Genomic DNA, 115343 nt, shown 5'->3' on the forward strand with positions numbered 1-115343 from the left:
ATTTGAAAAACACGCTTTATCATTTCGCCAAAGAGATGTTTGGCAAAGAAACGAAAGTACGATTCAGGCCTTCTTATTTCCCATTCACTGAACCTAGTGCAGAGATAGACATCACCTGTCTTATCTGTGGAGGCAAAGGCTGTAATGTCTGCAAAGGCAGCGGCTGGGTAGAGATCGGAGGATCCGGAATGGTAGATCCTAATGTCTTGGAGAACTGTGGGATTGATTCTAAGAAATATACCGGTTTTGCCTTCGGTATGGGCATAGAGCGAATAGCCATGCTGAAATATCAAATCAAAGATCTTCGATTATTTACCGAAAATGATGTGCGATTCCTGAGGCAATTCAGGACGGTTTTATAAAAGCTAAGGCGTTGAGAGATCAGCGCCTTTTTTCTTAATCGTAGAGACCACAGAGCTTTCCGAAGAAGGCGCATATGGAGCTTTAGGTTAAGCAGGAAAATTGCTTTTCGTAAAGCTAGCAGAAGAAACTAAATTTTCGACAAAAAAACAGGTCCAAACCTACCGACCTGAACCTGTTTTTCCTCTGTGCCTTCTCTGCGCTACCGATGGCTATCGGGACTCAGCATGCCCTGCGGTTAAAAAATTACACCGCTTTAGCTGTTTCCATTTTATAGATAATATCCTCGTAGTCGAGTTTATTCCAGTTTTCTGTAATCAGCGGATCGGCCATGACTTTATCCATTATTGCTTTCTGCAGCTTTCCTTGGGCATAAGCCTCAGAATATCGCATATCTGTGAAAGTCACCATAGAATACAACGGAACCCAATCATTTGGATACAATTCATACAGTTTAGCCTCGATTTTTTTCCGAAGGATAAATTTTGGATCGGCAACAGAATCACTCATTTCTTCGAAATTCTCCATCGCCAATTGGCAGATAGCATCTGTATCTACTTTACGCTTTTTCTGGAATTTCTCAAAAACCAAATCCCAGGAATTTGTCCCGAACTTATCGATCAAACCATTCAAAATGGAGCAATCCTCGAAGCCACAATTCATGCCTTGACCATAGAAAGGAACCATCGCATGACTTGCATCTCCCATCAGCAAACTTGTGCCCTGAACCCATGGGAAACATTCCACATTAATCAACGCCGAAGTAGGGTTAGCAAAAAACTCCGTCATTAAGTTTGGCATCAACTGATATGCATCATCAAAGTAATTTGAGAACAAGATCTCCAGATCATGCTCGTCATTGATTTTGTCAAAACATACTTTGGTACCACTATGTGGTAAAAACAAAGTACAAGTAAACGTCTTATCAGGATTTGGAAGGGCAATTAGCATAAACTTGCCTCTTGGCCAAATATGCAAGGCATTTGGATCCATGGCGAATTCACCATCAGCAGTAGCCGGAATAGTTAATTCCTTGTATTCGTGCGTGATGTATTCCTGCTTGTAGTTGAAGCGGATTTGCTTTTGCATCGCTAATCTAAGCGATGAGTATGCGCCATCAGATCCAAATAAGACTGGAGCTTTAATCTTATCTTCTCCTGATGGTGTTTGGAATGTAATTTCTTGTGAATTGAAATTTACTTCGAGACATTTGTGCTCGAAGTGATAATTGGCACCAAGTTTTTCACCTTCTTCTACCAAGAGCTGGTTGAATTTTCCTCTAGAAAGCGAATATATTGCTTGGTTTTCTTTACCGTAGGAAATAAACCTAGTTACTCCATGTTCATCATGAACCTTGCGACCATACATAGGTATAGCCAAAGGCATCACTTTATCTTTCAATCCAACTTCCTCTAATGCCTTCCAACCGCGGTGACTAAGCGCCATATTGATGGATCTTTTGCCTTCCTCGAAGGTTGATTTACGTTTGTCAGGCCTCTTGTCGTAGACATCCACTTCTAAGCCTTGACGCTTCAGATATATCGCCATAAGGGATCCGATTAATCCGGCTCCTAATACGGTAACTTGGTTCTTTTCCATTTGGATTGTTTTATCCACGCTTCCTTTAAGCGAATTTCTTCAGAGAATGTTCCAAAATCTGTGCAAATCGGAACACGTCTAGGAAGCTGTTATAGAGCGGTGTAGGTGCCAAGCGGATCACATTTGGATTGCGCCAGTCGCCTACTACTCCGTATTTATACCATTCATCGAATACAGCCTTGCCTCCGCGATGAATGAGCAAAGATAACTGACAGCCTCTTTCCGCAGGATTTTTAGGAGTAATAATTTCCAAAACCCCTGAATTTCCACTGATTTCTTCGATTAAATAGGTTAAATATGCTGTCAGCTGTTCAGATTTTCTTCTCAAGTTTGCAATTCCTGCTTCCTGAAAAATATCCAAGGATGCCTGATGAACTGCCAAACCAATAATATCCGAATTGGAAAGCTGCCATCCGTCTGCTCCATGCATAGGGATAAATCCCTTTTCCATTTTGAAGCGCTGCTCCTGATCATGTCCCCACCAGCCAGCAAAACGATTCATATCTGGGCGCTCAGCAAAACGCTCATGGATAAATACCCCTGAAACGTTTCCTGGGCCTGAATTCATGTATTTATAACTGCACCAAGTAGCGAAATCCACATCCCAATCATGGAGGCTCAGAGGTGCGTTTCCCACTGCGTGAGCCAAGTCAAATCCCGCATAAGCTCCCACTTCATGGGCTGCCGCAGAAATGGCTTTCATGTCAAAAACCTGCCCGGTATAATATTGCAAACCCGACATATTCACCATCGCCAGGGAATCACCCTGATTTCTTATTTCTGCTAAAATATCCTCCGTACGAAGTGTATGCTCACCTTCTCGTGGTTTGAGCTCTACAATCACCTCTTCGGGTAAAAGACCATGAAATTTCACCTGAGTTTCCAGCATGTATTGATCGGAAGGAAAGGCCCCGGCTTCTACGATGATCTTATATCGTTCCTTAGTTGGCTGGTAAAATGAAACCATCAGCAAATGCAGGTTTACTGATAAGTTGTTCATAGCGACTACTTCATGCTCATGAGCTCCAACTATCTCCGCAAGTGCCGGTTTTGATTTTTGCTTAACAAACATCCAGGCATCTTCTCCATGAAAATGCCCATCCACTGCCATTTCAGCCCAGTTTACCAATTCTTTGCCTATGTAATCCTTAGCTGATTTGGGTTGTAAGCCCAGTGAATTTCCGCAGAGATAGATGGCATCTTTTCCATCTACTTTAGGAAAAAGAAACCTGTCCCTAAAATGTGAAAGAGAATCATTCTCATCCATTTCACGAGCAAATTCAGCTGAATATTGGTAATTCATTTTTGTAATATTTGGGTTGTAAACATGTAATAGATACTTGTGAAAATAGCAGGTAGTAACTTTTCAACTTTGCTACTTTCTAACCTTTCAACTGTAAAACTCTATTTCTCCATTACTGTTCCGCAGTTTTTGCAGGTAGTGTGATCAGGGTTTCCCCAAAACCTCTCTTGGACAGGTGGAAGCTGGGTAACGATGTTAGTTACTTCGAAAAATTCCTCATAGAGCTTTTCCCCGCAGTTTTCACAGTGCCAGATAAAACCATCCACTTCCCCAGCTCTCCTGTAGCGCTCAATCACCAAACCAATTGTATTTGCCGGACGACGGGGAGAGTGAGGTACTTTTGAAGGAAGTAGGAATATTTCACCTTCACGGATATGAATGTCCTTTGGCTTGCCGTCCTCGATTACTTTAAGGACAATATCGCCTTCAATCTGATAGAAGAATTCTTCCCCCTCGTTCGAATGATAGTCCTTTCGGGAATTTGGACCACCTACGACCATGACGATGAAGTCATCATTGCCTTTGTAAACTTGCTGATTTCCAATAGGGGGCTTGAGTAGATGTCTATTTTCATCTATCCATTTTTTGAAGTTGAAAGGTTGAGCTAAGGCCATATTGCTTATTTTTCAGGTGAGATTAAAAATCTATTTGATGATTACTATCATAGTAATGCACCCTAAAAGTATTAAAAAACATACGTTTTTTTGGCTTACTTTGCCTTAACCCCCAAAAATGATGAGCCTCCCCATAATCGATACACATTGTGATTTGCTGTCCTATCTGGCAAAAATTCCTAGTGCAAATCCTTACGAAAAAGGCGAAATCGCATGCGCTATTCCTTGGCTTCAAGAAGGAAATGTACGGATGCAGATTTTAGCCATCTACACAGACGTGAGGCCAGAAAGCATGAATTTGGCCAAGCGCCAAGCTCTGATTTTCTCTGAATTGTTGGAGAAGTATGACAGTGATTTAACATTTGCAGACGCAGGTTTTCTTCAAAACTGGGACAAGCAAAACTGTGTTGGGATAAAAGCTTCAGTCGAAAATGCGGCAGGGTTCGGTGATGAAGATGCGAGTTGGGAGGAAATCTACGGTCAGTTTGATTTTATTCTGGAACAGGTGAAATCTCTTGCCTACATCAGCTTGACACATCATACAGAAAATCGCTTTGGAGGCGGAAATTACACTGAAGGAATAGGGCTGAAGGATGACGGGAAAAAGCTGTTGGATTACATGGCGGGCAAAAGCATTCCAATTGATCTTTCACATACCTCGGATTTGCTTGCGGAGGGTATTTTGAACCATATCGATACTAATCAACTGGGTATTCCAGTAATTGCCAGTCACTCAAACTTCCGGGAAATCTGGAATCATCCAAGGAATCTTACCGATGAATTTGCAAAGGAAATCATTCATCGAGGAGGCATTATTGGAGTGAATTTCCTTCGAGCTTTTCTCGATCCAGAAGTGCCGGAGCGCCTATTTGACCATCTTTTCCATGGCTTCCAAATTGGGGGCGAAAAAGCCATCTGCTTTGGAGCAGATTATTTTTATACCATTGATTTTGGAGATCCATCACGTATTCCTTTCTATTTTCCTCTTGTGGAGAATGCTGGAAAATATCCTTCACTTCTCAAAAGTCTGGAAGATAAGTTGAGCCCGGAAGACTTGGAAGGCTTGGCCTATAGAAATGCGCTAGAATTCTATAGAAAAATGCAGTTATAATGTCCTCACATCATTTCGTCAAAGATAAACAGGAGCCAGCCGTGCTAATTCTGGAAGTGGATCAGGTTCGATTTGATCAAGTTTCCCCGTTGTTGGAATGGGTGCCGACGGTGCTTGTAAGCGAAAAGGCCCTAGATCAAGTACGGAGTTGGGGAATCAAAATAGATGTGATTTTAGCTTCAGAAGCATTCCAGAGAGAATATCAGCACTTGCTGGAAGAGCAATACCCTGTGAAATTTATCAAGACCTTGGATGAAGCCTACTTGCAAACGGGACTTGATTATTTGCTTTCCACAGAGCATAAAGCCGTTCATTTGGTGGGAATCTCTCATCTAAAAGCACTTGACTTACAAGACCAACTAGAGCAGATCAATCTGACAATTCTTGATGGAGATTGGAAATATTATCCTGTGAAATCGGGAGAATTCAAAAAATGGTTTGCGGAAAGCAGTATCCATATTCATGGCAAAGAAGGTATGCCCGTGCAGATTCAAAATGAAAACGGTGAATTGATCTTGCCCATCACCTATGCAACAATGATGGAAATTCCAGAGGGAATTACCACGATTAAAGCGCCGGGGATTTTTTGGGTCGGGGAGCAGGTTTATTCATGAACTTATGAAAAACTAAAGTTCCAATTACATAACAAAGTACATCCAGTGGATCCGAAGTGTAAGTAGATGATTTCAAGGGAAGCAGAACTTCAAACACAAGAGAGAAATACACTAAACCTACGATCACCTGCTTGGTGTCGAAGGTGAGTTCTCCCTGCTTCGGGTGCCACCACCTCATCAATTGCAAGCAAATCCCAAAAACTACGGGCATTGCCATTAAATCATCGCCATATGAATGGTAAAAAGGCACATAGATTCCAAGCGATTTTTCAAGGTATTGATTTGTCCAAAAAGCTAAGGAGGTGAATATGAAAATTGGATTTTTGAATATAATGCTCATCCAGGTAAGGCGGCTATTAGCCACATGATGAAAGTCATGATAGCCATGAATACGGTATAAAATAGGTTGCCTGATTTCTTAAAGAATTTTTTAATTTCTGAATCCTCTGGATTGATGTAAAACATCCAATCTTTTTCTTGTCGATCTTTTTCCTCTATGAATTTTGCCTTGCGCTCTAGTTCGATCGGAGATAGTAACTCTCCACAATGTTCACAGCGATCCTCGTAGTTGTTTGTCCAAGTTGACCATTCTCCACAATGGGGGCATTTCTTTTGGCTCATATTTCTACTAAAGTATTTGATACTCAAATTTAACGTCTTCCAAATGCCATTCTTTCTTTCCCATTCAAATCCCTCAAAACCTTTACCTCAGTGTACCCCAACTCATTCATCAATTCTGCGACTTGAATTCCGTACTTTTCATTGATTTCAAAATACAGTTTTCCTCCTGATTTTAGAAGGTGTTTTCCTTTTTTCGCGATGGTTCTGTAAAAAATCAGTGGATCTTCATTACTCACAAACAGAGCCAATCCAGGCTCAAAATCCAGCACATTGCGATGCATATCAGTTTTCTCCCGCTCAGGAATGTAGGGTGGATTGCTTACCAAAATATCCAGATCCGATACGTCTGGGGTTTGTTTTAGAATATCGCAGGTGGAGAAAGCCACTTTTGCTCCCAAAGCTTCAGCATTTTGAATAGCAATTTTCAATGCTTCTTCAGAAATATCCAATGCGTAAACTTCTGGATTATTCATCTCAAGCGCCAATGAAATAGGGATGCACCCCGTTCCCGTCCCTATGTCCAAAATTCTTAACCCAGCTTTCGGATTCTCTTTGATGATCAGATGCACTAGTTCCTCGGTTTCATTTCTTGGGATCAAAGTAGCTGCTGAGACAAAAAAATCTCTTCCGTAAAAGGGTCCTTTTCCCATTATATATTGAATAGGCTTGCCAGTCTTCAATCGCTCGAAATCACCAAAAAGCTGTTGTGGAAATGAAGAATCATCGGCCTCATCCAAAATCTGCGTTCTTCTCCATCCCAGATGATGCTCCAACAGCCAGCTCACCAATGATTCGGCCTCCTGCTTTTCATAGATAGAAAGTTCGGAAGCCCACGAGGAAATAAGCGCTTGAAAGGTGGACATGGATCTAGGGGGATTAGAAAATTAAAAGGCAAAGGTATCAAAACCATGAATCTATTTTAGAAGCTAAGATCAGCTGACTTTAATGCCCTTCTCAGCTAGTTTAAAAAATCTCATTCTGACAGACTCAGAAAGAAAAACTACCTTTGTGCAGAATTTATTTCTTATGAAGTTACACAACAATACCATCCGCGGAGTTCATACCGCACTTGCAGCCATTTTTGAAGAAGGTCAGTACGCTGATAAAGTAATAGAGCGCACGTTAAAGTCAAACCCAAAATGGGGTGCACGTGATCGATCTTTTATCGCAGAGACTACTTATGAGATGGTTCGTTGGTGGCGTCTTATAAACTATTTGAGCCCAAGCAAGGAGCCGTATGATCTTTTTGCGACATATTGGCTGATGCAGGGACATAGTCTTCCGCCTTGGGAAGAGTTCTCAAAAATCAATCCTGACAAGATTCAAGAAAAATACGAGAAACTGGATGATCCCGCTAAGTTGGAATCAGTTCCTGATTGGCTTTTTGAGCTAGGAAAAAAGGAATTGGGAGATAAATGGGAAGCAGAAATCCACAGTTTAAATCAGGAAGCTCAAGTGGTGTTACGTGTCAATACGTTGAAAATCACTCGTGAGCAGCTCAAAAACAGACTGGCCGAGGACAATATCCATACACATATCATCAAAGGTTATCCAGATGCGTTGATCTTGGATGAGCGTACCAATGTATTCCGTAACCCAGCTTTCAAAGAAGGAATGTTTGAAGTGCAGGATGCCTCTTCGCAACTGGTGGCTCAAGCATTAGCAGTTGAGCCAGGAATGCGAGTGATTGATGCCTGTGCTGGTGCAGGAGGAAAATCCCTTCATATCGCAGCTTTGATGCAGAATAAAGGAAAAGTTCTGTCTATGGACGTGGAGGAATGGAAACTACAGCAAACCAAGTTAAGAGCTCGTCGTGATGGTGTTGCGATTATCGAGCGAAAAGTGATTGAAGGCTCAAAAACGATCAAACGAATGAAAGAAACGGCTGATAGATTACTATTGGACGTTCCTTGTTCTGGACTTGGTGTACTTCGTAGAAATCCAGATACCAAATGGAAACTCAGCGAAGAGTCTATAGAGAAAGTACGTCAAACACAACAGGAAATCCTCCAAAGTTATCCATCCATGGTCAAGCCAGGAGGACAAATGGTCTATGCTACTTGCAGTATTTTGCCATCAGAAAACCAGGATCAAATCGCAAAATTTCTTGAAAGCGAAGCTGGCAAAGACTTTACATTGATCGAGGATCAGAAAGTGCTTGCTCAGGAAAGTGGCTTTGATGGATTCTACATCGCAAGACTACAGAAGAAGTAAGTTTTCGGACTACTTCACAGTCGCGTTAATGAATCTAAATACACACAAAATTCAGTTTCACACTATTAGTATTCTGCCCTCATATTTGGTTTAATCCAGAAATAGGAAGGTATTCCAAATTTATTTTGGAGGTGATTAGTTTGGCATTGAATTTTGTGTGTAACTTTGACGGGCAAATAGGGTTACCTCATACCAATATTTGCCATGAATACAAATTCAGATAAGTTCCTTTACGAAGCACTCACCTACGACGACGTGCTTTTAGTCCCAGGTTATTCAGAAGTCCTTCCACGCGACACGAATACCTCTACCCAACTCACCAAGAAAATCAGGTTAAACATTCCTTTGGTTTCCGCTGCTATGGACACGGTTACCGAAGCCGAATTGGCTATTGCCATAGCCCTTGAAGGTGGTCTAGGATTCGTTCACAAGAACATGACTATCGAGCAACAGGCTGCACAAGTGCGCAAAGTAAAGCGTTCTCAGGCAGGTATGATCCTTGATCCTATCACGCTTCATATCAGCGCCAAAGTGAAGGATGCCGAGTCTATCATGCGTGAATTCAGTATCGGTGGTATTCCAGTTGTTGATGAAAATAAAGTTTTAAAAGGAATCATCACCAACCGTGACCTTCGATTCATCAAAGATCAGGAGCGTCCTATTCGGGAGATCATGACGGTTGATAATTTGATCACTGCTAAGTCAGGCGTATCGCTAGAGCAGGCAGAAGAGATACTTCAGGAATATAAAATCGAGAAACTTCCAATAGTAGATGATGAAAACAAGCTAACAGGCTTGATTACATACAAGGATATTCTGAAAAGAAAAGACAAGCCAAATGCGTGTAAAGATGAGTTTGGAAGACTTCGTGTAGGAGCGGCAGTAGGTGTGACTGCGGATATTGTAGAGAGAGTTGAGGCATTGAAAAATGCAGGAGTCGACGTAGTTTCAATTGATACTGCTCATGGCCATTCTAAAGGAGTAATTGAAACTTGTAGAAAAATTAAAGATGCCTTCCCTGAGTTGGAAGTTATCGTTGGAAATATTGCTACACCTGAAGCGGCAATTGCTCTTGCCGATGCAGGCGCAGATGCTGTTAAAGTTGGCGTAGGTCCAGGGTCTATTTGCACAACTAGAATCATTGCAGGTGTAGGTGTTCCTCAATTATCAGCGGTATTTGAATGTTCCGAGGCTTTGAAAGGCCGTGGAGTTCCTGTCATCGCAGATGGTGGTATTCGGTATTCTGGTGATTTGGTGAAAGCTATCGCCGCAGGTGGAAGTTCGATTATGATTGGCTCTTTGCTAGCAGGAACAGAGGAAGCTCCGGGAGAAATGATCATTTTCCAAGGAAGAAAATTCAAGTCCTACCGAGGAATGGGCTCTTTGGAAGCGATGGAATCTGGTTCTAAAGACCGTTACTTCCAAGATGCTGAGGACAACATCAAAAAATTGGTTCCAGAAGGAATCGTGGGACGTGTTCCTTTCAAAGGGTTAGTTTCTGAAGTTCTTTACCAACTAGTTGGAGGGCTTCAGGCAGGTATGGGTTACTGCGGTACTCAGACTATCGAAGACCTCCAGAAGAACGGTAGGTTTGTGAAAATCACAGCTGCTGGTGTAAAAGAATCGCATCCACACGACGTATCTGTAACTCGAGAAGCTCCTAATTATAGCGTGAAAGGATAAAAAGCTATTTTATATAAAACAAGAAACCGGCAATCGTCGGTTTTTTGTTTTAGAGCGATTCAATTTGTCAATCTTCCAATTTTATAATCTTCTACTCTCAGGAGTTCACCTCAAAACTTACATCCCATTCTTCAACAACTTTTACCACAGTATTGAAATCTGGGTGAAGGGGGTTGATGAGAAGATTATGCTCGCTGGGATAGCTATTAAGAGGAATTCGACAGGATGGGATTTTCAGAACGGGAGAAATCATGCCTTTTGCCCAAGCTGTTCCAAACTCCTGAGTTGATTTTGGATGAGGCCTATTTTTCCAATCAGTAGGCAAAAGACCAGCCTCTAGTTCCGGTATTGGGGTTTGAATTTCAAGGAGGACTAACTTCCATTTACTCTGAGTAACCACGGCCCCTTTAATACTCAAAAGCTCGAGGAAATTAAGTGATGAGATACTGCATCCGTAGATAACAGGTGTACCATATTCATTCCACCTTCCAGCCCCTAGCCCGTATCCTAGTGAGCCTCTACCTCCTATATTTTCGATCAGCCTAAAATACTTCACAACCTATAGCATCGCTCCCCAAGACATCGCCTCCATCGCCTCATCCACGCGACCTATCCCATAAGGATTCTTCATAAGGGTAGCTGGCTTTTGATCGCCTAGGGAAATATTCTCAGTGTGAAGCCATTGGGAAAGCAACTCCTCCGAACCAAAGATCCTGACGCCTTTAGCGATCACTTGATCCATCTCTAGTATACTCTTAGTAAGTATTTTATTGAGTTTTTTGTCCTCTTTGCGCCAGCGTGAAAGCGTACTCGGGTCTACTTCCAGCATATCTGATACATCCTGCTGCGTAAAATCCAAAAAATCAAAAATCTCTCCTGTGTCCTGAAAAGTAACCGCCAAATCATAAACTGCGGCTGGCTCACTCGCCATAGAAATAGCCTCTTGGAAGAAATAATATGAATCATTACCCGTGTGTATGGTCTTAGCTCCCGCTTCACCAAACGATATTTTCCAAGTGTGTGTCATGGCTAATCATTTAACTCACACTAAGTTACTATTTTATATTGCAAATACAATATTCCCATATCGTATTTGCAATATTTTTATTCACTACTCTTTCAGAAGTTTTTTAATCTCATAATCCTGCAAATGGGCATTTAACCATCCCGCTTCAAGGTCAGCACCATATTTCCTATAAAAATTGATGGCAGGCTCATTCCAGTCGAGCACTTGCCACATCATTCCGGTGCAATTTTCTTCCAGCCCTTTCTTCATGATACGATCAAAAAGCAATTTCCCCGCTCCATTTCCCCGCTCCGACTGAGTTACGACCAGATCTTCCAGGTAAATCCTTTTTCCCTTCCAGGTGCTATATCTATAATAGTAAATCGCAAGGCCCACAATTTCTGATGTCTCATTTTTCATGCAAACAAACATCCCGAAAACAGGATTTTCACCAAATCCATCTTTTTCCATCATCGCAAGCGTATTGGTCACCTGCTCAGGGGCTTTCTCATAAAGTGCCAACTCATTTATTAATTCCAATGCACGAGATAAATCCTCGATTTTTCCTTCTCTTAGCGTATACATGTTCAAAGTTTATAAATCCGATTAATTTTGGGAAAGGCTAATTTAATCAAATCCGAGAAACAATGTTTTTAGCAATAGATGCCGGCAATTCAAATGTGGTTTTTGCGCTGTATGATGAAGCGAGTGAAAGTTGGAAAAATCATTTCCGAATCGATACACATTCCTCCAAGTTCGCGGCTCAACTTCATAAGAAAGTGCCCATGTATTTTTTGGAGCATGGAATCAGTCCTTCAGATATAAAGCAAATTGGCTTCAGCTCGGTTGTACCTGAGATCAATGAGCAGATTCTTCATTTCTGCGAAAACTACTTCGGTACTCAGCCTTACCTAATTTCTCCCGCAAGTTTTCAAAAGCTTCCTATAAAAAGCCTTCGGCCAAATGAAATCGGCACCGACTTGATGTGCAATGTGATGGCTGGATATTCGAAGGTTAGAAAAGCCTTAATCATAGTGGATTTTGGTACGGCACTCACGTTTACTGTGGTAAACGCGAAAGGAGAAATAATTGGTGTGAATATCGTCCCAGGACTGAAAACAGCACTAAACTCACTTTTTCAGAACACATCTAAACTCCCAGAAGTTGAATTGAAAATGCCAGCATCGGCACTGGGCCAAAATACCATCCATGCGATTCAGGCGGGGATTTTATATGGATATACAGGCTTGGTGAAGGGAATGCTGGAATCGATAGAAAATGAAACACAACAGAAATTTCAGATTATAGCTACTGGTGGGCTTTCTTCAGTTTTGACTCCGCTGACAGAAGTTTTTGAGGAAATCGATAGAAACTTGACGCTGGAAGGATTGCGATTGATTACTAAAGCCAATTCCTAAAGCACTTCGCTTCGCAAAATCAAATTAGGGTCTGGACAGATCTTCTGATATTTTTCCACTTCTCGCTGAGAGCAAACTCCTGGAAAATCACCCACATTTCCCATCATATCCCACATCAGCTGGAAATGCAAATGTGGAGGCCAATCACCATTTTCTGGAAATGGTCCTACGTGAGCGAGTAATTCACCTGTCTTCATTTCTTGACCTATTTCTATTCCATCGAGATCAGATAGAAAAAGATGCCCATAAAGGGAATAAAGTTTTTTTCCGCTTAAATAATGCTCAAGGATTATTGTAGCTCCATAATTCCCAAATCCAGCATTATCCTGAAAGCTGTGAATCTTACCGTCAAAGGGTGAAAAAACCGGTGCTCCGGCTTCAGTCCAGATATCCACGCCAAGATGAATATTTCTGAAATCAGCTTCTGCTGTCGCAAAAACAGTACTTCTACGGTAAATAGCCCTGTGCTCCAGATATCCACCTACTCCATATTTGCTGCCAGAGTTCTTGATTTGTTGAGATACATATTCGTCAAATGCGGCGGTATTTGACAAGTCTAAACTCTCCAAATCTGGGTTGCTGGGACTAAAGTCCAACTTGACCGTATTTTCCATACTCAATTTTTCGCCCATCACTGGGAAAAAATCAATATCATTCCAATTCATGCGGGAAGATAAAAAATCATCTTTGAGGTAAAGAGATATTTCTCTAATCTCTAAATCACTTTTCTCATATTCTCATTAATTTCAACCTATGCAAACCACTTTTCCTTCACTTTCTGATATTCAAGCTGCGCACGATCGCATACAGCCATTTATTCACAGAACACCCATCTTGAGTTCTTCTGCAATTAATGAAATCGCTGGCTGTGAGATTTTTTTCAAATGTGAAAACTTCCAGAAAGTAGGCGCATTCAAAGCTCGGGGTGCTGCAAATGCAGTAATGAAACTTTCCAAATCTCAGAAAGCAAAGGGCGTAGCTACTCATAGTAGTGGAAATCACGCTGCTGCATTGGCCAGAGCTGCTAAAGTTGCGGGAATTCCAGCATACATCGTCATGCCATCAAATGCTCCTGAGATCAAAAAGAAAGCCGTCAAGGGCTATGGTGGAGAAATCATTGAATGTGAACCAAATCTTAAGGCAAGAGAAACAACTTTGGAAAGTGTGGTGGAAAAAACCGGGGCTACTTTTATTCCTCCATACGACTTTATGGATGTAATCGAAGGTCAGGCTACCTGTGCCTTGGAGCTAATAGAAGATCAAGACAATTTAGATATCATCATGGCTCCGGTGGGAGGTGGTGGATTATTGGGTGGAACAGCCTTGACTGCTCATTATTTGAATTCAAACATTGAGGTAATCGCAGCCGAGCCTCAAGGGGCAGATGATGCGTTCCAGTCTTTTCATGCTGGCAAAATCATCCCACAAACTGGCCCCAACACGATTGCTGATGGCCTGTTGACCTCACTTGGGGTGTTGAATTACGAATTAATCAAGGAATATGTTTCTGATATTCTTTTGGCTACAGATCCTCAAATAATCGAAGCCATGCGCTTGATTTATGAGCGTATGAAAATCGTCATAGAACCTTCCTGCGCTGTTCCTTTGGCAGCTTTACTTGCCAATCAGGATAGATTCAGAGGTAAGCAAGTTGGAATTATTCTTTCAGGAGGAAATGTGGATTTGGGAAAGTTGCCATTTTAGAAATAACTAAATGCATGTCTGAAAGTACGCCATATAGATAAAACTTATAAACACTAGAGTTGAGGTACTTCGGTCTTCTGTCACCCGTCTTCCAACCAGATTGGCAAAGAAAATAAGGTTTCTTACATCTAAAAGAATAAGCAAAGGGTACTAATTCTTCCCCATCGCTTCGTAGATAATATCATGAATATCAGTTCTGATATTTTCGCGGAGTAGCTTTGTATTATTGGCGTCAGGATAGACTCTATTGGATAGGAAGACATAAATTAAATTATTCTCTGGATCAGCCCAGACACAAGTACCGGTGAAGCCAGTATGTCCAAAGGTAGATTTGGGGGCTAAATCCCCTGCTGATCCTCCACTTCCTGATGCGGTGTTCGGCTTGTCCCAGCCCCACCCTCTTCGGCTTTGACGTGATTGATTTTTAGTAAACTTCTTGATTGTCTCTTCGCTGATGAGATCTAAATTTCCATAGCTGCCACCATTGAGCATCATTTGCATCATGACTGCCAGATCATTGGCTTTGCCAAAAAGACCAGCATGACCTGCCACACCCCCAAACATCGCCGCTCCTGGATCATGAACATACCCTTGGATTTGTCTTTTTCTAAAAGTAATATCATTCTCAGTGGGAGCAATATTGTCTATTGGCATCTTCATAGCAGGATTGAAAGTCATCGTGCTTAGTCCCAAGGGAGCATAGAAGTTTTGATCCATAAAAGATTCCAAAGGCTGGTTTACTACTCGTTCTACCACCGCCTGCATCAAGTACATCGTGAGGTCAGAATACACATATTTGTGCTTGCTAGCTCCTCTCGGTATAGGTGTGATTTTGGATGATATAGTCCAATGCCAAATACTGTCTCGGAGCGCATCCATTCCATACATGTCGTTGGAAACAGGTCTTGTAAATCCTGGAGAAGATGCAGGCTTATAATAATCTCCACGCCATTGCCCAGCCTCCACTGTGCGGGCATAATAGGGAATAAATGCGACCAATCCTGCTTCATGGGCCATTACATCGCTCAGAATCATTTTTCCTTTGTTGGTTCCTTTGAGTTCTGGCAAATAATCTTGCAAGCTATTGCTCATATCAAGCTCACCCCGACTTTCCAAAAACATAACAGCTTGCGTCGTCGCTAGAACTTTTGTGATGGAGGCCAGATCATATACAGTTTCAGTGTTTACTGCTGGGCTAGACTTATATTCTAATTTGCCATAAGCTTTTTCAAAAACTACTTTTCCATCTTTCACAACCAATACGCTTGCCCCAGGAGTTGCTTGAATTCGAATTGCTTTTTCGGCAACGGCGTCTATTTTTTCTAATATTTTTCCATCCAGACCTACACTCTCAGGAGTTCCATAGGATAAACGATTACTTGGTGCCAAATATCCTCCGACACCTTGTGCAAATTGAGGGTTTACTGTCACAGGTAGAATTCCCTTGGCTGCTCTTGCGCCAAATAAAATCTGCGGAGCTAGCTTTTGAGTGATTTCATTATTTTCGTAGGCAAAAACTACATTTCCTAGACCCTGCAGTTGCTCAGAGGCATAAGCATTCCCGAAAAGGACAGTCACCACTTTTTGTCTTTTTGATAAATCTTTGATCAGCTGCACATCAGCCGGAGCCACACCAAACTTGCGTCTTGGACTATTCGTCACTCCCATCAAACCTACCACAACGACATCATAATCTTCCAACTGTTTCAAGGTATTGTTATGGGTAGTTTCGTTGGCAGCTTTTTCAATACTGAAATGTTCGAACTTGGTGTATTTGCTTAGGTATTTTTGAAATTCTTTCCCCTCGTCGCCTATGCTCAAGCTTGCAAATGATTTCAAATCCAAATTTTTGAAAGGAATTAAGTCGTCCTTATTCGTTGCAACTGTAAATGCATCGGCATAAAGGTTCTCTATGATGACATCAGTTTCTGGTGTATCCAGCCGATCTACTAAGCCAAATGTATTGATCGGTTTATAATTGTTTAAACCAGCCCAATACTTTGCTTTTAATATTTTCTTAACTCTTCTATCTATTTCGTTTTCAGAAATTCTTCCATCAGCAATTGCTTCTTTGATTAGCATTTTAGCTTTTGGCACATCTTGAGAATAAAGCAAAACATCATTTCCTGCCAATAAAGCCTTCAAATCTACTTCTCCTGGGGCATTTGCTACGGCCACTCCTTTCATGTTGAGTGCGTCTGTAAAAATCAATCCCTGGAAATTCATCCTGTTTTGGAGTAGGTCTGTCACTACTTTTTTAGAAAGACTGGTTGCGATGTTGCCCTCATCATCCAAACTTGGGACGTTCAAATGAGCAACCATAACAGACATCAAATTTTCTTTGAAAAGCTCTTGATATGGATACAAGTCCACATCCCAGATCTGATGCTCTGGATTCTTGATTACTGGCAAAGAATAATGACTATCCGCCTCTGTGTCACCATGACCCGGGAAATGCTTGGCATTGGCAATCACTCCATTGTCCTGAAGCCCTCTCATGTAGGAAACAGCATGCTGCGCAACCACCTCTTTTTCTCCTCCAAATGCGCGATATCCGATGACAGGATTATTTGGGTTTGAATTCACATCTACCACAGGGGCAAAATTGATATGCATTCCCAGCTCCTTGAACTGTCGAGCCATTTCTTTGCCCATATCATAAACCAACTTTTCATCTTGCACTGCTCCCAGAGTCATCGCCTTCGGAAAGTCAGGTACAGAATCCAGACGCATGCTGATACCCCATTCAGCATCCATTGCAATAAATAGAGGAGTTTTGGCTTGAGCCTGATAAAAATTGGTTAAGCGTGCCTGCCGATCTGGACCTCCCTGAAAAAAAATCAGTCCACCAAGGTTTTCAGATTTTATAAGTTCACTGATTTCATTTACGTGATCCTGGTCTTTATTCGAATAAGCTGCAACCATAAAAAGCTGCCCTAGACGCTCTTCAACGGTCAAACTATTAAACACAGAATCGACCCAAGTAAGTTGGGAAATTGGATCAAGTGAAATCAGTGGATCCTCTACTAATAATGATTCGTCGAGTTTTCCAGAGGAAAATGTAAGTCCAATAATCCCAATTGCTAAAACTCTCCAAAGCTTGCTGCTCATTCCAGGGTAAATTTTTAATCCTTAACTTTTAAAATAAATTTGTACATCGATTGATTCGATTTCCTTTTGGCTTTTGCAAACCAGCCAAGTTCCGTGGCTACTCTATTTACGGAGTTTGGAACTTATATAGTTGAAGATACTGAAAGATAAGGTAAGTTTTCGTCCTAAATGAGGTTAAAAACGGCATAAATTTGATATCTGGTCAATCTGCAGGAACTTATTTATCGAATGTACTTTTACCTAACGTAAGTCATACATTAAAATTCACAACCCAATGAAATTTCCATCTGTATTTCGAACAGCCGCTCCAATGAGATTTGATATCAAACCCAGATATTACGATCCTGTGCGAGAGGAAATTGAGCAAAGGACCTCCTTAATCAAAAGAGATCTGGAAGCTCAGGGCTTGTTGGATAAGGGAGATGTGACTTCTAGGGACATTGGTTCATATGGCGCAGGTATTCGTGGCTCTTTCGCTCAGCATAAAGGAATAAAAGAGCGAGACGGAGTAAATATGTTTGCCTCAACGGCCATGATCCGGACCTTTATTTTTCTTTTACTTCTCGGATCAATTTTTGGCTACGTTTATTTAGGCCCAGTCATATTTGAATATATGGCTTATGTGGTGGTTCTTGTAGCTGCTATCTATTTTTTCTTCAGGCTAAAACCCAAGAAGAAATATGAGTGATGTCATACAACTCCTTCCCGATGCGATAGCCAATCAAATCGCTGCTGGAGAAGTAGTTCAAAGACCGGCATCTGCACTGAAAGAACTTCTGGAGAATGCAGTAGACGCAGGCGCTACCCAAGTACAAGTGGTAGTAAAAGAGTCTGGAAAACAGCTAATCCAAGTAATTGACAACGGAAAAGGGATGTCTGCTACTGATGCGAGAATGAGTTTTGAGCGTCATGCCACCTCTAAAATCCGTAGTTCGAATGATCTTTTTTCTATCCGGACATTTGGATTTCGCGGAGAAGCGTTGGCGTCTATCGCTGCAGTAGCTCAGGTGGAGTTGAAAACCCGCCAAGCGGAATCCGAACTTGGGACTCTGATACAAATCGAAGGCTCTGAAGTAAAAAAACAGGAGCCATTTGCAGGGAATGTGGGGACATCAGTATCCATGAAAAATCTGTTTTACAACGTCCCTGCCCGTAGAAATTTCCTGAAATCAAATCCCGTAGAAATGCGTCACATCGTGGACGAATTTCAGCGGGTAGCGCTTTCTTATAATGAAATTGGCTTTTCACTTTTTCAGCAAGACCTCGAAGTATACAGCCTTACTCCTGGGAAACTCAGTCATAGAATAGTTGGACTTTTTGGTAAAAACTATCAAGGACAGCTGGTTCCTTGCGAGGAACTGACTCCGCATGTGAATGTGAAAGGCTACATAGGCAAGCCCGAAAATGCGAAGAAAACCCGGGGTGAGCAGTTTTTCTTTGTAAACAACCGATTTATCAAAAGCAGCTACTTGAATCACGCAGTAAGCTCAGCTTTTGAAGGACTATTGCAGTCTGATCAGCACCCCTTTTATGTGCTTTTTCTGGAAATAGATCCTTCGCACATTGATATAAATGTTCATCCTACCAAAACTGAGATCAAGTTTGATGATGAGCGCACCATCTATGCGGTGATCCGGTCTGCGGTAAAGCAAGCCTTAGGTGCTCATCACGTGGTTCCGTCGCTTGACTTTAGTTTGGATGTGAATTTCAATGAAAAGTGGGACAAAGATCCAGAGAAAAAGGCTCAAGTAGACCGGGAATACAGTTACAAATCCTTCAATACTCCTGAGTTTAAGCAGGCCAGCACCTCGGGTTGGGAAAGACTGTTTGAAGGAACTCAACAAGAAACCAGGGCTATAGACAGATCTGCTCCGTCTGAAGAAAGAGAAGTATTAACTTTTGAAAGCAAGGCAAAGCCTGACGAAGCCACTGAATTTATTCCAAGACCGACTAATACCGAGTCCACCGGAACCACTTTTCAGGTAGAGCTAAGTTATATAGTTGCCCAGATGTCAACCGGCTTCTTGATTATTGATCAGCAGACTGCTCATGAGCGGATTTTATATGAGCGCTATTTGGGCCAGCTCAAACTGGCTCAGGGCACATCACAGCAATGTCTTTTCCCTCCGACTGTCAACCTCGGGCCTTCAAATTATGCTTTGGTGATGGATATCATGCCGGAGCTTCACAGCCTCGGTTTTATGGTATCGGAGTTTGGCAAGGATACTGTCCTCATTCAAGGTGTCCCGGCAGATATTCAAGTCAAAAATGAAAAGGAGCTTTTCGAAGGGCTTCTAGAGCAATACAAGCATTTTAAAAGTGAGCTTTCGCTCGATACCAGAGAAAATCTTGCGCGTTCTTTGGCGCGAAAATCGTCTTTGAAAAAAGGACAAAAACTGAATTCACAAGAGATGGAAACGCTCGTTGGGCAGCTTTTTGCCTGCCAAAACCCAAATTATGGACTGGGTGGGAACAAAACCTTTGTGAAATTAGATTTAAGCAGTATTCATTCCTTCTTCGGCAAATAGCATGTTTAGAAATATTACACCTGTAGTCAAAAACCTACTTCTTATCAACGTGGTGCTGCTTATCGTATCGCGGTTTATCTTTCCACAGCTGAATGATTGGTTTGCACTTTACTACATACATAGCCCATATTTCCAGCCATTTCAGTTTCTGACGTACATGTTTATGCATGCAGATTTCTGGCATTTGTTCGGCAATATGTTTGGGTTGCTGATTTTTGGGCCCTTGCTTGAGCAGTTTTTAGGACCAAAGAAACTGTTGATTTTATGGATGGTTTGTGGTGTTGGTTCAGGGGTTCTATACTCAGGATATACAGCCTATAGAATGAATAATTTGGAAGCAAAAGTGGCTATGTTCCAAAATAACCCTGATCCGGATTCATTCAATAAGCTTGTTTTGGAAAACCGAGGTTTTTTCCAGCGCTCAGTATTCGATTTTGTGGATGATTACAGCCGTAATCCTGATGATCCAAATAAAATCAGTCAGGCAAAGCAAACGTTGGACGCGATTCTTGAGATTCAGGGAAATGTCCCAATGGTCGGTGCTTCAGGTGCCCTTTTCGGAGTTTTGATAGCATTTGCGATGCTTTTCCCCAATACTCAGCTATTTTTACTTTTCCCGCCGATTCCTATCAAGGCAAAATATATGGTGCTTTTCTATAGCCTTTATACCATATATAACGTATTTGTAAATAATCCGCTGGATAATGTAGCACACTTTGCCCACCTCAGCGGACTGGTGATTGGCGGTGTTTTGGTTTACTTCTGGAAAAAAGACAGAAACAGTTTTTATTAATTATGTACGGTAACTTTTGGGACAATCTTCGGAACGCATTTAAGCACAGCGACAACAGCCTTTTCAAGCTAATTGCCATCAATATCCTGGTGTTTTTCGTGGTGTTGATATTTCGGGTGTTTATGACGATTGGTGGACTGGGAGAATTGTATTCTACGGCGCTTTCCTACCTGATGATGCCTGCTTCACTGCCAAGATTAGCTACTCAGCCCTGGAGTATTTTCACGTATATGTTTTTGCACGAAGGGATATTCCACATTCTCTTCAACATGCTTTTTCTGTATTGGTTTGGTCAGTTGATCCATCAGTTTCTCGGAAGCCGGAAACTTGCCAATCTCTACATTCTTGGAGGTTTGACTGGAGCAATATTTTATGTGCTTATATATAATTTAGCTCCTTATTTTAGTCAGTCTGTTGATAGTTCTTTGATGCTTGGTGCCAGTGCTGGTGTCTTTGCTATTGTGGTAGGAGCTGCTACGCTTTCACCAAATACCACATTTTTTCTTCTTTTGCTCGGTCCTGTGAAGATCAAATACATCGCGATATTCTACGTGATTTTATCATTTGCTAATTCTGCTGGCGCAAATGCTGGAGGAGAATTAGCTCATCTGGGCGGTGCATTGCTTGGCTACCTATACATCGTTCAGCTGCGCAAAGGAATAGATTGGGGAGTTCCGGTACAGAAAGTTGGGATATTCTTTGAGGATCTTTTCTCCGGAAGAAAAAGCAATGTAAAAGTCTCTTATCGTAGCAAAGCCAAAACCTCCACAGGAGGAAATTTCTCATCTTTCAAGAAAGCGCCTAAATCCACGCCATCTCAAATTAGTTCTGATGAAGCTACTCAGGAAGAAATAGATAAGATTCTGGACAAAATCGCTGATCGAGGCTACGAAGCTTTGAATAAGGAAGAAAAGCGAAAGCTGTTTGAGTTTTCGAAAAAGTAAAATAAGTATCTAGTATCAAGTAGTTAGACATTAGATTTCTTGAGTCTAGATTCTTATGTCTTACGTCTTGATACTTGCTACTATCATCTACAATGGAAGCGCTAGCCCAACTCTAAACCCAACTTCTCGGGGATAAGGACTTTGGAATCGGAACTCTGTACTAAGACCTATAAAATCCGTCAGACGAACATAAGCTCCCACTCCCATATTTGCTCCTTTGGAATTTCGTTTTGTCCCAGCACTGTTGGGTTGTGTATCTACCCAAGTTTGACTGTATCCAGCCATAAAATAGAGTTGGGAAGGTCCATCAGAGACATAATAACGAAGGTCTGCACTGAAATTACTTTCTGACCCAACAGGTGGAAAAACAAAGGTGTAACTTGGCATGAGGGCGAATTTGTTTACAAAGAAGTATTCAATTCCTGCACCAGCACCGAAGTTTTGAAAGCGTAAGCCGTAGGTGCCAAAGCCATGAAACCTAGCATTTCCTTGTTCCTGGGTTTGGGCAAAAGCTACAAAAGGGAGCATCAAGCTGGCGCAAAAAATCAGTAAAGTCTTTTTCATAACAATTCAGGTTGACATAAAGATTAGAAATTAGCTGGGATTAGGAGATAAAGCAATCTCTTATTCCAAAACTCTGACTAATCTACCCAATCTCCCTGACTCATCCATTCCCTCGATTACTATTACCAGCCTTTTAGCCAAATCCGTGTTAAAAAACTCCAGGTTTGTTTCACCTTTTTCATCCAGAGTTACCAATGGATTCCAATACACTGTGGCTCTTTCATCTACCAAAGCATTTTCCACTGTTTTGGTATCATACTTTGGCAGGTAAAACTCTCTCGGAACAGCATATCCACCAAATCGGGTTACCAGACTTCCTTTTTCATTTGTAAATATCTCTCCACCGGTCTTGGTATAAACTGCGATTACGCCATTCGCTCCTTGGGCTCCGAAAATAGCAGCTTTTGCAGGGTCTTTGAATACATCCACACTTTTGACCATGCTTGGATTCACTTGCATCAGTGTGCCTGCGTCCACAGGCATATTGTCCAAAAGATAGAGCGGCTGTGTACCAGAAGTAACCGAACCCACTCCTCTGATAAGTACATTCACATCCAAACCAGAGACAAACACCTGAACACCAGCAACCCTGCCTTGTATCAACTGGAATACGTTTGTAAATGCAACAGCTCCTGGAATTTTTTCTGGGACAAGCGTTACATCGCCTGAACCATAAATTTTTTGAATTTCATCCTCCTCTTTCTGTAAAGTCGTCGATTCTACCGTCACTCCTTCTATATCCACTATTTCATCCTGACCGTTGATCATTTGATTCATCCTAAATCTAGACTCATAAGTGGCGGCAAGCTCCTCAGACCAAAGTGGACGATCGGAATATTTGCCCGGTATAGTAAAGAAGACAGGCTCAGGTAGTTCTAATTCTATATCCACGAAATTCTTAAGCCTATTGTCTTCAGCAGTAATGGTAATTGTGGCAGAATCCAGGTAATTCAAATCCTTAAGGATAAACCGGCCGTTTGGACCAAATTCCGATCTTACTATTTCAATTCCTTCACCGACTAATGCCGTCACCTTACCTCCGGATAAGCCTTTTTTGGTATCTTCTGTATCAGAGACTTGGCCTTCCACATTCAATCCTTGTTCTATGAAATTCTCGATTTTTGGAAAGGTAGAAGTCATCACATCTTCCCAACTAAACCGTCTCCAGCCATGTGTAAGCATTACCAAATCCAAGGATTCCTGGTTTTCTGGACTACTATCATCAAAGTACCGACCAGCTTGATAAATACCTCCTTGCAGGTCTGAAGAAAGTAATAAAGTTGAGAGAATATTGCTTCCCATATCCCTAAATGGATCCACCTGATCTGCATCTAAAACGGCTACCGAAAAGCTTCCGGTACTAGCTTCTCCTGAAAAAGAAGCACCAAGTCCAAGGTTGATTTTTTCTCGCTTCGCAATATTTCCGGATTGTGACAATTCAATATCGATCAGATCATCCTGTTGGAAGAAAAGCAATCGCTGAAGTAGCGGAGTTCCATCAGCACTTAGCACAGTGATTTCATTGATGCCGGATATGAGATTTTCCTTGGGAATTCTGACCCCCCAAGTGCCATTTGCTAAAACCCCTTTTATCATGTAATTAATAATGCCTCTGGTTTGGGATACCAATAAGAGATCTTTTATGTCAAGTTCACCTTGAATAAACACGGTCAAGTAAGCTACTGCAGGATTATTGATCACCTGCATGACTAAGCCGGATTCATCAATTTCAGGAAGATTTACCAAGACTTCCTGACCGGTTGTCTTTTCAAGGATTTTTGCCTGATGACTAGTGCCCGCAGGAGTAAATTCAAATTTGCCTAAGCCTGCAAAGTTACTTTCAAAGTTAACCTCACCACCAACGATACTCCCACTAATAGCTGCTGGAAGACCATCTGGATAGAGCGCCCGGAAGGCAAAGTTTGACTTCATGTCAATAACAGCGTGTCCTCCCTCCGGCAAAAACTGAATGTCTGCCAAGGTCAAACTATAGGGCAACCTTAATTTTTGGGTGACAGCATAATTCTCATTTTCCAGATAGGTCAACTCCACATGCTGGGACAAGTTCGCCTTTTCGGGTATGCTAAACGTAAAATTAACTTCCCCATCAGCATTTAAAATTACCTCCTGAGAGTATACTTCTTCGCCTTCAGCTAATGCTTTTACATCAATTGTCTTACTACTCAGCGGGTTTCCCTTGCTATCTACCGCAGCTAGATTTGCTTTATAGGTTACTTTTCCGTCTGAAGTACTTATACTTTCGTAAGCGATTTTCGGAAGAAATGAGCCTCCTGCACCGTCTATGACGTTCACTACGGAAGTGGAAAAGTACTCTTCTCCAAAATTACGCATCCAAGCTGTATATGCCTTGATCTGATATATTCCAGCTTTGCCAAAGGCAGGCAATACAAAATCCCCACTTCCTCTTCCTTTCTCCAGCCTCAAGACTTTTTGCTCTAACAGCAATCCCTCTCCATCAAATAGGTCCACATACAAGGTAGAACTGAGCGGGGAAGGAACTTGAGCGCTCCCAGCCGTAAGATATGCACTGAACCACAGGTCTTCACCCAGGGTATATGTGCTCTTATCTAAGTGTAAATAGGCCTTTTCTATGGGGAATTCTTTCTGATAGGTATCAAAAAAAGTCTGGATTTTAGGGATTATTTCATCTTGAGCAACTACTGGTTTCAAAAAGGAAAAACTAAGAAGTAGAGTCAGGACGACAATATGAATTTTCATATAATGAGAGTTGGCTTAGTCAAAAGAAAGCCTTAATAAAACTAAAGAATGATTAATTAACAAGTAAAAAATTGTTAATTAGTATTAAGCTCTCCTACCTCATTTTTATTCGCCAACTGTCCACAGGCAGCGTCTATGTCCTGACCACGGGATTTTCTGACTTTTGCGATAATTCCTTGAGATTCAAGGATTCGTACATACATATCCACGGCTTCTTGTTTAGCCTGTCGGAATTCCCCCTCGTCTATAGGATTGTACTGGATTAGATTGACTTTGGAAGGAATTATCTTACAGAATTTTGCCAAGGCTCGAGCATGTCGCTCATCGTCATTGATTCCTTCCCAGATTACATATTCATAAGTGACTTTACGTTTGGTCTTTTCATACCAATATTTCAGCGATTCTCCCAATTCCTCCACAGGATTGCTGTCATTGATTGGCATCAGACGCGAGCGGGTTTCGTTGATGGCAGAGTGAAGCGATACGGCAAGGTTGAATCTAACTTCATCATCGGCCAGCTTGCGAATCATTTTGGTGACGCCCACGGTGGAAACGGTGATTCTTCGGGGTGCCATGCCCAGTCCTTCGGGAGAGGTGATTTTATCGATTGCTTCCAGCACATTGGCATAGTTCAGCAGCGGTTCACCCATTCCCATGAAGACAATATTGGTCAGCGGACGGTCGAAGTATTTTTCCGCTTCATCTTTGATGGCTACCACTTGGTCGTAGATCTCGTCTGGGTTTAGATTTCTCATGCGTTTCAAGCGGGCCGTTGCGCAAAAATTACAATCCAGACTACAACCAACCTGGGAAGAAACACAAGCCGTAATCCGTTTAGTCGTGGGAATCAAAACAGACTCCACAATCTTATTGTCATAAAGCTTTACAGCATTCTTGATGGTACCATCGGAAGAGTGCTGCATCAGATCCACGAGAATGTGATTGATCTCAAAATGAGTTTTTAGCATCTCGCGTGTGCTGAGTGAGATATTGCTCATCTCATCAAAGTTCTTCAGAGACTTGTTCCACAGCCACTCATAAACCTGCTTGGCTCGGAATTTCTTATCTCCCTGCGCCAAAAAGAATTCTTCCAACTGCGCCAGAGATAGCTTACGGATGTCTTTTTTCTGAATTGCTTCCATGGGGACAAAGGTAAGACTTTTAAGAGTATCAAGAAGCTAGAGTCTAGTATCAAGATAGTAGTCGGGATTATTTCCACTTAAAGCTTTTCTGATCTATAGCACGCATGGTACAAAGTATTCCATTTAGGTGATCGAATTCATGCTGAATCAATTCAGAAATTGCGCCTGAAACTTCCCACTCCTGCTGCTTCCAATTCTCATCTCTGTAAGCCAAGGTTAACGATTGATGCCTTTTTACGTTGACTAACAGATTCGGAAAACTCATGCAATCATCCCACAACTCAAACATTTCCTCACTTTGGTTTTTCAGCTCAGGATTAAGAATGACATAGGGACGATCAAGATTCAGGTAAAACATCCGCTTCATGATCCCTAGCTGTGGAGCAGCAATTCCTCTCCCAAAACCGTACACCAAACGAATATCTTCCATGGCTTCATGTAATTCCTGAACCCAATCCGATACTTGGTCCAGTTCAGATTCCAAAATCGGCTCACAAACTTCGTAAAGTCTTGGGTCCCCGAGTTTAAGGATGTCATCAATAGTTTTCATGAGGTGAAAATAGCTTTTCTAATTAAACTTAATAATTCACACCAATGCTCATTTTACTTTTACTGCATTTGAGAAGGTTATTTCCTGTCTAACAAACTTCTGAACAGAAAAATACGGCTCAAAAATACCCCGCAACCCACTAAATACGGCTCAATTTCCTAATGTTTTGAGCCGTATTTCTTAATAATTGAGCTGATTCAATTCCTAGAAAAGTATAGTAATCAGGTAGCACCAAAGAACATGATTGAAAGAAACGCGTTTCTTGCCTGCCTTTTCCCTACTTTTGCGGCATGAATTACCTTTCGGTCGAAAACCTCAGTAAAGCGTTCGGTGAGCGCAAGCTTTTTTCCAATATTTCTTTTGGCATTTCTCAGGGTCAAAAAATCGCCCTGGTCGGCATCAATGGCGCGGGAAAATCCACGCTGATGAAAATCATCATGGGTTTGGAGATTCCTGACACAGGTCAAGTGGGAACGAACCAACAGGTAAAAGTGGCTTATGTGCATCAAAACCCTGTTTTTGAGGGTACCATGAGTATTTACCAGACCATCTTTGACCAAAGTAATTCGGAAGTTCTCAAAGTAATCGAAGACTATCACAAAGCCATGTTGGATGCCGAGCGAGGCGTTGACAACTCGGATAAGATGTCTGTACTTTTTGAGAAAATGGATGCTTTTCAGGCTTGGGATTTTGAATACCAAGTGAAAGAAGTGCTAGGCAAACTGGGTCTTCATGACACTGATCTACCTGTTGGTACACTTTCAGGTGGTCAGCGTAAGCGAGTTGCTTTGGCTAAAGCCATTCTTGAGAAACCTGATTTGCTTTTACTAGATGAGCCTACTAACCACCTCGATCTGGAAACCATCGAATGGCTGGAAGACTATCTGGCAAAAGCCAACCTTGCTCTTTTCATGGTAACTCACGATAGGTATTTTCTAGAAAAAGTAACCAATGAAATCTTGGAACTTGATCAGGGTAAAATTCATCGTTACCAAGGAAACTACGGCTACTTCTTGGATAAAAAGGAAGAGCGTATGGAGATCGAGGATATAGAACTCGAAAAAGCTAAAAGCCTCTACAAAAAAGAATTGGATTGGATTCGTCGCCAGCCAAAGGCTAGAAGTACTAAGGCAAAATACCGTGTGGATGCTTTCGAAGAAACGAAGGAAAAAGCATCGCAGAAGCGTGAGGAGCGAGACATCCAATTGACTGTGACTACTCAGCGATTGGGGAATAAGATCATCGAGATCGAAAAAATAAACAAAGCATTTGGTGACAAAACCGTCGTCAATGACTTCTCTTATACTTTTAAGAAGAAAGACAGGGTTGGAATTGTAGGGCCAAATGGTGCTGGCAAGACCACTTTCCTGAATATGATCACTGGTCAAATGGCCCCAGATTCAGGAAAAGTTTCCATCGGACAAACCACAGCTTTTGGGTATTACAAGCAGGAAGAAAGTAGTTTTGATGAGGAAAAGCGTCTGTTAGATATTGTAAAGGAAGTTGCTGAAGTGGTGACGATTGCTGGTGGTGCCGAGATCACGGTTTCTCAGTTTTTGACGCAGTTTGGTTTTCCTCCAAAGCAGCAACACACGCCAGTCGCTAAGCTAAGCGGTGGTGAGCGAAGAAGACTTCAGCTACTCATGGTCTTGATCAAGAATCCTAATTTCCTGATTCTTGATGAGCCTACCAATGATCTGGATTTGATGACCTTGAATACGCTGGAGGAATTTTTGGATACTTTCCCAGGCTGTTTGATCATCGTTTCCCACGATAGATATTTCATGGATCGCTTGGTTGAGCACCTATTTGTTTTCGAAGGAGAAGGAGAGATTTCTGATTTCCCTGGGAATTATTCTGAGTTTAGAGAGACAGAAAAAGAGCAAAAAGACCGAAGCCCGAAGACGGAAGACCGAAGTATCGAGTCTCCTAAATCGGAGAAAGTTGTGATTACTAATACCCCTCCGGCGAAAGTAAAAGCCAGCTTTAAGCAGAAGAATGAGTTTAAGGAAGTGAACGCTTCAATGGCAAAGTTAGAAAAAGAGAAAGCCGAACTCACCGAGAAAATCAGTGGTGGAAATGCTAATCACGAAGAGCTGATGAAAATCTCGTCTCGTATGCTGGAAATCGATTCTGAGCTGGAAGAATTGGAATTGACCTGGTTGGAATTGAGTGAATTGGAGGGGATAGAGTAGAGGCGTTTAATGCGTCATTGCGAGAAGCGAGGCACGAGCGACGAAGCAATCTTTGTTTAGCTCAAGTCTTCATACCTGTCCGACCCTAAGCGGGCTTGGACTTATGGTAATGCAGTCTTCAGACTGCAGGGAGGTCGGCACAAGTCATGAGACTTGCGCTAAATTCATCTCTTTTTGCCAATGGAAAAACCGGTAATAGCCCCGAATGCAGCGCAGCGAAATTCGGGGTAAGGTCATCTAGAAAGATCATGCGAGTGCCAACGGCACGATCGGTAATTACTAGCTAGCGAACTGATTCAATCCCAAACCTTTTTCAAATCATAGTTGATTTTCTGTGAAGGCTCATTTACTGCCAATCTAATCGTGTTTGATACTGATCGTGCCTTTGGCACTCTGTAATTGGATCGCATGGTTTCTATACCCAGAATTGCATTCTGGGCTTTTACTGGCCTTGCCTTTGGCAAGGGTTCGGAAATCAAAGGTTTAATTCAAGTCTCCTGACCTGCCTGCAGCATGCAGCCTTGGACTTATAAAAATGCAGTCTTCAGACTGCTAAATCTCAAGCAAACATGTGAATTGCAGTCTGAAGACTGCAGTAAAGTAGGCACAAACCCGCCTGACGTCGGGCAGGTCTGAAGACTTGCGCCATTGGGAGCAGTGGGCTGTGTCAGTCCGAGCGGAGTCGAGGACCCTTCCGCTTCCTCGCAATGACGTAGAAATCTAAAATCTTACGTCTAGCTACTAGCGTCTAAAACTCAATACAAAAACCCCACTTTCACCCCTCCATACCAATTCCTAGTCGGTGCAGGTTGATAGTATCTTCCTCCAAAAGGATTTAAATCATTGCCCAAGGAATAGCTTTCATTCAACAAATTGTCCACACCGGCAAAAGCCTCCAATTCCCATTTTCCTGCAATACTTCTAGCCCAGCCGAATCTTGTGTTTACTAAATTATAGGCATCCTGATAAACTGTGTTCGCGTCGTTAAGCGGTATTTCATCTACAAATTGATGTGTGAAGTTCAGATAAAATCCTAGAGCAGTGCGGAGATCCAAGCGAGAAACCAGGGTGTTTGGAGAAACGCCAGTTAGGTCATTTCCTGAGTAATCGTTATCTCCTTTCTGGTAATCAGTGAAGGTGAAATAATTCCCTGTGAATGCTGTTCCGATTTTTAGGTCTCTCACAAAAGCTGTTTGATTTCGGATCAAAGCATAGTCTATCGCTGCTTCTATCCCTTTTTGATCTGTGGAACCTGCATTTCTGAAAAGTACCACTCCTTGGGGATTGGTGTAAGTTGTGATCGTCTGATCAAGTTTAAAGTAAAAAGCAGTCAGATCCAGGTTCAGCTTTCCTTTGCCGAGTCTATAGCCAACTTCATAATTAATTCCTTTTTCAGCTTCTAAGTCAAGATTCAAACTTCCTTCATTTGTCCTTACTTCGTCAATGGTTGGAGGGGAAAAACCGCTGCTGATACTTCCATATACTCCGGAAAATTCACTCAACTTATAATTTAGCGCAAATCTTGGAACCACAATCGGATCGAATTTTCTGCTTTGCAAACCTAAATCTCCACCAGAAGCGTCGATTTGTCTATCAATCTCGAGGTTGCTGAAATTTTCACTTAATGCAAAAGTCAGCAATAAACTTTCAGTGAGATTCCATTCTGCCTGTTGAAATAAAAACCCTTGAGTTGCTCTAAGCTTATCTGCAAATCTGACTGTATCGGCTACGCCATTCACATTCCCGAAATTCTGTGCATCCGTCAAACTGGTTTGATATTCTCCACCCGCAATGATTCTCAGCTCTTTTCCTGCTAATTTTCCATCATAAGTGAATTTTGTTCTTCCGCCAAAACCAAAACCGAGTTCCTTTTTGTAATCCAAAATGAAAGGATTTTCAAAGTCATTCGTATTCAAATAGAAGGTTGTTGAGTTCTTAATCTTTGGAGAAAATTTATACAACTGTCCGATGGAAGCAAACACCGATTGCTGGGAAATAGAACTGTTTTGGGCTACCGAACCAGGTCTAGCTTGCGTGGGATCAGCGGCCAATTGATCAGCATTTAGTCCTCCAGGGATTCCATAATTCAAGTCAGAGATCAACAACTGAGTTCGTATTTCCTGCTTATCCGAAACAGAGAAAAACCCTCCCAATTGAAATACTTGTCGATCCAAGGCAGACTGCTCACGGTAGCCATCTGATTTTTGGCTTACATAAGAAGCTTCAAATCCACCATTTCCAACTTGCTGAGAAATACCCAATCGATAGCGGGTCATACCAAAATCACCAACCATAAAGTCTGCTGAAACTCTTCCTCCGATTGGATTTGCGGGGCTGTAAAGGTTTACCACACCTCCATTTCCAGCACCATAGATACTTCCCGATGGGCCCTTGATTACTTCGGCATTTCGGATATTGGATAGATCCAGCAAATTCAACGCAGTGGTGCCGTCAGGGGAGGTGAAGGGCACTTCGTTCCAATATACTTTCACATTTCTCACTCCAAAAGGTGCCCGTATCGAACTCCCACGGATAGAAATTCTATAACTCGCCGGAGCACGCTCTTCGATTCGAACTCCCGGTTTAGTATTGAATGAATTGACGATTGAGGTTTCGTTGAAGCGATTGAAATCTTGCTCTGATACTACCACAATCGAAGCAGACTGCTCCAAAAGTGGCCTTTCTGATTCGAATGCCGAAACGGTGATTTCGGATAGGTTCAATGATTTTTCGATTAATTCCACGGTATGCTCACCGGCTCCAAATGTTGCGGTGATAACTTCATAGCCTGATTTGAAGAATGTGAAATTCTGATTTTCGCTAACTGAAAAAGCTAAAATTCCAGAGCTGTTGGTGATTTGGGCTTTGCCTTTCTCGGGTTGAACGCGAACATTTTCCAGCGGAACCTGTGTTTTCTCGTCTATGACTTTTATCTGGATTTGTGCCTGACTTAAGGTGGAAATCAACAGAAATATTATCGTAAAAATTCTATTCATAAACGCAAATTAAAGCCTTTCGTCCGAAGATATCATGGTGAATCCACCAAATGTAATTTCTAAAGTTCTTAGATTAGATACTTCTTTCAAAATTGAGGCAAAAGCCCTAATTTTCTTGCGTAATTTACTTCCTATGAAAAACTCACTTTGGATAGCAGTTTTGCTGATTCTTACTTTCTGTCAAGAAAAAGTAGCTCCACCCACTCCCGTACTTCCCATTCCCGACGCAAAGCAGATAGCTTGGCAGGAATTGGAATATTATGGTTTTGTACACTTCAATATGAATACCTTCTCAGATAGGGAATGGGGATTTGGCGATGAAAAACCAGAGATGTTCAACCCAACAGATCTTCAGCCTAGACAGTGGGCTCAGGTAGCTGCCGAAGCTGGAATGAAAGGCTTGATCATTACAGCAAAACATCACGATGGATTTGTACTTTGGCCGTCGGCCTATACCGAGCATTCTGTGAAAAACAGCCCTTGGAAAGACGGGAAGGGGGATTTGATCAAAGAATTGGCTGAAGCATGTAAGGAATACGGGTTGAAGTTCGGGATTTACTATTCGCCTTGGGATAGAAATCACCCTGACTATGGCAAGCCGGAGTACATCACCTACATGCGTAACCAGCTGACTGAGTTGCTAAGCAATTATGGAGATATTTTCGAGGTTTGGTTTGATGGCGCAAATGGCGGAGACGGTTATTATGGAGGAGCGAATGAAGTGAGAAAAGTGGATAAACTTACTTACTACGACTGGCCAAATACCTATAATTTGGTGCGTGAGTTGCAACCTGGTGCGATGATGTTCAGCGATGGCGGGCCAGATGTTCGTTGGGTGGGCAATGAACACGGTTTTGCCTACGAATCTACCTGGTCAAATTTGATGCGTGATTCTGTCTATGCAGGTATGCCAGATTACCCACAAAAATATGCGACTGGTCAAGAAAACGGTACGCATTGGGTTCCGGCAGAAGCGGATGTTTCTATCCGTCCAGGCTGGTACTATCACAAATATGAAGACCATAAAGTCAAGACACTTCCGGAATTATTGGAGATTTACTACAAAAGCATTGGTAGAAATGCCTCTCTTCTGATCAATTTTCCTGTGGATACACGTGGCCTGATTCACGAAAATGATGTTGAGGCGATTTTGAAGTTTGGGGAAAAAGTAAAGAATGATTTTGCTGTGAATCTAGTGGCAAATGCTAGTGTAAGTGCTAATGAGGAACGTGGTAGTGGATATGGGGCTGAAAATGTACAAGATGGAGATTACGAAACCTATTGGACAACTCCAGATGGTGGAAAGTCAGGAGAGATCACCTTTGATTTCGGTACAGAAACTACTTTCAATCGACTGTTAATCCAGGAATATACGCTTCTTGGGCAGCGGATAAAGTCATTTGTATTGGAGAAAGAAGCTGGTGGAAATTGGGAGAAAATAGCTGAAGGAACCACAGTAGGATACAAAAGAATTCTTCGATTCACTGATGTCACCGCGACTAAAGTTCGAGTAAGGTTCACTGATGGAAAAGACATTCCTGTTATTTCAGAAATAGGAATTTACAATGCTCCCAAGCTACTGCTTCCTCCAAGTTATTCCAGAGCTATCTCTGGAGAAGTAACCCTAAGCGCTCCTGATGAAGGGTTGGAAGTCTATTATACACTAGATGGATCTGAGCCGAGCACAGCTAGTCAACAATATTCAGCGCCTTTCCAAATCCATAAAGCAAGCACTTTGCAAGCAATTTCTGTAAATCCAGCCTCTGGAAAGAAAAGTGAACCACTTCGGGTTGAGGTTGATTTGGCCAAAGCAAAATGGGTTGGCTCTGCCGAGAATTCCGAAAAAGCAATTGACTATAATGCTGGATCCTATTTCACAAGTGAGAATAATAATCTTACGGTGGACTTAGGTGAATCGGTATCCTTGAAAGGCTTCACTTATCTGCCAATGCAGGCAAGGTATCCAAGTGGTTTCATTACTAATTTTACCTTCGAGGTGAGTGAAAATGGTAGTTCTTGGCAGAAGGTAGCTGCTGGCGAATTCTCCAATATTGTGAATAGTCCAATCGAGCAAATTATCCGATTTGATGCGGTCAATGTACGATTCATACGCCTGAAAGCAAGTAAAACGGCAGATGGAAACCCTGCGACTTTTGCAGAAGTAGGTGTTTTGACCAAATAAAAATCTTACTTGAAGGATACCATGAAAACCCAATTAGCCCTAATTCTAGGCGGTGCATTTCTTCTAGCTTCCTGTACCAATGAGGAAAAAGTGACTGCCCAATCTAAACCAAATGTCATTGTAATTCTCTCGGACGATCAGGGAACACTGGACTTGAATAGTTACGGGTCAAGTGATTTATCTACTCCAAATCTTGATCGATTGGCAGCTTCTGGTGTAAGATTCACACAATTCTACGCAGTGGCTCCAGTGTGTTCGCCTTCGCGAGCGGGCCTTTTGACTGGTAGATATAATTATAATGCTGGGCTCTATGGAAATGTTGATATTCCAGATCATGACCCTGAAGGCAAATCAGGAATGCCAACTGAGCAGATCACGATGGCTGAGCTTTTTAAGCCAGCTGGATATAGGACGGCATCTATCGGAAAGTGGCATTTGGGACACACTCCAGAAAAGCTTCCAAACGGCCAGGGATTCGATTATTTCTTTGGCCATCAAAGAGGCTGCATCGATAATTACTCACATTATTTCTTTTGGAGCGGGCCAAATCTTCATGATTTATACCAAAATGATCAAGAAATCTATCGTCCCGGCGAATTCTTTGGCGACTTGATGGTTGATGAGGTGAAGCAATTCACACAGCCATCTGAAGATCCATTTTTTATTTACTGGGCGATTAATATGCCGCATTATCCTTATCAGGGAAGGCCAAGTTGGTTGGAACATTACAAGGATTTGCCGAGTCCCCGAAAGGAATATGCTGCGTTTATTTCTACGTTGGATGAGCTTGTTGGGAATATACTCGACCATTTGGAGCAAACTGGCCAACTGGAAAATACTATTATAGTTTTCCAGTCAGATCATGGACACAGTACGGAAGAGCGTGCCTACTTTGGTGGAGGAAATGCCGGACCATTTAATGGAGCAAAGTTCAGCATGCTAGAAGGAGGTATTCGGGTACCCGCTATTATCTCCTGGCCAGGCGGTTACATTCCCACAGGAGAAGTGAGAAATCAGTGGGCGGGAAGTGTAGATTGGTTTCCAACTCTTGCCGACCTAGCTAATGTAGAAATCCCAAATCCTGCTGAAATGGATGGAATAAGCCTGAGAAATGTAATCTATGACAACGCTGCTTCTGGACATGATGTAATGCATTGGGCCACTGGAAACCCAGAGGTAACCACAAATTCTTGGGCAGTCAGAAAAGGGCCATGGAAATTACTCGGTAACCCCTTCGATCCTGCCAAAAAACTAAGTTTCACAGAAGATGATAAACTCTATCTGGTAAACCTAGCTCAAGACAGCACTGAATCCAAAAATCTAAAATTGGAATATCCTGAGGTTACTGCTGAATTATTAGGTCTTCATGAGGCTTGGTTAAAAGGAGTTTTGGACGCCAGATCAAAATAAGATGGAAATTGATAATTGATTTGTTTATTTTGAGAGCTAAGTTTATCACCCAAAACCTATTTATACATGAACAGACGAATCGCCCTAAGGCATCTCGCACTGATTTCCGGAGGACTTGCCCTAATCCCTTCCTGCGATTTCAGCTCAGATGATATTCTGGCTGCATATGAGAATCTCAAAGTTACAGCATCCCAAAAGCAACTTTTGGGAGATATTTCAAATACCATAATACCAGCTGGCGAGCTCAAAGGCGCATTAGAGTTGGAAGTTCCTGACTTCATTTTGGTGATGGTGAATGATTGCATGACTTCTGATAACCAAGCACTTTTCAGCACTGGGCTGGCGGCTTTCCCTGAATTTGTCAAAACTATCTCTGGGAAAAAATATGATAAGCTAAGCACTAAAGAAAAGGAAGACCTGATCCAAACAGGCATTGAACTCAAGCCTGAGGATACTCCTGAAGGTGAAAAGGACAAGGCTATTTCTTACTTCTTGAATACTACCAAACGACTTACCATGCAGGGCTATATGGCTTCTGAGTACATTCAGACAGAAATTATTCCATATTCACTGATTCCTGGCCCGTACAATGGCGCCGCGCTAATCTCCGAAACTCAAAAACCTAGAATAAATGGCTAATCTGAATATCAGAAATAAGCAAGAACGAACGTATCAAGCTATTGTAGTAGGCTCTGGAGCTAGCGGTGGCTGGGCTGCCAAAGAATTTGGAGATTTGGGTGTAAAAACGCTTTTGCTTGAAAGAGGTAGAAATGTGGAGCATATCAAGGATTACCCTACTACAAATATGCTTCCTTATGAATTCAAACACAGGGGAAAATTGCCTCAAAAAATATTGGATGAAAATCCAATAGTGTCCAAATGTTATGCCTTTGGAGAGGACTCAGAGCACTTTTTTGCCAAAGATGCCGAGCAGCCATATATCCAAGAAAAGCCATTTGATTGGATCAAGGGCTATCAGGTTGGAGGAAAATCTCTGCTTTGGGCTAGGCAGGTGCAGCGCTGGTCGGATTATGATTTCGAAGGTCCTGCCAGAGATGGTTTTGCTGTGGATTGGCCAATTCGTTACAAAGATATTGCGCCATGGTACAGCCATGTCGAGAAGTTCGCAGGTGTTTCCGGAAATCTGGATGGACTAGATACTTTGCCTGATGGGGAATTTTTGCCAGGCTATGATCTCAATATTGTAGAGAAGCATTTTGCCCAAAAGCTAAAGGAAACTTACGGCGGAGATCGTCACATGATTTCAGCTCGCTGTGCGCATATTCACGAGCCAAGACCAGAATTCACAGCTCAAGGAAGAGCTTCATGTCAAAACAGAAATCTCTGTCAGCGAGGATGTCCTTTTGGAGGATATTTCAGTAGCAACTCTTCCACCATTCCTTGGGCTTTGAAAAGCGGAAACGTGACATTAAGGCCAGATTCAGTGGTTCATTCGGTGATTTATGATGAGGAAAAAGGCAAAGCAACTGGCGTAAGAGTCATCGACGCACATACCAAAGAAGTGGAAGAGTTTTACGCAGACGTGATCTTTATCAATGCCGCAGCGATCAATTCAAATGCGATCTTGATGAACTCCACTTCGGCTAGATTCCCGAACGGGCTAGGAAATGACAGTGGTGTTTTGGGTAAATATTTTGCTTTCCATAATTACCGTGCACAAGTAAATGGTTCTTACGAAGGGTTTATAGAATACACCACTTCAGGCGGACGTCCTACCAGTGGTTACATTCCTAGATTTAGAAATGTGAAAAAGCAGGAAACTGATTTTCTTCGCGGTTATGCAGGTGGATTTAGTGCCTATAGAGGTGGAGGCTATGTAGCTGACGCAAGAGTGGGGATGGATTTGAAAAATAGTATGCTAAATAAAACTCCACCTGATGGACCTTGGAGAGTAGGCTCGCACATGATGGGGGAAACGATTCCTAAGGAATCTAACTACATCGCTTTGGACAAAGACAAACTTGATCCCTACGGTCTACCTACCTTAAAATTCAATGTTGCCTATGATGATAATGACGAGAAAATGATCTTGGACTATCAGGAGCAGGTATCTGAAATGTTTGAGAAAGCTGGCTTTACGGATATTAGAGTGAATGACGATCATAGAACTCCAGGATTGGATATCCACGAAATGGGAGGAGTTAGAATGGGCAAAGACCCCAAAACCTCCATGCTCAATGGAAATCATCAGCTACATGCCGTACCAAATGTGTACGTGACGGATGGAGCTTCTATGACTTCTACCTCAACTCAGAACCCTACCTTGACTTACATGGCTTTTGCTGCGAGAGCAGCGCATCATGCGGTCAATGAGAGTAAAAAAGGCTAAACCCCTTTAAGGATGAGTATTAAAAACCCTTGTGAAAATTTGAATTCACAAGGGTTTTTTGATTTTTATTGAGATTAATTATTTTACCAAAATGATTGGTTTTCAGCCGTTTTCACTCAAAATTCTTTATTAATTGCTTAATTGACTTCGATTTTGAACAAAAGAGGGGTTAATGCGTGTTAAAAATCAGGTTAATTAACCAGCCCAGCAAAATATGAAAATAGGTATTGTTTGCTATCCAACCTTCGGAGGTAGTGGAGTAGTAGCGACAGAATTAGGTAAAGGTCTTGCAAAAATTGGTCATGAAGTTCATTTCATCACCTACAAGCAGCCGTCCCGTTTAGACTTTTTTAGCGAAAATCTATATTATCATGAGGTGGATATTAAAAGCTATCCTCTTTTCGAACATGCTCCTTACGAACTTGCATTAGCCAGTAAAATGGTCAGTGTGGTGAAATACGAAAAACTGGATTTGTTGCACGTTCATTATGCCATTCCACATGCTTCGGCTGCCTATATGGCCAAGCAAATTCTAAAAACTCAAGGTATCCAGATACCCGTAGTAACTACACTGCATGGTACAGATATCACCTTGGTGGGTAAAGATCCAAGCTATGAGCCGGTAGTGACTTTCAGTATCAATCAATCAGATGGTGTAACCGCAGTTTCTGAAGATTTAAGAAAAGAAACGTATGCTTTCTTTGATATTCAGCGTGAAATCGAGGTTATACCAAACTTTATTGATTTGGAAAGATTTAAGCGCCAAAAGAAGGAGCATTTCAAATTGGCAATTTGCCCAAATGGTGAAAAATTATTGGTTCACACTTCAAATTTCAGAAAAGTAAAACGTGTCGAAGATGTTATTCGGGTTTTTTACGAAGTAAGAAAAGAAATACCAAGCAAGTTGCTTTTGGTAGGTGATGGGCCAGAGCGCGATAAAATGGAGCGCCTTTGCCGTGAACTGGGCACCTGCGATGATGTTCGCTTTCTAGGAAAACTAGATGCAGTAGAAGAGGTACTATCTGTTGCGGATCTATTTTTGATGCCTTCAGAGAAAGAAAGCTTTGGATTGGCGGCACTGGAGGCAATGGCATGTGAAGTGCCAATTCTTTCCTCAAATGCAGGAGGGATACCAGAACTTAACGTCGATGGAGTAACAGGATTCGTTTCAGAGATAGGAGATATCAAGTATATGAAGGAAAAAGCACTATTTATTTTGGACGATGCGAATCTTCCTACCTTCAAAAAAAATGCATTGGCAAGAGCTCAGGAGTTTGATATTTCCAATATTCTACCGCATTATGTTGCATATTATCAGAAAACCATCGAATCAACAATGGCACAGATTTGATTAAAAAATGATTATTGTCATGAATTTCTCAGTGATGAAAGGTCGTTTTCAATTATCTTTGGGTTTAGATTCTAAAACGAGTCTAAGCAAGTTTAGTAAAATTAGAATCAGTAGCGTATGAAAAAGATAGGTAGATTGGATAAGCCAGATAATTTTGGCACCGCCCAAATTTTCTCTAATCCGATTTTGGAGAAGATTTCGAGAACCAACATATTAGTGCCCATTACCATGTTTATCGTTTTAGGAATGATATCAATTTATTTTGGGATACAAAGAACTTCTGTTGGTATAGGAACAGCTATACTTTTGTTTGTCGTGGGGTATATAGGTTTTACTCTAGTGGAATATATGATGCATAAGCATTTCTTTCACATGGAGCCAAATACACCGATAAAGGATAAATTACAGTACACTGTTCATGGAATTCACCATGATTACCCGAAGGATAAAGATAGATTGGCAATGCCTCCCTTTGTAAGCGCCGCCTATGCCGCAATTCTTTACTTGATCTTCAAATTGACGATGGGTGATTTAGCATTTTATTTCTTACCCGGATTTTTGCTAGGATATGCGCTTTATCTGGGAATTCACTATTTGGTACACGCAGTGCAGCCTCCAAAGAATTTCATGAAAGTACTTTGGGTGCACCATGCCATACACCACTACAAAGATCCAGATGTAGCATTTGGTGTAAGTACACCATTGTGGGATTACATCCTAGGCACCATTCCTAAGAAAGATTAACTACTATAAACCTCTCAAAATTGGGAGGTTTTTTTCTTTAAGATCGATGACTCAAATATCAATAATAGGCCTTGGATGGATCGGATTACCACTAGCTCAATTTCTTCAAAAAAATGGGCATGCGGTGATAGGAAGTACTACTTCAGCTGATAAGCAGGAGAAAATAAAAGATCTAGGAGTAGAGGCAATTCAGTTTGCACTTGTTCCTTTTCCTCAAGGCAAAGCTTTCCAGAAACTCTTTACAACCGAAGTACTTGTCATAAATATTCCGCCCAAATCCCGTACTACTGATGGTAAATTTTATTTAGAACAGATGAAATACCTGCGGGCTATGGTCGATCAAGCAGGAATTGAAAAAATAATTTTCGTGTCCAGTACTGGAGTTTATCCAAATGATTCTAGAACGGAATCCTATATGGAGGGAGAAGAAGTCAACGAGGCGAATACAGGAAATATCATATTGCTTAAGGGTGAAAAAACATTTAAAGACGCGAAGGAACTTACAATCGTTCGTTTTGGAGGGTTAATGGGAGATGATAGAATTCCGGGTAAATATGTTGCGGGGAAAGAAAATGTGGCTGGGCATACACGTGTGAATTATATCCATAAAAGGGATGCTGTAAGAATGCTTGCCTGGATCATTGAAAAAGAGCTTTGGCACAAGATCTATAATGGCGTGGCGCCCATTCATTCTTTAAGAAAGGATATATACGAAAGGAATGTACTTGATTTAGGTTTTGAGCCGCCTAAAAGCTACGAAAATGTCTTAGAAGGAGATAATCGGTTAATTTCTGGAAGTAAAATTCTAGAGACAGGCTTTGAATTTGAATACCCGGACCCTTTAGACTTTCCTTATACCAAAAAAAGCTAATGCAACCTAGCCCCATTTGGAACAGGCCTCTCAACTGAGGTGAGTATGATTTCTCCTGCTTCATCGCTAAAGCCTGTGATCAGAACCTCCGACATAAAATCTGCAATCTGTCTTGGAGATAAGTTACAAACGCATAGTACTTGACGGCCTACCAATCCATCTACTGTGTAATGTGCGGTAATTTGTGCGGATGATTTTTTAACACCAAGTTCTCCTCCTAAATCAACCCAAATTTTATAGGCTGGTTTTCGAGCTTTTTCAAATACTTCTGCCCGCAGAATTGTTCCAATTCGCAATTCTATTTTATCAAAATCTTTGAACTCAATCGTTTGCATAACAATTTTTTTTCCTAATTTTATAAGCCCTTTATAAAACCTTTTGTTAAAGAAAAAGGTTACATTAGCTGAATATGATCCTAAAAACTGTTTTTTCCATTAAAAATTTAACCGTTTTCGGCATAGCTGCATTTTGCTTATGCTTCTGGGCTGGTGATGCCATGGCTCAGAGTGAGCGGGAGAAATCAGAAATTGAGCGAGAGAAGCCAGTAGTTAAGCCATTGTTAGAAAATCAATCGGATCAGGTTGATATGCCAGTGCGTGACAGTCATTCTCCAATATCAACCGTAGCTTCACCAAACGTCAAGACAGTTTCTCCAAAAAAAGTAGAAACTCAGGTTAGTGGTGAAGGCAAAAAAGTTGAACCTACACCTTCTACCTTATCATTTAATATTTTTCTATATATCGTAGATAAATTCAAGGCTGATTAATTAGCCTTCCTTTAAGAATTTTTCTAACTCTTGAATACTTATCATTCCTTCATAATAGGCTCTTCCGAAAACAGTAGCTGAGACTCCCATATCTCTGAGTCGTCTGAAGTCATCAATTCCCCTTACTCCTCCACTAGCCGCAAGGTTGATCTGCGGGAATTTGTCCAATACACTTTGAAATAGTGCAAAGTTTGGCCCTTCCATCACTCCATCTCTTGATATATCTGAACATTTCAGGTATTTCAAACCTCTTTCATAGAAGAAATTAATATGGTCAAATAAGTCAATCTCTGTTTTCTTTAGCCAACCTCTAATTTTAATCTTATTGTCTGCGGGATTGATATCAGCAGCCATATTGATTTTTTGCCTGCCGTAAGAAAGGATGAATTGAGCAAAACGCTCCGGGTAATTAGCCGCCGCTGAACTTACTGTAATAGTGCTAGCTCCAAATTCAAAACATTTGATTACATCTCCATCGGTTGAGATACCTCCTGTAAAGTCAACTTTCAAATCAGTATAACCGGAAATAGCCTCTAGAATGTGGTAATTTTTCGGCTCACCTCTCCGAGCACCGTCAAGATCTACCAAGTGGAGTCTTTTGATCCCAATTGATTCAAAAGTCTGTGCGATCTCTAAAGGGTTATTGGAAATCACTTCTTCTGTAGAAAAATCGCCTCTTTTAAGCCGGACGCATTTTCCATTTATTATCCATATGGAAGGAACAATTTCAAACATGCTATTATTAATCAGGTTTATTGGTTTATTGAGATCATCCTAAAGATACTACAGCTTTGGACTAAAAATATTAGTAAAGATGCAAATCTTTTAAATCAATGTTCATTTATTAGAATTGTGGAATAATGACATTAGTAATAATCAATACTTCAATTTAGCAATTTTCCCTTTGACTCCAGAGGCCCAGACTGATCCATCGGCTTGGGCCATTTTTACTGCATGGAAACCTTCGTTTGAAATTGTTTGCCAAGTAATCCCAGAATCTTTGGAGTAATCAGAGCCACTAGGACCTACGGCTATGAGCCATTTTTGTCTTGGAAAATATACTACTCCTGATCGATAGCCACTCGGTCCCTGCTGAGGTTTGACCCACTCTTTATTCTTTGTAACAAATATTCCGGAGATACCCTCCAGCATGCCTTCATTCAAATAATCTCCTCCAACTGCTACAATCTCTCCTTCACCAATGCTAGTAAGAGAAAAAATTCCCTGAGATGATTCCCCTTGGATAAAAGGTGAACTGTATTTTTCCCAACTTGCACCCATATCTTTTGAATAGTGCAGATTTGACTCTGTACCACCTGTTCCTATCCATAAGTGGTTTCCTTCTGCTAGAAGAGAGGTTGCGCTCGCCGCGAAAGCTGCTTCTCCATTCACTGCACTAGGCAGAGAGTCCACAGGATACCAAGTGTTCCCTTGATTAGCAGTTTGAAGTATAGTCCATTTACCTTCATTCGGATCACCAATGATAAATCCTCGGTTAGCTGATGAAAAGCTAATACCATCCAAGAAAGCCAGTTCATTTTCCTGATGTTTTAGCTCCCAAGTTTTTCCCCCATCCTTCGTCTTGTAAATTACCGCTGGTTGTCCGGCGGAAACCGCTATAGCAGTCAATGCATCAAAAGCCTGGATAGATCGAAAGTCTACCGTATCTAGACCAGCAATAACACCATGATTCCATGTCTTCCCGCCATCGATAGTTCTCATCCATGTCCCATTACTTCCACATGCCCATGCTATGTCGCTGGTGAGAGGTGAAAGACCTCTTAGCGAGGATTCTACAGGTGTCTCAAGAATTTCCCAGCCTGCTGGGGCTGTACTCAACGTTGAGTCTTCGGTTTTTTTACAGGAAAAAAGCGCTACCAATAATGATAGCGCCAGTAAACTATTCTTAATCATATTTATTTTAAATCAGACTACATCTACTTTTCTATAGGCCTGAATTAATGCTTTTTCACCATCAACTCCAGGAGAGGCATTTCCATGCTCCATACCCATTACACCCTTGAAACCTTTTTCATGGATGTATTTGAATACATTGCTATAATTGATTTCTCCCGTTCCTGGTTCCTTTCTGCCTGGATTATCTCCGATTTGTATATAGGCAATTTCTTCCCAGGTTTTCTCCATAGTAGCAATTAGGTTTCCTTCATTTCGCTGCATGTGGTAAATGTCATAAAGAATTTTGCATGCTGGGCTATCCACACCTTTGCAAATCATATAAGATTGATCAGCATGACGTAAGAAAAGATCCGGGTTGTCGCTCAAAGGCTCCATCACCATCACTAGGCCATGTGGCTCCAATACCTCGGCACCACGCTTAAAAGCTTCAATTACATTTCCTGTTTGTACTCCCATAGGAAGGTTTCTTTCAAAATATCCAGGAACTACAGTCATCCATTTTGCGCCTACGCGCTTGGCCACTTCTACTGATTTTTTGCAAGTATCTACAAAAGTGTCTATGAATTCCTGTTTCCCAGTTGTAAGAGAAACTTTCCAGTTATCTCCACCTTCAATCACAAAAACTCCCATTCTCATGCCTAGAGACTCAAGTGTTTTGCCAATCAAAGCTTGCTCTTCTTCAGATCTGCGAAGCATTCCATTGTCTTCCAAAGACCTGAAACCTTGATCCGCCATGAATTTCAATTCATCCACAATTCCACCTGGAGCAGAATTTCTGAACATTCCAAAGTGCGGAGCAAAATCCATATTGAAGGTGGGTTCAGCTTTGCCTGCAGCAAAGGAGGGCATACTCATAGCTCCAGAAACACCCAAAATGGTGCTTCCTAAGCCTACTTTTTTTATAAATCCTCTTCTTTCCATGATTAAACTACTTTCGTTTTACCAGGAATCGCATGAGGATAATACATATCTGGGCCAGGCAATACCTTAGGCATCGCATCCCATGCTAAGGTTTCTGGCATCAAATCCACCTGTCCATTCAAAGCTTCATCGAATGTTAGTGGCTTGCCAGAATAAGTTGCATATCTACCCATAATAGCTGTCATGGTACTATTCGCAGCGTTTTGTGCATCTGCAAATTTGTATTCTCCGGCGAATAAAGCTGCCCACAGTTGGTCATGCTCAACTTGGTATGGGTTAGGCTGATTTTTGCGATCATGCTCATAAAGCATATTGCCTTTCCAATCCTTCAGGATGCCATGATTTCCTGCACTTAAAAAAGCTGTTCCTTTTGTCCCTTGGAAGCTTTCATCGACACGGTTTTGAGCACCAGGGAAGTGTCGGCATTCACTGTGAATGACAGATCCATCAGCATAGGTATAGGTCAATACATGGTGGTCAAAGATTTCACCATGTTCTTTACCTGTTCGGACCAGACGTCCACCTGTTCCTTCTGCTTTGACTGGTGGGCCTTGCTTCACCCAGTTTGCTACATCGATGTTGTGCACATGCTGCTCATTGATATGGTCTCCACAAAGCCAGTTGAAATAGTACCAGTTTCTCATTTGGTATTCCATTTCAGTTTGACCTGGCTGACGCTCTCGCACCCATACACCACCGTCATTCCAATAGACTTGGCCGTTGATGATATCACCAATGTCACCGTTATGGATACGTTTAATAGTCTCTATGTAATTTGCCTGATAGTGTCTCTGAAGACCTACCACTACGTTTAATTTCTTGGCTTTTGCTTCTTCAGCTGCCTTTAATACTTTTCTGATACCTGCTGCATCCACTGCTACAGGTTTTTCCATAAAAATTTGCTTGCCCTGCTTCACAGCCTCTTCGAAGTGCATTGGGCGGAAGCCTGGAGGTGTTGCAAGAATCACTACATCCGCGAGAGCCATCGCATTCTTATAGGCGTCAAAACCGACGAATTTCGTTTCTTCAGTTACGGCAAGTTTGTCCGCATATTTTTCACTCAGTGCTTTATATGCATTATCCAAGCGATCTCTGAAGGCATCTGCCATAGCGACAACTTTGATGTTGTGGCCTGTGGCTAAAGCTTGAAAAGTAGCGCCAGTACCACGTCCACCGCAGCCAATCAAAGCAACTTTCAATTCATTCACCGGAGCAGCATAGGCCCCTGGAAGTACGAAAGGAGCTGTCATCAACCCACCTGTAACCAAGGCGGATGTTTTGATGAAGTCTCTTCTAGTGTTGTCAATTTTCATAAGTATAGAGTTATTTAAGGTTTAATAATCGGTAATCGGAGCGGCTTGGTAATAAGCCATAATTTCTTCTGGGCTGGGCGGCGAAAGTGGCCTAACTAGTCTTAACCCTAAAAATGGGGCTTCTGGAAACCACCACTGGCTTTTAGGAATTTGAGGATCTATTCGTTTCCAATCAGCAGTACTAACAAATCGTTTGGAGGAACTCAATTCAGAAGCTTCTGTATCGTAGCTTCCACCTCGTACTACCCTAGGATAGAGTTCGGTCGATGGGTTAATGGGGTTTTCTTTTGATGAATTAGCGTAAAACTCAGGATCGTATTGATCTGAGGTCCATTCCAAAACATTTCCATATATATCATAAAGACCCCAAGGATTCGGCTTTTTCTTGCCAATGGGATGGGTAGTTTCGTCGGAATTCTCTCTTGTCCATGCATATTCACTTAGCATTGCAGGGTCATCTCCATAAAAGAACCTGGTTTTTGATCCAGCTTTTGCAGCGTATTCCCATTCTGCTTCTGTAGGCAGTCTGTAGAAAATACCAGTTTTCAAATACAGCCAGTGGCAAAATTGGATTGCTCCATATTGAGTCATTCCGATTGCAGGTTTTCCTTCCTTTCCCATACCAAAAGTCATATCCAAGTAGGGCATACTTGGTCTCGTCAACCCATCGACCACTTCTCCGATTGGACCTTCAGAAATTGCCAACTCGTAATTTTTATCTAGGAAAAGCTCAAAGGCATCCCAAGTTACTTCATGAGTTCCCATCCAGAAAGGGGCAATCTTTACTTCATGCACTGGCTGTTCATCCGCAGAACTTTCTGAGCCCATCATGAAGGTTCCTTCAGGTATTGGAGTCATCTGGAAAGTCACTTCAGTACCAGGAATTTTCTGGGTGTAGGATTCAAAATTGGCATTATTGACATCAAAGCTCATAAGCATCAATGCACCAATCACAAGGGGTTTTGGGTTTGTTTTAAACATGTTTAAAGAAAAAATCTTTAGCGTTAAATATAATAGTAAAGGGGTTCTAATTTAATTTGTTTTTGATGGATGGAGGGAATAAATACTGACTTTAGATTCATCCAAATATATCATTATCAGGGTTTTGTCTGCTATTATTCTCCTTATGTTACCTCTTAAATCCAATCCGCTTTTAGACTTATCCACCTTGGTAAATTGCCCTTTTCCATTGCCTAGTAAAACTAGACCTTGGCTCGCATCATATTTACCATAGTATAATTTACCATAGCCGATATTTCCTCCAAGAATCATATCTAGGTGACCATCACCATTTACATCAACAGCTTCTGAGGCATAAACAGGTGAGAATTGAGCTTGTATGGGTAATTCTTTCGCAACAAATTTTCCTGCTTCATTTTTGACAAAGTAGCTTGTTTCTAATCGACTGATAAAGATCGAATTAGAGTTTCTTCGTTCGTCAGCAGTGAAGAGCTCGCTCATTTTCACATTGGCAAATGACTTGAAATCCAAATATCTCTTTTTAAGAAAAAGTACCTGGCCAAGGATTTCGTCACGGCTCGCAGCTGGGTATCTTTCTCCCTGAACGTAGTACCCCAGAAATGCATCAATAGATCCATTTCCATCAAAATCCTTGTATAAAATCTCGGCAGGTTCTGAACCGCTAGCTTTGATTTGAGAGTTGGTGCCCAGATTACCCGCCAATATTTCTACCATTCCATCACCATCCCAATCAGCAAGGGTCAGATTATTCCAGAATCCAAATTCATGCTTTTCGAAGTAGCTTAATGTTGTTTCTTTCCATTGGTTTTCTTGGAAGGAAAAGACCTGTATTGGCATTGCGTCTCCCAGTACAATTAACTCAGGCTTACCATCCTGATCTAAGTCTGCTAGGCCAGAATCAGTTAACATACCCAAATTGATAAATGTAGGCGCGAGCTGCTTAGTCTGATCGCTGAAGTTTCCCTTGCCGTCATTTATCCATACTCTTCCTCCCAGCGAGGTAGGAAACTGTCCTGGATTAATTCTAGCCCCCACGAATAAGTCAGGAATTCCGTCAAAATTGAGGTCAGCGACTTGAACCGTCCCCGTTGGGAAAGTTTCATTTGGGATAGCCTCCGAGGCTAAAGTGAAATTGCCCTTCCCATCATTTAAGTAAAGTCGATCACGCAATGCTTCGTCTCCTAGATTAAAATCATAGACACCTCCGCTGGCAACAAATAAGTCTAAACTACCATCACCATTGGAGTCAAATGCTATTGCGTCTGTATCCTCGGCTTTAGAAGCAGATGCAAATGCACTTGTATTCTGTTTGGCAAATGATCCATTGGCATTCTGTATATAGAATGAAGCGGTGGCATTAGAGCCTGCTCCTACGAAAAGGTCTTCTTTCCCGTCACCGCTAAAGTCTGCGAAAACCATGGCCTTTCCATTTCCAGAAACAGGGTTGATTAAGAGTGGTTGTCTTTTATAATCATTGAATTCCCTTCCTACTTCGGTCTTTAATTCTACTTTTTCTGTAAGGTAGGTTTCTAACGCTTTTGGTCTGACCGAAGGAGCAGAAACTGCATCACTTGCCCTTAGTTCCAATGTTTGATTTACACCAACCTTATACTGCTTAGTCATTTTTCCACCAGGCCAGGTCACCTGAATGGAGTCTATCTCGGTAATTGTCCCTAGTCCAAAATGAAGCGTCGTAGAAATTGAAGATTGATATCCTCGGTATGGGTTCTGCTCTAGTACCTGAATATTCTCTCCAGTATAAATCTCAACTTTAGCTCCAAGTGCGGAGGAATTGCTCTCTGATCCTGATAGTTTGAGATTTATATAATTCGCTTCTTTCAATTGACTCGCTTGATTTTCAAAAATAAAAGCCGGTGAGTTAATGTTATTGATGATAAGATCTAGGTCTCCATCATTGTCCAAATCACTGTAAGCCGCTCCGCTACTGTTTGCAGCATGATTAATTCCCCAAGAATTAGTTTGGTTTTGGAAGGTGAGCTCGCCTGTATTTTGAAAAATATAATTTGTCAAATTGGACGATGGCATGGTCTTGACCATGTTCAGCAAGTCCTCTCGTTTTAGCTTGCCTCCTGAAGTTCGCACGTAATTGTCCATGTACTTCAAAAAGTCCTGGTTGTTGTAGTCTCTCAGGTAGCCGTTGGTAATGAAAAGATCTTTCCAGCCGTCATTATCAAAATCAGCAAAGAGAGATGACCAACTCCAATCTGTATTGGACACCCCAGCTAGCTGCCCAATTTCTTGAAATGTGCCGTCACCAGAGTTAACATGAAGCATATTTCGCATGTATTGGTGGTGGAAGCCTTTGTTTACATTCAGTTCAAACAGTTCAAAATTATCCGGTGCAAGAAGAAGCTTTTGTCTTTCATTTCCCTCGGGTAGCATATCCAAGGTAAAAATATCTTGTAGGCCGTCATTATTGAAATCGGCTATATCATTTCCCATGGAGAAATGAGAAGTGTGCCCTAATCGTTTTAAGATTTCATCTTTGAAGGTCCCATCCTGCTGATTGATATACAGGTAATCCGGCATGGAGTAATCATTTCCAATGTAGATATCAGGCCAGCCATCCTGATTGATATCTGAAATTGCAATTCCTAGGCCATAGGAAAGACTTGAGCTGGAAATACCCGCCTCAAGGGTTACTTCTCTGAACTTTCCGTTTATATTTTCAAAAAGCTGCGGCCCCGCTTCATGCTTTTCTTTAAGTAATACCTTGGTGAGATTCACATCCTGATTTTGGATGGATTTGGTGTTATGGTTTAGTAGGAAAAGGTCAAGATCTCCATCTAGATCATAGTCGAAGAAACTGGCCGATGTGCTGGGTGCATTTGAAGCTATCCCATATTCCTCGGCCATTTGTTTAAAAAGTGGAATTCCATTTTCGTCATTACCTTGATTGACAAAAAGTTCGTTAGTTCTTTTCTCGGTAGGCAAATTGCCTGAGTAGCACTGATAAATGTCTAGTTTATTGTCGCCGTTGATATCCACAAATACAACTCCTGTCTTCCAGGGGCCGGATCTACCGGTAGCTCCTGAAGCTTGAGCTGTTTCTTTAAATTTGAGATTACCTTGGTTTAGGTATAGTTGATTGCCACTGACATTGGCAGAAAAATAAATATCCTCCAAGCCATCACCATTTAGATCGCCCACTGCTACGCCACCTCCATTGTAGAGGTACTCGTACATGAGGACATTGAGGTTTAAGTTCTCTTCTATTCTGTTTGAGAAGGTAACTCCGCTTTGTTCTGGAGTCAATAAGTTAAAGAGAGGTGTGGTATTAGAAGTTGAGGAATTATCAGCTTGGTTGGCCTGGTCTGTTTCAGTGCAAGACGCCATCAATACACTGAAAGCCAAAGCTGTTATGAGATTTTTTTTAGTCATAATCTAAAATAATCTAAGCCACCCCAATGGAATGGCTTAGATCAAATTTATAAGAATACTTACTTTATTCTATTCCAGGATTCTGGATAAGGGCACCATTCCTGTTAATCTCATCTCTGTGGATTGGTACAAAATACATTTTGTCTAGCCAAGTTCTATTTTCCTTTCCAGGATCAATAGGTAGAACTTTATAAACGTAATTAGAAACAGCTGGATCATATCTGTAAGTTGTTAGCGTCTGTCCAGGCTTAAGCGTACCAGTAATATTGATAATATTCGCTTTTCGACCCAGAGTCTCTTCAGCAATCATCCAACGACGCGTATCATGGTATCTCTGCTCTTCATAAGACATCTCGATTCTACGTTCATTGATGTAGCGATCCATCAAAGCATCACCAGACTCTGTAATTGCAGGTTGGCCTACACGGAATCTGATTTTATTCAACCACATTCTAGCTTCATCTTCCTGACCAAGTTCTATAGAGGCCTCTACATAGTTCAACACTGCTTCAGTGTATCTTAAAATAGGCCATGGAACTTCTTGCCAGGTATTCTGATCCACAATTGCAGGGTCTGCATCAATAAATTTTCTGGTATAATAGCCAGTATAGCTACCATTCCAATCCTCAATAGGACTGTTTCTGGTATCCAATCCAAAGTGGGTAACCTTAGCTCCTGAGCCATCAGTCACTTCATAAGTACCGGTTTGGATTTGTCCCAAAGGATCTCTTGATTGATTTGCAGAAGATCTTGGCTTCCACTGTGCTCCATCGTAGAGGATAGAAGCATAGAATCTAGCGTCTCTGTTCTCATAAGGCGCAGAAGCATGAGCAGGATTTGACCAGTCAAACTTAGTACCATCCATCATCTCATAATCATCCACAAGCAATTGTACGGGACTGTTTCCAGCCCAGTTGTTATAGCCATTAGGACCATTGAATAGACCTTGACGTCCACCATTCTCTAGTTTCATGTTGATGAAATATCTACCGAGAATTATTTCATTTTCGCCACCATTTCTTGCCATGGCATTGTTGATATAATTCTGGATACCTTCTTCATGTGATACTGGCTCTGTGAATCCCAAATTATTTCCGCTGGCCATATCCAATACAGCTTTCGCCGCATTCTGTGCTTTCTGCCATCTTTCAGTTCTATTGCCACTAGGGTAGGCAACAAGATCAAGATTTGGATAGGAAGCCAATAAAGAAGAATTAGCTGCTGCAGTAGGGCCATCATGTAGATCACTTGCTGCATACAATAACACTCTAGACTTCAATGCCAATGCTGCAAGTTGAGAAGCTCTACCATTAACTCTAGGCTTTCCTTGTAATAAGGCAGCTGCATCCGTTAGATCTTTTTCGATAAAGCTAATAGTTTCTTGCCACGTGCCTCTAGCAATATCATAAGACTCTTCGCCAAGACCATATGGTCTATCTACGATTGGAACACCACCATAGTATCTAGCTAGTTGATGATAGTAATAAGCTCTCATGAATTTTGCTTCACCAAGAAGCTTATCTACTATACCACCATCGTTAGGAAACTGTGGGTCCGATAGGTTTTCGATTGCAATATTTGCTCTCCGAATGTAGCTATACATGTTGCCCCAGCTATAGGTATTGTTTACCCATCCTTGATCAGCAGAGTTAACTCTTGCTTCGGTGATGGTAGTGATACCACGTCCTGGGTGTGTAAAGATTGCTTCATCCGTTAGAGAGGCAAGTCTTTGCTCGTCAAAACCACCATTTCCAAATCCTTGGTAGATTCCTACTACAAAGGCCTCTGCCAAAGCAGGGTCAGTCCAAACGGCCGATTGGGAAATCTCTCCAAGCGGCTCAGTATTTAGAAAATCACTGTTACAGCTGGCAATTGTTAAGCTTGCTGCAAACAGAATTACTAGTTGTTTAATATTTCTTTTCATTATTTTGGGTTATTTAAAATGAAACAGAAAGACCTGTATTGATTACTCTAGCCTGAGGATAATACTGTCCCGTAGAGGCATCAGACTCTGGATCATACACTTTCGTCTTACTCCATGTGATCAAGTTCAATCCATTTACATATAAACGAGCATTTTTGATACCTATTTTCTCTGTAAGAGTAGCAGGAAGATTATAGCCAATCTCTACGTTTTTCAATCTCAAGTAATCAGATGGTCTAAACCAATAATCATTACCTCCAGACCAATACTGGTCATTTCTGTTGGCAAGTCTTGGCTCTGTGCTACTAGGATTGTCGATAGTCCATCTTCCATCATAGATATCGGATAGATAGTTACCAATGTTTCCAGACTCACCAGCACTGATGTATTGTCTTGCTCCCAAAGAGCCTTGGAATAGAATAGCTAAATCAAAGCCTTTCCAATTTGCTCCTAAGTTAATTCCACCTTGAAATAATGGGATTGTATTATTATCCAAACGTACTCTATCATCAGGGGTAATTTTACCATCACCATCGTAATCCACATACCTCATGTCACCAGGTCTTAGATTACCTGTGATTGCCGAATAATCAAGCGTCTCTGCATCAATTGATTGCTGATCTGGGAATACTCCATCGTATTTATAAACTAACGGTGTACCCATTGGTCTGCCTGTAGATTGTTGCCACTCAGGTGCTCCTGGTGATTCATCCCAGAACAAAATTGCATTCTTAGCATAGCCACCGTTAACGCTAGCTGTATATTGGAATTCACCTTTTCCGCCTCTAATACCAAGGTTCAAATCAAACCCTTTGTTTTCCACTTCTCCGATGTTCTCAGCAGGTAATGAAAGACCAGTCGTTTGAGGTACGGATGCATTTCTCTGCCAAAGGATATTCGTACGCTTGTTGTAGAACAAATCAAACTCGAAGAAGATTTTTCCCTGAAGGAATTGACCTTCAAAGCCTAAGTTAGAGTTATTGGCTACCTCCCAAGTAATTGCACGGTTTGGAACTCTTGTTTCAAATAGCGTTTTTGTTTCAGCTCCACCTACAATGTATGAGCTAAAGCCATAGGTTGACAAGAATTGATATTCACCAATCTGATCGTTACCTAGCTGACCCCAAGAACCTCTGACTTTGAAGAAGTCAAAAGATTTTCCAAGAGAATTTTTCCAGAAGCTTTCTTCAGAAACTACCCAACCAAGCATTACGCCAGGGAAGAAACCAAATCTAGTCTCTTCAGGGAAGATGTACGAACCATCATATCTCCAAAGGAATTCTGCTAGATATTTTTCTTTGTAATTGTAGGCAACTCTACCAAAGTAGTTCAGACGAGCTCTATTGAATGCCCCACCACTGTTATCTTTTTGAAGATCGCCACCAGCAAAAAGTTGATCAATCGCCGTGGAGATGAAGAACCTTCTGTATGCACTGAAATTATTTCCTTCAATAGTCTCTCGGTTCACACCTGCTACGACATTGAATGTATGTACGTCATTAAATGTCTTGTCGTAGTTAAGCACGCCTCCCAAAAGGATATTCAATTGATTTGAATTTGACTCATTTAGGTTTGGCTCAGCTGGACCTCTCTTACTTGGAACCAATATTGGAGTAACGCCATCTGCTTCAAAACCATTTCCTTTTTGATAAAGGGTCCATGGTGTTTGCCATCTTTTAGTAGTACGGATATACTTATCTATAGCTGCAGTTCCAGTAAATTTTAAGCCTTCTACACCAGGAATTTTGATTTCCAACGTACCTGTAGTCTGGATATAGTCACGCTTATCATTATCATAACCAGTTGCATTTGTAGTAATCACCACTGGATTTTGACCATTTTCAATATCTGGACCTGGTTTTCCATTTGGCCAATAAGCTGGCTGGTTTGGCTTACCTCTCATTTGCATACGGAAGATCGCTCCAGCCCCTACAGTAGGGAAGAATCTAAATTCCTCTCTGGCAAGGATACCCAAGCCTACTTTCATATACTTATTGATATTTGCATCCAAGTTGATACGGAAGTCATATTGCTTATAACCAGTTGCTGCATCTTTGTAGTATGCATCCTGATTCTGGTATCCTAAGGAAGTTAAGTACTTCACATTTTCACTACCGCCTACTAATTGTAAGTTATATCTGCTTTGAGGTGACCAGTTTTTAAGCGTTTCACCATACCAATCTGTATCTGGGTAATTCCAAGGATCAGTCCCATTTCTATACAGTTCAATTTCCTCAGGTGAGTAAGGAGCAGTTCTTACCTGACCATTTGGTCTAGTGTACTCTCCATTCTGCTTATAAGCTTGGTTTGCAGCAGCCCATTCATTGGTTGGGAGCTCGTAGATATTTATTTCATTCAGCGCATTTGCATACTCAGCTGCATTTAATAGGCCAGGAAGTAATGCTGGCTGAGCAAATCCTTGATTCACTTGGAAAGTCAATTCTGGGGCACCTGTAGTACCTCTCTTCGTTGTTACTAGAATTACACCGTTCGCTGCTCTTGATCCGTAGATCGCTGCTGATGCATCCTTCAATACGGAGATACTCTCGATGTCATTTGGATTTAATCGCTCCAAACCACCAGCTCTTGCTGGAATACCATCGATTACCACCAATGCATTATTATTACCCAGGGTATTGGAACCACGAATTCTAATGCCTGATCCATCATAACCCGGCTCACCGCTTCTGTTTACGGCTACCACACCAGCCATACGACCAGCGATAGAGTTAGACAGGTTCATTGCTGGAGATTTCACAAGTTCCTTACCTTTTACGGTAGCAACTGAACCTGTAATCGTCTCTTTTTTCTGCTCACCATATCCTACCACAATTACCTCTTCCAAGGATTTGGTATCAGGTAACAAAGTCAGATCAAATGTAGATCTCTCTCCTACAGGAACCTCCATGGAAGTAAATCCAATAAAAGACAGTTGCAATACAGCCGACGGTCCAGGAATATTGATTGTAAATTTACCGTCGATGTCTGTGACGGTACCATTTGTCGTGCCTTTTACTAAAATAGACACACCAGGTAGAGGCAAATTATCCTCTCCTGAAATTACCACACCAGACACCTCCCGGGTCTGTGCGAATGCAGTGCTAAGAAGTCCTAGACAGAAAATTAGTGTCAGACTAAATAGCTTTAAATGAGTAAAGTTTCTCATTGGCATAGGGGTTTATAATTAATTTAATAAAATTTAACAGTCCAAGGTCTCAATATGCTTATTCAAAACCAAACTGATTTTTGCTAAAAATTGACTGAATATTGATAGAAGCAGCTTACAACTACAAGCTTAACAGTTCGGTATTGTGCTATTCAATGAAAAATTGAACAATTCTTATAAACCAAGAAAAAATAAAGAATTACAGAACTCCTAAAAATGCCCCTTGCTTATCATTCAATCGATTGCTACATATGGAATCTATAATCTATTGACTACAGCTTTTTTTGGAATTTTTAAAGACCACATTCCCCTCAGATTTCCAACTCTGAAATCTCTTGCCAAGTCATTCGGATAAAGAGAATCTATCTTATTTAGAAGCTCCGCTTTTATATCGTTTTTCACATCTCCATGACATGCCAAACAAAATTCCGAAGAAATGACAATTGCCTTAGTATAAAGTAGAATATCCCCGCCCTCAATCTTTTGAATATTAGGCTCATTTTCTATACTGTTTTCTACATTATATTGATAAGCATCTAGGATTGGTGATTCATCTGCTGTTGGTAGGTTAGCTGGATTTCTGGCACGGAAAGAAGTTCGCCTGATTTCCACATCATATTTCTCACTTAGCTCACTTGCAATCGGTGCTGCTTTTACATTGCAAAAACCAATTGCACCAGCAAACCCATTTTCTTCAACAGCTTTATGCAGGCTGGACATGAATTGTTGCTGCGCTGCAGTACTAATGGAGTCTCCCCATATCATAGCTTCTTGGGTAATCTGGGCTTCTGAAAGCTTTTTTGCTTCCATAGAATTATTCACTTTGTCAAATACCTCTTTAGAAATACGTTCTCGCGGTCCGCATGAAAAGAGAAGAGCAATAGAAAATATAGTATATGTTAGATTCTTCATTAGATTCGATAGTGTAGTATAGATAAATTTACAAATCATTGTCGGCTTTTTATTTAAGCGCTGCTAATCTTACCAAGGTAAATTGCTCAAGAACACAAGATCACTTTGAGAAGATTTGTAATCGAGCTTGATTTAAATTTGAAAATTACGGCTAGAATGATTATTTCTAAGGAGATATTCCATACGGTTTTGGAAAAAATTATTAGCATCAAATAACTTATTTTTGTTTTATTCGACTTTACACATGCAAAAAACCATAGGTCTGTTTTTAATTGGGATGATGCTAAGCACGCAGCTTTTTTCCCAAACTTGGGCTAGAATGCAAAGCTGGGGCCTTGACCTTGAAGCCATCACTTGGGTGGATCAAAATGTGGGATTCAGTGTAGGAGAAAATCTCATCATAAAGACTACTGATGGAGGAGCTACCTGGAATGAGCTTCCGGTAAGCTTTGACGGGAAGCTGTTTGATGTGGCTTTTTGGGATGAAAACATCGGAGTAGCAGTAGGAGACAATGGCTTAATTTTAAAAACGCAAGACTCTGGTAACACCTGGGCCATACTTCCATCGGGTTCTACGCAGACCTTAAATAATCTAGAAATATCCACCGAGGACAAAATCTTAGCTGTCTCTGATGCAGGCGAGATCCTATTTTCAGCAGATAAAGGAAATACCTGGACACAGAAATCTTCTGGCACCAACCAAAGCCTGAACGATATAACTTTTATAAACTCTGATACTGCTTTTATTGCTGGCGGCCAGGGAAGGATTTTGAGAAGCTACGATGGAGGAGATCAATGGACTTCTTTGAATTCGGGACAAACGTTAAGCTTAAATGGAATAGTTTTTTCAACCCCGCTCATTGGCTATGCGGTAGGCGAAGCTGGGACTATTCTAAAAACTATAGATGGTGGTGATACTTGGCTGCCACAAACTTCCCCTGTGACTACTGACTTAAAGAAAGTAGCGATAAGCCCGCTGGACATTCGCATCCTTACAATTGTTGGTGACTTGGCTACTGCGCTACGATCTACCAATTCTGGAGCTACATTTGGAAAAGCTAATCTAGGAGCGACCAACACGAGAAACCTAAAGGGTTTGGAGTTTAAGCCTGCTAGTAATCTTGTAGAGGCTGTTGGACAAGATGGATATCTGATTTCCTCTACTAATGCGGGAAGTAGCTATAGCCAAAGACTGGCAGGAATCCGAAATGACTTCACAGGAACTGATTTTAAAACAGATCGGGTTGGACATATTATCGGGCAGCAAGGGGCGGTTTATGTCACATCAAATGGTGCAACGACCCTTGTTTCCAGACCGATTCCTGATTCAGTTGATCTCGTTGGATTAGATTACTGGAATAACTCTTTTGGCTATGTTGGGTCAAACTCAGGTAAAATGTTCAGAACATCAAACAGCGGATCTAGCTGGGTGCCCGTGCCTGCTCAAACAGCAGAAACCATAACTGGATTTTACCTTTTCGCACCATCTGTATTATATGTCACCGGCACCAATGGCTATATAGCCAGATCATTTGACTCCGGTGGGACTTGGGATGCAGCAGGAATTCAAACAAACACCACAGAAAATTTACGGGACATTACCTACTTTGATTTTCAGGTGGGATTTGCCATGGGTGATAATGGGCAGATCAGCTGGACAAATGGGGGAAATACTTGGGAAAACCTGCCAAAGTTGACTTCGGAAAATTTGAATGCGCTTTCTAAATTGGATTCTTCCTCGGCCATTATAGTAGGCGATGCTGGCGTAATTCTCAAATCTGAGGATATGGCAAAAACATGGAGAAAGATTACTGTTCCCTTTACAGAAAATTTTACTTCTGTTGACTTTTGGGATGAATACCTGGGATTTATATCAGCAGAAAATGGGTTGATTCTTCAGACAAAAGACGGGGGAGAATCCTGGGTACAAATTCCAACAGGAACAGCTAGAAACCTTACTGGCATTAGTGTAGGCACTCCAACAGTTGCATTTGCCGTCGGAGATGATGGTACAATTTTAAGGTATGAATGTATTCCACCTACCGATCTTTCGGAGATTATTGGAGAGGGGCAACTTTGCCAAACCATAGGGCAATATGCTATAACAGATGCTGCAATTCCTGGCGCCCAACTTGTTTGGCGCGTAGATGGAGGGGAAATTATTTCAGGGCAAGGAACCACTGAGGTAGAGGTATTGTGGAATACACCCGGAAGAAACGGTGTGTTTGTGAGCATGCAAAATTTCTGTGGAAATGGAAGTACATCTTCGCTGGAAGTAATTGTGTCCACAAATCCAACTTCAACTATTCAAATAACTGGAAACGGCTCTGTCTGTATGGAAGATGTGGAGCTTTACTCCGTTCCAAATCAATCGGGTGTAACTTATACCTGGGAGATTAGCGGCGGAGAAATTACTCAAGGTCAAGGTACTTCTCAAATTCAGGTAAAATGGACTACATCCGGAAGTCAACGAATTACCTTGATCCAGGAAAATCAATGTGGAAAGGCAGATCCTGTAGAAAAGCCTATTGCCGTAAATATGCCACCTGATCAACCTGGAGAAATACAAGGAGAGATACAAACAGGTCTGTGGCAAGCAGAATATTCTGTTCCAATTCAGGAATCTGTCAATTTCAAATGGAGTATTTCAAATGGAGGAGGTTCAATTCTGCAAGGGCAGGGAACCGAAAAAGTCACTGTCCTTTGGGAAAAGGAAGGAGATTTTCAGATTAGCGTGACTCCTGAAAATGAATGTAATGATGGAGTAGCCAGGATCTTAACTGTAAATGTTAATGTGATTACTGCCTTGCCAGAGAAAGAGGATTTGAATATTACTGTATTTCCAAATCCATCTTCAGGAACAGTTAAAGTGCAATTGGGAGCTGGAAATTATCAGAGTCTCCAAGTAATTAATGGGTTTGGTCAAATCATCCAATCCATTGAAATAGAAAATGGTACCAAAGAAATTACAATGGAGGACTTACCCCGAGGGATAAATCTAATTCAGCTATTTACTACCTCTAGTGTAGTAGTTAGGAAAGTGGTGGTGAACTAATCAAAAAGAAGCTAGGTGACTATTGCTCTCCCCGAATATTCACATATTGGAAAATATCTCCCACGGTTGAATTTTTCACAAAAGCCTTTTTCAAAATAGCTTCAGGAAAATATCCTGCTTTCTCCAAAACATTCATGGATTGACCATTAAAGTCATAGACTTGAGCAAAGATTCGCTCGATGTCAAACTTCTCAAAAATATACTTAGTGTAAAGTTTTACAGCTTCGGTAGCAATCCCCTTTCCCCAAAAAGGCTCACCTATCCAGAATCCTAATTCCATGTTGGTACGGAGCTCATCTTTCCCTCTATCTGATCCTATAGCTCCAGCTAGCCTTCCTTCAAACTCCACAGCAAAATTTTGTGGGGGATTATATTTCTGATTGTGCTCTATCCAGTGACGAGCATCGTGAATCGTATAAGGCTGAGGATAACTGTCCTTCAGATTCATTGCAATCTTGGGATTATTGGCCAAAGGATAGAGTTGGTGAAAATGAGCCTCATTCCAGGTCACTAATCTTATTTCTCTTTCTCCGGTGATAATCATAAAAGTCTGATGGTTAATTCTTCAAGATAATAGGCTAATCGCAGAATCAATAAAATTCAAAGGTAATTTATACAATTCTTAAGCCTAATCTTCTAATCCGCTGGTATTCATTCTGTCTAGATTTTCTGCAAATCTCAGAGCGGATATAAAATCCTCAATATGCCCATCCATTACCTCGGGGAGGTTATACACAGTTTTATTGATTCTGTGGTCAGTTACTCTTGATTGAGGATAATTGTAAGTTCTGATCTTGTCTGATCTATCCCCAGAACCAACCATTGATTTACGCTGTGCTCCTACAGCATCATTGTGTTTTGCAAGCTCAATTTCATAGAGGCGGGACCTCAATACTTTCAGCGCTTTCTCAAAGTTCTTAATCTGTGACTTTTCATCCTGACAAGTCACGATCAATCCTGATGGTTCGTGGGTTAACCGCACTGCCGAGTAAGTTGTGTTTACGGATTGTCCACCAGGGCCAGAAGAACAGTAGGTATCCTTACGGACATCATTCATGTCAATATTAACTTCCACTTCATCCATTTCCGGCAAAACTGCCACCGATGCTGCGGAAGTATGAACTCGCCCTTGAGACTCAGTAGCCGGTACGCGTTGTACTCTATGTACCCCAGATTCGTATTTCATCCGGCCATATACATCATCTCCACCTGAGATGGTAGCGATGATTTCCTTATATCCTCCAGCAGAGCCAAAGGTCAAATCCAGAACAGTTAGCTTTAAGTTCTGCATTTCGCAGAAACGCTCGTACATACGGAATAAGTCTCCTGCGAATATTGATGCTTCATCCCCTCCAGCTCCCCCTCTGATTTCCAGAATACAATCTTTGGCATCATTAGGATCCTTTGGAATCAAAAGTTGCTTCAATTCATTCTCAAGCTCCTCCTTTTTTGGTCTAAGTTCGTCTAGTTCTGCCTTAGCCATTTCTCTGAAATCTGGATCTTTTTCCTTATCCAAAAGTTCTTTTGAACTGGCAATATTTTGCAGGACTAAGCTGTACTCATTGTAGACATTTACAATTTTTTCTAAGTCTTTGTATTCTTTGGTCAGTTTGGCGTATTTGCTCATATCGGCCATGGACTCAGGCAGAATGATCAATTGACCTACTTCTTCAAAACGTTCTTTGATTGATTGTAATTTGTCTAGCATAGTATTTTTTTCGCTGCGCAAAAGTAGGCAAATTTATCCGGAGGCTGAATATCCAGTTAAACTATTAACTATGAAGTCCATGTAGCGTTTCTAAATTTCACCACGTCTTTAGCTCATGAAACAGGCTGCGTTATTACTCATTTGCTTAGGATCTCTTTTTGCAATGGCTTGTGAAAAGGAAGAACCTTTCAAGAGCTGTATTGACCAAGACAAGATTAGAATTTTGGCTTGCACTGAGCAGTATGCTCCAGTATGCGGCTGTGACGGCAAAACCTATGGGAATGCCTGCACCGCCGATGCGGCAGGAGTTACTTCCTGGACTGAGGGAGAATGCAACTAAAAAAGGCTGCCCATTTGGACAGCCTTTCAATCTTATTCTACAGTAACTGATTTTGCTAAATTCCTAGGCTGATCTACGTTACAACCTCGCATCACTGCTATGTGGTAAGAAAGCAGCTGAAGAGGAACTACCGCTACTAGTGGAGCAAAAGCCTCATGCGTTATAGGGATTTCGATCACGTGATCTGCAATGGCTTTCACTTGAGTATCGCCTTCCGTTACTACAGCGATCACTTTTCCCTTTCTAGCTTTCACTTCCTGGATGTTGCTAACCACTTTTTCATATGAACTGTCTTTCGTAGCAATGAAGAAAACTGGCATTTCCTCATCAATCAATGCAATCGGTCCATGCTTCATTTCTGCAGCTGGATATCCCTCCGCATGGATATAAGAAATCTCTTTTAACTTCAGTGCACCTTCCAATGCCACCGGGAAATTATATCCTCTACCTAGATAAAGTGCATTCCTCACATCCTTGTACTCCTCAGCGATATATTTAATCGCCTCATTTGATTTCAAAGCTTGCTCGACTTTTCCAGGAATTGCCTCTAGTTCATAAAGAAGCTGAATGTACTTGCTCTCCGTTAACGTGCCTCTTTGATAGCCAAGTTTGAGCGCCATCATGGCCAAAATTGAAATCTGGGCGGTAAAAGCTTTGGTGGAAGCCACACCAATCTCAGGTCCGGCGTGAGTATAACATCCTGCGTGAGTAGCTCTAGGAATGGATGAGCCAACAACATTACAAACTCCAAATATTGTGGCTCCTTTTGATTTAGCTAGCTCAATGGCTGCCAACGTATCTGCAGTCTCCCCAGATTGAGAGATCGCAATGACAAAGTCCTTCTCTCCAATAACTGGATTTCTATACCTGAATTCAGAAGCGTATTCCACTTCTACAGGTACTCGGGCAAATTCCTCAAATAAATATTCTGCTACTAATCCGGCATGCCAAGATGTACCACAAGCGGTGATGATAATTCTTTCTGCATTTTGGAATTTGTTCATATAATCCCGCAATCCTCCAAGCACTAAACGACCCGATTTTGCATCTAAACGACCTCTTAAGCAATCTGCAATTGATTTAGGTTGCTCATAAATTTCCTTCATCATGAAATGCTCGTATCCACCCTTTTCGATGGCTTCCAGTTCCATTTCCAGTTTATTGATGTAAGGATTGGTCTCTACATTCTCTATATTTTTTATGAGAAGTCTATTATTACGGATTACTGCGATTTCAAAATCATCCAAGTAAATCACCTTGTTCGTGTATTCTACAATTGGTGTGGCATCTGAAGCTAAGAAATATTCATCCTCACCAACTCCAATTACCAATGGAGAACCTTTTCTCGCTGCAATAAGTGTATCAGGTTCATCCTGATTGATCAGTACAATCGCATATGCACCTACTACCTTATGAAGCGCAAGCCTAAGCGCCTCCTCCAGGCTACAATGATTATTCAATTGTATGTCTTCAATAAATTTGATGAAGACTTCAGTATCAGTATCGGATTGAAAAGTGTATCCTTTTTTGGATAAGTCTTTTTTCAAAACCTCATAGTTTTCAATGATTCCATTATGAATCATTGCAATTTTTTGTGAAGACGCGCAGTGTGGGTGAGCATTTACATCATTAGGTTCACCATGGGTAGCCCATCGTGTGTGCCCGATTCCAATCTTGGATACCAGATTAGATGAGCCATCAAGAAGCTTTTCTAATTGAGATACTTTGCCCTTCTTCTTATAGACATTAAGGCCCTCATCATCTAATAGTGCAACACCAGAGCTATCATAGCCTCGGTATTCTAATCTTTTAAGTCCTTTGATAATAATAGGCAAAGCTTCTTGCTGTCCTACGTATGCTACAATTCCACACATAAATAAAAATTCTTCTTGTTTATTTGAACTTTGACAAAGAAACACCTTTCGTGCCAAAAAAAATAATCCACTTTCTAAAAATTAGGAAGTGGATTAGGAGTTATTATTCAAAATCGGAGATACTATCTGGATCTTGAGTAGATTACTTTTACCTTTATTTTATTGTTGTTAACAATTAGCTGGCTGAGAGACTTTTTTGAATCAGAGTTATAAAGCAACCAATCTTTTCTTGTGAGGTTGCCTCTAAATAGCGCGTTCACGTGTGAAGTGATTAATTCACTATAATCTCTGGCTTCAGAATCATATATTAATGCAGCTGGATAACTAGTATTTGGAGTTTCATCTCCATTTTCACCTACAATAACCTGAGGATATCCATCTGCCTGTACGGTTAAGGGTGTTCCTGCACTAGTTGTTAATATTTCATTACTTGAATCAGTGAAATATATTGAAATATTTGCAGGTACCAGTTCAGTTTCAGCTCTTGGCTCAATTTCTCCAAGTTCAAGTGATACTTGGTTAAAGGTTACTCCCGAAAGAGTATCCAAAAACGCATCAAAAGGACTGGTGTCCAATTTGATGACCATTCCAAGATTTGATTTTATACCCACCAAAGGGCCTACGTCGTAAGCTGTTTTTGTATCAGTAACTATGGAAGTTGGTGTTCCGCTTCGATCACTTTTCACCCCGTTGAAGCTTCTTGAGGAGGCTGTGGTGATATTGTAAAGTGTAGAAGTGGTATCTCCTTCGTAATGGTAGTAAATCTTCAATCCAGTAGAACTTCCAACACCCACTCCTATGGACGAGTTGTCACCTTCTCTAGCTTTTAAGGCTATTCCTGGGAAATAATCACGGAAGCTGAAGAGATCATTGAATTCGACACCAGTTTTCATTTTGCTGAAAATTTCCTCTGCAAAAGGTTCTTCTACCTGAAAAGAGGCAAGTGAATCAGTCGCCTCTCCAAATACAATTTCACCAGAAGAAAATGGATTTGCCTCATAAGAAAGTTCATCAAAATTGTAATACAGCGTATCCAATATTGGCTCTGTTAGCTTATGAATGGAGAAATACTTAGGTTCATCCAGATCAGCTCCATCAACACTTATGATGTTCAGAGAAAAGTAAATTGAGTCCAGAATGGCATCTATATCAGGTCTTGTTGCCGACGAGTTAATGTACATTCTAGAATACCCAGTGCCGGATGTTTTACCAAAGAAATCATCTTCCTCTTCTCCCACAACCAGTACTGATTGATTAGTGGTATTAAAGGAATCCAGTAAAACTACCTGCGCAGGAAGTTCAAACTCCTCGAAAACAACGCCAATTTGGTTGTTTCCGGGAGCTAGCTCAATGCCAACTGTGGCAGGGTCACTACAAGAACTGATGAGGAAAAGGGACGCAATTGCCCCAAAGGCCAGCTTAACCGGCGAGATTCGTGTAAATATCGAATAGCTCTTCGTGAGCCTGTGCTTCTGATTCTGCTTCAATGCTGATGTCAAACTTCTTGTCTTTTGAGAAATCCTCGATTAGTTGGTTTAATTCTGCGGAAACTTCACCGCCTTTGACTACCAAGTCTGCATACTCCATGCCCATCTTGATAAATCCTGTAAAGTCTTTGCTTTTCAAAGGTGCTAAAATAGCGTCATCTATATCCACCATCTTAACCTTGTTTAACAAATCATCGCCAAAGGTATGAGAAAATCCGTTGTTGTAGATCGCAAATACAGACTTCGTGTCTTTAAATAAAGGCTCGCTCTTGTATGTGGTCTTCAAATACATCGGGATCAAGCTGGTCATCCAGTCGTTACAATGAACGATATCCGGAGCCCAACCCAATTTTTTCACAGTTTCGATTACGCCTTTACAGAAGAAAATCGCGCGCTCGTCATTGTCCTCATAGAACTTTTGCTGCTTGTCATGAAAAACATGCTTACGCTGGAAATAATCTTCGTTATCAATGAAGTAAACTTGCAGTTTCGCATTAGGTATGGAAGCTACTTTTATTACCAAAGGTTTTTCCTCTTCTCCTACCGCAATATTGATTCCTGACAATCTCACTACCTCGTGTAGCCTATTCTTTCGCTCGTTGATCAGACCGAATCTTGGTACCAAAATTCTGATTTCCATTCCACGCTCTTGCATAGCTTGCGGAAGGGATCTTAAGAAATTGGCGACTTCTGATGTTTGGAGAAAAGGGTTGATTTCACTGGCAACGTAGAGGATACGTAATTTGGACATGTTTATTGGATTTTAATGTTGAAGGTGAAAAAACAACTGCGCAAAGATAATAAAAAAAGCCTATATAGCCTTGTTTTGTTGAATAATAATATACATTTGCCCCTATTTACCCATACTAAACCCTCTTCCAGTGCACATAGTCTATGCTGGCGCCGATTGGCAAAAATACTGGCTTAATTCCCTTAAAAGCGATAAAACGATAGGCTTGGTACCAACGATGGGCGCACTTCATGAGGGCCATCTTGACTTAGTAAGAAAAGCCAAGACAGAAACGGATATTGTAGTCGTTTCCATCTTTGTAAACCCTACACAGTTTAATAATCAGGAAGATTATGACAACTATCCAACTACTATAAACGAAGATTTGGATAAACTTAGGAAAGAAAATGTGGACTTTGTTTTCCTGCCAAAAACAGAAACAATTTATCCTGAAAAACCTGAACTAAGCATTAATTTCGGTGAGTTAGAAACGGTATTAGAAGGAGCTTTTCGCCCCGGCCATTTCAATGGTGTAGGTATAGTTGTTTCCAAACTTTTTAATATCATCAAACCTAATCAAGCCTTTTTTGGACAAAAAGATCTTCAGCAAACAGCAATCATCAAGCGGTTAGTCAATGACTTGTCAATAAATATCAAGCTAGAAATAGTACCCACAAGAAGAGAAGTTGATGGTCTAGCGATGTCTTCGAGAAATGTACGACTCAACCAAGAAGAAAGAAATCAAGCTCTGATTTTAATTAACAGTTTGACCAAAGCTAAGAAGGAACTTTTAGAAGGTATGCCTTGGTTTGAGGTGCATAATCAAATTAAATGTGATTTTGAGGAAATGCCATTGGCTAGTTTGGAATACTTCGAACTGATTCACCCTGAGTACTTTACTACGTTTAAAGATTTTGACGCAAGTCAAAAATCATCTATTTGTGTGGCAGCATATCTCGGAAAAATCAGATTAATCGACAACCTTCCAATAATTCCTTAATTTTGCGGCAAAATTAAACCAATGCAAATTCAGGTACTGAAATCCAAAATTCACCGGGTGAAGATTACCCAGGCTGAGCTCCATTATGTAGGTTCAATCACTATTGATGAGGATCTGATGGATGCAGCGAATCTTATCGAAAATGAGAAAGTCCAAATCGTAAACGTTAACAATGGCGAGCGATTGGAGACTTATGTCATCACTGGGGAAAGGGGCTCAGGACAAGTATGTCTTAATGGTCCTGCTGCACGAAAAGCCCAGGTGGGTGATATTGTAATTATCATTTCTTATGCAGGAATGGAAATAGAAGAAGCCAAGAAATTCAAACCGGTATTGATTTTCCCAGACGAGCAAAATAAACTCATCTGATGGGTCAACAATACATCAAGCAATTTATCCAGGTAGTAATTTCATTAGGAATTGCGATCTGGATTTTTTGGTTTTTATACAAAGATATCGCGCTAGACTCATTAATTGACCAAGTTAGGTCGAGCAATTGGTCCTGGATTGTATTTTCAATTTTGATTTCAATACTCGGGTATTTCGTCAGAAGCTGGCGCTGGACCTTGCTGATAGATACTGAAGAAGGACAGAAGGTTACAGTAACTCGCGCTTACCATGCTTTAATGGTTGGATATTTGGTAAATATGCTAATACCTAGAGCTGGTGAAGTCGCCCGCTGTGGAGTACTCACCCGTACAAACGGAATTTCTATTGGCTATTTAATAGGTACCGTCATAGTAGAGCGTAGTGTTGATTTGCTATGCCTTGTTTCGGTAATTTTGTTAGCATTTCTGGTCGAACGAGAGTTGTTTTTAAACCTTGCCAATCAGCTTATATCGATTGATTCTTTGGGTGAACAACTACTTTCAAATCTTCCCATTGTCATCGGAGGGTTAGCAATTCTTTTGCTTCTGGTTTTTTATATTCTCAAGAGATTTCGTGATCATGGATTAATCAATAAACTGCAACATTTTTTCAGAGAGATCCTTTCAGGCCTCAAGCAAATAGGGACTCTGGCCAACCCGGCAGGATTTTGGATCAGTTCAATTTCACTCTGGGTGATTTATTTTTTAACTATGTACACCATTGCTTTTGGGATTCCAAGTACTGCCAATTTGTCTTCTGGAGAAATTCTCTTAGTCATGGTTATGGGCAGTATTGGCATGGTAGCGCCGGTTCAGGGTGGTATCGGGACCTTTCATGCACTGGTGGCCTTCATTTTGATACAGTTGGGAATATCGGAAGTAGATGGAAAAATATTTGCTGCCATTATCCACGGAACCCAAGCTCTCCTTGTATTAGGTGCTGGTCTTATAAGTTGGTTAATTATGATAAAATTACCCTCTTGGATTAAACCTGAAGAAGTATAACACGTATTCAACTCTGCTAACATTATATCTTATGATACTTATCTTAATCGTAGTCGTTTTCGCCATTGCCGGATTTGTGGTAAGTAGAAAACTCAAAAGTAAATTTGCTCAGTATTCACAAGTTGCCCTGAAGGCCAACTTATCAGGGGCAGAGATTGCCAAGCTCATGCTTGCTGACCATAACATCTCTGATGTCCAAGTTCATGCAGTAGAGGGTCAATTGACAGATCACTATAATCCTGCAAACAAAACAGTAAACCTGAGCCCAGATGTGTATTATGGGAGAAATGCTGCCGCTGCAGCAGTTGCATCTCACGAGTGTGGACACGCCGTTCAGCATGCCACATCTTACACTTGGCTTAACCTAAGATCCACACTTGTCCCACTCCAAAACAGTGCTGGGAAGATTCTGAACATTGTCTTGATTGCTTCATTGTTTGGCGGATTTGCCTTAGGACTACCTTACGAATGGGTTGGTTTTATAGTAGTAGGCGCATATAGCATTATGACTCTTTTTACCATTGTTACTTTGCCGGTGGAGTTTGATGCAAGTAATAGGGCTTTAGCTTGGGTCAAGACTAGAAATATTGTGACGCCGGATGAATATGCGATGTCCAAAGACTCATTGAAGTGGGCAGCAATGACCTATGTGGTGGCAGCTTTGGCCTCAATGGCAACGCTAGCTTATTACATTTTCGTTTTCTTTGGTAATCGGGATTGATACAGATCAAATAAAATATTGGATGAGGGGCAAACATTGCCCCTCTTTTTTTTTTGCCATATATTCAAAGCAGATAGCTAAACCCAAAGAGATAATTATGCATTTTGAATTGACAGAGGAGCATCGCGCCGTGCAAGAAGCAGCGAGAGATTTTGCAAAAAATGACTTGCTTCCAGGAGTAATAGAACGAGATATTGAGTGCAGATTTCCAGTAGATGAAATCAAAAAAATGGGAGAACTCGGCTTCATGGGAATGATGGTTGACCCAAAATATAGCGGAGGTGGAATGGATACTGTTTCTTACGTCATTGCGATGGAAGAACTATCTAAGATTGATGCTTCAGCATCTGTAGTCATGTCTGTTAATAATTCCTTGGTATGCTGGGGAATGGAAAAATACGCTTCCGAAGCCCAAAAAGAGAAATACCTGAAACCACTAGCATCAGGTCAGAAGCTTGGTGCTTTTGCGCTTTCAGAGCCAGAAGCAGGTTCAGATGCCACTTCGCAGAAAACGGAGGCATATTTAGAAGGGGATCATTATGTATTGAATGGTACCAAAAACTGGATAACCAATGGATCAAAAGCTGATACCTATTTAGTTTTTGCCCAAACGGATCATAGCAAAGGGCACAAGGGAATCTCAGTTTTTATAGTAGAAAAAGGGTGGGAAGGTTTTTCCCAAGGACATAAAGAAGATAAACTTGGAATCAGGGCTTCTGATACTACTTCACTCATGTTTACCGATGTGAAAGTGCCAGTTGAAAATCGAATTGGTGAGGAAGGCTTCGGTTTCAAATACGCCATGGAGACCTTAAACGGTGGCCGTATAGGTATTGCAGCGCAAGCTCTAGGCATAGCCGCAGGCGCTTATGAGTTTGCCGTGGCCTACTCCAAAGAACGCAAAACCTTTGGTAAGCCAATCAGTCAGCATCAGGCTATACAGTTTAAGCTTGCTGATATGGCTACAACCATCGAAGCAGCTCGACTTTTGGTTTATAAAGCGGCATGGCTGAAAGATCAGGGGGAAGATTACTCTCACGCTTCTGCTATGGCAAAATTATACGCCTCTCAGGTAGCAATGGATGTAAGTATTGAGGCAGTCCAAATTCACGGTGGCTATGGATATGTGAGAGAGTACCATGTAGAGCGACTGATGAGGGACGCTAAAATCACACAGATTTACGAGGGCACATCCGAAATTCAGAAAATAGTCATATCCCGAGGTATTCTCCGCTAATAACTATTTTATTCATAAAAGGGTATAGTTAAATAAAACTATGCCCTTTTTTGTTTTTTTAACACCATCGGTAGAATATCTACGATTTTTCATTAAAAAAATTATATTTTTGTTGTTCTGTTTTTTTAATACTTATTCATGGAATATTACAACAAAGTAATCGAATCGGTCAATGTAAGGTTTATCAGAGGAAATAACTTCAGCGTAGAAAAACCTATTTCAGTAAATGATTATGCTGAATCTGACAATACATTGATTCTACTTCATCACGGTACACTTAAGTTTGGCGAGGACCAAGAATTATTGAACGAAGGAGAAGTACTCTTCTTGCCTGCGGATCAAAAAACCAAACTTAGCTTGGGCGGTGGTTCAAAAAAAGGAGAGATTACAAAGGAACAATTTCAAGAAAATAAGAGAAAATACTTGCAGAGTATTAGTTTCAGAGATATTAAAAGCACAGAAGACGATTGTATATCTGTTCTTGGGTTTGAATCTAAAGTTTTTGATGTTGTAAACTTTTTTAATTCACTAGATATTCCTCCTTTCATCATTCGCTTTAACGATCGTTTAGCGACTATAATTGAGGATCTGATGAAAGAAGTTGAAGTCAGTAACGTCGGTAAAGAGCGAGCGCTGAAATCCCACACGGAATTACTAGTCATCGAGCTACTTCGCCATATTCTTAAAAATAGATTGTTCCTTGAAGAACTTTCTACCAACGCTACTTACTTCAAAGATCCTCGATTGATCGATTTGTTCAATTTCATCAAGACGAATTTGGGAGGAGATTTATCTAATAAAATTCTTGCTAAAGTTGCCAATGTGTCAGAAGACTATGTGGGTCAGTATTTCAAAATGCTCACAGGAATCAATCCACAGGATTACATCGAATATCAGCGTATGGAAGCAGCAGTTGAACTGTTGAGAACCACCAAAAAATCTATCCGTGATATTGGCAAAGAGGTTGGCTACAAAGACACGGCTTATTTTTGCCGAAGATTTAAAATGATGTATGGGGTTCCTGCCGGAAAAATGAGAAGAAGAGAGTCGCTAATTAACGTTTAATGACAAGTTCAAAAGCACTTTATAATCTAAGACCTTAGCTAAAAAGCTAGGGTCTTTTTCTATCGCATTCCCTATTACCAACAAGTCAGCACCGCTTTCGTAGGCATTTTTCACTTTTTCCAAAGAATCCAATCCACCACCTACAATAATAGGTTTGTTGGTTGCCGATTTTACGGCTTTTATCACTTCGGATGAAACGGGAGATTTTGCACCACTTCCGGCATCCATGAAGAAATATTTCATCCCTAAATAGTGGCCTGCAAGTGCAGTAGCTTTGGCAAGAGTAGGCTTAGAGTTAGGTAATGGGAGTGTTTGAGTCACATATTGCACGCTAGTGATATCGCCTTCATTTACCAGCATGTAGGCAGTAGCAAGAGCCTCCAAGTTCATTTTTTTAATTATTGGTGCTGCTAGCACCTGTTGGCCGATTAGGTATTCGGGGTTTCTACCTGAAATTAGTGAAAGAAATAAAATAGCATCTGCCTCTTGTGCGAGTTGCATCTGTGAACCAGGAAAAATTACTACAGGAATATTGCCGGCGACTTTTTTCACTGAAACTACCACATCTCGGAAATTATCCCGGCTGAGTGTGCTCCCACCTACAAAAATCAAATCTAAATAGGAATCCTTAACCCAAGCATATTCATCTTCGAAAAGCGCTGGGTTTATAAATTTGTCAGGGTCCAGTAACCAAGCCAGTCCTTTGGTGCCGGATGAATGAAAATCCTTAAGAATTTTACTGACTTTTTTCTTCGGTTTTGACATCTTCTGACTGGGGAGCAAATAGATTTGGGAGAAATTTCTCTTTTGCAAAGGCGAGTCCTAAAACAAACAATCTTTGTCCAATGCTAGGCCAAAATGATGATTTGGAACTCTCTGTAAGTCGTTTTTCAATTTCTTTTGTAAGCAATCCTTCACGTTCGAGAACTTCAATGGCCTCATCTGTTTTCCGGTCTTTACGTTTTTTCCGGGTTTGAACGATCGCTAAAGCGATCAACCCACCGGCAATCACAACACCTCCTATTTTTATCCAGTCACCAGATTCAGCTTTAAACAATTCTAACTGTCGAGCTAAAGTCTGTTCAAGCTCTTTTTCCTTTTCTTTCAAGTCCTTATTCATTTCCCTTACGCTTACCGAATATTTTAGTCCTAAAAACAAAGCTCTTCAATCCCTTTTGCATTTTTTCTTGTGTAGGGTGATTATCTCTTACCAGGAACAAAATCAATAGCACTAATAAGTACAGCAATCCAACCAGCAGGAATCCCATATGAGGAGATTCAAAATATTGACTTAAGAAAAATGCTAAAGACAAGCTTAAAAACAAGAGAACCAGAAGTAGACTACCTCCCATTAAAATCAAGAAAATCATTCTTGATAATATACTCGAAAGCTGATCTTGTATGTCCAGCTTGATCATGTCTATTTTGGTTTCGACTATCCCTTTGACTGTCTGTACTATTTCTCCGATTTTTAGCATAATTAAAAATTTGTGAGACCTTATCCTTGAACTAGGACACAATATACTTGAATTGATAGGAGCAAAAAAATTATGCAATCATATCAACTTCCTGCTCCTCATAGAATTTATACCTCAAAACTAATTCTAATGCAAAGGCAATAGCTTCATTAATAGTGAATTGCTGACAGAGCGATTGGTCGATCTCATCCAAACGACTATAGAAAGCTGTAGCAAGCGGAATGTCCATGTCATTGTTAATTCTTTCGCTGGTATTTTGAAACTCCTCGGCCTTTTCTTCCTTCAATACTTTGCAAATGATAAGGTCTTTTTTGCCATACTTGGTTTTTCTGGCAGAGGCCGCAAACAGTCGACAGATCATTCCTCGTTTGCTATGATTGCCACAAAACCCTTGTTTACCGTCAGCAGATTGAGGCCTATAAATCACGCAGCTTGCGCCTTCCTCAGTGCTTTCGATAGATTGTAAAGTTGATTCGGCCAAGCCTTTGGCATAGAGGTCAAAGGCCAATGGCAGAAATTCTAACGGGGAGGCTGGTACTTTGGGATTTGCACAGCAAAAACCGCATCCTGACACACAGCCTAATCCACTCTCAGACACAAATTGCTTTGTTTCTGACTCCAGCTCACCGAACACGTCCAGTGTAGCTTGAGATTTTTCAGCGAGATTCATCTCTTTATTTCAAATAGTGGCGCAAAAATACACTAGTCTTAGTCGATTGATTCTCGGGAGCAAGTATTTTTTTATATTGAGAGTCAGTCATTTAACTTTCTCATTGCTGATTAGTGGGGGTTTCCCTGTCCATTTCAGCCCAGAGATCGTTTTCTTTATTAAAAAGAAGCGTATGAGCAATCTAGAAAATCAAAATGAAGAAGATAAGATCCGCCAAGCATTCAAAGAGCGGGATTGGAATGAGATAAAAAGTGCTGATTCGTGGGCAATTTTTAAAGTGATGTCAGAATTTGTTGAAGGCTTTGAAAAACTGGCCAAAATCGGACCTTGCGTATCTATTTTTGGTTCGGCTCGAACACCCAGAGATCATCATCATTATAAAATGGCTGAAGAAATTGCTGCCAAACTGGTTCGCCACGGATATGGAGTAATCACAGGTGGTGGTCCAGGAATCATGGAAGCTGGAAATAAAGGAGCTCATTCCGAGGGCGGTAAGTCAGTGGGCCTGAATATCGTTCTGCCTTTTGAGCAATTTGATAACATTTACATTGACCGTGATAAGTTGATCACCTTTGACTACTTTTTTGTGAGAAAAGTGATGTTTGTCAAATATTCCCAGGGCTTTGTGGTGCTGCCGGGTGGATTTGGCACCATGGATGAATTTTTTGAAGCCTTGACGTTAATTCAGACAAATAAAATAGGGAAATTTCCTATCGTGCTGGTCGGGAAAGAATATTGGACTGGATTGGTAGATTGGATTAAAAAATCATTGCTAAGTCATCACTATATTAATGAGGAAGATTTAGATCTGTTCTCTGTAGTAGAAGATGAAACGGAAGCTGTGAAAGTAATTGATGATTTTTATGGTAAGTATTTATTAAGCCCGAATTTCTAGCCTTCTGAGTGGTAAATGCAGCGAAATGCAACTCAGAATTACTTTATTGAAGAAAATGAATAAATCTCACATAATTCCCCTTTACACTTTACTGCTTCTTTGCTTAGGATTGGCAGGGTATGCTGTTTGGAAAACACCCACCGCAGTAATATCTGAGCCTCAGGTGGCGAGTGTGCAGATGCTGCAGTCAATGCCTAATTCTTCTCGAGACAGTATTCGACTTTTCGACCTTCCAGAGGAATTGACTTTTGCTGGGGAGCGAGTGCCTTTGGAAATAGCTGATGTGAAAGAGAGGCTGGAGCGGGAGATCTATGTGAATGCCTATTGGCAATCCAACATGATTTTGCTAATGAAGCGCTCAAGTAAATTCCTTCCTGAAATAGAGGAAATGTTGAAGGAAAACGGGATTCCCGATGACTTCAAATACTTAGCTATGGCAGAGTCTGCGCTGATGAATGTGGCCTCTCCAGCCGGAGCAAAAGGGTTTTGGCAAATAATGGAGTCTACCGGAAAAGAATATGGACTGGAAGTTACCAATGATGTAGATGAACGATATAATCTGAATAAAGCTACAATTGCAGCCTCAAAATATCTCAATAAAGCTCATAATAGATTTGGAGATTGGACTGCTGTGGCGGCAAGTTATAACATGGGGCAAGCTGGCTTTTCCCGTAGACAGGAAGATCAGCTCGCCAAAAACTATTATGATCTGTATCTGAATGATGAGACTAGTAGGTACTTGTTTAGAATATTAGCTTTCAAAGTAATCTTCGAAAATCCAGGAGAATTCGGTTTTCATCTACGAGAGTCAGACTATTACCAAAATCCTACTTTTAAAACAGTTCAAGTCAGTGCTGACATTAAGAATCTAGCAAACTGGGCAAAGCAGCAAGGAAGTAATTATAAGGAATTGAAGCTCTATAACCCTTGGCTGCGTGACAAAAACCTTAATGTGAAGCGAGGTAAAACTTATGAGATCATACTTCCAGAGTAACAAAATAAATAATAGAACGATGGGGAATAAACTGACTGCAACTGAAAAATTCATATTCGGAAATAAGCTAATATGTGCCGTCTGTAATAATGATACGTTTTGGGAACGAGAGACATTGATGAACACCAAGGGTATGTCTTTTTTTAACTTGGATTGGGCTAATAAATCAGCACAAAATCTGGTTTGTGACAAATGCGGCTATGTGCATTGGTTTTTAAAACCTTAACAACTTCAAGGTACAAACTCAACCAAAATGGGCAACTCATCAGTCAAAAGTTTTTCAATTTTTCACACACTTACGATTAAAGCTTCAGAAGACAAAGTCTTTGACGCAGTTTCAGACCCTAGGCATCTAGTCAATTGGTGGCCTCAGAGATGTACAGGTTCTCCAAAACTTGGGAGTATTTATAATTTCTATTTTTCAGAGGAATATGATTGGTTTGGTAAAGTAGTGTCTGTTGATCCAAAGAAATCCTTTCATATAAAAATGACTGAGTCCGATCAGGATTGGAATCCCACTACCTTCGGGTTCGAATTGGAAGAATCTGGAGAAAAAGTGGTTGTAAAATTTTCCCACACCAACTGGCCAGCTTGTAATGAACACTTCAAAATAGCATCCTATTGTTGGGCTATTTTGCTTCAAGGGTTGAAAAGCTATATAGAAAAAGGAATAATTGTTCCATTTGAAGAGAGAGAATAAACAATACCTGGCAACTCATGTCAATTCAATGAACCAATCCACCCTTCTCTGGTTATACTCTTTGAACTTTACTGCCGCGTGCAGCTGAAATTTCGTACCTTCGCCGTTTAAAATTGCCCGCCGAATATATGAGTCAAGTCACTCCTGCACAGGAAGAATACATAGAGATTTTTGGAGCCCGAGAGCATAATCTTAAAAACCTAGACCTTAAAATCCCCCGCAATAAACTTGTGGTTATTACTGGGCTCAGTGGTAGTGGAAAGAGTTCGCTAGCTTTTGATACGATTTATGCAGAAGGTCAGCGCCGTTACATGGAGTCATTTTCTGCCTACGCGAGATCTTTCCTCGGAGGCATGGAGCGCCCAGACGTGGACAAAATTAACGGTCTCTCTCCTGTCATCGCAATCGAGCAAAAAACAACTTCCAAAAATCCCCGATCTACCGTTGGCACAGTCACAGAAATTTATGATTTCATGCGTCTGCTTTATGCTAGAGCAGGAGATGCATATTCTTATCTGACGGGAAAAAAAATGGTTCGCCAAACTGAGGATCAGATTATCGATTTACTATTTGAAAACTTTTCAAACAAAAAACTTTACATCCTTGCCCCAGTAGTAAAAGGGCGAAAAGGGCATTACAGGGAGCTTTTTGAGCAAATTCGCAAAATGGGTTTTTCCAAAGTCCGAGTGGATGGAGTAGTAATGGAGATGGTTCCCAAAATGCAGGTGGACCGATATAAAATCCATGATATTGAAATTGTAATTGATAGAATAGTAGCTGAAGAATCCGATCGTTTTAGAATCACCCAATCCCTGAAATCGGCTTTACAGCATGGTAAAGGTGTGATCATGATTCGGGATGAGGAAGGAGAAATTCATCATTTCTCAAAGTTCTTGATGGATCCTGAGACTGGCCTGTCCTACGAAGAGCCTGCCCCAAATACCTTCTCTTTTAACAGTCCTTATGGAGCATGTCCCACTTGTAATGGTCTTGGCATTACCGAAGAGATCACGCGGGATAGCATCATCCCAGATCCAAAGCTGAGTATCACTCGTGGAGGAATTGCGCCTTTAGGAGAGTATCGAGATATTTGGATTTTTAAAAAAATAGAAGCTATTCTGAAGCATTACAAGTGCAGCATGAGTACGCCGATAGAGAAGTTACCGGAGCATGTAGTGGATATCTTGCTTAGCGGAGATAAAATCGAAGTAGCAGTCGATTCCATTAAGCATCCAGGTACTAAATGGCACACAACATTTGAGGGTATTATCAACTTCTTGAAGAAATATCAGGAGGGGAGTTCAGATAAGATTCAGGATTGGGTTAGCGAGTTTACTATTACACAAACTTGCCCCGATTGCGATGGATATAGGTTAAAGCAAGAAGCACTTCATATTAAAATAGACGATACGCACATTGGTCAATTGGCTGTGATGGATATTCGTTCTTTGGGCGAATGGTTTGAAGGTGTGGAGAGTAGGCTTTCTGATAAGCAAAATGTGATCGCATCAGAAGTCTTGAAAGAAATTCGTAAAAGAATTGGGTTTCTATTGGACATTGGGTTGGATTACCTTTCCTTGAATAGGCCACTTCGGACACTTTCTGGTGGAGAAGCGCAGCGGATCAGGTTGGCTACTCAAATTGGTACTCAGTTGGTTGGTGTACTTTATATTTTGGATGAACCGAGTATTGGTCTCCATCAGCGCGATAATGAGAAATTAATTCAAGCGCTTCAAAGTCTGCGGGACTTGGGTAATTCTGTATTAGTTGTGGAGCACGACAAAGATATGATGCTGGCAGCTGACTATGTGTTGGATATGGGGCCAGGAGCAGGAAGGCATGGCGGACATATTGTGTCGGACGGGACGCCTGCTGAAATTTTGAAAACAGATGGCCTTACTGCAAAATACCTTGCTGGAAAAATTGGCTTGCCTGTGCCAAAAGAACGTAGAAGCGGAAAAGAAAAGTCACTATTAATTAAGGGTGCTACAGGCAACAACCTCAAAAATATTGATCTTAAACTTCCTTTGGGGACATTAATTTGTATCACTGGAGTTTCAGGAAGTGGGAAAAGTACACTGATTCACGAGACGCTTTATCCGATCTTAAATCAGCAAATCTACCATTCGAAGAAAAACCCGATGCCATACAAAAGTGTGGAAGGATTGGAACACTTGGACAAGGTAATAGAAGTGGATCAATCACCAATTGGTAGAACTCCCAGATCCAACCCTGCAACTTACACCGGAGTTTTCTCAGATATTCGAGCGCTTTTTACCGAACTTCCTGAAGCTAAAATCCGAGGGTACAAGCCCGGTCGCTTTTCTTTCAATGTTAAAGGCGGAAGATGTGAAGATTGCGAAGGAGCGGGAATGAAGCTAATCGAGATGGATTTTCTTCCAGATGTGCATGTTCCTTGCGAAACTTGCAAAGGCAAACGATACAATCGTGAGACATTAGAGATTCGATACAAAGGAAAATCAATTTCGGATGTCTTGGATATGACTGTGGAGCAAGCAGTGGAGTTTTTTGACAAGCTTCCGAAAATCCTCCGGAAAATAAAAACACTGAATGATGTGGGCTTGGGCTATATTACCCTAGGTCAGCATGCTACTACACTTTCAGGAGGTGAGGCTCAGCGGGTGAAGTTGGCCACAGAGCTGTCTAAAAAAGACACGGGTAAGACTTTTTATATCCTTGATGAACCTACTACGGGGCTGCACTTTCAGGACATAGAATTATTGATGCTGGTAGTAAATGGATTGGTGGAAAAAGGAAATACAGTTTTGATTATTGAGCACAACATGGATGTGATCAAAATGGCTGATTATATAGTGGATCTTGGGCCTGAAGGAGGAAATAAAGGTGGAACAATCGTGGTACAAGGGACTCCCGAAAAAGTGGCCGCTACAAAAAATAGCTATACCGGTAAATTCTTGAAAATGGAATTAAATAGCTAACAAGGGTAATAATAAAGGGTATCCTCCTTTTATCAAATTATAAAAAAGGCCACAACTCTGTTATTTATCTTTGAACGATTATGAACAGAATTAGGCTTTATTGGTTTTTGCAGATAGTAGGCTGGGGCGGTTTTGCTTTGGTCACCATTGCTTTAGCATCGCTGACTGGGGAAATTGCTTCAGTTCAGGTTTGGGCCTTTATTGTACTTGCAGTTACCAATCTCATTTCATCGCATTTTCTTCGTCATGTAGTCAAAGAATATAATTGGTTTAAGTTGAGTATTCCTCAACTGTTGTTTCAGTCTTTTCTTGCTATTGTGGCGCTTTCTCTTGCCAATTTTGTAGCGCAAATCCTTATTAATATTGCCTTTGGCATACTAAATCCCGCTGAGGATTTTAAGGTGCTGGTGATTTTGTCCAATATATTTTTGGCATTTTTGATTTTCGCACTTTGGTTTGTTATTTACTTTTTAGTCCACTTTTTGGATAATTACAATACAACACTGAAGTATGAAGCTAAAATCAATGAAATCAGACTTAATCACCTCAAGAGTCAACTTAATCCTCATTTTATTTTCAATGCGCTGAATAGCGTAAGGGCATTGGTGGATGAAGATCCTATAAAAGCTAAAACTGCCATTACTAGAATTTCCAATATGTTGCGCTTTTCCTTGATGATGGATAAGAAGCAAACCATTGATTTTGGGGATGAGCTAAATACGGTAAAAGACTACTTAGAACTTGAATCCATTCGTTTTGAGGAAAGGCTAAACGTAGTATATCATATAGAGGATGAGGCCTTTAGCTATAAAATCCCACCTATGATGCTACAGACCATCGTAGAAAATGGAATAAAGCACGGGGTTTCCAACCTAGTGAAAGGAGGGACGATTGAAATCAAGTGTAGGGAGGGTTTGAACGATGATTTGTATATTCAAGTCAAGAATAGCGGACAGCTTACCCATCAGCCTACTTTGAATGCCCAGGATGAACAAGGGCACGGATTAAGTAATACTGTACAAAGACTGAAGTTGATATATGGAGATAAAGCAAGCTTCCGTATCTTCAACTCCGGAATTCAGTTCGTTATCACTGAAATTAAAATTCCGAAACAAAAAGTTACATTCGAATAACAAACTCAAGAAAAATGCGAGCCATTGTAATAGATGATGAAAGATTAGCACGTAAAGAACTGATCACCCTCTTAAATCAGCTTGAAAGTGTAGATGTAGTTGGCGAAGCGGTAAATGTAGATGATGCCAAAGACAAAATTGAACAGTTGAATCCAGATGTTATCTTTTTGGATATTCAGATGCCTGAAAAAACTGGATTTGAGCTTTTGGAAGAATTGGACAATGTGCCCCATGTAATATTCACCACAGCCTATGATGAGTATGCCTTGAAAGCATTTCAGGTAAATGCACTTGATTATCTTTTGAAACCTATTGAGCCTAAACGTCTTGAAGAGGCAATCACAAAGCTTCAGGGTAAAATAGAAGGCTATTCCAAGAGTGAAGAGTCTACTTCCACTCAAAATCAAAAAAAGTTAACACTTGAAGATCAAGTTTTTGTCAAAGACGGAGATAGATGTTGGTTCGTAAGACTTTCTAATGTTCGCTTATTTGAATCAGATGGCAATTATATCAAAGTGTACTTTGATAACTTTAAACCAATGATTCACAAATCGCTTAATGCCTTGGACGAGCGCTTGGATGAAAAGTCCTTTTTTCGTGCTAGTAGAAAGCACATCATTAATCTAGGCTGGGTAGAAGGCATAGAACCATGGTTTAATGGTGGCTTAGTTGTTACTTTAAGAGGAGGTGATAGAATAGAAGTAAGCAGAAGACAAGCAGCCCGATTCAAGGAAATGATGAGCTTATAATAATTTCATATCCAATAAAAAGCATTTGATTTCAGAGATAATTTCTGTAAATAGAGGATAATTACCGTGTTAAGCAGTAAAAATTTACTTTTCACCTCAAAACGATATCTCTGTCAGCATCTTATGAAATCGAGAGCTCAAAAGGAAAATAGCCTGATTGAAGGCTTTCTAGTGAGATTCCATAGGACCGTTGAAAAACAACTATAATCTTATGAAAGAAGAGCGGATATTAATCGTCGAAGACGATATCAGTATAGCAGAAAATATTCAAGAAATATTGGAGCTGCTTGGTTATGTCAATACAGACATTGCAAATTCTGCAAACCAGTGTATCAAAATCATTAAGAAATATCGCCCGGATTTGATATTTATGGACATCAAATTAAAAGGAGATAAGGATGGAATAGAACTGGGAGAAATCGTAAAACAAATGGTCGATGCACCTTTAGTTTACGTGACTTCTTATTCAGATCCCACCATCATAGAAAGAGCAAAAAGGATAAATCCAGCTGGATTTATTGTAAAGCCATTCAATACCAATGACATTCATGCCATTGTCGAGATTGTTCTCTATAACAAACGTACCAAACCTTCCACTGAAACTGCGGCAGTCAGTACTACTAGCGATAGCCCGTTTTTGGTAACTGATGCCGTTTTTATCAAAGCAGACAATGCCTTTGAGCGAGTATCTTATGAGGATATCTATTATGTGGAGGCAAATGGAAATATGGTCACTATTTTCACAAAGAATAGAGATTATAATATTCGTAAATCCATGAAGGAAATTGAGGAGATTCTTCCTTCACAACTATTCTTAAGAGTACAAAAATCATTTATTGTTCACCTAGGACAAATAGATAGCTTCAATACCAAAGAAATCACCCTTCGCTCTGGAGCAATGGTGCAAGTTGGCAGACAGTATTACAATAGTTTTTTGGCAAAATTGAGTACTATTACAGAAAGTTAGAAAAACAAAAAGGTGGGTTAGTACCCACCTCTTTCGATTAACCAATCAACCAAATCTACCCTTACGAGTATTTATTGTATGGGAATTTCACCCAGTAAGATTATTAGAGGACCGAAGCATCGGTCCTTATTTTTTTGAATTCAAAGGCATTTTCAGCGTCTGAATTTGAGTTGATGCCGTTATTGTAAGTTGGTTCAGTAAATTCAATAAGGGCAGTATGCTGAGCAAGATTTGTTTCTACTTTAGCTTTCCAAACAATGGTAATTGCCATTACGAAGCCCAATGCAGCACAAATGTTTTTTTGGGAAAATAGTGAAGTAATCATGGCAGTAATAAGTTGGTTTAATTTCTATACCAGCTATATTCCAAAAAATGACCCAAAATGAAAAATGGCCTCTAAATGCTTCTAGAGGCCATTTCTTATATTCGTACTGAACGATACTGAACACTGGTTCCTCGGGTACGGACAAATTATCGTACAAAAGGAGGTTACAATCTTAAAGGAAATTAAGAGGGAATTTTTAAGTATGTTCGGATTAATCGTTTCTAATTATAATCGAAATGAAAAGTTGCTCAATTAGAGAAGTTCATTCGCCAGATTCGCCAACTCAGATCTTTCGCCTTTTTCAAGCTTTATATGCGCATAGAGTGGATGATCTTTCACACGATCTATCAAATAGGATAAGCCATTAGACTGGGAGTCCAAATAAGGTGTATCGATCTGAAACACATCTCCGGTAAAGATAATCTTGGTGTTTTCCCCAGCTCTTGAAATAATCGTCTTAATCTCATGTGGAGTCAAATTCTGCGCTTCATCCACGATAAAGAAGATATTCGAAAGAGATCGTCCTCTAATATAAGCGAGTGGCTGAATAACCAATTTCTCCTGATTGACTAGCTCAGTGATCTTCTGAAATTCCTTATCGGTCTCCTTGTATTGATTTTGGATGAATTTCAAATTGTCCCAAAGCGGCTCCATGTAAGGATTCAACTTGGATTTGATGTCTCCCGGCAAATAGCCAATGTCCTTATTGCTCAACGGCACAATTGGTCTGGCCAAGAAAATCTGCTTGTATTCTCTTCTTTGCTCCAAAGCTCCGGCCAAAGCTAGTAAAGTTTTCCCCGTCCCAGCAACGCCTTGAATTGAGACTAAGCGGATATTAGGATTGGTGATGGCATGAAGAGCAAAAGTTTGCTCGGCATTCTTCGGTTTGATATTATACGCCAGCTTTTTATCCACTCGCTCCAAGATGCTCTCTTCGGAATTGTAGTAGGCTAATACTGAGTTCTTGTCGCTTTTTAGAATGTAGTAAGCATTTGACTTTCTTTTGCGGGTTCCCAATACGGTTTTTGCTTCGACATATCCTTGATCATACAACTTGTTGATATGCTCAGGGTCAATATTATCAAGTATATATTTTCCTGTATTTTCAAGCTCTACAATGTTCTTGATTTTCCCAGTCTCGTAATCTTCAGCAAGTAAATCAATTGATTTGGCCTTTAGGCGAAGATTTATATCCTTACTTACCAAGATTACTTTTCTGCCTTTTTCGTGCTGTTTTAGATACAAGGCGCAGTTTAGAATCTTGTGATCATTCTTTTCTTCACCAAAAATCTCGTTTGCATTAATCTGATTCTCCGGATTCATCAGGACCCTAAAATTCCCCCTGGTCTTCCCATTCAAGGGAGTCCAATTGTGAATCATATGATCCTGCGAAAGTTTATCCAGCAATCGGATGAATTCCCGTGCCTCAAAATTCTTGGTGTCGTTGCCTTTCTTGAATTGATCAAGTTCCTCCAGCACCGTGATCGGGATGACCACATCGTGCTCGGCAAAGTTCATAATGGAGTTGTGTGCGTAAAGGATCACCGAAGTATCCAGCACAAAGATTTTCCGATCTTTATCGGATTTGGCTCTAGGCATGCGCAGGTAGTGTAGTGGTACTGTGTGATTTAATTTAAAAAAATATTCGGGCTATTGACAAAGTTTCAATGAGAATTTATGGTTAATAAAATGTGACCATTCTCTATGCGGTTGACTATCAATTCAATAAAAAAAAGGCAGAATTTGTGGTTCTGCCCTTTTTGTAAAAATCCGTTTTTTTTATTCCAATAACGCGGCGATATCGTCTTGCCCCAAACTTTTCATAAAGCTTTCTTCCGTATTTATCAGCTCGCCAGCGAGAGCCAGCTTACGATCCTGAAGTGCCATGATTTTTTCTTCCACAGATCCTCTGGTGATAAATTTATAGATGATAACCTTGTTTTCCTGTCCGATTCTATGCGCCCTGTCAATTGCTTGGGCTTCCACAGCAGGGTTCCACCAAGGGTCAAGTAAGAATACATATTCTGCTTTCGTCAGGTTCAAACCTACTCCACCAGCTTTTAAGGAAATCAAGAAAACCTTGATGTCATCATTTTCCTGGAATTTCTCTACTTGCGCCTGACGATCTTTTGTGGTACCGTCAAGATAAGCGTAAGGAATTCCCTGCTCTTCTAGGTATTCTTTTACAATAGCCAAATGTCTAACGAACTGACTAAAAACAAGGACTTTATGGCCTTCGGAAATGGTGGACTGAAGCATATAAGTCACATCTTCCAGCTTACCAGATTCACCTTCGTAGTCATCTCTGACTAGTTTTGGGTGGTTGGCAATCTGACGAAGTTGGGTCAAGCCACGCAGCAAAGTAAACTGCTGATTGTTTCTACCTGTACTCTGTATATCTGAGATAATCTTCTCACGATAGTAGCTTTTCACCTCTTCGTAAACCTCCTCTTGGGCTGTAGTCATGTCGGAGTATTTCACATTCGTGATTTTTTCCGGCAAGTCTGTCGCTACTTGAGATTTTAGTCTTCTCAGGATAAAAGGCTTGATCATCGAATGAAGTTTGGCAGACTTACCTACATCACCTTGCTTCTCTATTGGCAGCAAAAACTGTTTCTTAAATGAATTCTGATTGCCAAGTAACCCTGGATTGATGAAGTTCATTTGCGACCAAAGATCCATTGTGCTATTCTCCACAGGAGTACCTGTCAAGATCAATTTTTGCTTACTTTTCAGTTGATTGACCGCTGCTGCTATATTACTACTAGGGTTTTTAATGGCTTGAGATTCATCCAAAATGATGTAGTTGAAGTAAAATCCTTTCAACACCTCTATATCTAATCTGGTGATGCCATAGGAGGTCAACACCAAATCATAATCTCCAAATCTCCACGGATCTTTGATTCGCTGAGTACCGGAATACACCAGGATTTTCAGATCTGGAGTAAACTTCCTAGCCTCTAATTCCCAGTTGTATATCAGGGAAGTTGGCATCACTAGGAGTGAAGTCAAACCAGGATTTTCTTCCATCTCATGAGCCAACAACGCAAGTGTCTGAACAGTTTTACCCAGACCCATATCATCCGCTAGGCATCCGCCGAACTTGAATTCATTTAAGAATCGAAGCCAATTATACCCTGCATGCTGGTAAGGGCGAAGTGTTCCATCGAATCCAGTTGGAAGATCATATTCTTCGATAGATTCAAAATCTCTCAGTCTCTCAAGCTTTCTGCTTAAGGTAACTTGGACAAGATTCCCGATCTCCATCTCTCTTGCCAGCGCCAAATGATGCTTGCGCAATACCATGGAGTTTTCATCACCACGGTCTTCCATGAAGTTGAACAGCTCGGAGTAATCCACAAACCAAGAGGCTGGAATCACAGCAATTTCACCGTTTGGCAATTCGAATTCTGCTTTACCTTGAAGTAAAAGCTTTCTCAACTTCGCAAAAGGCACCAAGTAAATTCCAAATTTGATTAGTGCTTTGACATCAAACCAATCAATGTTTTCATTGACTTCGATTGATATCTGTGCTTTTCCAATATTATAAACCTTGCCCTTAGCATTCGGCTTTTGGACAATTTTGATTTTCTCTATATCAAGGAAATCCTCGTTTTCGCCGATCCACTCAAAGGCTTCTGTTTTAGGTAAAGCATCTTTACCCATTTTGAATTCCAGACCTTGATCACGGAGTAATTTTAGATAAGCTTTTTCTTTCTGCGTACTTCGGATCGTCTTATAGAACGTGTAGGTGTCATCACCTTCTTCAAGGCGTACAGAAGCGCCGTGTTTTTCAGAACTAGGTGTCTGCACAGGGAAATCGATTTTTCCGTATTTAAATCTAAGCTCAAAAACGATCTTGTCTTCTTCTAATTTCTCTCCATCCTCTCCAAAAAGATTCTTTCCACCTCCACCAGGGAGATCAGAGATGTTGATAAACACTTCTGGAGTGCCACGCTCAATATTGATATCAAATCCCACAGACTCTACATCAAATTGAGAAATAAGATTAGCCATAAAGCCTTTATAGTAGCTTGGCTCAATTCTCTTATCGATGACAATGAATTTCTTATTTAAAAACGCCTTAAGTTTCTTTCCGTCAATCCCCTTTTCGAAGTGAAAAAGTTGCCCATTTACAACAAGCCAACCTGGTTCATTACTGATGAAATAGCCATTTTTATATTGCCAATCTAGCTTTTCTCCCTTGTATTTGATGGTAGGCCAGTAATGCGTGTTTTCTTCATTTTTATGAAAATGAAATAATACACTGGCCCGCTCAGCATTGACGATAATTTCTTTCCACACTGGATTTCCATCACTTCCCATTTCGAAAAGTCGCTTTCCGATGAGCAAGGGCATTATTTTCGAACGCTTCTTCTCAATCACCTCTTCTATTAAATCCTGTGTCTTTTTATCTTCCGTTTTAGGGTCAAAAATCTTCTCTAAGTATTGTTTTGGCCGGATATTTCCACGTTTGATAAAAGGCTTTACTACCACTTCAGGATTCATAGAATCCATGATTTTTATCAAATCATAATCCGTCTTATTCAAACCAGCGTCAAATTCACTCGCGTTTGCGGAGCTGATATTTTGATAGGCTAAAGAAAGTCTGCCTTGAGGGTCGATCTGAACTACAAAAGATTCAATAAGAAGTCCCAAAGACTCGTGGCTGTAAATAGAATAAACTATCTGAAAGGGCTTATCAGCATCTACTATCATATTATTGTCGGAATGACATAACTTCTATATAATTTGGGTTAAGCAAAAGAAGTCAAGTCAGGGTTAAGGATCCCAAAAAAGGGGAAAGCAAGTTGAAAATTACAAAAAATACAGCTCAATTACTTGATTTATGGCAATTATCTGGCTGAAAACATGAAAATCCTTCAAAATCACCAAAAATGATCTTGAAGGATTTTTATTAAAAGAGGTGAGTTTTTACTCAGAAACCTGGCCTACTTCTTCCTCTTTTATTGTGTTAGAAGTTTCTTCTTTTTCAGGAAAAAATCTTCCTTGAAAGATCAGAATCATCGCTACACCGACAAATATTGCAGCATCTGCCACATTGAAAATCGGCCAAAGGGCAGTGTAAGAACCGCCCCAGACAGGAAGCCATTCCGGCAGATATCCTTCCCATATGTCAAAGTAGAACATATCAACTACCTGACCATGGAACCACGGTGTAGAAGCATTGTAAGGCGCATTATTTAGCCAAACTCCGTAAAATACAGAATCGACTAAATTACCTATTGCTCCACCTAAGATCATCGCTATACATACTATATATAAGCTAGGCTGTTTTTTCTCTATGATATGATATAGATAATAACCTATCCCACACATCGCAACTAATCTAAACGAAGTCAGAAGTAGTTTACCATAATCAGATCCCAGCTCCATACCGAATGCCATGCCCGGATTGGTGGTGTAGTGCAGCTTAAACCAATCTCCGAAAATGGGAATCTGCCCTGGTGAACCAAAATCCATCTGGAAGTGAACCAGCATTTTTACCGCTTGATCTATCAGGATTACCAATAAAGCAATGCCAAAGTATTTCAGGTATTTATTCATTATATACGTTTTGCTATTAGGCTTTTTCTACCAAAACAGCTAGTTCAAAATCATCCATATCAAGTACCGTAGCTCCATCCAACGCAGGAGAAAGCTCCAGGTTTAGCGCTTGTACTTCGGTTTGGATGTATTCCCCGAAAGACTCTAGTGCATTTTTCACCAACTCATTATCATCTGCGATCTTGATGTTAATCTTGTCCTGAACCTCAAGGCCCATATCCTTACGTAGATTCTGGATACGGTTTACAAGATCCCGAGCCACGCCTTCTTGCTTCAATTCATCAGAAAGAGTCACATCTAGCGCAACAGTTACGCCCTGATCAGAAGCCACAGACCAGCCAGGAATATCCTGAGAAGTGATCAATACTTCTTCCAAAAGTAACTCTAAACTTTCGCCGTCCACATCTACAGAGATTTTTCCTTCTCGCTCGATTTCGGCGATTTCGGCTTGCTCCCATTTATTGATCGCTGCTACGACAAAACGCATTTTCGGACCTAGTTTCTTTCCAAGAACAGGAAGATTCGGCTTCACATTTTTCACCAAAATACCGGAAGCATCATCAATGAATTCGACATCCTTGATGTTCACCTCAGACTTGATCAATTCTGCCAAATGCTCGATTTGAGCTTTTGTCTTCTCTTTTAAGATAGGGATCAGGATGCGTTGCAAAGGCTGGCGCACTTTCATTTTTTCTTTCTTTCTCAGTGAGTGAACCAAAGAGGAAATTGTCTGAGCCAAGTCCATGCTTTCTTCCAGATCTTTGTTGATCAAACCTGCATCGGCATCCACCCAATCCGTCAAATGCACGGAAGATTTCGCCTCAGTTCCTGATTCAGTCAAGTTTTGGTATAACCAATCTGAGTAGAATGGTGCAAAAGATGACATCAACTGAGTAAGGGTTAGCAAAGACTCATACAAGGTTTCATAAGCAGCTTGCTTATCTGCATTCATATCGCCTCTCCAGAACCGTTTTCTAGCAAGTCGGACGTACCAGTTGGAAAGCTGATCCACCGTGAAACTCATGATCGCACGAGTTGCTTTGGTCGCATCGTAATTATCCATCGCTTCTTCGACTTCAGAAATTAATGACTGAAGTTTGGAAACGATCCACTGATCTAGTTCAGCACGCTCAGCAACTGGAACTGCCTTGGATTTGTCGTAGACAAAAGCATCCAGATTCGCGTAAAGCGCGAAGAAATTATAGGTATTCTGAAGTGTGCCAAAGAAGCGACGCTGCACCTCAGTTACCCCATCCAGATTGAATTTCAAATTATCCCAAGGATTGGCATTGCTTAGCATGTACCAACGCACTGCATCTGGGCCGTATTCTTTCAATGTTTTGAAAGGATCAACTGCATTGCCCAATCGCTTGGACATTTTGTTGCCATTTTTATCCAGAACCAGTCCATTTGCAATCACATTTTTGAAAGCCACGCTATCAAATAACATCACCGCAATCGCATGAAGTGTAAAGAACCAGCCACGAGTCTGATCTACACCTTCTGCTATGTAATCAGCAGGATAGTTCGCGTTGAAAATATCCTCGTTTTCAAATGGATAGTGCCACTGCGCATACGGCATGGCTCCAGAATCAAACCAAACATCGATCAAATCTGACTCACGGAACATTTTTTCTCCAGAAGCAGAAACCAAAATCACATCATCCACATACGGACGGTGCAGATCTAATTCCTTGCCTTCATAAGGAGATTTCTCCATGAAGCCTTTTGCGATAGACTCCTCAATTGCCTGTTCAAGCTCAGCGATAGATCCTATGCAACGCTCTTCTTTTCCATCCTCAGTTCTCCAGATCGGAAGCGGAGTGCCCCAGAATCGGGATCTACTCAAATTCCAATCCACAAGATTTTCCAGCCAGTTGCCAAAACGACCCGTTCCAGTAGCCTCAGGCTTCCAGTTGATCGTCTTATTCAGCTCGACTAATCTATCCTTGTAAGCGGTGGTTTTGATAAACCAGCTGTCCATCGGGTAGTAAAGTACCGGCTTGTCAGTTCTCCAGCAGTGTGGATAACTATGCTCGTATTTCTCAACCTTGAAGGCCTTATTTTCATTCTTCAGGATGATCGAGATGATCACGTCGGTGCTCTTGAAGTCCGCTGCGTTCTCATCATCCTCGGTATAGTTTTTCACAAAGAAATCATCCGCACCATAAACTTTATGTGCAGTGATTTCATGCTCAGCTACTTTCTCCATTAGGTATTCACCTACCATGGTGATGAACTTTCCTTGCTTATCCACAATCGGAAGGTCTTTCCCTTGCTCATCCTTTACAAAGACACCAGGTACATTATTTTGTGCCAACGTTCTAAAGTCATCCGCACCGAAAGCTTTCGCAAGGTGAACGATACCAGTACCATCTTCAGTAGTAACGTAATCACCCGAAACGACAGTGAATGCTGGATGAGGAAGTGCCAAACCAGCTATCGGGAACAATTGCTCGTATTCCCAGCCCAGCATAGTCTTTCCTTTGAATTCCTCGATTACTTCGAAAGGAATCAATTTGTCGCCGCCTTTGTAATCCTCCAATTTCAGCTCAGCTGCTTTTGGATTCAAGTAGGCGTTCATTCTGGCTTTCGCCAAAATCACAGTACAAGTATCGTATGTATAAGGGTTGAAAGTCTTCACTTTCACATAATCTAAGTTCTCACCGATTGCCAAAGCAGAGTTTGCAGGCAAAGTCCAAGGCGTAGTCGTCCAAGCTAGTATATAGGTGTTTTCCTGACTTTTCAGTTTGAACTGAGCAGTGATGGAAGTATCCTTAACATCCTTGTAAGTTCCAGGCTGATTCAATTCGTGGGAACTTAATCCTGTACCAGCAGCCGGAGAATAAGGTTGAATTGTATAGCCTTTATAGATCAGATCTTTCTCGTAAAGCTTCTTTAGCAAGCTCCAAACTGACTCGATATACTTAGGTTCAAAGGTGATGTATGGATCATCCAAATCCACCCAATAACCGATTTTCTCAGTCATCTCATCCCACTGATTCTTGAAACGCATGACCGTCTCACGGCACTTTTGGTTGTATTCTTCTACAGAAATTTTCTTTCCGATATCTTCCTTCGTGATACCCAATTCTTTCTCTACCTGCAATTCCACAGGCAAGCCGTGGGTATCCCAACCGCCTTTACGCTTCACTTGGAAACCTTGAAGCGTTTTGTAGCGACAGAAAACATCCTTAATTGCACGTGCCATCACATGGTGAATGCCTGGAGTTCCATTTGCCGAAGGCGGGCCTTCGAAAAAAGTAAATGTCTCCGCACCGTCACGGTTGGCTACTGATTGCTCGAAAATCTGGTTTTCTTTCCAGTACTTCAATACAGATTCCCCGATTTCGGGATAATCCACTTGTTTAAATTCCTGATATGTCTTCACTGTATCCTTTCTTAAGGGCAAGTAGGTGATAATTCAATTCTACACTAGCCTATTCCCACCCCATAACGGAGGCAAGCATATTTAGGCTGTTCTTTTAACGCTTTTCAAGAGTCTACACCCTCAAAAGCAGGCACAAAGATAGGAGAAATCCCCCTTTTTGGGAGGGTCAATTGGAAAAAATGGAAGGAATGCCTTACAAGCCAGCAAATAAACAAAAAGGCCAACTTACATGAACTACTCATTTTCCATTCCGAATCTTGAATCTAGACTCTTGGTTCTACCATCTTGATACTTAATTCTTGCTACTTGATCCTAATTTTCAAGTTTCATTTCATAGCTCACACTTCGCCCTCCACCTTGAGGCAAAAAGACGCCTAACTCTACTAAAGCCTGCAAATCCCGGGTGGCTGTCGCCTTGGAAGCTTTGGTAATGGCAATGTATTTTTTTGCAGTCATCCCTCCTTCAAAACCAGCTGGACCTTCTGCTAGCATGCGGTTAATCACTTTGGTTTGGCGCTCATTCAGTAGCTCCTTATTGCGATCGAAGAGTTTAACTTTCTGTAAAGTGAAATTGATCAATTGTTCTGCACTTAGCTGTGCATGGAAGACTGTGTCAGCAAAGTAATCCAGCCAATCTGAGATCTCATTGGAGCTTTGCCCACCTTTCAATGCATCATAATACTCCTTTTTCTTTTCTTCTATTGTACTGGAAAGACTGATCAATGTCGCGTGCCCCAAGCCTTGGTGAAGCGCTTTTTCTGCCAAAGCCCGACCGATACGTCCATTTCCATCTTCAAATGGGTGAATCGTTTCAAAATATAAATGCGTGATCGCAGACCGGATCATCGGATTGTTTATCGCATCGGTATTGCCTGGAGCAGTTTCGTTAAACCAAGAAATAAAAGCTGCCATTTCAGCAGGAACGCGCACTGAAGGTGGTGCTTCGAAATGCACGATTTCTTTCCCAATAGCTCCAGAAACCACCTGCATAGGGGAAGAATCCGCTCGCCATTGACCAGCTCGTACATATCGATTGCCTTCCATGAGCAGCTCATGCCATTCAAAAAGTATCTTTTCTGTTAAGGCTTGGGCAAATTCCGAACGTACTTTGATCATCAATTTTGCTATACCTTTTGCCCGCTGATCTTTGACGAGTAAGGGTTGCTCCTCATGGATTCCCAGATTCTTTTTGATGGAAGACATCACATCGGGGCGACTGAGAAATTCCCCTTCGATTTCGGAAGTTTTGATGGCTTCGACCACCATCATTTCCAGAAGCAGTTCGGTCTGATTTTCTTCAGACAAACCAATGAGCAAACCAGATAATTGCCCGGATTTCATAAGAAAATCAGGCAGTAGTTTTCCTGATTTACCTTCTTTGTAGGTAAATTTTGGCCAATCCGACTGTTCCCAATTATAACTCATGAGCCAAATATACAGCTTATTCGGCTCAAAAAATAAATAATTATGAGCCGAATAATCGATTTATTTGGCTCATGATAAGAAAAACCTCATATTTTGACACTTTTACACCAGACACATCTTCATTTGAATCCGACTGCTTAAATTTCCAATTCATACGACTTTACACCTTATTATGAAGCTTACTTATTTATTGGTTGGTAGCATGGCCCTAGCGTTTGCCTGCTCTTCCCCAAAAACTGTTGAAGAAACGGAAGCTCCAAAACTATCCGGAAATCCAATCTTTGAAGGCTGGTATGCCGATCCTGAAGGAATTGTCTTTGGAGACGAATACTGGATATATCCTACTTTCTCTGCTGGCTATACTGACCAACTGCATTTCGATGCCTTTTCATCTAAAGACTTGGTGACTTGGGAAAAGCATTCAAATATCCTTGATACAGCTGCGATCAAGTGGGCAAGGCAAGCTATGTGGGCTCCAGCGGCCATAGAAAAAGATGGGAAATATTATCTTTTCTTTTCCGCGAATGACATCCAGCGTCCAAGCCGCGATGGCTGGGATCCCAACAATGACATTAATCATTTCGGTGGGCTGGGTGTAGCAGTAGCAGATTCTCCTGGTGGACCATTTAAAGATCACCTTGGCGAGCCTCTACTTTCCGAGTTTCACAATGATGCCCAACCCATCGATCAATTTGTATTCAAAGATACTGACGGCACCTATTACATGCTTTATGGAGGTTGGAGTCACTGTAACATCGGGAAACTGAATGCAGATTTCACAGGATTCGAGCCTTGGGAAGATGGAGAACTTTTCCATGAAATAACCCCGGAAGGCTACGTAGAAGGACCTTTCGTATTTATCAGGGAGGGAAAATATTACTTCATGTGGTCTGAAGGAGGCTGGACAAATGACAGCTATAAAGTTGCTTACGCTATGTCTGACAATATCAATGGTCCCTGGGAGAGAATCGGGACAATCTTAGAATCCGATACCACAGTTGCAACGGGTGCCGGTCATAATTCTGTCATTCAAAAGCCGGATAGCGATGATTGGTATATGGTATATCATCGACGTCCAATTCCAAATGAAGGAAGAGACCATCGCGTGACAAGCATTGACGTGATGGAATTTAATGAAGATGGAACCATCAAACCGATCAAAATGACTTTCGAAGGAGTAGAGGCAAATCCTATATTGGAGTAAGCTTTTTTCAAAAAGCAATTTTCTAAATCCAGTTGTGAATTTCACAACTGGATTTTTTTATTCACTTTAATTGATAAAAAATATATATTTAAACTACTGAACGCCAACGGATAACTACACTTTTCTAACACAAGTTGTGACTCTAATGATCATGACTTATTCTTCAATTAAGATTAGTTTTTATGAAGCCTTTTCCGAAACTCCATTTATGGTTGCTTTTGCCATTTGTTATAACATTAATAGGGTTCCAAGCCTATTGGTCCGGCTTTAGTACAGCACCTTTTCATTGGCATCTCCATGGTCTTTCTGCGACTTTGTGGTACGTCTGCTTGATTATCCAGCCTTGGATATATCACAATCGCCCGATTCAGATTCATAGAAAAGTGGGAATGTTTTCTTTGCTGGTGGCTGGATTTCTCATTGCATCGGCTGTCAATATGATTTTGATCAGCTTGCCCAACATGAGTGAATTCTCACCGCTTTATCCAGTTAGGTACAGTCTTGCGTTTGTTGATCTGATTTCAATTACTGGCTTTACCTTATCAGTGGTTCTTGCCGTCGCTAATGCAAAAGATACCCAGTCTCATGCCCGTTGGATGATCTCAACGGTATTTTGGGTGTTAGCTCCGGGTACAGTTCGCTTTTCATTCATTCCATTGGGAGCCATATATCAGCCCAAGGAATTTTCTGATTTCCCATTTGAATGGACGGATATATTCATCTGGAATCAGGTTTTAATAATTTTGATAATACTATTTCTGATGATTAAGGATTACAGGAATCTCAAGAAAATCTACTTTTCTTATGCTTTAACTTTAATAGCAACTGTTCTTTTTATTCCAATCATCAATGGCTTGAAAGATGCCGCTTGGCTTAGGTCATTTTTTGACTAAATATGAGAGCTTGTCAAAAAAATAGCCCTGAAAATTAGTTTTCAGGGCTATTTTGATTTTGAACGCTTATCTCTATTCACAAGAAACTCGTATCATATTTAATAATTATAAAACAACCTTCACTTCCTTTTTCTCTCCATCTCTCTCATAACCAAGAAGCACTTCGTCCCCTTTTTGGAAAGAGCTTAGTGCTCTCATATAACTCATCATATCCACAATAGTAGAGTCGCCCATCTGAACTACAATATCTCCCTTCGTTAATCCAGCTGCTTCAGCAGGCTTGTCCTCAGAGACACCGTCGATTCGCATGCCTTTTCCATCATAAAGGTAATCTGGAACAACCCCGAGGGAAACTGTAAATCTTGGGGAATCTCCATTGCTGTCTTTCGTCTTTGTGAAAGCAAGTTTTGGTTCAGAATCCAATTGATCAACTAAACGATCAATGTATTTCACCACCAGTAATAAGCCATCGTAATTGATCAGTTCTGAATCATCAGAAGGCTTGTGGTAATCTTCATGCTGACCAGTGAAAAAGTGTAGCACTGGAACATCTTGCAGGTAAAAAGAAGTGTGATCCGAAGGACCAACGCCAGATTCAGAAGTCACCAATTTCAAACTATCACCATTTGCCAAATCCAATGCTGGAACGAAGCTTGGGCTAGTTCCAACACCATTAATAGCTAGAGTTTTCTCGGCATTCAATCGACCCACCATATCCATGTTGATCATATAATTGACTTGGGTAAGGTCGATGGTCGGGTTCTTTACGAAGTAATTCGAACCCCACAAGCCATTTTCTTCACCTGAAAATGCAATGAACATAAAGTTACTTTTGTGCTCTTCATGTTTTAGAATTCTAGCCAAAGCGACTAAAGCAGCTGTCCCGCTGGCATTGTCATCAGCGCCATTGTGGATTGCAGAATCACCGCGATGCAAAGACCCGTTTCCTCCCATTCCCAAGTGGTCAAAGTGGGCTCCAATCACTATCGTGTTTTCAGACTTGTTGTCAATGAAACCTATCACATTTCTTCCAGTCACACCTTCACCATCTGTTCCGATTACGGCTTCCTCATGCGGGTTGCTAGGCTTGGAAACGGTAAATGGTTGGAAATATTCGGCCGTTCCTTTAGGAAGTAAGCCTATTTCCTTAAACTCAGTCGCAAGGTATTCAGCCGCTTTTTGCTCACCTTCTGTGCCAATAGCCCGACCACCAAGATCGTCAGCTGCTAGATAAGTTACATCTTCTTTTAATCCAGCTTTTAATCTTTCGTCTGTTGGTGCAGAATCACAACTCCAAGTAAGTAATGTTACTACTACTACAGCTAGAGTATGTTTAGGTAGAAGGTTCATGCGTTTTATCATATTTCGTCAAAGATAATAAATGGTAACTTTGCGCAGCAATTCTAAAAATTCAATTTCATAATGAGACAAATCCTTGTTGCCTTGCTGCTTTTTTCTTTTGCCTGCAGCCCTAAAAATGATGTTCAAACAGAAATAGAAACAGCAGTACACTCTGCATCCGACTCTTTACTTTTGACCCCAGAGGAAATGAAGTATTTAAAGAATATCAAGCAACTGACCTTCGGCGGCAATAATGCAGAAGCGTATTGGTCATTTGATGATTCTATGCTGGTTTTTCAATCCGACTACAGCGAGTGGGGAGTGGAATGTGATCAGGTTTTCTATACAAATTGGAAAACCGACGATTTACAAAATAATGTTCCAAATCGCCTTAGTACCGGTTTGGGTAGAACTACCTGTTCCTATTTTCTTCCAGACAATAAGAGTATCGTTTATGCTTCTACACATCTTGGAGGTGAGAATTGCCCACCAGTTCCTGAGCCTAGAACAGATGGAAAATACGTTTGGCCGATCTATGACAGCTTTGATATTTTCACGGCGGATATGGACGGGAATATCATTTCTCAGCTGACTAACGAGCCTGGGTATGACGCTGAAGCCACTGTTTCTCCAAATGGTGATAAAATTGTTTTCACTTCTTTGAGAACTGGCGATTTGGAGCTTTATACAATGAACATTGATGGCACAGATGTAAAGCAGATCACTTCAGATTTAGGTTATGACGGAGGAGCGTTTTTCTCACCAGACGGGAGTAAAATAATATGGAGAGCATCGCGCCCATCTTCTGAAGAAGACGTCAAAGAATACAAAGACTTACTTAGTGAAGGTTTGGTGATGCCAACAAGCATGGAACTTTTTGTAGCAAATGCTGATGGAACTGATGTAAAAAAGATAACAGATTTAGGTAAAGCCAACTGGGCACCTTTCTTTCACCCATCTGGAGAAAAGATCATTTTTGCATCTAATCATCAAACTGAAAGAGGTTATCCTTTCAACCTTTTTATGATCAATTTAGACGGAACTGGTTTAACCCGCATTACACACGATGGCACTTTCGATGCATTTCCTGTTTTCTCAAATGATGGAAAGTACCTAGTCTTTTCATCCAACAGAAATAACGGTGGCACAAGAGACACCAATCTCTTTGTAGCCGAGTGGATAGGAAATTAACAATCGCCTGCAATCGAACACAGAAAGACCGTCACAATTGGCGGTCTTTTTGATTTTCTCCTTACTATTTCATAATTTTTAGCCTTAACTCGCCCAAAGTTACCTTTTTCAGTGGCTGAAACTCAGTCCAAATTCTTAATCCCTTTTTAAAATGAGCATATGAAATATTATACCCGATTGGTAATTCCTTTTTTGGTAACCGTAGGATTAGCATTCACTAAACTTTATTACGGTGGCATATCAAAAGATTGGGAAGGAATATGGTCCTACCTGCCACATATTAATACTGTGTTGATTATTTGCGGATTTACTTGGTGCCTTATTGTTCTGATGAAAATATTGAAGAAAATCTTTATCAGACAATACGATATGTCTGAAGAAGATAATTTAAAGGCTAGAAAAGTACTTACTCAAATCAATATTCTTGTCAAAGTTGCCAACTTCCTCATCGTTCTATTGGGCGTGGGGTTGATTCTTATTTCTTTCGAATCAGTAAGAAAAGTAGGTGTTGGTTTCTTCGCTTCGGCTGGAGTAGCAGGTATAATCATTGGTTTCTCTGCTCAAAAGGCAATTGGGACTTTAATCGCTGGTATTCAAATCGCCGTAACGCAACCCTTCCGACTTGAGGATGCTGTAGTTGTAGAGGGAGAATGGGGATGGATTGAGGAAATCAATCTCAATTACATTGTAGTTCGTATTTGGGATTTGAGAAGGCTGGTGCTTCCGACAACCTATTTTCTAGAAACTCCCTTTCAAAACTGGACTCGAACATCTGCAGATCTTCTGGGCTCAGTTTTTCTCTACACAGATTATACAGTTCCTTTCGATGAGCTTCGCAAAGAATTAGATCGGGTTTTAGAGACCACAAATTTGTGGGATAAAAAAGTAAAGGTGCTCCAAGTGTCAGATGCTAAAGAATTTACAGTGGAAACACGTATTTTGGTAAGTGCTAAAAATTCTCCTACAGCCTGGGATTTAAGGGTATACGTGAGAGAGAAAATGATAGAGTTTATTCAGAAAAATTATCCAGAAAGCCTGCCGAAAACTCGAGTGGAGATGACTCAAAAGTCTATGAACGATACATGATCTTGGTGTATCGATGTTTTGTTTTTAGGTTACAATTTCACCTAGGTTGCCTTTCCAAAAAGAAGAATTGGTGGTTGAGAGTTTAAATTTACCTTCGCTTAAAGGTTATAAAGCATCCAAATTCTTCAGATATTCTTCCGCCTGATTCATTAATTCTTCCTTATTTTTCAATTTATCCAGTGTGCGATAAGCCATTCCAATTCTCGGATTATTTTCCAACTTTTCCCTATTTCGATCATAGAAATGCCAATAGAGACTATTGAAAGGACATGCTCCTTCCCCAACTTTCTTGGTGTGGCTGTAAGCACAATGACTGCAATAATTACCCATTTTATGAATGTAGTTTGCAGATGATACATAGGGTTTGGTGCCAACAATTCCTCCATCGGCAAACTGACTCATACCACGTGTATTGGTGATTTCAACCCATTCGATAGCATCAATATAAACTCCCAGATACCACTGATCTACTTCATCAGGATGAATTCCGGCAAGCAAAGCAAAGTTGCCAATGACCATCAAGCGCTGAATGTGGTGCGCATAAGCAAGTTCTAAGGATTGTCCAATTGAATGGCTTAGACATTTCATTTTGGTATCTCCAGTCCAAAACCATTCAGGCAGCTTTCTTTGATGGTTGAAGAAATTCATGTTTGCGAAATCCGGCATTTTTGCCCAATAAATCCCGCGCATATATTCTCTCCAGCCTAGAATCTGGCGAATGAATCCTTCTGCCTGCGAAATATCAATTTCATCTTGGTGTTCTTTCCAGTAAGCTTCTACTTTTTGTACTACTTCCAATGGGCCAAGCATTTTAGTATTCAAGGCAAAACTTAATCTGGAGTGGAAGAGAAATGGATCCCAGGTGGTCAAGGCGTCTTGATAGTCTCCGAAATGGACAAGCAGGTGTTCACAAAAATGATCCAAAACTTCTATGCTTTCTTCCCGCGAACAAGGCCAGTCAAATGCATTTTCATCTATTTTCCCAATCGTTTTAACTTCAGCTTTTTGCACTATTTCAAGAATTTCGGAGATATCTTTTGGGTGTTTTTTTGCTTTGCGCAGCAAGCGTTTGTCTTTTAGAGCAAATCTGTTTTCATGGTCAAAATTCCATTTTCCTTGAAGTGGTTCTTTCCCATCCATGAGGATATTAAAATCCTTTCGCATTTGTCGGTAAAAACTCTCCATCACAAAGGTTTTCTTTCCCTGAAAGGAGTCCTTGACATATTCTCGCTCCGTTAAAAAATGCTCTGAATCTACTCCTCGGCACGGTATACCTAGATTTTTACCAATAGTTTTCAATTGCTCATCTAATCGATATTCGTCTGGCAATTGATATTCGAACTGGTCAAAGTTGTCTTTCTCTACAAAAGAATTGATCATTTCCTCCAAGTTTTGGCTATTGTCTTTGGCATCCAAACTGATATAAATTACTTGGTGTCCCTTGGTTTCAAGGTCCTTGGCAAAGTTTCTCATGCTCAGGAAAAAAGCAATTACCTTTTGAATATGATGAGGGACATAATCAGTCTCCTGTCGCATTTCTAACATCAAATAGGTGGTAGAAGAATCTTGCTCTTCAAACCAGGAATGCTGAGAGTTCAGCTGATCTCCGAGGATTAATCGTAGAGTTTTGGACATAAAAAAAGGGCTTTTTATAAACTAAAGCCCTTTTCACACTATTTTGTTTGGATCAATACTTGAAACAAGGCATGGAAGATTTCCTACCTGCACCGCGCTTATTGGTGGCAAGAAAGCTGTAGCGTATGCTGATCTCGTGTGCTCCGCCTGTGTTGGCATTTCCCAGAGAAGAAAGGGTGAAATCGTGGCTATATCCAACGTCAAGTCCTCCTCCAAGAGAAATTCCTACCAATCCTATAATTGCTTCATGGTTTGGGATTTCACTTTGCTGTACAGGAATTCCTCTATACCAAACGCCCAAAACTAAAGGCTGAATGTTCACTTGAGCTCCCATATCCAATTGTGAAAAAGAACCTTGATTTTTATAATTGAAGGCAAAAGTCAATTCTTTGGTGCCAAATTTTTGATTCAAGTATTCACTGGAGCTTCCTCCAGAAAGATCAAATTTCACACCTCCATGAGCAGAGATTTTCAGTGGTAATCTGCTGTTTGCTCCATCTAGAAAGGAAATATTCGGCTGTGTCAAATGATGTCCTGCAAGTCCAAACCAAAGGTTTTCATTATGGAAAACCATTCCGAAGCTATAATCCATAAATTGATGACTGATTCCGTCACCTAGACTTTCTCCGCTATTTCCCCCCACGGTGCCTGTTTGATCGTCGATTTGGCTTCCAAAAACTAGGTCTCCAAAGTAAGCATCCCTATCCATGTAACTTACTTGTCCACCCATTCTCAAAAATGATCTAAATCCTAATCTCATTCTGTAAGAATAAGTCGCTCCAATCTCAGTCGTGCTCAGGTTTGCCATACTTTGTTCGGATCTGTTGACAATTAGACCTACACCGCTGTTTGCGCTGAAAATGTAATGATCAGCATAGGCTGAATAGGAGTTGAAAGATTGATCTAGTCCAGGCCATTGATTTCTGTAGTTGACACCAATAGTTGTCATCTCTGAAGCTCCGGTCATAGCTGGATTTAGATACAATGGAGCTGCATAAAACTGTGAATATTGAATATCCTGGGCATTCACAGTTAGGCATAATATGCTCATGGCAAGCAGCAGATAAACGTTTTTCATATTCTATCTAATAAGGGTGACTCCTCCTGTTTGGGTGTTTTGCTTACTATCTTTGGAGGTGTAGGTGATTTGATATAAATAGTTGCCAGGGGGTGAATCCTGACCGTCGTGTGTTCCATCCCAGCCTTTAGTTTCTAAGCTTGAAGTGGAATAGATTTTCTCACCCCATGTATTGAAAATTGTCATGGAGAATTCGGTTACGGCTCTGAGTTTGGGGATAAACGTATCGTTCAGGCCGTCTCCGTTAGGGGTGAAAGCATTTGGTATGGTAATAAACTCTAGTGGGGCATTTACCTGGATGATATTTTTCTCAGTGCTGGAACAGCCATAGATATCATAAGCTGTAAGGATAACTTCGAAATTGCCTGCATTCTTAAATTTGTGAATTGGGTCTTTTTCTTTTGAGGCTTTTCCATCGCCAAAAGACCATTCCCAACCTATAAACTCTTCGGAAATGACACTTTCGAAGATGATTTCCTCGTCAACCTGAACTTCTGGTTCGCTGTTGATTTCTAACTTTCTATAGTCAAAATCAAGTCTTCCCGCCTTGTTGATTTGAGTTGGGAAATCTACTCTTACTTCAGTTTGAGAAGTGCAGCCTAAAGCGTCTGTTACTTGGACTTTTAGGCTACCGGAAGTGTTGAAGTTGATTTCTCTAGCATCATTTTCTCCTGAGCTCCAAGAGATTTTATATGGTTGAACTCCACCTTGTATTGATACCCAGGCCACTCCTGTGATCGTTCCGATAGTACAATCCACATCTAGCGCAGTTTCTATTCTTGCTTGAATTGGCTGAGCGTCCGCTATAGTAAATGATTTACTCACGGAACAGCCGCTTTCATCTGATACTAGAAGTTGATAAGTGCCAGCAGATAAATTCTCTCTATTTAATCCTGCAGTTGGATCGTCTAGCCATTTGGTAGTGTAGTTACCAGAATTACCTTTCACATTTAAGCGGATAACTCCTGAATTTGACCCGGTACAGGTAATGTCATTTTGCTCAATTAACTCTACTTCGAGAGCTGAGGCCGTTCCAATATTGAATTGCTTTTCGACAGTACAGCCTAGCGCATCTGTAACTGTAAGAGAATAATTTCCTGCAATTACATTGCTGAGCTTAGTAGAAGTCTGACCGTTGCTCCACTTATAAGAATATGGTGCAGTACCACCTTGAGTAGTTACTTGGATTTCTCCATTGCTTGTACCCACACAGCTTTCTGGTACTACAGTTTCTTTTAGCTGCATCGCGGTAGCTGCGTCGACTGAATAAGAAGCTTGAAATGAGCAACCGGTTTGGTCCGTTATTAAGACACTATAAGTACCTGCAGCAAGATTGGCGAGATTTTGGGAAGATGACCCATTATTCCATTTGAATGTGTAAGGTGCTTGTCCGCCTTTTATCTCCAAATTAATAGCTCCATTATTTTGGCCAGAGCAACTTAGGTTTTGAATAGCTTCAGCTACTTGCATTCCTTCTGCAGCAGCTTTGATCTCGAAGGAAGTGGTGACATCACAATTATATATGTCTGCAATCGTCACAGAATATGTGCCTGGTGCCAGATTGGTTGCTTCCCAGGTATCTTTCAGGCCATTACTCCATGTGATTTGGTAAGGCTCTCCTCTTCCTACTTTTACACTTATTTTCGCCGAACCATCTTTGCCAGATCCACAAGTTGCATCCGTTTTCTCCAGCGGGTTGAGAATAAGTGGATAAGGCGGCTGAACTACAATTCTTTCGATATGTACTTTGCCGACTGCATCTGTTATTTCTACAGTATAAGTACCGGCGAATAAATTGGTTCTGTCTTTAGTAGTCTGAAGGGTATTCCATCGATAAGTATACGGAGCAGTACCTCCTGTAACATCCAGGATAATATGTCCTTTTTCTGAATGGGAGCAAAGAGCAAGTTTTCCTGAGACCCCCACAGTAATTCCAACTCCTGAATTTGTCTCTACCCGATACTGGCTTGCAATTAGCTCTGACCCTTCAAATTTGGTCTGAGCTGAGGCAGATACATTGATCACTAAGCACCAAAAGAGGCTGAGTATCATTAGGCCATATGTAGAACATACCTTTTTCATGTAGTTTGCTAAAGTTGGAAGCTGGGTGACTTTTCAACTTTCTAAAATTGTCTTATAAATCAAGATTACTGCATTTCATTTTTAAGAATATTATTTTATGTAAGTCATATACAACAAAATGATATTCTTTATAATGGGGTGTATTCCGAAATAAGTATAGAATTATTCTTTTATGCAAGAGGCAGATAAAAAGTTGTTAAAACGAAATGCACCTAAAAAAAGTATTATTTTTCCTTAGATATTGCAATAGTCAAAAAAAGTAGGAAATGATGCTTTTTTATGATTATAAAAACAAAAAAGCCTCAGAAAGAGGCTTTTAAAAAAAAAGTGAATTTTTCAAGAAAAAATCTTGAAAAGTATAACAAGTTGTTTTGAAGCTTAATATTTGAAGCAAGGAATAATTCGATCTCTCTGGTTTCTGCTCTTCGAATCTCCCCATAAAAATGAATAAGTTAGGGATATCTCATGTGCACCTCCACTATTTCTTAGTCCTAGTTTCGAAATAGTGACATCATAAGAATAGCCAATGTCAAGACCATTTTCCAAAGAAACGCCCACTAAACCAATGAATGCCTCATTATTTGGGAGGTTGTTTTTTGTGGGGATTCCACGATACCAAATCCCAAGTACTAGCGGCTCAAGATAAAATTGTGCTCCGATGTCTAGTTGATTGAAAGGATCTTGTTGTTTGTAGTTGAAAGCAAATGATACAGATCGTTCTGAATAAGAATGTGTAAAGTAATTTCTTCGACCTCCGCCCAAGTCAAACTTTATTCCACCCTGCGCAGATAGTTTCATTGGCAGTTTTGAGATTTGACCTTCTACAAAAGATGTATTTGGTTCAGAAAGATGGTGTGCTGAAGCTCCGAGCCAGATTCTCTTAGAATAAAACATACCACCTATACTGTAATCAACAAAACTGTAGCGACTATCAATCGGAATTCCATTGAGTTCATCTGTGATCCCGCCAATTGTTCCATTGATGATATCGATCTGAGAGCCAAAAACCAAGTCTGAGAAGAATGCATCTCTTTGCATATAACTGACCATGCCTCCTACTCTGAAAAATGTGTTTTCGCTCAATTGCAAACGGTATGAGTAAGAAAGACCAATTTCATTGGTGGATAGGTTTGCCATGCTTTCTTGACTTCCATTAAAAATTAAACCTATACCACTATTATAGTCAAATATATAATGGTCGATATAAGCTGAGTAGGAGTTGAAATTTTGGTCAAGTCCAGGCCATTGATTGCGGTAATTTACACCTACACGGGTAAGTTCACTAGCTCCAGTCAAAGCTGGATTCAAATATAAAGGAGCAGCGTAAAATTGGGAGTACTGGGTATCTTGAGCTATTACATCTGAAAAAATGCAACAAATAGCCCCTATAGTAATTAATACACTGATTATTCTCCTATACATAGACAATTATGCCTTTACCAAACAAATTTATGCATTTGTAAATTGGCAAGGTTTATATTATTATGAATTAACGATTTGAAACATCTAGGGCTTATGATTGGGGCTCAATCAAATGAGTTTCAAAACATTATTATTGAAGCACAACACAATTGAAGCGCATTCGAAATAATGCTGATGCTATTCAATAATTATACCAAAGGGTTCAATAATTATTAAAGGAGGAATTAAATGTCGATTTCGACCTGATTTCTTATCAAATCCTCAAATATTTCACGATTTCTTATCAATTGAGCTTTTCCTTCCCAAACCAATACTTCAGCAGGTCTAAGCCTAGAATTGTAATTAGAGGCCATACTGATTCCATATGCCCCAGCATTTTTAAATACTAAAAGATCTCCCTTACTGACTTTTGCAAGCATACGGTCTTTTGCTAAGGTATCTGTTTCGCAGATATAGCCGACTACATTATAGGGATGCAAATCTCCTTCTGGATTACTTAGGTTATACACATCATGAAATGCATCATACATCATTGGTCTGATTAGGTGGTTTAATCCAGAATCAACACCCACAAAGGTGATTTGGGGCGTCTTTTTCACCACATTTGATTCTACCACCAGATAGCCAGATTCACTCACCAGGAACTTCCCTGGCTCTAACCAAAGCTCCAATTTCCTCCCGTATTTCTCGCAAAAGTCATTAAAGGCTTTGGATACTTTTGTACCTACTTCCGCCATATCTGTCGAGGGGTCGCCAGCCTTATAGGCTACTTTGAAGCCTCCCCCAAAATCCAGAAAGGTGAGATTTGGGAAATTCATAGCTGCCTCAAAGAGCACATTTCCACCTCTCAAAAAGATCTCAGCATCTAGAATATCAGATCCAGTATGGATATGAAGTCCTACGATGTTGATCTTGTATTTCTCCACAACAGCTAATATCTCGGCAAGCTGATGGATAGAAATCCCAAACTTACTTTGAATATGACCTACAGAAATTTTCGCATTTCCGCCAGCCATGATATGGGGATTTATTCGGATGCACGCTGGCTTTGTATTTCCGTAAACAGCACCAAACTCCTCCATTAAGGGAATGCTGTCAAGATTGATCATTATTCCCAATTCCACAGCCTCCTGAACTTCTCGAAAGTTAACGCCACTAGGAGTATACATGATTTCTGACGCCGAAAACCCTGCTAGCATACATATTTTGGCTTCTTCGATAGAAACTGCATCAACGCCTCCTCCGGCTTTTTTTACCAATTTCAAAATACTGATATTGGATAGTGCCTTAGTAGCGTATTTGATCTTCAGAGGTACAGTGGCAAAAGCTGTCTGGAGAGATTTGATTTGACTCACGATCTTTTCTCCATCATATATATATACAGGCGTGCCGAATTCTTGAGTAATAGATTCTATGTTTATTCCCTGAAGTTGAGTAGGATGCTGAGGTGCTGACATTGTCTGAAATTTGCGGGCAAAGATAGCCAAATAACAAAAAAAGGAGGCATTTGCCCCCTATTTTCATAAGTTATAGTGTAATTAAGAAAATTTTGTTTCCAAGCTTAAATATAATTGAAGGAGGCCAAATTAACCTCCTTGTACTCAATTTAAGCCGGTTAAATATTGTTAACCTCTCTTCTTAGCCTGATTATAGGATTAAATTTGTAAAATGTCGAAGAGTAATATTATCCTAATCGTTGTTTTGATGTCCCTTGCCAGCTTTGGCTTGATGGGCTTCCAATTCTACTGGGTAAAAAATGCCATTCGAATTAATAGAGAGCGCTTTGATCAAAATGTCTATCAGGCACTTTCTTCGACAGTAGATGAGCTGGAGAAAGGGGAAACATCAGCTGCGTTTTATGGCTATATGATGAATGACTCTATCATCAGTAGGTCATTATTTGAGAAAATCGATCCGATCGATTTTGATGTTACTGTAAATTCCAGACGAATTTCTAGGCCTAGGCCTTCACTGGTTGATTCCTTCTTTCAAGAGCCTGCGCCTAGAGTGAGTCAGACATTCAAAAGGATACTTGAATCGCAAGGAGTTGATATGAATCAACTGGAAGAATTGGAGGCCTTTTTTGCTTACATGACTCCCGAACTAGCCTCTAAAATGTTCACTCCAGACGAAATGGAGGTTTTGCTAAAAGAAAAAGAGCGGCAATTCCAGTATTTAAGTCGCATAGAGACTTCTGCAAAGAAATCTGCTCCTTCTCAAATTGAACAAGTAGTGGAGATGCGTCCAGAGGTCAACATCAGTCCAGATGCTTTGGAAAAAGTATATAGGACAAACATTAAGATTGATTTCATCAATAAATATGTAGATGAGATTAATGCTGGCCAAAAAGCAATTTTGGACAGAATGGATACTGCGAAGGTGAGAAGAATTCTGAAAGGATTCTTGTTAGAGAGGAATATCACCGAAGATTTTGAATTAGCATTACTTAAAGATGACCGGTCTTTGCTGCCAATCGGCCCAGTAAAACAGCAATTTGTGTTATCCCAGCAAGGGATTCAGGCAAGACTATTTCCTAACGATATTTTTAACAAGGCAAATTTTTTGACGGTATATTTTCCCGAGAAAAATGCGCACGTTATTCGTGAAGTTTGGCTGCCTTTATCAAGCTCAATCCTGTTTATAATCGTAATTATTTCTTGTTTCATTTATGCCATTAAGGTGATCATTCGTCAGAAAGCACTTTCGGATACGAAAAATGATTTCATCAATAACATGACGCATGAATTCAAGACGCCCTTAGCTACCGTTAGTCTGGCAGTAGAAGCACTTCAGGATCCTGAGCTGTCCAGTCAGGACAAATTTCGAACGCGATATCTGGGTATTATAAAGGATGAAAATAAACGTTTGGTTTCTCAGGTCGAAAACGTTCTTCAGGCTGCTGCGTTGGATAAAAAGGATTTCAAACTGAAAATAGAATCTCTGAATTTGGCCGAAATATTAGAAACTACTGTTGATCATTTTGGGCTACAAGTCGAAAAGAGGGGTGGACAGATCACTTTTATGAATGAGCTAAGTGAGCCGATGGTCCAAGGCGACTTATTTCACCTTACCCATATTTTCAATAATCTGTTGGACAATGCGAATAAGTATTCTCCCGACAGTCCATTTATTACGATTGTAGCAAAAGATGATGCAGATGAGGTATTCATTACTATCAAAGACGAAGGAATCGGGATGAATAAAGATGCACAAAGGAAAATTTTTGATAAATTCTATCGTGTTCCTACAGGAAATGTTCACGATGTCAAGGGCTTCGGTCTAGGACTTTCTTACGTAAAGGCCATGTTGGAAGCACATAAAGGAGGAATTCAAGTAAGTAGCGAACTTGGAAAAGGAAGCTCATTCACCATTAACATACCAAAGAAACAATGAGTAAAGCAAAATTATTAGTGGTCGAAGACGATCCAAATTTAGGTGATATCCTACAGGAATATTTGGAAATGAAAGGTTACGAGCCTACGCTTTGTCGTGATGGTGAAGAAGGTTGGAACAAATATAAAAAGGGGAAATTCGATCTTTGTCTTCTGGATATTATGATGCCGAAAAAAGACGGATTCACTTTAGCCAAAGAGATAAAGAAAGTGGAGGAAAACCTACCTATTCTTTTCCTGACGGCAAAAAACCAAAAGGATGATATCATCGAAGGTTTAAAAATTGGCGCTGATGACTACATCACCAAGCCGTTTAGCATGGAGGAATTACTTCTTCGTGTAAATGCTATCTTGAAGCGAACTCATAAAAGCGAAGAAGTCAACCCATTAAAAGTTTACTCCTTCGGAGGATTCACTTTGCATTACGATGAGCAAATCCTGGAAGGGCCAAAAGGACGACATAAGTTAACTTCAAAGGAAAATGAGCTCATTCGCTTGTTGGCTTCTGAAATCAATAATCTTGTAAATAGAAGCCATGCGCTCAAGCAAATCTGGGGAGACGACAGCTACTTCAATGCCAGAAGTATGGATGTGTACCTCAGCAAAATTCGTAAGCTTCTAAAAGATGATCCAAAAGTACAGATCATTACTGTGCATGGCGAAGGTTTTAAGCTGATCGTGAGTGAGGGATAAAAGGATTTCGGATTTACGATATTCGATTTTCCGAGACACTAATTAGTATTTATAATGTAGAAAGCCGAAGCGATCTAAAATTTCTTCGGCTTTTCTTATTAGTCAATAATCTTGGCTCTCGATTCTAGGCTCTAACGTCTTGATACTTGCGTCTTGCTACTTAACAATCATTTCTGCGCCAATTCCATTCCCTTCAGGGAAAATCACTTCTTCTGGTGTGATGATCACTCCTTTCGCAGGATCTTTAGATAGAAGCATCGCGCCATCCATATCTACATAGTCCAGCAGCGGTGCAATATGAGCAATAGCTGTGATTCCCACGGATGATTCGGTCATACAGCCAACCATCGTTTTCATTCCAAGCTCCTTCGCTTCGTGGATCATTCTCAGCCCAGGCGTGATTCCTCCTGCTTTAACCAACTTCACATTGACTCCATGAAACAAGCCATGACATTTTTTCACATCAGATTCTACGATGCAGCTTTCATCTGCGATTATAGGTAATTTGCTGTGCTTGTATACTTCTTTCATGCCTTCCAAATCATCTTTGCCAAGCGGCTGTTCCATAAATTCCACTCCAAGTTTCTCCAGCTCAATAGAATAAGCGATTGCCTGCTCAGCTGTCCAGGCACAGTTGGCGTCAATTCTGAAAACCGCATCTGTATGCTTTCGAAGTTCTCGGATAATAGCCAAGTCATCAGAAGTACCCAGCTTAATTTTATAGATCGGCCAGTGAACTTCCTTCATTTTTGCCACCATCTTCTCCACCGTATCGATTCCAATCGTAAAGTTTGTTAGAGGAATATCAGCAGGATTAAGTGCCAGCAATTCGTATAGTTTCTTTCCGAATTTCTTAGAATAGATATCCCAAGCTGCCATATCCAATGCGCACTGTGCGAAAGGGTTTTCTTTGAATGCTTCTCTGCCTAGATCCCAAAGTTCCGCAGGAGTTTCCCATTTACCTTTTTCTACAACAGGTCTGAATTTCTCCAAACATTCCATCATATTAGTGATGGTCATGCCGTAAAATGGATTCGTCGTCGATTCGCCTAAACCGTAAAATGCACCATCTTGCAGTTTTACAATTAAGGTGTCTTGCACATCCCTGCTTTGGTGGGCGATGGTAAATGTGTGTTTGAGCGGAAGATCGACTACGTGAAAAGATAAATTCATTTCGGGAAATATTCTATTTGGAGCAAAATTAAAGCGTTTTTTGCTTGTATGGTAGAAAGGATTACATTTTATTCAAGGTAAATAGAAATAATTATGAAAGCCAATTCTAAATTCTCAATTAGCTTGTTTTTGCTGTTATTGATTTCAATACTTAGTTGTAAAACAGCAAATTTTTTAAATTCAGAGGCTACTCAGGTTTCCACTCTTGAATCCGCCTACTCAAAATTCAAAGAATTGGATATCACTCATAGAAGGTTTAAGCATGCTGATTTGCAGCCTTTGATCCGGAAGCATGCTGATACTTTTGAGGTGACTAAATTGGGAGAATCAGTCGAAGGCAGAAGTATTTCCAGTTTGGATTGGGGAGATGGTAAGACCAAAGTGATGCTTTGGTCACAGATGCACGGAAATGAAAGTACAGCGACCATGTCTCTTTTCGATTTGTTCAACTTTCTGGAAGCCAGTGGAGACGAATATGATGATTTACGTACTCTTCTAAAGTCTCGACTTGATCTCAAATTCATCCCAATGATCAATCCTGATGGAGCAGAGCAGTTCAAACGGAGAAATGCGATTGACATCGATTTGAATCGTGATGCGATTTCTCAGATTTCTCCTGAAGCTATCATTTTGAAAAGGGCTAGAGATGATTTTGAACCAGAATTTGGGTTCAACCTGCACGATCAGCAGATTTATTACAATGCATCAGGAACCCCTAAACAAGCTACCATTTCAGTTTTGGCTCCAGCTTATAATTATGAGACGGACGTAAATGCTGTAAGAACACGAGCCATGCAAACTATCGTTGGGATGAATGAAGTGTTGCAGCAAGTTGTGCCTGGACATGTAGGAAAATACAATGATGCTTTTGAGCCAAGGGCTTTTGGAGATAATATCACCAAGTGGGGTACAAGTACGATTTTGATCGAGTCTGGGGGTTATCCTAATGATCCGGATAAGCAGTATATCCGCCAGTTGAATTTCATGATTATCCTCAATGCCTTGGAGCAAATTGCCAGCAGAAGCTACGAGCAATATACTATTGAAGAGTATTTTGCAATTCCTGATAACGACTTGCAACTGGTAGACTTGCTACTCAATGAAGTTCAGGTACCGGTAAATGGGAACTACTATCCAGTGGATCTTGGCATCAGGCGAAGAGATATCACCGCTGGAGACACTTATTATATGTCTGCTTCGGTGGATGATCTGGGAGACCTGCAGGTCTATTACGGGTTGGAGGAGGTTGATGCTTCTGGGCTAAGGTACGTGGAGGGAAAAGTTTATGACGCGGCTTTTGAGTCGGTGGCTTCCCTAGATGAGATGAAGGTAATGGAGCTGTTGAAGCAGGGTTACCTAGCTGTGAAGGTTAAAAATGGAGCAAAAGGAAACTTACACCAGCTTCCGATTTTGGTGCTGAATAGTACCGAATCTTTCTCCTCAGGTTGGAAAACGGGAGAAAGCACAAATTTCTTTTTGGAGAAGGATGGAGTTAGAAAATACGCTGTTGTAAATGGCTATTTGATAGATCTGGAAAATCCAAAAGATCAGGAGTTTAAGCAGCGGGTTTATTGATAGTTAATCTTTCAAAATGTTTAATTTAACCCATCTACTTGGCGGGTCATTTGTTACCTAGCTTTTGGACTTAATTTTTAAAACCATGAAGAATAATCTTTCCGCCATTCTTTTCGCCGTAGCGATAGTCATTGCATCTATCGTACTGGGAAACGCTATTATCAACCGAAACCGACCGCAGGGAACGATCAACGTAACTGGACTGGGAGAGAGCAATTTCACTTCTGACTTGGTCGTGTGGGAGGGGAACTTCAGTAGGGAAAGCTTCGACTTGAAGTCTGCCTATGCAGATCTGGAGAAAGACCGAAAGCTGGTTTCAGACTATTTGATCTCCAAAGGCATTCCTGCTGAGAAGCTAATTTTCAATGCCGTGAACACTAATCCAAAATATCAGCAGAATTACTCCAACGATGGTCGTTATTTGGGACAGACCTTTGATGGATACACGCTCAATCAATCCCTGAAAATTGAATCTACCGAAGTGGAAAAAGTCGAGAAAATCTCTAGGGAAATCACCGAGTTATTGAATCAAGGAATTGCTTTTTACTCCCAGCAGCCAAGATACTATTACACTGAGCTGGAATCACTCAAACTGGAGATGATCGCCAAAGCTACCGAAGATGCCCGTATCCGGGCCGAGCGCATCGCAGAAAACTCCAAAGGAGATCTCGGCGATCTGATCTCAGCGAATATGGGAATATTTCAGATCACAGGTCAAAACTCCGGTGAAGACTATTCCTGGGGTGGTACTTTCAACACCGCAGACAAAAATAAAACTGCTTCGATTACGATGAAGCTAATTTTTGAGGTGGATTAATTACCCAAGACTATAAACAATTTTGTTTCTCACAGCTTTTATAAATGTGAAAGCTACTCTTTTATTAACTCTATTTTCTTTTTCCCTTATGCTCTATCAGTTTGACAAAAATTCCTCGGCTTCTGATTGGAGAATTGTTGATGATGTGGTGATGGGCGGCAGGTCAGATGGCTCTTTCCGTATAAATGTGGAAGGAAATGGGGTGTTTGAAGGATCAGTATCCTTAGAAAATAACGGGGGTTTTTCATCTGTCCGGTATAGCGCTACTTTTCAAGTTCAAGGTAGAAAATCCATTAGAATCAAGTTGAAAGGGGATGGGAGCAGCTACCAGTTTCGAGTAAAAGCAGATACAAATGACCGTCATTCCTATATCGGGGATTTCCAGACGTCTGGGGATTGGCAAACCATAGAAATCAAGCTTTCAGCTATGTATCCAGCTTTTCGAGGAAGAAATCTTTCCATTCCCAACTTTAATCAAGCAAATATTGAAGAGATAGCATTTTTGATTGGTAATAAAAAGGCTCAAACTTTTCGCCTAGAGATAGAGTCAATCGAGCTAATTTGAGGGCGGTATTTTCAAATATTAGTCAGGCAATTGGGATAATTAAATCGTCATTCGGTATAGGTAATTATCTTTGTGCTAGATTGAAATGATGTGAAAGAGAATAACACCACCAAAACTGCCCTTCATCCCCGCAATGCCCATCGGGAGCGTTTCGATTTTCCCAGCTTAATTGGCAGTCAGCCTGATTTAGGCAAGTTTGTGTCAGAAAATAAATACGGAGACCTCAGCATAGATTTCGCCGACCCAAATGCGGTCAAAGAACTCAATCGAGCCTTATTAAAGCATTTTTACAAAATTTCCGAGTGGAATATTCCTGATGGATATCTTTGTCCACCCATCCCTGGGCGAGCGGATTACCTTCATTATTTGGCTGATTTGCTTGCTGATAGTAATGGAATAAAATTGCCAGAGGGTGATAAAATCAACGTATTGGACATTGGTACAGGTGCAAATTGCATCTATCCCATACTCGGAAATTCCATCTACGATTGGAACTTCATAGGCTCAGAGATAGACGAAAAAGCCTTGGATTCTGCACAGGAGAATTTGTATGCAAATCCCCAGTTTCGAGGAAAAATAACCCTAAGGCTTCAGGAAAACCCGAAGGAAATTCTCACTGGGATAATCAAATCTGATGATGTTTTTGACTTGGTAATCTGTAATCCTCCTTTTCATGAATCCCAAGCTGCTGCTGAAGCGGCTAGTACCAGAAAAGTAAAAAATCTGAAAGGTAAAGTAGGTAAGAAAGTCACTTTGAATTTTGGGGGGACAAACAATGAGCTATGGTGTGAGGGTGGAGAGTCAGCTTTCATCCAAAAGATGATTCGGGAAAGCGTGACTTTCAAATACAACTGCTATTGGTTCACGACTATTGTCTCTAAAGAAGAGCATGTGAGAGAGCTTATTTTGGCACTTAAAAAAGCAAGAGTTTCTGATCGAAAAGTTATTGAGATGACTCAGGGCAATAAGAAAAGTAGATTCATCGCTTGGACTTTTCAGAATCCGGAGCAACAGGAAAACTGGAGGAAGAGAAAATGGATTTAATAATTTACTGTTCGTGAGACACGAACAGTGGCGGGGAATAAAATTTGAAATTAGGGTAATAAAAACGGCGCTTTGAATTGAATCAAAGCGCCGTTCTTATGTCTTAAATCTTGATACTTGATACCAAAATCTTGATTCTAGCTTCTTGGCTCTCGCCTCCTGACTCTAGGCTCTTAATTCAACGTACTTTCCACACTGATCTCCAAATCCAAAACCCTGGATATTGGGCAGTTTTCCTCGGCGTCTTTCACTAGCTCATCGAATTTATCCTGAGCGATTCCATCAACTTTTGCTTTAAGCACCAAATGTGATTTTTTCAGTGTTCCTTCTTCAAAGGTTATATTCGCCGTCACATCTAATTCTTCAGCTGTGAAGCCTGCTTCCTGTAAGTTGAAGCTCAATTTCATAGCGAAACATCCAGAATGTGCCGCTGCGATCAATTCTTCAGGATTTGTTCCTACTCCACTTTCGAATCTGGATCCAAACGAGTATTGTGTTTTGTCTAAAACAGAACTTGGCGTACTCAAAGTACCTTTGCCATCTTTACCTGTTCCTTGCCATACGGCAGTTGCTTTTCTGATCATAGTCTAAAAGATTTTAGGGTTAAAAGTTATAGTAGTTAAAGGGAAATATGTGCGTAAAAGTTCATCTAGAGGTAGGAAACCTCAACTTTCCACTTGTTTCAGTTTTGACTTCACCGGTGGATTTATTGATACTTTTTTTCCTGCCAAATTCTGAAATACCTCTAAATACTGATCCGTGACATAGTCCCAATTGTATCGCTGAATCAGTCCTTCTCTCGCAGTACTTCGGAAATATGCCATTCTTTCTTTACTGCTTTCCGCTGCTTCCACGATGTCCTGGACTGATGCTGTTGACTTTTTGAAATACCAGCCATGCTTTCCATTTTGAAGCATTTCCTGATTGAATGGGGTATCCAAGGCTAATATAGCGCAGCCAAAACCAAGTGCTTTCAGCATTGCTGGATTCGTACCACCGAATTCGTGACCATGGAAATAGGCGTAGCAATGAGAATACCATGCTGCTAATTCATTTTGATCGGTGATATATCCCAAAAACAAGAGTCTTTCGTCGGCTATGTTTTTTAGCTCATTGGCATATTCGTCATTAAATGGTACGTCGCCAACTATAACCAGCTTCCGTTTGGAGTCAGATTTTAAAAAACCTTCAATAATCAGATCGGCATTGTTGTCCGGGATAAGTCGGCCTACTATCAAAAAATAATCCTGCGGCTCAATTCCCCATTTTTCAATGGGATCGGCAGCTACATCCGCACGAGGATTTGCACCATAAGCGATGACTTTGGAATCAGCATTGAACAATTCCTTGTAAACGCGCTGCATTTCATCCGAATCATTGATCAGTTGATCGTAATATTTTGTGGCCATTTTAGATGCCCAGAAGAAATACTTGGAGCCCATTCCTTTCCACTTTGGTCTAAGCCATTCCAGACCATCAACATTGATCACTGTTTTTTTTCTAAATAGTCTGGAAAACCAACCAATAGGTCCATTTGCACTGTTGACAACAAAAATCACATCAACATCCGAAAAACAGGCATGCATCATGGAAAAGAAGGTATGCGAAAGTTGGGTGCCTATTTTTGACTCAATGGCTCCTATGTAAATGCATTCTATGCCATTCACATATTTGGGTTTTTCTTGAAAAAGGGCTTTGTGATTATATACCCGTACATGAACTCCTCTGGCAACGAGTCGCTCTCCGAGTTCTTTGACCATGGTATCATACCCCCCATATACGTAAGGGTATCCCTTTGCACCCATTATGGCTATTTTCAATTTTTTCTTAGCTGTTGCCATAAATGGTTCTCAATGTTTTCTCTAAAACTTTCCAAACTGAATTCTTTCAACACGCGATCTCTACCGGAATTCCCAAATTTCACTCTAAGTTCTTGGTCCAAAATTAAACTAATTAACGCACTTACTGCCCTGTCTAGATCGTAAATTGGGATTAAGTATCCTGTTTCGCCTTCCAATACCATTTCCGAAGCTCCACCGGACTGGGTAGCAATGACTGGACAGGCTGCTGCCATGGCTTCTAAAATAACTGTAGGAAAGGAATCTGGTAATATTGAAGGCAATACAAAAATATCTGTTGTCTTTAGGATGGAGCCTATATCTTCTCTAAAGCCAAGATTGGTTACATGATTTTCCAGCCTATGCTCATTGATAAAATGCTTCATTTGCACCTCCAAATTCTCATATCCAGGGTATGGATCTCCAACTAAAAGAAAGTGGCAATGTGGA

At 40.8% G+C, this 115343-nt stretch carries 97 protein-coding genes (2 of these 97 running past the window's edge); 45 read left to right on the forward strand and 52 right to left on the reverse strand.

Features of this window, described 5'->3' with window-relative positions; translation table 11 throughout:
• Positions 1-362, forward strand: the 3' end of a protein-coding gene (gene pheS / locus ACPUEN_RS15175; RefSeq protein WP_425636744.1) for a phenylalanine--tRNA ligase subunit alpha. Its footprint begins 667 nt before the window's first position; 362 of the gene's 1029 nt are visible here — the last part of the coding sequence; its start codon lies off the left edge, out of view; the stop codon is at positions 360-362.
• A gap of 244 nt (positions 363-606) precedes the next feature.
• Here the strand turns inward: pheS and ACPUEN_RS15180 are convergent, their stop codons facing one another.
• The 3 genes from ACPUEN_RS15180 to ACPUEN_RS15190 all read right to left on the reverse strand — a co-directional run bounded on the left by ACPUEN_RS15180 (position 607) and on the right by ACPUEN_RS15190 (position 3876).
• A complete protein-coding gene (locus tag ACPUEN_RS15180) occupies positions 607-1959 on the reverse strand; it encodes an FAD-dependent oxidoreductase (RefSeq protein WP_425636745.1) in 1353 nt (450 codons plus the stop codon).
• A 25-nt stretch (positions 1960-1984) separates the two neighbouring features.
• Positions 1985-3262: a kynureninase gene (kynU, locus tag ACPUEN_RS15185; protein WP_425636746.1), complete on the reverse strand. Its 1278-nt coding sequence runs from the start codon at positions 3260-3262 to the stop codon at positions 1985-1987.
• A gap of 101 nt (positions 3263-3363) precedes the next feature.
• Positions 3364-3876 (reverse strand): 3-hydroxyanthranilate 3,4-dioxygenase, encoded by a 513-nt coding sequence (locus tag ACPUEN_RS15190; RefSeq protein WP_425636747.1) that lies wholly within the window; start codon positions 3874-3876, stop codon positions 3364-3366.
• A 118-nt stretch (positions 3877-3994) separates the two neighbouring features.
• Here ACPUEN_RS15190 and ACPUEN_RS15195 point away from each other — a divergent pair, with 118 nt between their 5' ends.
• Complete coding sequence (locus ACPUEN_RS15195) at positions 3995-4987, forward strand: dipeptidase (protein ID WP_425636748.1); 993 nt, start codon at positions 3995-3997, stop codon at positions 4985-4987.
• Complete coding sequence (locus ACPUEN_RS15200; protein ID WP_425636749.1) at positions 4987-5601, forward strand: thiamine pyrophosphokinase; 615 nt, start codon at positions 4987-4989, stop codon at positions 5599-5601. Before ACPUEN_RS15195 ends, ACPUEN_RS15200 begins: the two co-directional genes overlap by 1 nt.
• Here ACPUEN_RS15200 and ACPUEN_RS15205 read toward each other — a convergent pair.
• The 3 genes from ACPUEN_RS15205 to prmC are packed head-to-tail and all read right to left on the reverse strand — an operon-like array spanning position 5555 to position 7085.
• Positions 5555-5941 carry a magnesium citrate secondary transporter gene (locus ACPUEN_RS15205; protein ID WP_425636750.1) on the reverse strand — a complete coding sequence of 129 codons (387 nt, stop codon included), beginning with the start codon at positions 5939-5941 and terminating at the stop codon, positions 5555-5557. The genes ACPUEN_RS15200 and ACPUEN_RS15205 overlap by 47 nt on opposite strands.
• The gene (locus tag ACPUEN_RS15210; protein ID WP_425636751.1) at positions 5938-6222 is read right to left on the reverse strand and encodes a class I tRNA ligase family protein; all 285 of its coding nucleotides are present in this window, start codon (positions 6220-6222) and stop codon (positions 5938-5940) included. Before ACPUEN_RS15210 ends, ACPUEN_RS15205 begins: the two co-directional genes overlap by 4 nt.
• 29 nt (positions 6223-6251) lie before the next feature.
• Complete coding sequence (gene prmC / locus ACPUEN_RS15215; protein ID WP_425636752.1) at positions 6252-7085, reverse strand: peptide chain release factor N(5)-glutamine methyltransferase; 834 nt, start codon at positions 7083-7085, stop codon at positions 6252-6254.
• Between the two features lie 163 nt (positions 7086-7248).
• On the opposite strand from prmC, the gene ACPUEN_RS15220 reads away from it, so the two are divergent.
• On the forward strand, positions 7249-8436 hold the full coding sequence (locus ACPUEN_RS15220) for an RsmB/NOP family class I SAM-dependent RNA methyltransferase (RefSeq protein ID WP_111610097.1): 1188 nt from the start codon (positions 7249-7251) through the stop codon (positions 8434-8436).
• Positions 8437-8640: 204 nt separating this feature from the next.
• Complete coding sequence (guaB, locus tag ACPUEN_RS15225) at positions 8641-10119, forward strand: IMP dehydrogenase (RefSeq protein WP_111609710.1); 1479 nt, start codon at positions 8641-8643, stop codon at positions 10117-10119.
• 97 nt (positions 10120-10216) lie between these two features.
• Here guaB and ACPUEN_RS15230 read toward each other — a convergent pair whose 3' ends face one another.
• The 3 genes from ACPUEN_RS15230 to ACPUEN_RS15240 form a co-directional block, all read right to left on the reverse strand.
• Positions 10217-10675 (reverse strand): RES family NAD+ phosphorylase, encoded by a 459-nt coding sequence (locus ACPUEN_RS15230; protein WP_425636753.1) that lies wholly within the window; start codon positions 10673-10675, stop codon positions 10217-10219.
• Between the two features lie 3 nt (positions 10676-10678).
• A complete protein-coding gene (locus ACPUEN_RS15235; protein WP_425636754.1) occupies positions 10679-11146 on the reverse strand; it encodes an antitoxin Xre/MbcA/ParS toxin-binding domain-containing protein in 468 nt (155 codons plus the stop codon).
• Between the two features lie 84 nt (positions 11147-11230).
• The gene (locus ACPUEN_RS15240) at positions 11231-11710 is read right to left on the reverse strand and encodes a GNAT family N-acetyltransferase (protein WP_425636755.1); all 480 of its coding nucleotides are present in this window, start codon (positions 11708-11710) and stop codon (positions 11231-11233) included.
• A gap of 62 nt (positions 11711-11772) precedes the next feature.
• Here ACPUEN_RS15240 and ACPUEN_RS15245 point away from each other — a divergent pair, with 62 nt between their 5' ends.
• Positions 11773-12543, forward strand: a complete 771-nt coding sequence (locus tag ACPUEN_RS15245; protein ID WP_425636756.1) for a type III pantothenate kinase — start codon at positions 11773-11775, stop codon at positions 12541-12543.
• Here the strand turns inward: ACPUEN_RS15245 and ACPUEN_RS15250 are convergent.
• Positions 12540-13208 (reverse strand): peptidoglycan DD-metalloendopeptidase family protein, encoded by a 669-nt coding sequence (locus tag ACPUEN_RS15250; RefSeq protein WP_425636757.1) that lies wholly within the window; start codon positions 13206-13208, stop codon positions 12540-12542. The genes ACPUEN_RS15245 and ACPUEN_RS15250 overlap by 4 nt on opposite strands.
• Before the next feature lie 88 nt (positions 13209-13296).
• Between ACPUEN_RS15250 and ACPUEN_RS15255 the strand changes: the two genes are divergently transcribed.
• Positions 13297-14247 (forward strand): pyridoxal-phosphate dependent enzyme, encoded by a 951-nt coding sequence (locus ACPUEN_RS15255; RefSeq protein ID WP_425636758.1) that lies wholly within the window; start codon positions 13297-13299, stop codon positions 14245-14247.
• Positions 14248-14397: 150 nt separating this feature from the next.
• Here the strand turns inward: ACPUEN_RS15255 and ACPUEN_RS15260 are convergent, their stop codons facing one another.
• On the reverse strand, positions 14398-17358 hold the full coding sequence (locus tag ACPUEN_RS15260) for a glycoside hydrolase family 3 N-terminal domain-containing protein (protein WP_425636759.1): 2961 nt from the start codon (positions 17356-17358) through the stop codon (positions 14398-14400).
• Between the two features lie 274 nt (positions 17359-17632).
• On the opposite strand from ACPUEN_RS15260, the gene ACPUEN_RS15265 reads away from it, so the two are divergent.
• From ACPUEN_RS15265 to ACPUEN_RS15280, 4 genes are read left to right on the forward strand one after another with little or no spacing between them, the layout of a single operon-like run.
• A complete protein-coding gene (locus ACPUEN_RS15265; protein ID WP_425636760.1) occupies positions 17633-18046 on the forward strand; it encodes a hypothetical protein in 414 nt (137 codons plus the stop codon).
• The gene (gene mutL, locus ACPUEN_RS15270) at positions 18039-19886 is read left to right on the forward strand and encodes a DNA mismatch repair endonuclease MutL (protein ID WP_425636761.1); all 1848 of its coding nucleotides are present in this window, start codon (positions 18039-18041) and stop codon (positions 19884-19886) included. The genes ACPUEN_RS15265 and mutL overlap by 8 nt, the downstream gene beginning before the upstream one ends.
• A gap of 1 nt (position 19887) precedes the next feature.
• Positions 19888-20679 carry a rhomboid family intramembrane serine protease gene (locus ACPUEN_RS15275; RefSeq protein ID WP_111609720.1) on the forward strand — a complete coding sequence of 264 codons (792 nt, stop codon included), beginning with the start codon at positions 19888-19890 and terminating at the stop codon, positions 20677-20679.
• Positions 20680-20681: 2 nt separating this feature from the next.
• Positions 20682-21623, forward strand: coding sequence for a rhomboid family intramembrane serine protease (locus ACPUEN_RS15280; protein ID WP_425636762.1), 942 nt, complete (start codon positions 20682-20684; stop codon positions 21621-21623).
• Between the two features lie 87 nt (positions 21624-21710).
• Here ACPUEN_RS15280 and ACPUEN_RS15285 read toward each other — a convergent pair whose 3' ends face one another.
• From ACPUEN_RS15285 to ACPUEN_RS15300, 4 genes are all read right to left on the reverse strand, one after another.
• Positions 21711-22187 carry a hypothetical protein gene (locus ACPUEN_RS15285; protein WP_425636763.1) on the reverse strand — a complete coding sequence of 159 codons (477 nt, stop codon included), beginning with the start codon at positions 22185-22187 and terminating at the stop codon, positions 21711-21713.
• Between the two features lie 60 nt (positions 22188-22247).
• Entirely contained in the window at positions 22248-24926 is a 2679-nt protein-coding gene (locus tag ACPUEN_RS15290; protein WP_425636764.1) for a TonB-dependent receptor plug domain-containing protein, read from the reverse strand.
• A 74-nt stretch (positions 24927-25000) separates the two neighbouring features.
• On the reverse strand, positions 25001-26068 hold the full coding sequence (gene rlmN, locus ACPUEN_RS15295) for a 23S rRNA (adenine(2503)-C(2))-methyltransferase RlmN (RefSeq protein ID WP_425636765.1): 1068 nt from the start codon (positions 26066-26068) through the stop codon (positions 25001-25003).
• A 67-nt stretch (positions 26069-26135) separates the two neighbouring features.
• Positions 26136-26618 carry a peptide deformylase gene (locus ACPUEN_RS15300; RefSeq protein ID WP_425636767.1) on the reverse strand — a complete coding sequence of 161 codons (483 nt, stop codon included), beginning with the start codon at positions 26616-26618 and terminating at the stop codon, positions 26136-26138.
• A 290-nt stretch (positions 26619-26908) separates the two neighbouring features.
• On the opposite strand from ACPUEN_RS15300, the gene ACPUEN_RS15305 reads away from it, so the two are divergent.
• On the forward strand, positions 26909-28813 hold the full coding sequence (locus ACPUEN_RS15305) for an ABC-F family ATP-binding cassette domain-containing protein (protein WP_425636769.1): 1905 nt from the start codon (positions 26909-26911) through the stop codon (positions 28811-28813).
• A 296-nt stretch (positions 28814-29109) separates the two neighbouring features.
• Here ACPUEN_RS15305 and ACPUEN_RS15310 read toward each other — a convergent pair whose 3' ends face one another.
• Together ACPUEN_RS15310 and ACPUEN_RS15315 are read right to left on the reverse strand one after the other, a co-directional pair.
• A complete protein-coding gene (locus ACPUEN_RS15310; protein WP_425636770.1) occupies positions 29110-29292 on the reverse strand; it encodes a hypothetical protein in 183 nt (60 codons plus the stop codon).
• A gap of 276 nt (positions 29293-29568) precedes the next feature.
• The gene (locus ACPUEN_RS15315; protein ID WP_425636771.1) at positions 29569-31809 is read right to left on the reverse strand and encodes a TonB-dependent receptor family protein; all 2241 of its coding nucleotides are present in this window, start codon (positions 31807-31809) and stop codon (positions 29569-29571) included.
• 133 nt (positions 31810-31942) lie between these two features.
• On the opposite strand from ACPUEN_RS15315, the gene ACPUEN_RS15320 reads away from it, so the two are divergent.
• The 7 genes from ACPUEN_RS15320 to ACPUEN_RS15350 all read left to right on the forward strand — a co-directional run bounded on the left by ACPUEN_RS15320 (position 31943) and on the right by ACPUEN_RS15350 (position 40717).
• Complete coding sequence (locus tag ACPUEN_RS15320) at positions 31943-33991, forward strand: alpha-L-fucosidase (RefSeq protein ID WP_425636773.1); 2049 nt, start codon at positions 31943-31945, stop codon at positions 33989-33991.
• Positions 33992-34012: 21 nt separating this feature from the next.
• Positions 34013-35401, forward strand: coding sequence for a sulfatase family protein (locus ACPUEN_RS15325; protein ID WP_425636774.1), 1389 nt, complete (start codon positions 34013-34015; stop codon positions 35399-35401).
• 66 nt (positions 35402-35467) lie between these two features.
• Positions 35468-36040 (forward strand): gluconate 2-dehydrogenase subunit 3 family protein, encoded by a 573-nt coding sequence (locus tag ACPUEN_RS15330; RefSeq protein ID WP_425636775.1) that lies wholly within the window; start codon positions 35468-35470, stop codon positions 36038-36040.
• Positions 36033-37751 (forward strand): GMC oxidoreductase, encoded by a 1719-nt coding sequence (locus tag ACPUEN_RS15335; protein ID WP_425636776.1) that lies wholly within the window; start codon positions 36033-36035, stop codon positions 37749-37751. The genes ACPUEN_RS15330 and ACPUEN_RS15335 overlap by 8 nt, the downstream gene beginning before the upstream one ends.
• A 214-nt stretch (positions 37752-37965) precedes the next feature.
• Positions 37966-39102, forward strand: coding sequence for an N-acetyl-alpha-D-glucosaminyl L-malate synthase BshA (gene bshA / locus ACPUEN_RS15340; RefSeq protein ID WP_425636777.1), 1137 nt, complete (start codon positions 37966-37968; stop codon positions 39100-39102).
• A gap of 117 nt (positions 39103-39219) precedes the next feature.
• Positions 39220-39846, forward strand: a complete 627-nt coding sequence (locus ACPUEN_RS15345) for a sterol desaturase family protein (protein ID WP_111609733.1) — start codon at positions 39220-39222, stop codon at positions 39844-39846.
• 46 nt (positions 39847-39892) lie between these two features.
• Positions 39893-40717: an NAD-dependent epimerase/dehydratase family protein gene (locus ACPUEN_RS15350; RefSeq protein ID WP_425636778.1), complete on the forward strand. Its 825-nt coding sequence runs from the start codon at positions 39893-39895 to the stop codon at positions 40715-40717.
• Here the strand turns inward: ACPUEN_RS15350 and ACPUEN_RS15355 are convergent.
• Complete coding sequence (locus ACPUEN_RS15355) at positions 40714-41052, reverse strand: tRNA-binding protein (RefSeq protein ID WP_425636779.1); 339 nt, start codon at positions 41050-41052, stop codon at positions 40714-40716. The genes ACPUEN_RS15350 and ACPUEN_RS15355 overlap by 4 nt on opposite strands.
• 74 nt (positions 41053-41126) lie before the next feature.
• Here ACPUEN_RS15355 and ACPUEN_RS15360 point away from each other — a divergent pair, with 74 nt between their 5' ends.
• Positions 41127-41483: a hypothetical protein gene (locus ACPUEN_RS15360; RefSeq protein WP_425636780.1), complete on the forward strand. Its 357-nt coding sequence runs from the start codon at positions 41127-41129 to the stop codon at positions 41481-41483.
• On the opposite strand, the gene ACPUEN_RS15365 is transcribed toward ACPUEN_RS15360, so the two are convergent.
• From ACPUEN_RS15365 to ACPUEN_RS15405, 9 genes are all read right to left on the reverse strand, one after another.
• Positions 41484-42218: a HisA/HisF-related TIM barrel protein gene (locus tag ACPUEN_RS15365; RefSeq protein ID WP_425636781.1), complete on the reverse strand. Its 735-nt coding sequence runs from the start codon at positions 42216-42218 to the stop codon at positions 41484-41486.
• Positions 42219-42359: 141 nt separating this feature from the next.
• Positions 42360-43397 (reverse strand): YCF48-related protein, encoded by a 1038-nt coding sequence (locus ACPUEN_RS15370; protein WP_425636782.1) that lies wholly within the window; start codon positions 43395-43397, stop codon positions 42360-42362.
• Positions 43398-43409: 12 nt separating this feature from the next.
• On the reverse strand, positions 43410-44321 hold the full coding sequence (locus ACPUEN_RS15375; protein ID WP_425636783.1) for a hydroxypyruvate isomerase family protein: 912 nt from the start codon (positions 44319-44321) through the stop codon (positions 43410-43412).
• 2 nt (positions 44322-44323) lie between these two features.
• Positions 44324-45634: a Gfo/Idh/MocA family protein gene (locus tag ACPUEN_RS15380; RefSeq protein ID WP_425636784.1), complete on the reverse strand. Its 1311-nt coding sequence runs from the start codon at positions 45632-45634 to the stop codon at positions 44324-44326.
• Positions 45635-45655: 21 nt separating this feature from the next.
• Positions 45656-46615 carry a formylglycine-generating enzyme family protein gene (locus tag ACPUEN_RS15385; RefSeq protein WP_425636785.1) on the reverse strand — a complete coding sequence of 320 codons (960 nt, stop codon included), beginning with the start codon at positions 46613-46615 and terminating at the stop codon, positions 45656-45658.
• 51 nt (positions 46616-46666) lie between these two features.
• Entirely contained in the window at positions 46667-50017 is a 3351-nt protein-coding gene (locus tag ACPUEN_RS15390) for a VCBS repeat-containing protein (RefSeq protein WP_425636786.1), read from the reverse strand.
• 64 nt (positions 50018-50081) lie between these two features.
• Positions 50082-51941 carry a RagB/SusD family nutrient uptake outer membrane protein gene (locus tag ACPUEN_RS15395; protein ID WP_425636787.1) on the reverse strand — a complete coding sequence of 620 codons (1860 nt, stop codon included), beginning with the start codon at positions 51939-51941 and terminating at the stop codon, positions 50082-50084.
• A gap of 13 nt (positions 51942-51954) precedes the next feature.
• Positions 51955-55107, reverse strand: a complete 3153-nt coding sequence (locus ACPUEN_RS15400; RefSeq protein WP_425636788.1) for a SusC/RagA family TonB-linked outer membrane protein — start codon at positions 55105-55107, stop codon at positions 51955-51957.
• Positions 55108-55365: 258 nt separating this feature from the next.
• Positions 55366-56019, reverse strand: coding sequence for a Tll0287-like domain-containing protein (locus ACPUEN_RS15405; protein ID WP_425636789.1), 654 nt, complete (start codon positions 56017-56019; stop codon positions 55366-55368).
• A gap of 244 nt (positions 56020-56263) precedes the next feature.
• Here ACPUEN_RS15405 and ACPUEN_RS15410 point away from each other — a divergent pair, with 244 nt between their 5' ends.
• Positions 56264-59074, forward strand: a complete 2811-nt coding sequence (locus ACPUEN_RS15410; RefSeq protein ID WP_425636790.1) for a YCF48-related protein — start codon at positions 56264-56266, stop codon at positions 59072-59074.
• A 19-nt stretch (positions 59075-59093) separates the two neighbouring features.
• Here the strand turns inward: ACPUEN_RS15410 and ACPUEN_RS15415 are convergent, their stop codons facing one another.
• Both ACPUEN_RS15415 and prfA read right to left on the reverse strand, forming a co-directional pair.
• Entirely contained in the window at positions 59094-59618 is a 525-nt protein-coding gene (locus tag ACPUEN_RS15415; RefSeq protein WP_425636792.1) for a GNAT family N-acetyltransferase, read from the reverse strand.
• A gap of 84 nt (positions 59619-59702) precedes the next feature.
• Entirely contained in the window at positions 59703-60782 is a 1080-nt protein-coding gene (gene prfA, locus ACPUEN_RS15420) for a peptide chain release factor 1 (protein ID WP_111609746.1), read from the reverse strand.
• A 115-nt stretch (positions 60783-60897) separates the two neighbouring features.
• Here prfA and ACPUEN_RS15425 point away from each other — a divergent pair, with 115 nt between their 5' ends.
• The gene (locus tag ACPUEN_RS15425; RefSeq protein ID WP_425636794.1) at positions 60898-61122 is read left to right on the forward strand and encodes a Kazal-type serine protease inhibitor family protein; all 225 of its coding nucleotides are present in this window, start codon (positions 60898-60900) and stop codon (positions 61120-61122) included.
• A 32-nt stretch (positions 61123-61154) separates the two neighbouring features.
• Here the strand turns inward: ACPUEN_RS15425 and glmS are convergent, their stop codons facing one another.
• The 3 genes from glmS to ACPUEN_RS15440 form a co-directional block, all read right to left on the reverse strand.
• Entirely contained in the window at positions 61155-62996 is a 1842-nt protein-coding gene (glmS, locus tag ACPUEN_RS15430; RefSeq protein WP_425636795.1) for a glutamine--fructose-6-phosphate transaminase (isomerizing), read from the reverse strand.
• Between the two features lie 122 nt (positions 62997-63118).
• A complete protein-coding gene (locus tag ACPUEN_RS15435) occupies positions 63119-64495 on the reverse strand; it encodes a DUF4270 family protein (RefSeq protein WP_425636796.1) in 1377 nt (458 codons plus the stop codon).
• Positions 64416-65234 carry a glycogen/starch synthase gene (locus ACPUEN_RS15440; RefSeq protein ID WP_111609750.1) on the reverse strand — a complete coding sequence of 273 codons (819 nt, stop codon included), beginning with the start codon at positions 65232-65234 and terminating at the stop codon, positions 64416-64418. Before ACPUEN_RS15440 ends, ACPUEN_RS15435 begins: the two co-directional genes overlap by 80 nt.
• 130 nt (positions 65235-65364) lie before the next feature.
• Between ACPUEN_RS15440 and panC the strand changes: the two genes are divergently transcribed.
• The 6 genes from panC to ACPUEN_RS15470 all read left to right on the forward strand — a co-directional run bounded on the left by panC (position 65365) and on the right by ACPUEN_RS15470 (position 70609).
• Entirely contained in the window at positions 65365-66213 is an 849-nt protein-coding gene (gene panC / locus ACPUEN_RS15445; protein ID WP_425636797.1) for a pantoate--beta-alanine ligase, read from the forward strand.
• 21 nt (positions 66214-66234) lie between these two features.
• Positions 66235-66582, forward strand: a complete 348-nt coding sequence (gene panD / locus ACPUEN_RS15450) for an aspartate 1-decarboxylase (RefSeq protein ID WP_111609752.1) — start codon at positions 66235-66237, stop codon at positions 66580-66582.
• Entirely contained in the window at positions 66582-67586 is a 1005-nt protein-coding gene (locus tag ACPUEN_RS15455) for a lysylphosphatidylglycerol synthase transmembrane domain-containing protein (protein WP_425636798.1), read from the forward strand. Before panD ends, ACPUEN_RS15455 begins: the two co-directional genes overlap by 1 nt.
• A gap of 31 nt (positions 67587-67617) precedes the next feature.
• Positions 67618-68307, forward strand: a complete 690-nt coding sequence (locus ACPUEN_RS15460; RefSeq protein WP_425636799.1) for a zinc metallopeptidase — start codon at positions 67618-67620, stop codon at positions 68305-68307.
• A gap of 97 nt (positions 68308-68404) precedes the next feature.
• Entirely contained in the window at positions 68405-69544 is a 1140-nt protein-coding gene (locus ACPUEN_RS15465) for an acyl-CoA dehydrogenase (RefSeq protein WP_425636800.1), read from the forward strand.
• A 138-nt stretch (positions 69545-69682) separates the two neighbouring features.
• Complete coding sequence (locus tag ACPUEN_RS15470) at positions 69683-70609, forward strand: AraC family transcriptional regulator (protein ID WP_111609756.1); 927 nt, start codon at positions 69683-69685, stop codon at positions 70607-70609.
• Here the strand turns inward: ACPUEN_RS15470 and ACPUEN_RS15475 are convergent.
• The 4 genes from ACPUEN_RS15475 to ACPUEN_RS15490 all read right to left on the reverse strand — a co-directional run bounded on the left by ACPUEN_RS15475 (position 70595) and on the right by ACPUEN_RS15490 (position 72757).
• A complete protein-coding gene (locus ACPUEN_RS15475) occupies positions 70595-71374 on the reverse strand; it encodes a geranylgeranylglyceryl/heptaprenylglyceryl phosphate synthase (RefSeq protein WP_425636801.1) in 780 nt (259 codons plus the stop codon). The two genes, ACPUEN_RS15470 and ACPUEN_RS15475, sit on opposite strands and share 15 nt — an antisense overlap.
• Entirely contained in the window at positions 71346-71717 is a 372-nt protein-coding gene (locus ACPUEN_RS15480) for a hypothetical protein (protein WP_425636802.1), read from the reverse strand. The genes ACPUEN_RS15475 and ACPUEN_RS15480 overlap by 29 nt, the downstream gene beginning before the upstream one ends.
• Positions 71718-71721: 4 nt before the next feature.
• On the reverse strand, positions 71722-72087 hold the full coding sequence (locus tag ACPUEN_RS15485) for a phage holin family protein (RefSeq protein WP_425636803.1): 366 nt from the start codon (positions 72085-72087) through the stop codon (positions 71722-71724).
• A 70-nt stretch (positions 72088-72157) separates the two neighbouring features.
• Positions 72158-72757 (reverse strand): YkgJ family cysteine cluster protein, encoded by a 600-nt coding sequence (locus ACPUEN_RS15490; RefSeq protein ID WP_425636804.1) that lies wholly within the window; start codon positions 72755-72757, stop codon positions 72158-72160.
• A 172-nt stretch (positions 72758-72929) separates the two neighbouring features.
• On the opposite strand from ACPUEN_RS15490, the gene ACPUEN_RS15495 reads away from it, so the two are divergent.
• The 7 genes from ACPUEN_RS15495 (at position 72930) to ACPUEN_RS15525 (ending at position 81155) form a co-directional block, all read left to right on the forward strand.
• Entirely contained in the window at positions 72930-73652 is a 723-nt protein-coding gene (locus ACPUEN_RS15495; RefSeq protein WP_425636805.1) for a TIGR00730 family Rossman fold protein, read from the forward strand.
• Positions 73653-73707: 55 nt separating this feature from the next.
• On the forward strand, positions 73708-74646 hold the full coding sequence (locus ACPUEN_RS15500) for a lytic transglycosylase domain-containing protein (protein ID WP_425636806.1): 939 nt from the start codon (positions 73708-73710) through the stop codon (positions 74644-74646).
• Between the two features lie 253 nt (positions 74647-74899).
• Positions 74900-75346 carry an SRPBCC family protein gene (locus ACPUEN_RS15505; protein ID WP_425636807.1) on the forward strand — a complete coding sequence of 149 codons (447 nt, stop codon included), beginning with the start codon at positions 74900-74902 and terminating at the stop codon, positions 75344-75346.
• Between the two features lie 128 nt (positions 75347-75474).
• Positions 75475-78306 (forward strand): excinuclease ABC subunit UvrA, encoded by a 2832-nt coding sequence (gene uvrA, locus ACPUEN_RS15510; RefSeq protein ID WP_425636808.1) that lies wholly within the window; start codon positions 75475-75477, stop codon positions 78304-78306.
• 80 nt (positions 78307-78386) lie between these two features.
• Positions 78387-79439 (forward strand): sensor histidine kinase, encoded by a 1053-nt coding sequence (locus ACPUEN_RS15515; protein WP_425636809.1) that lies wholly within the window; start codon positions 78387-78389, stop codon positions 79437-79439.
• 14 nt (positions 79440-79453) lie between these two features.
• A complete protein-coding gene (locus ACPUEN_RS15520) occupies positions 79454-80188 on the forward strand; it encodes a LytR/AlgR family response regulator transcription factor (protein WP_111609767.1) in 735 nt (244 codons plus the stop codon).
• Positions 80189-80399: 211 nt separating this feature from the next.
• Positions 80400-81155 (forward strand): LytR/AlgR family response regulator transcription factor, encoded by a 756-nt coding sequence (locus ACPUEN_RS15525; protein ID WP_425636810.1) that lies wholly within the window; start codon positions 80400-80402, stop codon positions 81153-81155.
• A 103-nt stretch (positions 81156-81258) separates the two neighbouring features.
• Here the strand turns inward: ACPUEN_RS15525 and ACPUEN_RS15530 are convergent, their stop codons facing one another.
• The 6 genes from ACPUEN_RS15530 to ACPUEN_RS15555 all read right to left on the reverse strand — a co-directional run bounded on the left by ACPUEN_RS15530 (position 81259) and on the right by ACPUEN_RS15555 (position 91864).
• Positions 81259-81480 (reverse strand): hypothetical protein, encoded by a 222-nt coding sequence (locus tag ACPUEN_RS15530; protein WP_425636811.1) that lies wholly within the window; start codon positions 81478-81480, stop codon positions 81259-81261.
• Between the two features lie 252 nt (positions 81481-81732).
• The gene (locus ACPUEN_RS15535) at positions 81733-83079 is read right to left on the reverse strand and encodes a PhoH family protein (protein ID WP_425636812.1); all 1347 of its coding nucleotides are present in this window, start codon (positions 83077-83079) and stop codon (positions 81733-81735) included.
• A gap of 180 nt (positions 83080-83259) precedes the next feature.
• Complete coding sequence (locus tag ACPUEN_RS15540; protein WP_425636813.1) at positions 83260-86199, reverse strand: DEAD/DEAH box helicase; 2940 nt, start codon at positions 86197-86199, stop codon at positions 83260-83262.
• 216 nt (positions 86200-86415) lie between these two features.
• Complete coding sequence (locus tag ACPUEN_RS15545) at positions 86416-87048, reverse strand: lipoprotein signal peptidase (RefSeq protein ID WP_425636814.1); 633 nt, start codon at positions 87046-87048, stop codon at positions 86416-86418.
• A gap of 16 nt (positions 87049-87064) precedes the next feature.
• Positions 87065-90439 carry an isoleucine--tRNA ligase gene (gene ileS, locus ACPUEN_RS15550; protein ID WP_425636815.1) on the reverse strand — a complete coding sequence of 1125 codons (3375 nt, stop codon included), beginning with the start codon at positions 90437-90439 and terminating at the stop codon, positions 87065-87067.
• 312 nt (positions 90440-90751) lie between these two features.
• On the reverse strand, positions 90752-91864 hold the full coding sequence (locus ACPUEN_RS15555; protein WP_425636816.1) for a Fic family protein: 1113 nt from the start codon (positions 91862-91864) through the stop codon (positions 90752-90754).
• A gap of 172 nt (positions 91865-92036) precedes the next feature.
• On the opposite strand from ACPUEN_RS15555, the gene ACPUEN_RS15560 reads away from it, so the two are divergent.
• Entirely contained in the window at positions 92037-93068 is a 1032-nt protein-coding gene (locus ACPUEN_RS15560) for a glycoside hydrolase family 43 protein (protein WP_425636817.1), read from the forward strand.
• Between the two features lie 182 nt (positions 93069-93250).
• The gene (locus ACPUEN_RS15565) at positions 93251-93961 is read left to right on the forward strand and encodes a hypothetical protein (RefSeq protein WP_425636818.1); all 711 of its coding nucleotides are present in this window, start codon (positions 93251-93253) and stop codon (positions 93959-93961) included.
• Positions 93962-94066: 105 nt separating this feature from the next.
• Here the strand turns inward: ACPUEN_RS15565 and ACPUEN_RS15570 are convergent, their stop codons facing one another.
• On the reverse strand, positions 94067-95311 hold the full coding sequence (locus ACPUEN_RS15570) for a M28 family peptidase (protein ID WP_425636819.1): 1245 nt from the start codon (positions 95309-95311) through the stop codon (positions 94067-94069).
• Between the two features lie 72 nt (positions 95312-95383).
• Between ACPUEN_RS15570 and ACPUEN_RS15575 the strand changes: the two genes are divergently transcribed.
• Together ACPUEN_RS15575 and ACPUEN_RS15580 are read left to right on the forward strand one after the other, a co-directional pair.
• Complete coding sequence (locus tag ACPUEN_RS15575) at positions 95384-96493, forward strand: TolB family protein (protein ID WP_425636820.1); 1110 nt, start codon at positions 95384-95386, stop codon at positions 96491-96493.
• A 159-nt stretch (positions 96494-96652) separates the two neighbouring features.
• The gene (locus tag ACPUEN_RS15580) at positions 96653-97579 is read left to right on the forward strand and encodes a mechanosensitive ion channel family protein (protein WP_425636821.1); all 927 of its coding nucleotides are present in this window, start codon (positions 96653-96655) and stop codon (positions 97577-97579) included.
• Between the two features lie 105 nt (positions 97580-97684).
• On the opposite strand, the gene ACPUEN_RS15585 is transcribed toward ACPUEN_RS15580, so the two are convergent.
• The 5 genes from ACPUEN_RS15585 to lysA form a co-directional block, all read right to left on the reverse strand.
• The gene (locus ACPUEN_RS15585) at positions 97685-99214 is read right to left on the reverse strand and encodes a cryptochrome/photolyase family protein (protein ID WP_425636822.1); all 1530 of its coding nucleotides are present in this window, start codon (positions 99212-99214) and stop codon (positions 97685-97687) included.
• A 52-nt stretch (positions 99215-99266) separates the two neighbouring features.
• Positions 99267-100292, reverse strand: a complete 1026-nt coding sequence (locus tag ACPUEN_RS15590; protein ID WP_425636823.1) for a PorP/SprF family type IX secretion system membrane protein — start codon at positions 100290-100292, stop codon at positions 99267-99269.
• Between the two features lie 3 nt (positions 100293-100295).
• The gene (locus ACPUEN_RS15595) at positions 100296-102374 is read right to left on the reverse strand and encodes a gliding motility-associated C-terminal domain-containing protein (protein WP_425636824.1); all 2079 of its coding nucleotides are present in this window, start codon (positions 102372-102374) and stop codon (positions 100296-100298) included.
• Positions 102375-102752: 378 nt separating this feature from the next.
• Positions 102753-103796, reverse strand: a complete 1044-nt coding sequence (locus ACPUEN_RS15600; RefSeq protein WP_425636825.1) for a PorP/SprF family type IX secretion system membrane protein — start codon at positions 103794-103796, stop codon at positions 102753-102755.
• 224 nt (positions 103797-104020) lie between these two features.
• Positions 104021-105253: a diaminopimelate decarboxylase gene (lysA, locus tag ACPUEN_RS15605; RefSeq protein WP_425636826.1), complete on the reverse strand. Its 1233-nt coding sequence runs from the start codon at positions 105251-105253 to the stop codon at positions 104021-104023.
• Between the two features lie 211 nt (positions 105254-105464).
• Here lysA and ACPUEN_RS15610 point away from each other — a divergent pair, with 211 nt between their 5' ends.
• Both ACPUEN_RS15610 and ACPUEN_RS15615 read left to right on the forward strand, forming a co-directional pair.
• Positions 105465-107189: a sensor histidine kinase gene (locus tag ACPUEN_RS15610; protein WP_170124550.1), complete on the forward strand. Its 1725-nt coding sequence runs from the start codon at positions 105465-105467 to the stop codon at positions 107187-107189.
• Entirely contained in the window at positions 107186-107881 is a 696-nt protein-coding gene (locus ACPUEN_RS15615; RefSeq protein WP_111609784.1) for a response regulator transcription factor, read from the forward strand. The genes ACPUEN_RS15610 and ACPUEN_RS15615 overlap by 4 nt, the downstream gene beginning before the upstream one ends.
• A gap of 156 nt (positions 107882-108037) precedes the next feature.
• Here ACPUEN_RS15615 and ACPUEN_RS15620 read toward each other — a convergent pair whose 3' ends face one another.
• A complete protein-coding gene (locus tag ACPUEN_RS15620; protein ID WP_425636827.1) occupies positions 108038-109054 on the reverse strand; it encodes a dipeptide epimerase in 1017 nt (338 codons plus the stop codon).
• 234 nt (positions 109055-109288) lie between these two features.
• Here ACPUEN_RS15620 and ACPUEN_RS15625 point away from each other — a divergent pair, with 234 nt between their 5' ends.
• From ACPUEN_RS15625 to rlmF, 4 genes are all read left to right on the forward strand, one after another.
• A complete protein-coding gene (locus tag ACPUEN_RS15625) occupies positions 109289-110629 on the forward strand; it encodes a M14 family zinc carboxypeptidase (protein WP_425636828.1) in 1341 nt (446 codons plus the stop codon).
• Positions 110630-110714: 85 nt separating this feature from the next.
• Positions 110715-111446 (forward strand): SIMPL domain-containing protein, encoded by a 732-nt coding sequence (locus ACPUEN_RS15630; RefSeq protein WP_425636829.1) that lies wholly within the window; start codon positions 110715-110717, stop codon positions 111444-111446.
• A gap of 88 nt (positions 111447-111534) precedes the next feature.
• Positions 111535-112011, forward strand: coding sequence for a CIA30 family protein (locus ACPUEN_RS15635; protein WP_425636830.1), 477 nt, complete (start codon positions 111535-111537; stop codon positions 112009-112011).
• Positions 112012-112101: 90 nt separating this feature from the next.
• On the forward strand, positions 112102-113055 hold the full coding sequence (gene rlmF / locus ACPUEN_RS15640; protein WP_425636831.1) for a 23S rRNA (adenine(1618)-N(6))-methyltransferase RlmF: 954 nt from the start codon (positions 112102-112104) through the stop codon (positions 113053-113055).
• A gap of 173 nt (positions 113056-113228) precedes the next feature.
• On the opposite strand, the gene ACPUEN_RS15645 is transcribed toward rlmF, so the two are convergent.
• The 3 genes from ACPUEN_RS15645 to ACPUEN_RS15655 form a co-directional block, all read right to left on the reverse strand.
• Positions 113229-113639 (reverse strand): OsmC family protein, encoded by a 411-nt coding sequence (locus ACPUEN_RS15645; RefSeq protein ID WP_425636832.1) that lies wholly within the window; start codon positions 113637-113639, stop codon positions 113229-113231.
• Positions 113640-113720: 81 nt separating this feature from the next.
• Positions 113721-114896: a DUF1972 domain-containing protein gene (locus ACPUEN_RS15650; protein WP_425636833.1), complete on the reverse strand. Its 1176-nt coding sequence runs from the start codon at positions 114894-114896 to the stop codon at positions 113721-113723.
• Positions 114872-115343 carry the 3' portion of a glycosyltransferase family 4 protein gene (locus ACPUEN_RS15655; RefSeq protein ID WP_425636834.1) on the reverse strand. 677 nt of this gene lie beyond the right edge of the window, so 472 of the gene's 1149 nt are visible here — the last part of the coding sequence; the start codon falls outside the window, past its right edge; the stop codon is at positions 114872-114874. Before ACPUEN_RS15655 ends, ACPUEN_RS15650 begins: the two co-directional genes overlap by 25 nt.

Source organism: Algoriphagus yeomjeoni (assembly GCF_049821175.1).
Taxonomy (GTDB): domain Bacteria; phylum Bacteroidota; class Bacteroidia; order Cytophagales; family Cyclobacteriaceae; genus Algoriphagus; species Algoriphagus yeomjeoni_A.

What these genes read in the sequence shown, in the direction of transcription:
- ACPUEN_RS15180 (WP_425636745.1), bottom strand. Translation starts at nt 1,959, where the DNA reads ATGGAAAAGAACCAAGTTACCGTATTAGGAGCCGGATTAATCGGATCC.
- kynU (WP_425636746.1), bottom strand. Translation starts at nt 3,262, where the DNA reads ATGAATTACCAATATTCAGCTGAATTTGCTCGTGAAATGGATGAGAAT.
- ACPUEN_RS15190 (WP_425636747.1), bottom strand. Translation starts at nt 3,876, where the DNA reads ATGGCCTTAGCTCAACCTTTCAACTTCAAAAAATGGATAGATGAAAAT.
- ACPUEN_RS15195 (WP_425636748.1), top strand. Translation starts at nt 3,995, where the DNA reads ATGATGAGCCTCCCCATAATCGATACACATTGTGATTTGCTGTCCTAT.
- ACPUEN_RS15200 (WP_425636749.1), top strand. Translation starts at nt 4,987, where the DNA reads ATGTCCTCACATCATTTCGTCAAAGATAAACAGGAGCCAGCCGTGCTA.
- ACPUEN_RS15205 (WP_425636750.1), bottom strand. Translation starts at nt 5,941, where the DNA reads ATGAGCATTATATTCAAAAATCCAATTTTCATATTCACCTCCTTAGCT.
- ACPUEN_RS15210 (WP_425636751.1), bottom strand. Translation starts at nt 6,222, where the DNA reads ATGAGCCAAAAGAAATGCCCCCATTGTGGAGAATGGTCAACTTGGACA.
- prmC (WP_425636752.1), bottom strand. Translation starts at nt 7,085, where the DNA reads ATGTCCACCTTTCAAGCGCTTATTTCCTCGTGGGCTTCCGAACTTTCT.
- ACPUEN_RS15220 (WP_111610097.1), top strand. Translation starts at nt 7,249, where the DNA reads ATGAAGTTACACAACAATACCATCCGCGGAGTTCATACCGCACTTGCA.
- guaB (WP_111609710.1), top strand. Translation starts at nt 8,641, where the DNA reads ATGAATACAAATTCAGATAAGTTCCTTTACGAAGCACTCACCTACGAC.
- ACPUEN_RS15235 (WP_425636754.1), bottom strand. Translation starts at nt 11,146, where the DNA reads ATGACACACACTTGGAAAATATCGTTTGGTGAAGCGGGAGCTAAGACC.
- ACPUEN_RS15240 (WP_425636755.1), bottom strand. Translation starts at nt 11,710, where the DNA reads ATGTATACGCTAAGAGAAGGAAAAATCGAGGATTTATCTCGTGCATTG.
- ACPUEN_RS15245 (WP_425636756.1), top strand. Translation starts at nt 11,773, where the DNA reads ATGTTTTTAGCAATAGATGCCGGCAATTCAAATGTGGTTTTTGCGCTG.
- ACPUEN_RS15250 (WP_425636757.1), bottom strand. Translation starts at nt 13,208, where the DNA reads ATGAATTGGAATGATATTGATTTTTTCCCAGTGATGGGCGAAAAATTG.
- ACPUEN_RS15255 (WP_425636758.1), top strand. Translation starts at nt 13,297, where the DNA reads ATGCAAACCACTTTTCCTTCACTTTCTGATATTCAAGCTGCGCACGAT.
- ACPUEN_RS15260 (WP_425636759.1), bottom strand. Translation starts at nt 17,358, where the DNA reads ATGAGCAGCAAGCTTTGGAGAGTTTTAGCAATTGGGATTATTGGACTT.
- ACPUEN_RS15265 (WP_425636760.1), top strand. Translation starts at nt 17,633, where the DNA reads ATGAAATTTCCATCTGTATTTCGAACAGCCGCTCCAATGAGATTTGAT.
- mutL (WP_425636761.1), top strand. Translation starts at nt 18,039, where the DNA reads ATGAGTGATGTCATACAACTCCTTCCCGATGCGATAGCCAATCAAATC.
- ACPUEN_RS15275 (WP_111609720.1), top strand. Translation starts at nt 19,888, where the DNA reads ATGTTTAGAAATATTACACCTGTAGTCAAAAACCTACTTCTTATCAAC.
- ACPUEN_RS15280 (WP_425636762.1), top strand. Translation starts at nt 20,682, where the DNA reads ATGTACGGTAACTTTTGGGACAATCTTCGGAACGCATTTAAGCACAGC.
- ACPUEN_RS15285 (WP_425636763.1), bottom strand. Translation starts at nt 22,187, where the DNA reads ATGAAAAAGACTTTACTGATTTTTTGCGCCAGCTTGATGCTCCCTTTT.
- ACPUEN_RS15290 (WP_425636764.1), bottom strand. Translation starts at nt 24,926, where the DNA reads ATGAAAATTCATATTGTCGTCCTGACTCTACTTCTTAGTTTTTCCTTT.
- rlmN (WP_425636765.1), bottom strand. Translation starts at nt 26,068, where the DNA reads ATGGAAGCAATTCAGAAAAAAGACATCCGTAAGCTATCTCTGGCGCAG.
- ACPUEN_RS15300 (WP_425636767.1), bottom strand. Translation starts at nt 26,618, where the DNA reads ATGAAAACTATTGATGACATCCTTAAACTCGGGGACCCAAGACTTTAC.
- ACPUEN_RS15305 (WP_425636769.1), top strand. Translation starts at nt 26,909, where the DNA reads ATGAATTACCTTTCGGTCGAAAACCTCAGTAAAGCGTTCGGTGAGCGC.
- ACPUEN_RS15315 (WP_425636771.1), bottom strand. Translation starts at nt 31,809, where the DNA reads ATGAATAGAATTTTTACGATAATATTTCTGTTGATTTCCACCTTAAGT.
- ACPUEN_RS15320 (WP_425636773.1), top strand. Translation starts at nt 31,943, where the DNA reads ATGAAAAACTCACTTTGGATAGCAGTTTTGCTGATTCTTACTTTCTGT.
- ACPUEN_RS15325 (WP_425636774.1), top strand. Translation starts at nt 34,013, where the DNA reads ATGAAAACCCAATTAGCCCTAATTCTAGGCGGTGCATTTCTTCTAGCT.
- ACPUEN_RS15330 (WP_425636775.1), top strand. Translation starts at nt 35,468, where the DNA reads ATGAACAGACGAATCGCCCTAAGGCATCTCGCACTGATTTCCGGAGGA.
- ACPUEN_RS15335 (WP_425636776.1), top strand. Translation starts at nt 36,033, where the DNA reads ATGGCTAATCTGAATATCAGAAATAAGCAAGAACGAACGTATCAAGCT.
- bshA (WP_425636777.1), top strand. Translation starts at nt 37,966, where the DNA reads ATGAAAATAGGTATTGTTTGCTATCCAACCTTCGGAGGTAGTGGAGTA.
- ACPUEN_RS15345 (WP_111609733.1), top strand. Translation starts at nt 39,220, where the DNA reads ATGAAAAAGATAGGTAGATTGGATAAGCCAGATAATTTTGGCACCGCC.
- ACPUEN_RS15350 (WP_425636778.1), top strand. Translation starts at nt 39,893, where the DNA reads ATGACTCAAATATCAATAATAGGCCTTGGATGGATCGGATTACCACTA.
- ACPUEN_RS15355 (WP_425636779.1), bottom strand. Translation starts at nt 41,052, where the DNA reads ATGCAAACGATTGAGTTCAAAGATTTTGATAAAATAGAATTGCGAATT.
- ACPUEN_RS15360 (WP_425636780.1), top strand. Translation starts at nt 41,127, where the DNA reads ATGATCCTAAAAACTGTTTTTTCCATTAAAAATTTAACCGTTTTCGGC.
- ACPUEN_RS15365 (WP_425636781.1), bottom strand. Translation starts at nt 42,218, where the DNA reads ATGTTTGAAATTGTTCCTTCCATATGGATAATAAATGGAAAATGCGTC.
- ACPUEN_RS15370 (WP_425636782.1), bottom strand. Translation starts at nt 43,397, where the DNA reads ATGATTAAGAATAGTTTACTGGCGCTATCATTATTGGTAGCGCTTTTT.
- ACPUEN_RS15375 (WP_425636783.1), bottom strand. Translation starts at nt 44,321, where the DNA reads ATGGAAAGAAGAGGATTTATAAAAAAAGTAGGCTTAGGAAGCACCATT.
- ACPUEN_RS15380 (WP_425636784.1), bottom strand. Translation starts at nt 45,634, where the DNA reads ATGAAAATTGACAACACTAGAAGAGACTTCATCAAAACATCCGCCTTG.
- ACPUEN_RS15385 (WP_425636785.1), bottom strand. Translation starts at nt 46,615, where the DNA reads ATGTTTAAAACAAACCCAAAACCCCTTGTGATTGGTGCATTGATGCTT.
- ACPUEN_RS15390 (WP_425636786.1), bottom strand. Translation starts at nt 50,017, where the DNA reads ATGACTAAAAAAAATCTCATAACAGCTTTGGCTTTCAGTGTATTGATG.
- ACPUEN_RS15395 (WP_425636787.1), bottom strand. Translation starts at nt 51,941, where the DNA reads ATGAAAAGAAATATTAAACAACTAGTAATTCTGTTTGCAGCAAGCTTA.
- ACPUEN_RS15400 (WP_425636788.1), bottom strand. Translation starts at nt 55,107, where the DNA reads ATGAGAAACTTTACTCATTTAAAGCTATTTAGTCTGACACTAATTTTC.
- ACPUEN_RS15405 (WP_425636789.1), bottom strand. Translation starts at nt 56,019, where the DNA reads ATGAAGAATCTAACATATACTATATTTTCTATTGCTCTTCTCTTTTCA.
- ACPUEN_RS15410 (WP_425636790.1), top strand. Translation starts at nt 56,264, where the DNA reads ATGCAAAAAACCATAGGTCTGTTTTTAATTGGGATGATGCTAAGCACG.
- ACPUEN_RS15415 (WP_425636792.1), bottom strand. Translation starts at nt 59,618, where the DNA reads ATGATTATCACCGGAGAAAGAGAAATAAGATTAGTGACCTGGAATGAG.
- prfA (WP_111609746.1), bottom strand. Translation starts at nt 60,782, where the DNA reads ATGCTAGACAAATTACAATCAATCAAAGAACGTTTTGAAGAAGTAGGT.
- ACPUEN_RS15425 (WP_425636794.1), top strand. Translation starts at nt 60,898, where the DNA reads ATGAAACAGGCTGCGTTATTACTCATTTGCTTAGGATCTCTTTTTGCA.
- glmS (WP_425636795.1), bottom strand. Translation starts at nt 62,996, where the DNA reads ATGTGTGGAATTGTAGCATACGTAGGACAGCAAGAAGCTTTGCCTATT.
- ACPUEN_RS15440 (WP_111609750.1), bottom strand. Translation starts at nt 65,234, where the DNA reads ATGTCCAAATTACGTATCCTCTACGTTGCCAGTGAAATCAACCCTTTT.
- panD (WP_111609752.1), top strand. Translation starts at nt 66,235, where the DNA reads ATGCAAATTCAGGTACTGAAATCCAAAATTCACCGGGTGAAGATTACC.
- ACPUEN_RS15455 (WP_425636798.1), top strand. Translation starts at nt 66,582, where the DNA reads ATGGGTCAACAATACATCAAGCAATTTATCCAGGTAGTAATTTCATTA.
- ACPUEN_RS15460 (WP_425636799.1), top strand. Translation starts at nt 67,618, where the DNA reads ATGATACTTATCTTAATCGTAGTCGTTTTCGCCATTGCCGGATTTGTG.
- ACPUEN_RS15465 (WP_425636800.1), top strand. Translation starts at nt 68,405, where the DNA reads ATGCATTTTGAATTGACAGAGGAGCATCGCGCCGTGCAAGAAGCAGCG.
- ACPUEN_RS15470 (WP_111609756.1), top strand. Translation starts at nt 69,683, where the DNA reads ATGGAATATTACAACAAAGTAATCGAATCGGTCAATGTAAGGTTTATC.
- ACPUEN_RS15475 (WP_425636801.1), bottom strand. Translation starts at nt 71,374, where the DNA reads ATGTCAAAACCGAAGAAAAAAGTCAGTAAAATTCTTAAGGATTTTCAT.
- ACPUEN_RS15485 (WP_425636803.1), bottom strand. Translation starts at nt 72,087, where the DNA reads ATGCTAAAAATCGGAGAAATAGTACAGACAGTCAAAGGGATAGTCGAA.
- ACPUEN_RS15490 (WP_425636804.1), bottom strand. Translation starts at nt 72,757, where the DNA reads ATGAATCTCGCTGAAAAATCTCAAGCTACACTGGACGTGTTCGGTGAG.
- ACPUEN_RS15495 (WP_425636805.1), top strand. Translation starts at nt 72,930, where the DNA reads ATGAGCAATCTAGAAAATCAAAATGAAGAAGATAAGATCCGCCAAGCA.
- ACPUEN_RS15500 (WP_425636806.1), top strand. Translation starts at nt 73,708, where the DNA reads ATGAATAAATCTCACATAATTCCCCTTTACACTTTACTGCTTCTTTGC.
- ACPUEN_RS15505 (WP_425636807.1), top strand. Translation starts at nt 74,900, where the DNA reads ATGGGCAACTCATCAGTCAAAAGTTTTTCAATTTTTCACACACTTACG.
- uvrA (WP_425636808.1), top strand. Translation starts at nt 75,475, where the DNA reads ATGAGTCAAGTCACTCCTGCACAGGAAGAATACATAGAGATTTTTGGA.
- ACPUEN_RS15515 (WP_425636809.1), top strand. Translation starts at nt 78,387, where the DNA reads ATGAACAGAATTAGGCTTTATTGGTTTTTGCAGATAGTAGGCTGGGGC.
- ACPUEN_RS15520 (WP_111609767.1), top strand. Translation starts at nt 79,454, where the DNA reads ATGCGAGCCATTGTAATAGATGATGAAAGATTAGCACGTAAAGAACTG.
- ACPUEN_RS15525 (WP_425636810.1), top strand. Translation starts at nt 80,400, where the DNA reads ATGAAAGAAGAGCGGATATTAATCGTCGAAGACGATATCAGTATAGCA.
- ACPUEN_RS15530 (WP_425636811.1), bottom strand. Translation starts at nt 81,480, where the DNA reads ATGATTACTTCACTATTTTCCCAAAAAAACATTTGTGCTGCATTGGGC.
- ACPUEN_RS15535 (WP_425636812.1), bottom strand. Translation starts at nt 83,079, where the DNA reads ATGCCTAGAGCCAAATCCGATAAAGATCGGAAAATCTTTGTGCTGGAT.
- ACPUEN_RS15540 (WP_425636813.1), bottom strand. Translation starts at nt 86,199, where the DNA reads ATGATAGTAGATGCTGATAAGCCCTTTCAGATAGTTTATTCTATTTAC.
- ACPUEN_RS15545 (WP_425636814.1), bottom strand. Translation starts at nt 87,048, where the DNA reads ATGAATAAATACCTGAAATACTTTGGCATTGCTTTATTGGTAATCCTG.
- ACPUEN_RS15555 (WP_425636816.1), bottom strand. Translation starts at nt 91,864, where the DNA reads ATGAGTTATAATTGGGAACAGTCGGATTGGCCAAAATTTACCTACAAA.
- ACPUEN_RS15560 (WP_425636817.1), top strand. Translation starts at nt 92,037, where the DNA reads ATGAAGCTTACTTATTTATTGGTTGGTAGCATGGCCCTAGCGTTTGCC.
- ACPUEN_RS15565 (WP_425636818.1), top strand. Translation starts at nt 93,251, where the DNA reads ATGAAGCCTTTTCCGAAACTCCATTTATGGTTGCTTTTGCCATTTGTT.
- ACPUEN_RS15570 (WP_425636819.1), bottom strand. Translation starts at nt 95,311, where the DNA reads ATGAACCTTCTACCTAAACATACTCTAGCTGTAGTAGTAGTAACATTA.
- ACPUEN_RS15575 (WP_425636820.1), top strand. Translation starts at nt 95,384, where the DNA reads ATGAGACAAATCCTTGTTGCCTTGCTGCTTTTTTCTTTTGCCTGCAGC.
- ACPUEN_RS15580 (WP_425636821.1), top strand. Translation starts at nt 96,653, where the DNA reads ATGAAATATTATACCCGATTGGTAATTCCTTTTTTGGTAACCGTAGGA.
- ACPUEN_RS15585 (WP_425636822.1), bottom strand. Translation starts at nt 99,214, where the DNA reads ATGTCCAAAACTCTACGATTAATCCTCGGAGATCAGCTGAACTCTCAG.
- ACPUEN_RS15590 (WP_425636823.1), bottom strand. Translation starts at nt 100,292, where the DNA reads ATGAAAAACGTTTATCTGCTGCTTGCCATGAGCATATTATGCCTAACT.
- ACPUEN_RS15595 (WP_425636824.1), bottom strand. Translation starts at nt 102,374, where the DNA reads ATGAAAAAGGTATGTTCTACATATGGCCTAATGATACTCAGCCTCTTT.
- ACPUEN_RS15600 (WP_425636825.1), bottom strand. Translation starts at nt 103,796, where the DNA reads ATGTATAGGAGAATAATCAGTGTATTAATTACTATAGGGGCTATTTGT.
- lysA (WP_425636826.1), bottom strand. Translation starts at nt 105,253, where the DNA reads ATGTCAGCACCTCAGCATCCTACTCAACTTCAGGGAATAAACATAGAA.
- ACPUEN_RS15610 (WP_170124550.1), top strand. Translation starts at nt 105,465, where the DNA reads ATGTCGAAGAGTAATATTATCCTAATCGTTGTTTTGATGTCCCTTGCC.
- ACPUEN_RS15615 (WP_111609784.1), top strand. Translation starts at nt 107,186, where the DNA reads ATGAGTAAAGCAAAATTATTAGTGGTCGAAGACGATCCAAATTTAGGT.
- ACPUEN_RS15620 (WP_425636827.1), bottom strand. Translation starts at nt 109,054, where the DNA reads ATGAATTTATCTTTTCACGTAGTCGATCTTCCGCTCAAACACACATTT.
- ACPUEN_RS15630 (WP_425636829.1), top strand. Translation starts at nt 110,715, where the DNA reads ATGAAGAATAATCTTTCCGCCATTCTTTTCGCCGTAGCGATAGTCATT.
- ACPUEN_RS15635 (WP_425636830.1), top strand. Translation starts at nt 111,535, where the DNA reads ATGCTCTATCAGTTTGACAAAAATTCCTCGGCTTCTGATTGGAGAATT.
- ACPUEN_RS15645 (WP_425636832.1), bottom strand. Translation starts at nt 113,639, where the DNA reads ATGATCAGAAAAGCAACTGCCGTATGGCAAGGAACAGGTAAAGATGGC.
- ACPUEN_RS15650 (WP_425636833.1), bottom strand. Translation starts at nt 114,896, where the DNA reads ATGGCAACAGCTAAGAAAAAATTGAAAATAGCCATAATGGGTGCAAAG.